Annotated in this window: 132 protein-coding genes, 2 tRNA genes and 2 rRNA genes (1 of these 136 cut by a window edge); 112 read left to right on the plus strand and 24 right to left on the minus strand. The window is 58.0% G+C overall.

The genetic code is table 11. From position 1 onward, the window contains the following. The 10 genes from rrf (H9X81_RS09150) to H9X81_RS09195 form a co-directional block, all read left to right on the plus strand. A 5S ribosomal RNA gene (rrf, locus tag H9X81_RS09150) occupies positions 1-108 on the plus strand; the annotation flags it as partial. Positions 109-113: 5 nt separating this feature from the next. After that, a 5S ribosomal RNA gene (gene rrf / locus H9X81_RS09155) occupies positions 114-230 on the plus strand. A 138-nt stretch (positions 231-368) separates the two neighbouring features. Then, the gene (locus H9X81_RS09160; protein WP_204721458.1) at positions 369-1,619 is read left to right on the plus strand and encodes an amidase domain-containing protein; all 1,251 of its coding nucleotides are present in this window, start codon (positions 369-371) and stop codon (positions 1,617-1,619) included. Between the two features lie 215 nt (positions 1,620-1,834). Then, positions 1,835-2,638 carry a glutamate 5-kinase gene (gene proB, locus H9X81_RS09165; protein ID WP_177504455.1) on the plus strand — a complete coding sequence of 268 codons (804 nt, stop codon included), beginning with the start codon at positions 1,835-1,837 and terminating at the stop codon, positions 2,636-2,638. Further along, complete coding sequence (locus H9X81_RS09170) at positions 2,635-3,885, plus strand: glutamate-5-semialdehyde dehydrogenase (RefSeq protein ID WP_204721460.1); 1,251 nt, start codon at positions 2,635-2,637, stop codon at positions 3,883-3,885. Before proB ends, H9X81_RS09170 begins: the two co-directional genes overlap by 4 nt. Before the next feature lie 231 nt (positions 3,886-4,116). Then, positions 4,117-4,545: a YkvA family protein gene (locus H9X81_RS09175; RefSeq protein WP_204721462.1), complete on the plus strand. Its 429-nt coding sequence runs from the start codon at positions 4,117-4,119 to the stop codon at positions 4,543-4,545. A gap of 26 nt (positions 4,546-4,571) precedes the next feature. Then, positions 4,572-5,945 carry a hypothetical protein gene (locus tag H9X81_RS09180; RefSeq protein WP_204721464.1) on the plus strand — a complete coding sequence of 458 codons (1,374 nt, stop codon included), beginning with the start codon at positions 4,572-4,574 and terminating at the stop codon, positions 5,943-5,945. A gap of 124 nt (positions 5,946-6,069) precedes the next feature. Then, positions 6,070-6,738: an ArsR/SmtB family transcription factor gene (locus tag H9X81_RS09185; RefSeq protein ID WP_204721466.1), complete on the plus strand. Its 669-nt coding sequence runs from the start codon at positions 6,070-6,072 to the stop codon at positions 6,736-6,738. Then, positions 6,735-7,319: a chromate transporter gene (locus H9X81_RS09190; RefSeq protein WP_177504445.1), complete on the plus strand. Its 585-nt coding sequence runs from the start codon at positions 6,735-6,737 to the stop codon at positions 7,317-7,319. The genes H9X81_RS09185 and H9X81_RS09190 overlap by 4 nt, the downstream gene beginning before the upstream one ends. Next, positions 7,316-7,864 (plus strand): chromate transporter, encoded by a 549-nt coding sequence (locus H9X81_RS09195; protein WP_204721468.1) that lies wholly within the window; start codon positions 7,316-7,318, stop codon positions 7,862-7,864. Before H9X81_RS09190 ends, H9X81_RS09195 begins: the two co-directional genes overlap by 4 nt. Before the next feature lie 258 nt (positions 7,865-8,122). Here the strand turns inward: H9X81_RS09195 and H9X81_RS09200 are convergent, their stop codons facing one another. Next, positions 8,123-8,635: a Chromate resistance protein ChrB gene (locus H9X81_RS09200; RefSeq protein WP_177504441.1), complete on the minus strand. Its 513-nt coding sequence runs from the start codon at positions 8,633-8,635 to the stop codon at positions 8,123-8,125. 315 nt (positions 8,636-8,950) lie between these two features. Here H9X81_RS09200 and H9X81_RS09205 point away from each other — a divergent pair, with 315 nt between their 5' ends. The 3 genes from H9X81_RS09205 to H9X81_RS09215 all read left to right on the plus strand — a co-directional run bounded on the left by H9X81_RS09205 (position 8,951) and on the right by H9X81_RS09215 (position 12,204). Then, on the plus strand, positions 8,951-11,044 hold the full coding sequence (locus tag H9X81_RS09205; RefSeq protein WP_204721470.1) for a glutamine synthetase III: 2,094 nt from the start codon (positions 8,951-8,953) through the stop codon (positions 11,042-11,044). Between the two features lie 133 nt (positions 11,045-11,177). After that, the gene (locus H9X81_RS09210; protein ID WP_204721472.1) at positions 11,178-11,786 is read left to right on the plus strand and encodes a GNAT family N-acetyltransferase; all 609 of its coding nucleotides are present in this window, start codon (positions 11,178-11,180) and stop codon (positions 11,784-11,786) included. A 211-nt stretch (positions 11,787-11,997) separates the two neighbouring features. Continuing rightward, positions 11,998-12,204, plus strand: coding sequence for a hypothetical protein (locus H9X81_RS09215; RefSeq protein ID WP_204721474.1), 207 nt, complete (start codon positions 11,998-12,000; stop codon positions 12,202-12,204). Between the two features lie 68 nt (positions 12,205-12,272). On the opposite strand, the gene dcd is transcribed toward H9X81_RS09215, so the two are convergent. Together dcd and H9X81_RS09225 are read right to left on the minus strand one after the other, a co-directional pair. Further along, complete coding sequence (dcd, locus tag H9X81_RS09220; RefSeq protein WP_177504435.1) at positions 12,273-12,794, minus strand: dCTP deaminase; 522 nt, start codon at positions 12,792-12,794, stop codon at positions 12,273-12,275. Between the two features lie 122 nt (positions 12,795-12,916). Continuing rightward, positions 12,917-13,735, minus strand: a complete 819-nt coding sequence (locus tag H9X81_RS09225) for a DUF4886 domain-containing protein (protein WP_204721476.1) — start codon at positions 13,733-13,735, stop codon at positions 12,917-12,919. Between the two features lie 287 nt (positions 13,736-14,022). On the opposite strand from H9X81_RS09225, the gene H9X81_RS09230 reads away from it, so the two are divergent. Next, positions 14,023-14,436: a NifB/NifX family molybdenum-iron cluster-binding protein gene (locus tag H9X81_RS09230; RefSeq protein WP_177504431.1), complete on the plus strand. Its 414-nt coding sequence runs from the start codon at positions 14,023-14,025 to the stop codon at positions 14,434-14,436. Between the two features lie 183 nt (positions 14,437-14,619). On the opposite strand, the gene H9X81_RS09235 is transcribed toward H9X81_RS09230, so the two are convergent. From H9X81_RS09235 to hemW, 6 genes are all read right to left on the minus strand, one after another. Then, positions 14,620-15,393 (minus strand): PHP domain-containing protein, encoded by a 774-nt coding sequence (locus H9X81_RS09235; RefSeq protein ID WP_204721478.1) that lies wholly within the window; start codon positions 15,391-15,393, stop codon positions 14,620-14,622. 360 nt (positions 15,394-15,753) lie between these two features. After that, positions 15,754-16,293: a signal peptidase I gene (lepB, locus tag H9X81_RS09240; RefSeq protein ID WP_177504430.1), complete on the minus strand. Its 540-nt coding sequence runs from the start codon at positions 16,291-16,293 to the stop codon at positions 15,754-15,756. 13 nt (positions 16,294-16,306) lie between these two features. Continuing rightward, positions 16,307-18,115 (minus strand): translation elongation factor 4, encoded by a 1,809-nt coding sequence (gene lepA, locus H9X81_RS09245; protein ID WP_191392663.1) that lies wholly within the window; start codon positions 18,113-18,115, stop codon positions 16,307-16,309. Between the two features lie 93 nt (positions 18,116-18,208). Further along, on the minus strand, positions 18,209-18,721 hold the full coding sequence (locus H9X81_RS09250) for a DUF1648 domain-containing protein (protein WP_204721480.1): 513 nt from the start codon (positions 18,719-18,721) through the stop codon (positions 18,209-18,211). Between the two features lie 157 nt (positions 18,722-18,878). After that, entirely contained in the window at positions 18,879-19,289 is a 411-nt protein-coding gene (locus H9X81_RS09255) for a YjdF family protein (RefSeq protein ID WP_204721482.1), read from the minus strand. 183 nt (positions 19,290-19,472) lie between these two features. Next, on the minus strand, positions 19,473-20,585 hold the full coding sequence (hemW, locus tag H9X81_RS09260; protein WP_204721485.1) for a radical SAM family heme chaperone HemW: 1,113 nt from the start codon (positions 20,583-20,585) through the stop codon (positions 19,473-19,475). A gap of 275 nt (positions 20,586-20,860) precedes the next feature. Here hemW and H9X81_RS09265 point away from each other — a divergent pair, with 275 nt between their 5' ends. The 21 genes from H9X81_RS09265 (at position 20,861) to H9X81_RS09365 (ending at position 33,916) form a co-directional block, all read left to right on the plus strand. After that, positions 20,861-21,157 carry a hypothetical protein gene (locus H9X81_RS09265; protein ID WP_204721487.1) on the plus strand — a complete coding sequence of 99 codons (297 nt, stop codon included), beginning with the start codon at positions 20,861-20,863 and terminating at the stop codon, positions 21,155-21,157. After that, entirely contained in the window at positions 21,138-22,433 is a 1,296-nt protein-coding gene (locus H9X81_RS09270; RefSeq protein ID WP_243424123.1) for a PBSX family phage terminase large subunit, read from the plus strand. Before H9X81_RS09265 ends, H9X81_RS09270 begins: the two co-directional genes overlap by 20 nt. 7 nt (positions 22,434-22,440) lie before the next feature. After that, positions 22,441-23,592, plus strand: coding sequence for a serine/threonine protein phosphatase (locus H9X81_RS09275; RefSeq protein WP_204721489.1), 1,152 nt, complete (start codon positions 22,441-22,443; stop codon positions 23,590-23,592). Then, positions 23,589-24,506 (plus strand): hypothetical protein, encoded by a 918-nt coding sequence (locus tag H9X81_RS09280; RefSeq protein ID WP_204721491.1) that lies wholly within the window; start codon positions 23,589-23,591, stop codon positions 24,504-24,506. The genes H9X81_RS09275 and H9X81_RS09280 overlap by 4 nt, the downstream gene beginning before the upstream one ends. 16 nt (positions 24,507-24,522) lie before the next feature. After that, entirely contained in the window at positions 24,523-24,867 is a 345-nt protein-coding gene (locus tag H9X81_RS09285; RefSeq protein ID WP_191392671.1) for a hypothetical protein, read from the plus strand. A gap of 33 nt (positions 24,868-24,900) precedes the next feature. After that, positions 24,901-25,914, plus strand: a complete 1,014-nt coding sequence (locus H9X81_RS09290; RefSeq protein ID WP_177502390.1) for a phage major capsid protein — start codon at positions 24,901-24,903, stop codon at positions 25,912-25,914. A 36-nt stretch (positions 25,915-25,950) separates the two neighbouring features. Further along, the gene (locus tag H9X81_RS09295; RefSeq protein WP_204721492.1) at positions 25,951-26,334 is read left to right on the plus strand and encodes a hypothetical protein; all 384 of its coding nucleotides are present in this window, start codon (positions 25,951-25,953) and stop codon (positions 26,332-26,334) included. Next, the gene (locus H9X81_RS09300; RefSeq protein WP_177502388.1) at positions 26,324-26,686 is read left to right on the plus strand and encodes a hypothetical protein; all 363 of its coding nucleotides are present in this window, start codon (positions 26,324-26,326) and stop codon (positions 26,684-26,686) included. The genes H9X81_RS09295 and H9X81_RS09300 overlap by 11 nt, the downstream gene beginning before the upstream one ends. Next, positions 26,667-27,143 carry a hypothetical protein gene (locus H9X81_RS09305; RefSeq protein WP_177502387.1) on the plus strand — a complete coding sequence of 159 codons (477 nt, stop codon included), beginning with the start codon at positions 26,667-26,669 and terminating at the stop codon, positions 27,141-27,143. The genes H9X81_RS09300 and H9X81_RS09305 overlap by 20 nt, the downstream gene beginning before the upstream one ends. After that, positions 27,143-28,171 carry a phage tail sheath C-terminal domain-containing protein gene (locus H9X81_RS09310; protein WP_204721494.1) on the plus strand — a complete coding sequence of 343 codons (1,029 nt, stop codon included), beginning with the start codon at positions 27,143-27,145 and terminating at the stop codon, positions 28,169-28,171. Before H9X81_RS09305 ends, H9X81_RS09310 begins: the two co-directional genes overlap by 1 nt. A 101-nt stretch (positions 28,172-28,272) precedes the next feature. Further along, the gene (locus H9X81_RS09315) at positions 28,273-28,647 is read left to right on the plus strand and encodes a hypothetical protein (protein WP_177502385.1); all 375 of its coding nucleotides are present in this window, start codon (positions 28,273-28,275) and stop codon (positions 28,645-28,647) included. Continuing rightward, a complete protein-coding gene (locus H9X81_RS09320; protein WP_204721496.1) occupies positions 28,644-28,958 on the plus strand; it encodes a hypothetical protein in 315 nt (104 codons plus the stop codon). The genes H9X81_RS09315 and H9X81_RS09320 overlap by 4 nt, the downstream gene beginning before the upstream one ends. Next, positions 28,942-29,232, plus strand: a complete 291-nt coding sequence (locus tag H9X81_RS09325; protein ID WP_204721497.1) for a hypothetical protein — start codon at positions 28,942-28,944, stop codon at positions 29,230-29,232. Before H9X81_RS09320 ends, H9X81_RS09325 begins: the two co-directional genes overlap by 17 nt. After that, positions 29,214-29,582: a hypothetical protein gene (locus H9X81_RS09330; RefSeq protein WP_204721499.1), complete on the plus strand. Its 369-nt coding sequence runs from the start codon at positions 29,214-29,216 to the stop codon at positions 29,580-29,582. The genes H9X81_RS09325 and H9X81_RS09330 overlap by 19 nt, the downstream gene beginning before the upstream one ends. After that, entirely contained in the window at positions 29,579-30,517 is a 939-nt protein-coding gene (locus H9X81_RS09335; RefSeq protein ID WP_204721500.1) for a hypothetical protein, read from the plus strand. Before H9X81_RS09330 ends, H9X81_RS09335 begins: the two co-directional genes overlap by 4 nt. Positions 30,518-30,528: 11 nt before the next feature. After that, positions 30,529-30,879, plus strand: coding sequence for a hypothetical protein (locus H9X81_RS09340; protein WP_204721502.1), 351 nt, complete (start codon positions 30,529-30,531; stop codon positions 30,877-30,879). After that, positions 30,860-31,198, plus strand: coding sequence for a histidine kinase (locus H9X81_RS09345; protein ID WP_191392678.1), 339 nt, complete (start codon positions 30,860-30,862; stop codon positions 31,196-31,198). Before H9X81_RS09340 ends, H9X81_RS09345 begins: the two co-directional genes overlap by 20 nt. 34 nt (positions 31,199-31,232) lie before the next feature. Continuing rightward, positions 31,233-32,300 (plus strand): baseplate J/gp47 family protein, encoded by a 1,068-nt coding sequence (locus H9X81_RS09350; protein WP_204721504.1) that lies wholly within the window; start codon positions 31,233-31,235, stop codon positions 32,298-32,300. Next, the gene (locus H9X81_RS09355) at positions 32,297-32,911 is read left to right on the plus strand and encodes a hypothetical protein (RefSeq protein ID WP_191392680.1); all 615 of its coding nucleotides are present in this window, start codon (positions 32,297-32,299) and stop codon (positions 32,909-32,911) included. The genes H9X81_RS09350 and H9X81_RS09355 overlap by 4 nt, the downstream gene beginning before the upstream one ends. A gap of 1 nt (position 32,912) precedes the next feature. Next, positions 32,913-33,392 carry a hypothetical protein gene (locus H9X81_RS09360; RefSeq protein ID WP_191392681.1) on the plus strand — a complete coding sequence of 160 codons (480 nt, stop codon included), beginning with the start codon at positions 32,913-32,915 and terminating at the stop codon, positions 33,390-33,392. Positions 33,393-33,499: 107 nt separating this feature from the next. After that, the gene (locus H9X81_RS09365; protein WP_191392682.1) at positions 33,500-33,916 is read left to right on the plus strand and encodes a nuclear transport factor 2 family protein; all 417 of its coding nucleotides are present in this window, start codon (positions 33,500-33,502) and stop codon (positions 33,914-33,916) included. 78 nt (positions 33,917-33,994) lie between these two features. Here the strand turns inward: H9X81_RS09365 and H9X81_RS09370 are convergent, their stop codons facing one another. The 3 genes from H9X81_RS09370 to gpr all read right to left on the minus strand — a co-directional run bounded on the left by H9X81_RS09370 (position 33,995) and on the right by gpr (position 36,933). Then, a complete protein-coding gene (locus H9X81_RS09370; RefSeq protein ID WP_204721506.1) occupies positions 33,995-34,558 on the minus strand; it encodes a hypothetical protein in 564 nt (187 codons plus the stop codon). A 45-nt stretch (positions 34,559-34,603) separates the two neighbouring features. Continuing rightward, on the minus strand, positions 34,604-35,755 hold the full coding sequence (gene spoIIP, locus H9X81_RS09375) for a stage II sporulation protein P (RefSeq protein ID WP_204721508.1): 1,152 nt from the start codon (positions 35,753-35,755) through the stop codon (positions 34,604-34,606). Positions 35,756-36,087: 332 nt separating this feature from the next. After that, positions 36,088-36,933 carry a GPR endopeptidase gene (gene gpr / locus H9X81_RS09380; RefSeq protein ID WP_204721510.1) on the minus strand — a complete coding sequence of 282 codons (846 nt, stop codon included), beginning with the start codon at positions 36,931-36,933 and terminating at the stop codon, positions 36,088-36,090. A 149-nt stretch (positions 36,934-37,082) separates the two neighbouring features. Here gpr and rpsT point away from each other — a divergent pair, with 149 nt between their 5' ends. From rpsT to H9X81_RS09455, 15 genes are all read left to right on the plus strand, one after another. Next, the gene (rpsT, locus tag H9X81_RS09385) at positions 37,083-37,343 is read left to right on the plus strand and encodes a 30S ribosomal protein S20 (RefSeq protein WP_177503428.1); all 261 of its coding nucleotides are present in this window, start codon (positions 37,083-37,085) and stop codon (positions 37,341-37,343) included. A gap of 124 nt (positions 37,344-37,467) precedes the next feature. Continuing rightward, complete coding sequence (locus H9X81_RS09390; RefSeq protein ID WP_204721512.1) at positions 37,468-37,857, plus strand: hypothetical protein; 390 nt, start codon at positions 37,468-37,470, stop codon at positions 37,855-37,857. A gap of 136 nt (positions 37,858-37,993) precedes the next feature. Continuing rightward, positions 37,994-39,517 (plus strand): FAD-binding protein, encoded by a 1,524-nt coding sequence (locus tag H9X81_RS09395; RefSeq protein WP_204721514.1) that lies wholly within the window; start codon positions 37,994-37,996, stop codon positions 39,515-39,517. Between the two features lie 253 nt (positions 39,518-39,770). Beyond that, positions 39,771-40,298 (plus strand): biotin transporter BioY, encoded by a 528-nt coding sequence (locus tag H9X81_RS09400; RefSeq protein WP_204721516.1) that lies wholly within the window; start codon positions 39,771-39,773, stop codon positions 40,296-40,298. Between the two features lie 53 nt (positions 40,299-40,351). Continuing rightward, positions 40,352-41,107 carry a hypothetical protein gene (locus H9X81_RS09405; RefSeq protein ID WP_204721518.1) on the plus strand — a complete coding sequence of 252 codons (756 nt, stop codon included), beginning with the start codon at positions 40,352-40,354 and terminating at the stop codon, positions 41,105-41,107. A 190-nt stretch (positions 41,108-41,297) separates the two neighbouring features. Further along, positions 41,298-41,528 carry an acyl carrier protein gene (gene acpP, locus H9X81_RS09410; RefSeq protein ID WP_177503421.1) on the plus strand — a complete coding sequence of 77 codons (231 nt, stop codon included), beginning with the start codon at positions 41,298-41,300 and terminating at the stop codon, positions 41,526-41,528. A 244-nt stretch (positions 41,529-41,772) separates the two neighbouring features. Then, positions 41,773-42,615 (plus strand): GNAT family N-acetyltransferase, encoded by an 843-nt coding sequence (locus H9X81_RS09415; RefSeq protein ID WP_204721520.1) that lies wholly within the window; start codon positions 41,773-41,775, stop codon positions 42,613-42,615. Between the two features lie 179 nt (positions 42,616-42,794). Further along, positions 42,795-44,201, plus strand: coding sequence for a CARDB domain-containing protein (locus tag H9X81_RS09420; RefSeq protein WP_204721522.1), 1,407 nt, complete (start codon positions 42,795-42,797; stop codon positions 44,199-44,201). Positions 44,202-44,412: 211 nt separating this feature from the next. Further along, positions 44,413-44,787 carry a hypothetical protein gene (locus H9X81_RS09425; RefSeq protein WP_204721524.1) on the plus strand — a complete coding sequence of 125 codons (375 nt, stop codon included), beginning with the start codon at positions 44,413-44,415 and terminating at the stop codon, positions 44,785-44,787. Positions 44,788-44,977: 190 nt separating this feature from the next. Further along, complete coding sequence (gene proS / locus H9X81_RS09430; RefSeq protein WP_204721526.1) at positions 44,978-46,414, plus strand: proline--tRNA ligase; 1,437 nt, start codon at positions 44,978-44,980, stop codon at positions 46,412-46,414. A gap of 172 nt (positions 46,415-46,586) precedes the next feature. Further along, entirely contained in the window at positions 46,587-47,174 is a 588-nt protein-coding gene (locus H9X81_RS09435) for a hypothetical protein (protein WP_204721528.1), read from the plus strand. A 17-nt stretch (positions 47,175-47,191) separates the two neighbouring features. Then, the gene (locus H9X81_RS09440) at positions 47,192-47,818 is read left to right on the plus strand and encodes a hypothetical protein (protein WP_204721530.1); all 627 of its coding nucleotides are present in this window, start codon (positions 47,192-47,194) and stop codon (positions 47,816-47,818) included. 43 nt (positions 47,819-47,861) lie between these two features. Further along, a complete protein-coding gene (locus tag H9X81_RS09445) occupies positions 47,862-48,059 on the plus strand; it encodes a hypothetical protein (RefSeq protein ID WP_243424127.1) in 198 nt (65 codons plus the stop codon). Between the two features lie 232 nt (positions 48,060-48,291). After that, entirely contained in the window at positions 48,292-48,894 is a 603-nt protein-coding gene (locus H9X81_RS09450) for a hypothetical protein (RefSeq protein WP_204721532.1), read from the plus strand. Next, positions 48,872-49,789 carry a hypothetical protein gene (locus tag H9X81_RS09455; protein WP_204721534.1) on the plus strand — a complete coding sequence of 306 codons (918 nt, stop codon included), beginning with the start codon at positions 48,872-48,874 and terminating at the stop codon, positions 49,787-49,789. Before H9X81_RS09450 ends, H9X81_RS09455 begins: the two co-directional genes overlap by 23 nt. Before the next feature lie 65 nt (positions 49,790-49,854). On the opposite strand, the gene H9X81_RS09460 is transcribed toward H9X81_RS09455, so the two are convergent. Both H9X81_RS09460 and H9X81_RS09465 read right to left on the minus strand, forming a co-directional pair. Next, complete coding sequence (locus H9X81_RS09460) at positions 49,855-51,081, minus strand: hypothetical protein (protein WP_204721536.1); 1,227 nt, start codon at positions 51,079-51,081, stop codon at positions 49,855-49,857. A 443-nt stretch (positions 51,082-51,524) separates the two neighbouring features. Continuing rightward, positions 51,525-52,727 carry an MFS transporter gene (locus H9X81_RS09465; RefSeq protein ID WP_191392815.1) on the minus strand — a complete coding sequence of 401 codons (1,203 nt, stop codon included), beginning with the start codon at positions 52,725-52,727 and terminating at the stop codon, positions 51,525-51,527. 426 nt (positions 52,728-53,153) lie between these two features. Here H9X81_RS09465 and H9X81_RS09470 point away from each other — a divergent pair, with 426 nt between their 5' ends. From H9X81_RS09470 to H9X81_RS09650, 37 genes are all read left to right on the plus strand, one after another. Then, complete coding sequence (locus H9X81_RS09470; protein ID WP_204721537.1) at positions 53,154-53,579, plus strand: hypothetical protein; 426 nt, start codon at positions 53,154-53,156, stop codon at positions 53,577-53,579. Positions 53,580-54,087: 508 nt separating this feature from the next. Further along, positions 54,088-54,399, plus strand: coding sequence for a 30S ribosomal protein S10 (rpsJ, locus tag H9X81_RS09475; protein ID WP_177503412.1), 312 nt, complete (start codon positions 54,088-54,090; stop codon positions 54,397-54,399). Between the two features lie 71 nt (positions 54,400-54,470). Next, positions 54,471-55,103, plus strand: coding sequence for a 50S ribosomal protein L3 (gene rplC, locus H9X81_RS09480; RefSeq protein ID WP_177503410.1), 633 nt, complete (start codon positions 54,471-54,473; stop codon positions 55,101-55,103). Positions 55,104-55,120: 17 nt separating this feature from the next. Continuing rightward, the gene (gene rplD / locus H9X81_RS09485) at positions 55,121-55,744 is read left to right on the plus strand and encodes a 50S ribosomal protein L4 (RefSeq protein WP_177503408.1); all 624 of its coding nucleotides are present in this window, start codon (positions 55,121-55,123) and stop codon (positions 55,742-55,744) included. After that, entirely contained in the window at positions 55,744-56,040 is a 297-nt protein-coding gene (rplW, locus tag H9X81_RS09490) for a 50S ribosomal protein L23 (RefSeq protein ID WP_177503406.1), read from the plus strand. Before rplD ends, rplW begins: the two co-directional genes overlap by 1 nt. 80 nt (positions 56,041-56,120) lie before the next feature. Next, entirely contained in the window at positions 56,121-56,954 is an 834-nt protein-coding gene (gene rplB, locus H9X81_RS09495; protein ID WP_177503404.1) for a 50S ribosomal protein L2, read from the plus strand. Between the two features lie 25 nt (positions 56,955-56,979). Further along, the gene (gene rpsS / locus H9X81_RS09500; RefSeq protein ID WP_177503402.1) at positions 56,980-57,261 is read left to right on the plus strand and encodes a 30S ribosomal protein S19; all 282 of its coding nucleotides are present in this window, start codon (positions 56,980-56,982) and stop codon (positions 57,259-57,261) included. Between the two features lie 21 nt (positions 57,262-57,282). Beyond that, positions 57,283-57,618, plus strand: coding sequence for a 50S ribosomal protein L22 (gene rplV / locus H9X81_RS09505; RefSeq protein WP_191392817.1), 336 nt, complete (start codon positions 57,283-57,285; stop codon positions 57,616-57,618). Between the two features lie 19 nt (positions 57,619-57,637). After that, entirely contained in the window at positions 57,638-58,318 is a 681-nt protein-coding gene (gene rpsC, locus H9X81_RS09510; RefSeq protein ID WP_191392818.1) for a 30S ribosomal protein S3, read from the plus strand. Beyond that, positions 58,318-58,740: a 50S ribosomal protein L16 gene (gene rplP / locus H9X81_RS09515; protein ID WP_177503396.1), complete on the plus strand. Its 423-nt coding sequence runs from the start codon at positions 58,318-58,320 to the stop codon at positions 58,738-58,740. Before rpsC ends, rplP begins: the two co-directional genes overlap by 1 nt. Then, positions 58,740-58,940, plus strand: a complete 201-nt coding sequence (rpmC, locus tag H9X81_RS09520) for a 50S ribosomal protein L29 (RefSeq protein WP_177503394.1) — start codon at positions 58,740-58,742, stop codon at positions 58,938-58,940. The genes rplP and rpmC overlap by 1 nt, the downstream gene beginning before the upstream one ends. Before the next feature lie 21 nt (positions 58,941-58,961). Then, complete coding sequence (gene rpsQ / locus H9X81_RS09525) at positions 58,962-59,219, plus strand: 30S ribosomal protein S17 (RefSeq protein ID WP_204721539.1); 258 nt, start codon at positions 58,962-58,964, stop codon at positions 59,217-59,219. 148 nt (positions 59,220-59,367) lie between these two features. Further along, entirely contained in the window at positions 59,368-59,727 is a 360-nt protein-coding gene (gene rplN, locus H9X81_RS09530; protein ID WP_207751057.1) for a 50S ribosomal protein L14, read from the plus strand. A 17-nt stretch (positions 59,728-59,744) separates the two neighbouring features. Beyond that, a complete protein-coding gene (rplX, locus tag H9X81_RS09535; RefSeq protein WP_207751054.1) occupies positions 59,745-60,062 on the plus strand; it encodes a 50S ribosomal protein L24 in 318 nt (105 codons plus the stop codon). 18 nt (positions 60,063-60,080) lie between these two features. Then, on the plus strand, positions 60,081-60,620 hold the full coding sequence (rplE, locus tag H9X81_RS09540) for a 50S ribosomal protein L5 (protein ID WP_177503389.1): 540 nt from the start codon (positions 60,081-60,083) through the stop codon (positions 60,618-60,620). 12 nt (positions 60,621-60,632) lie between these two features. Beyond that, positions 60,633-60,818 carry a type Z 30S ribosomal protein S14 gene (locus H9X81_RS09545; RefSeq protein ID WP_177503387.1) on the plus strand — a complete coding sequence of 62 codons (186 nt, stop codon included), beginning with the start codon at positions 60,633-60,635 and terminating at the stop codon, positions 60,816-60,818. A 23-nt stretch (positions 60,819-60,841) separates the two neighbouring features. Beyond that, a complete protein-coding gene (gene rpsH / locus H9X81_RS09550; protein ID WP_177503379.1) occupies positions 60,842-61,240 on the plus strand; it encodes a 30S ribosomal protein S8 in 399 nt (132 codons plus the stop codon). A gap of 16 nt (positions 61,241-61,256) precedes the next feature. Continuing rightward, positions 61,257-61,802 (plus strand): 50S ribosomal protein L6, encoded by a 546-nt coding sequence (gene rplF / locus H9X81_RS09555; protein ID WP_177503377.1) that lies wholly within the window; start codon positions 61,257-61,259, stop codon positions 61,800-61,802. A gap of 18 nt (positions 61,803-61,820) precedes the next feature. Further along, positions 61,821-62,180, plus strand: a complete 360-nt coding sequence (gene rplR, locus H9X81_RS09560) for a 50S ribosomal protein L18 (RefSeq protein WP_177503375.1) — start codon at positions 61,821-61,823, stop codon at positions 62,178-62,180. Positions 62,181-62,196: 16 nt separating this feature from the next. After that, positions 62,197-62,697, plus strand: a complete 501-nt coding sequence (gene rpsE, locus H9X81_RS09565) for a 30S ribosomal protein S5 (protein ID WP_275951273.1) — start codon at positions 62,197-62,199, stop codon at positions 62,695-62,697. Between the two features lie 14 nt (positions 62,698-62,711). Next, on the plus strand, positions 62,712-62,888 hold the full coding sequence (gene rpmD / locus H9X81_RS09570) for a 50S ribosomal protein L30 (RefSeq protein ID WP_177503373.1): 177 nt from the start codon (positions 62,712-62,714) through the stop codon (positions 62,886-62,888). A gap of 20 nt (positions 62,889-62,908) precedes the next feature. Next, on the plus strand, positions 62,909-63,349 hold the full coding sequence (gene rplO, locus H9X81_RS09575) for a 50S ribosomal protein L15 (RefSeq protein ID WP_177503371.1): 441 nt from the start codon (positions 62,909-62,911) through the stop codon (positions 63,347-63,349). Then, positions 63,350-64,645: a preprotein translocase subunit SecY gene (gene secY, locus H9X81_RS09580; protein WP_191392836.1), complete on the plus strand. Its 1,296-nt coding sequence runs from the start codon at positions 63,350-63,352 to the stop codon at positions 64,643-64,645. Between the two features lie 21 nt (positions 64,646-64,666). After that, positions 64,667-65,299, plus strand: coding sequence for an adenylate kinase (locus H9X81_RS09585; protein ID WP_177503367.1), 633 nt, complete (start codon positions 64,667-64,669; stop codon positions 65,297-65,299). A gap of 2 nt (positions 65,300-65,301) precedes the next feature. After that, positions 65,302-66,048: a type I methionyl aminopeptidase gene (gene map / locus H9X81_RS09590; RefSeq protein ID WP_191392837.1), complete on the plus strand. Its 747-nt coding sequence runs from the start codon at positions 65,302-65,304 to the stop codon at positions 66,046-66,048. Between the two features lie 277 nt (positions 66,049-66,325). Beyond that, positions 66,326-66,544, plus strand: coding sequence for a translation initiation factor IF-1 (gene infA / locus H9X81_RS09595; RefSeq protein WP_177503356.1), 219 nt, complete (start codon positions 66,326-66,328; stop codon positions 66,542-66,544). A gap of 43 nt (positions 66,545-66,587) precedes the next feature. Continuing rightward, positions 66,588-66,701, plus strand: coding sequence for a 50S ribosomal protein L36 (rpmJ, locus tag H9X81_RS09600; protein ID WP_177503354.1), 114 nt, complete (start codon positions 66,588-66,590; stop codon positions 66,699-66,701). A gap of 36 nt (positions 66,702-66,737) precedes the next feature. Beyond that, positions 66,738-67,106, plus strand: a complete 369-nt coding sequence (gene rpsM / locus H9X81_RS09605) for a 30S ribosomal protein S13 (protein ID WP_177503352.1) — start codon at positions 66,738-66,740, stop codon at positions 67,104-67,106. 16 nt (positions 67,107-67,122) lie between these two features. Continuing rightward, positions 67,123-67,527 (plus strand): 30S ribosomal protein S11, encoded by a 405-nt coding sequence (rpsK, locus tag H9X81_RS09610; RefSeq protein ID WP_177503350.1) that lies wholly within the window; start codon positions 67,123-67,125, stop codon positions 67,525-67,527. Positions 67,528-67,545: 18 nt separating this feature from the next. Further along, positions 67,546-68,139, plus strand: a complete 594-nt coding sequence (gene rpsD / locus H9X81_RS09615; protein WP_177503347.1) for a 30S ribosomal protein S4 — start codon at positions 67,546-67,548, stop codon at positions 68,137-68,139. A gap of 102 nt (positions 68,140-68,241) precedes the next feature. Then, complete coding sequence (locus tag H9X81_RS09620) at positions 68,242-69,198, plus strand: DNA-directed RNA polymerase subunit alpha (protein WP_177503340.1); 957 nt, start codon at positions 68,242-68,244, stop codon at positions 69,196-69,198. A 49-nt stretch (positions 69,199-69,247) separates the two neighbouring features. Then, positions 69,248-69,589, plus strand: coding sequence for a 50S ribosomal protein L17 (gene rplQ, locus H9X81_RS09625; RefSeq protein ID WP_177503339.1), 342 nt, complete (start codon positions 69,248-69,250; stop codon positions 69,587-69,589). Between the two features lie 164 nt (positions 69,590-69,753). Then, positions 69,754-71,322, plus strand: a complete 1,569-nt coding sequence (locus tag H9X81_RS09630) for an ABC transporter substrate-binding protein (RefSeq protein ID WP_204721541.1) — start codon at positions 69,754-69,756, stop codon at positions 71,320-71,322. A gap of 532 nt (positions 71,323-71,854) precedes the next feature. Then, positions 71,855-74,188, plus strand: a complete 2,334-nt coding sequence (locus H9X81_RS09635) for an anaerobic ribonucleoside triphosphate reductase (protein WP_204721543.1) — start codon at positions 71,855-71,857, stop codon at positions 74,186-74,188. Between the two features lie 58 nt (positions 74,189-74,246). Continuing rightward, positions 74,247-74,411 carry an anaerobic ribonucleoside-triphosphate reductase gene (gene nrdD, locus H9X81_RS09640; protein ID WP_177503337.1) on the plus strand — a complete coding sequence of 55 codons (165 nt, stop codon included), beginning with the start codon at positions 74,247-74,249 and terminating at the stop codon, positions 74,409-74,411. Positions 74,412-74,492: 81 nt separating this feature from the next. Then, a complete protein-coding gene (nrdG, locus tag H9X81_RS09645; protein WP_243424128.1) occupies positions 74,493-75,020 on the plus strand; it encodes an anaerobic ribonucleoside-triphosphate reductase activating protein in 528 nt (175 codons plus the stop codon). Positions 75,021-75,102: 82 nt separating this feature from the next. Further along, positions 75,103-75,633 carry a GNAT family N-acetyltransferase gene (locus H9X81_RS09650; RefSeq protein ID WP_204721547.1) on the plus strand — a complete coding sequence of 177 codons (531 nt, stop codon included), beginning with the start codon at positions 75,103-75,105 and terminating at the stop codon, positions 75,631-75,633. An 82-nt stretch (positions 75,634-75,715) separates the two neighbouring features. Here the strand turns inward: H9X81_RS09650 and H9X81_RS09655 are convergent, their stop codons facing one another. After that, the gene (locus tag H9X81_RS09655; protein ID WP_204721549.1) at positions 75,716-76,219 is read right to left on the minus strand and encodes a GNAT family N-acetyltransferase; all 504 of its coding nucleotides are present in this window, start codon (positions 76,217-76,219) and stop codon (positions 75,716-75,718) included. A gap of 218 nt (positions 76,220-76,437) precedes the next feature. Between H9X81_RS09655 and fba the strand changes: the two genes are divergently transcribed. The 9 genes from fba to H9X81_RS09700 all read left to right on the plus strand — a co-directional run bounded on the left by fba (position 76,438) and on the right by H9X81_RS09700 (position 83,925). Further along, positions 76,438-77,373 (plus strand): class II fructose-1,6-bisphosphate aldolase, encoded by a 936-nt coding sequence (gene fba / locus H9X81_RS09660; protein WP_204721551.1) that lies wholly within the window; start codon positions 76,438-76,440, stop codon positions 77,371-77,373. Positions 77,374-77,670: 297 nt separating this feature from the next. Then, positions 77,671-77,844, plus strand: a complete 174-nt coding sequence (locus H9X81_RS09665) for a hypothetical protein (RefSeq protein ID WP_204721553.1) — start codon at positions 77,671-77,673, stop codon at positions 77,842-77,844. After that, complete coding sequence (locus tag H9X81_RS09670) at positions 77,837-78,886, plus strand: 3D domain-containing protein (protein WP_204721555.1); 1,050 nt, start codon at positions 77,837-77,839, stop codon at positions 78,884-78,886. Before H9X81_RS09665 ends, H9X81_RS09670 begins: the two co-directional genes overlap by 8 nt. 120 nt (positions 78,887-79,006) lie before the next feature. Next, a tRNA-Leu gene (locus tag H9X81_RS09675) sits at positions 79,007-79,093 on the plus strand. A 305-nt stretch (positions 79,094-79,398) separates the two neighbouring features. Further along, positions 79,399-80,559, plus strand: a complete 1,161-nt coding sequence (locus tag H9X81_RS09680) for a transglutaminase domain-containing protein (protein ID WP_204721557.1) — start codon at positions 79,399-79,401, stop codon at positions 80,557-80,559. Positions 80,560-80,723: 164 nt separating this feature from the next. Beyond that, positions 80,724-81,167: an Hsp20/alpha crystallin family protein gene (locus H9X81_RS09685; RefSeq protein ID WP_204721559.1), complete on the plus strand. Its 444-nt coding sequence runs from the start codon at positions 80,724-80,726 to the stop codon at positions 81,165-81,167. Between the two features lie 535 nt (positions 81,168-81,702). Further along, positions 81,703-82,272 (plus strand): chromate transporter, encoded by a 570-nt coding sequence (locus H9X81_RS09690; protein ID WP_345941540.1) that lies wholly within the window; start codon positions 81,703-81,705, stop codon positions 82,270-82,272. Then, entirely contained in the window at positions 82,269-82,832 is a 564-nt protein-coding gene (locus tag H9X81_RS09695; RefSeq protein WP_204721563.1) for a chromate transporter, read from the plus strand. Before H9X81_RS09690 ends, H9X81_RS09695 begins: the two co-directional genes overlap by 4 nt. Positions 82,833-82,980: 148 nt before the next feature. Further along, positions 82,981-83,925, plus strand: coding sequence for an ornithine cyclodeaminase family protein (locus H9X81_RS09700; RefSeq protein WP_204721565.1), 945 nt, complete (start codon positions 82,981-82,983; stop codon positions 83,923-83,925). 177 nt (positions 83,926-84,102) lie between these two features. Here H9X81_RS09700 and H9X81_RS09705 read toward each other — a convergent pair whose 3' ends face one another. Continuing rightward, a complete protein-coding gene (locus H9X81_RS09705; RefSeq protein ID WP_224762451.1) occupies positions 84,103-85,299 on the minus strand; it encodes a M20 metallopeptidase family protein in 1,197 nt (398 codons plus the stop codon). A gap of 542 nt (positions 85,300-85,841) precedes the next feature. Next, positions 85,842-86,309: a TspO/MBR family protein gene (locus H9X81_RS09710; RefSeq protein WP_204721567.1), complete on the minus strand. Its 468-nt coding sequence runs from the start codon at positions 86,307-86,309 to the stop codon at positions 85,842-85,844. Positions 86,310-86,539: 230 nt separating this feature from the next. Between H9X81_RS09710 and H9X81_RS09715 the strand changes: the two genes are divergently transcribed. The 3 genes from H9X81_RS09715 to H9X81_RS09725 are packed head-to-tail and all read left to right on the plus strand — an operon-like array spanning position 86,540 to position 90,661. Further along, positions 86,540-86,989, plus strand: a complete 450-nt coding sequence (locus tag H9X81_RS09715) for a MarR family winged helix-turn-helix transcriptional regulator (RefSeq protein ID WP_177503770.1) — start codon at positions 86,540-86,542, stop codon at positions 86,987-86,989. 20 nt (positions 86,990-87,009) lie between these two features. Further along, positions 87,010-88,764, plus strand: coding sequence for an ABC transporter ATP-binding protein (locus H9X81_RS09720; RefSeq protein WP_204721569.1), 1,755 nt, complete (start codon positions 87,010-87,012; stop codon positions 88,762-88,764). Beyond that, positions 88,748-90,661 carry an ABC transporter ATP-binding protein gene (locus H9X81_RS09725; RefSeq protein ID WP_243424129.1) on the plus strand — a complete coding sequence of 638 codons (1,914 nt, stop codon included), beginning with the start codon at positions 88,748-88,750 and terminating at the stop codon, positions 90,659-90,661. Before H9X81_RS09720 ends, H9X81_RS09725 begins: the two co-directional genes overlap by 17 nt. A 96-nt stretch (positions 90,662-90,757) precedes the next feature. On the opposite strand, the gene H9X81_RS09730 is transcribed toward H9X81_RS09725, so the two are convergent. Further along, complete coding sequence (locus H9X81_RS09730; protein ID WP_177503773.1) at positions 90,758-91,138, minus strand: winged helix-turn-helix transcriptional regulator; 381 nt, start codon at positions 91,136-91,138, stop codon at positions 90,758-90,760. A gap of 249 nt (positions 91,139-91,387) precedes the next feature. Between H9X81_RS09730 and H9X81_RS09735 the strand changes: the two genes are divergently transcribed. The 3 genes from H9X81_RS09735 to H9X81_RS09745 all read left to right on the plus strand — a co-directional run bounded on the left by H9X81_RS09735 (position 91,388) and on the right by H9X81_RS09745 (position 96,092). Then, positions 91,388-91,774, plus strand: coding sequence for an OsmC family protein (locus tag H9X81_RS09735; protein ID WP_204721573.1), 387 nt, complete (start codon positions 91,388-91,390; stop codon positions 91,772-91,774). A gap of 198 nt (positions 91,775-91,972) precedes the next feature. Further along, positions 91,973-92,434: a hypothetical protein gene (locus H9X81_RS09740; RefSeq protein WP_204721575.1), complete on the plus strand. Its 462-nt coding sequence runs from the start codon at positions 91,973-91,975 to the stop codon at positions 92,432-92,434. 223 nt (positions 92,435-92,657) lie between these two features. Beyond that, on the plus strand, positions 92,658-96,092 hold the full coding sequence (locus H9X81_RS09745; RefSeq protein ID WP_204721577.1) for a pyruvate carboxylase: 3,435 nt from the start codon (positions 92,658-92,660) through the stop codon (positions 96,090-96,092). Positions 96,093-96,278: 186 nt separating this feature from the next. On the opposite strand, the gene H9X81_RS09750 is transcribed toward H9X81_RS09745, so the two are convergent. After that, positions 96,279-96,896 carry an amidohydrolase family protein gene (locus H9X81_RS09750; protein ID WP_345941541.1) on the minus strand — a complete coding sequence of 206 codons (618 nt, stop codon included), beginning with the start codon at positions 96,894-96,896 and terminating at the stop codon, positions 96,279-96,281. Between H9X81_RS09750 and H9X81_RS12025 the strand changes: the two genes are divergently transcribed. Together H9X81_RS12025 and H9X81_RS09755 are read left to right on the plus strand one after the other, a co-directional pair. Further along, a complete protein-coding gene (locus tag H9X81_RS12025; RefSeq protein WP_345941542.1) occupies positions 96,843-97,097 on the plus strand; it encodes a hypothetical protein in 255 nt (84 codons plus the stop codon). The two genes, H9X81_RS09750 and H9X81_RS12025, sit on opposite strands and share 54 nt — an antisense overlap. Before the next feature lie 231 nt (positions 97,098-97,328). After that, a complete protein-coding gene (locus tag H9X81_RS09755; protein ID WP_177504333.1) occupies positions 97,329-97,940 on the plus strand; it encodes a M23 family metallopeptidase in 612 nt (203 codons plus the stop codon). 82 nt (positions 97,941-98,022) lie between these two features. On the opposite strand, the gene H9X81_RS09760 is transcribed toward H9X81_RS09755, so the two are convergent. Both H9X81_RS09760 and H9X81_RS09765 read right to left on the minus strand, forming a co-directional pair. Further along, on the minus strand, positions 98,023-98,634 hold the full coding sequence (locus tag H9X81_RS09760) for a hypothetical protein (RefSeq protein ID WP_204721581.1): 612 nt from the start codon (positions 98,632-98,634) through the stop codon (positions 98,023-98,025). Between the two features lie 110 nt (positions 98,635-98,744). Then, a tRNA-Arg gene (locus H9X81_RS09765) sits at positions 98,745-98,821 on the minus strand. A gap of 240 nt (positions 98,822-99,061) precedes the next feature. On the opposite strand from H9X81_RS09765, the gene H9X81_RS09770 reads away from it, so the two are divergent. The 4 genes from H9X81_RS09770 (at position 99,062) to H9X81_RS09785 (ending at position 104,046) form a co-directional block, all read left to right on the plus strand. After that, complete coding sequence (locus H9X81_RS09770) at positions 99,062-100,180, plus strand: glycosyltransferase family 4 protein (protein WP_204721583.1); 1,119 nt, start codon at positions 99,062-99,064, stop codon at positions 100,178-100,180. Then, positions 100,065-101,219: a lysylphosphatidylglycerol synthase transmembrane domain-containing protein gene (locus H9X81_RS09775; protein WP_204721585.1), complete on the plus strand. Its 1,155-nt coding sequence runs from the start codon at positions 100,065-100,067 to the stop codon at positions 101,217-101,219. The genes H9X81_RS09770 and H9X81_RS09775 overlap by 116 nt, the downstream gene beginning before the upstream one ends. 628 nt (positions 101,220-101,847) lie before the next feature. Next, complete coding sequence (gene serS, locus H9X81_RS09780; protein WP_177504340.1) at positions 101,848-103,137, plus strand: serine--tRNA ligase; 1,290 nt, start codon at positions 101,848-101,850, stop codon at positions 103,135-103,137. Positions 103,138-103,296: 159 nt separating this feature from the next. Next, positions 103,297-104,046, plus strand: coding sequence for a hypothetical protein (locus H9X81_RS09785; protein ID WP_204721587.1), 750 nt, complete (start codon positions 103,297-103,299; stop codon positions 104,044-104,046). A gap of 329 nt (positions 104,047-104,375) precedes the next feature. On the opposite strand, the gene H9X81_RS09790 is transcribed toward H9X81_RS09785, so the two are convergent. After that, complete coding sequence (locus tag H9X81_RS09790; protein WP_177504344.1) at positions 104,376-105,086, minus strand: ABC transporter ATP-binding protein; 711 nt, start codon at positions 105,084-105,086, stop codon at positions 104,376-104,378. Between the two features lie 251 nt (positions 105,087-105,337). Here H9X81_RS09790 and H9X81_RS09795 point away from each other — a divergent pair, with 251 nt between their 5' ends. The 4 genes from H9X81_RS09795 (at position 105,338) to H9X81_RS09810 (ending at position 107,743) form a co-directional block, all read left to right on the plus strand. Then, positions 105,338-105,826 carry a tRNA (cytidine(34)-2'-O)-methyltransferase gene (locus H9X81_RS09795; protein WP_177504346.1) on the plus strand — a complete coding sequence of 163 codons (489 nt, stop codon included), beginning with the start codon at positions 105,338-105,340 and terminating at the stop codon, positions 105,824-105,826. Positions 105,827-105,869: 43 nt separating this feature from the next. Further along, positions 105,870-106,766, plus strand: coding sequence for a DegV family protein (locus H9X81_RS09800; RefSeq protein ID WP_204721589.1), 897 nt, complete (start codon positions 105,870-105,872; stop codon positions 106,764-106,766). 25 nt (positions 106,767-106,791) lie between these two features. Then, positions 106,792-106,986, plus strand: coding sequence for a hypothetical protein (locus H9X81_RS09805; protein WP_204721591.1), 195 nt, complete (start codon positions 106,792-106,794; stop codon positions 106,984-106,986). 148 nt (positions 106,987-107,134) lie between these two features. Then, entirely contained in the window at positions 107,135-107,743 is a 609-nt protein-coding gene (locus H9X81_RS09810; RefSeq protein WP_204721593.1) for a hypothetical protein, read from the plus strand. Between the two features lie 68 nt (positions 107,744-107,811). Here H9X81_RS09810 and H9X81_RS09815 read toward each other — a convergent pair whose 3' ends face one another. Together H9X81_RS09815 and H9X81_RS09820 are read right to left on the minus strand one after the other, a co-directional pair. After that, positions 107,812-108,540, minus strand: coding sequence for a PHP domain-containing protein (locus H9X81_RS09815; RefSeq protein ID WP_204721595.1), 729 nt, complete (start codon positions 108,538-108,540; stop codon positions 107,812-107,814). After that, on the minus strand, positions 108,537-108,679 hold the 3' end of the coding sequence (locus H9X81_RS09820) for a DRTGG domain-containing protein (RefSeq protein WP_345941543.1). The gene runs 196 nt beyond the window's last position; only the last 143 of its 339 coding nucleotides appear in the window; the start codon falls outside the window, past its right edge — the gene reads right to left on this strand; it ends in the stop codon at positions 108,537-108,539. Before H9X81_RS09820 ends, H9X81_RS09815 begins: the two co-directional genes overlap by 4 nt.

Here is a 108,679-nt window from a genome sequence, read left to right on the forward strand (position 1 = left end):
TATTACACTGAGGACCCACCTGTTCCCATTCCGAACACAGAAGTTAAGCTCAGCTGTGCCGAAAATACTTGGCGGGAAGCTGCCTGGAAAGATAGGTCGTCGCCGACACAATAGTCTGTGTCTATTACACTGAGGATCCACCTGTTCCCATTCCGAACACAGAAGTTAAGCTCAGCTGTGCTGAAAATACTTGGCGGGAAGCTGCCTGGGAAGATAAGTCGGCGCAGACATCAAACCCTGTTCATTCGAACAGGGTTTTTTCTTTTATCCGGATCTATATGGCATCTGTCTGCGGGAATTGCCATGGTTTTAAGGAATTTTTTAACTGCTTCTGCTATACTGGCAAAAAACACCACCGGAGGGATTTTATGAAACCTTGCCTTGCTCTGTTCCTTGCCAGCCTGCTTGTACTGCTGTCCGGCTGTACGGCGGCGGGCCGCACTGATCCGGTGTCCGACTCCGCTATCCTGGTGCTGGAGGGCTCCGGAACCGTGGTCTATGCCGATGACGCCGAAAGTACCCTCACAGCTGAACAGGAACGCCTGCTCCTCTCCTTCTTCGACCGCTGGTATCAGTCCCTGGCTCAGCTGGAAGCGGAGGATCTCTCGGAGTTCTTCTGTGACTCCCATCAGGCGGACTACTCCGCCGCCGCTCTGGATCTGCAGGTGGGCATCCGGCAGGCTCAACCGCTGGATTATACCCTGACCGGCTACTCCTTTGTGCTGGAGGTGGAGTCGGCGGAGGAGAATGAGGACGGCAGCATCCGGGTACGGCTTTCGGAGGACAGTGTCCAGAACTTTGCGGCCCTGCCCGGTGTGGATTCCAAGCGATTTGACACCAGTCACACCTTTGTGCTGCGGCAGGAGGGCGACGGCTGGCTGATTCGCAGTCATTCCCAGTTTGACCCGCTGGTGTCCACCCTGCTCTATGCCTATATGGAGGAGTACGCCGATGGACAGTGGGACCCGGAACGGTTCCGGGGGCTGGATTTCACCCAGGACTACATCGACGCGGTGCCGGGCTATCTGGAACAGGTGGTGGAACAGGCAGAGCTGCGCCAGCAGCAGGCGGCAGAGGAGACCACAGCGCAGGCCGCTGAGGAGCCCTATGACCGGGAGGCGGCAGTGGCCTATGCGGATCAGTGGATCGAGGAGCGCAGCGGGGACTGGGCAGACTACACCGGATCGGGCGGCAACTGCCAGAACTATGCCTCCCAGGTGCTGTATGCCGGGGGAATCCCCATGGACATCCAGGGGGAGTATATCTGGAAGTGGTACGATGACACTGTATCCAACCGGGGTGTGGCCTGGGGACGCTCCAGCTCCTGGTCGGGGGTCAAGCAGTTCATCGACTACGCCGCCGGCAATACCGGCTATGGGCTGGCAGCTGAGGTGGACGCTCCCTATGACACCGGCGAGCCCGGCGACCTGATCCACATGGGAGTGGACAGCGACTGGCGCCACACAGTGGTAATCACCCAGCCGGTCTCCGATGGTTCCGGTCAGGTGGTGGATTACCTGGTGGACTCCAACACCGCCAACCTCCAGGACTATCCCGCCAGCCTCTATGGGTACACCGATCAGATCCTGGTGCATATCCTCGGCTGGAATCAGAACTGAAGCCGTTTTTATCCAGTTTCTGCCGCTTTCCCCGGTGTGGGAGAGCGGCTTTTCTTCTTTGCGCCGGTCTTTTGTCCGGCAGCTATTTACATCTGTCCTTTTCCATGGTAAACTGTTAGGAAACCGGCATGAATGGCTGATTTTTACAGCCTTTCCTGTACTGACAGAATTTCACGCACTGTCCGGTTCACGCATCCCAGAAAGGACGGAAGAACATGAAAGAATTTTCTGACATCAAACGAATCGTAGTCAAAATCGGCTCGAGTTCGCTGACCCATTCCGGCGGCGGCATCAACTTCCGCAAGATCGACCGGATCGCCATGGTCCTCAGCGACATCAAGAATATGGGCAAGGAGGTCATTCTTGTGACCTCGGGCGCTGTGGGCGCCGGTATGGCAAAACTGGGCATGCGTGAACGACCTCGTATCATGGAGGAAAAACAGGCCGCCGCTTCGGTGGGACAGTGTGAGCTGATGTTCATCTATGACAAGTACTTCTCGGAGTACGGTCAGACCATCGCCCAGCTGCTCCTCCATAAGGACGTCACCACCCACGAAAACCTCCGGGAAAACGCACAGAATACCCTCGAAACCCTGCTGCGCTATGGTGCGATCCCCATCATCAATGAAAACGACAGCATCGCCGTGGACGAAATTGCCTATGGCGACAACGATACCCTGTCTGCCATCACCGCCAGTCTGGTGGACGCCGATCTGCTGGTGCTGCTCACCGACATCGACGGCCTGTATACCGCAAACCCCGCCGATCACCCCGATGCCACCCTCATCGAACGGGTGGAGGGCTTCGATCCCGCCCTCTATGACATCGCGGGCGGCAGCGGCTCCAAGGTGGGCACCGGCGGCATGGTGACCAAGCTCCATGCTGTGGAGATCGCCTTTGAAAAGCAGATCCCGGTAGCGCTCTGCAATGGCGCTGACCCGGCGATCCTCTATGACGTACTGTCCGGGGACTTCACCGGCACCCTGTTTGTCCCCGCCGAAAAGGAGGCAGAAGAATGAACGCTGACCTGATCCGCCTGGGCGAAAATGCCCGCCGGGCCGCAGGCGCTCTGATGGTGGCTGCGGCTCCCGCCAAGAATGCTGCCCTGGAAGCCATTGCCCGCACCCTGGAAGAAAACGCCGCGGAAATCTTTGCCGCCAATGCGGAAGATATTGCCGCCGGCAAGGCTTCCGGCATCGCCCCCAACCTGCTCGACCGGATGCTCCTGGACGAAAAGCGTCTGGCTGGCATTGTGAAAGGAGTACGCCAGGTGGCTGCCCTCAAGGACCCCATCGGAGAAGTGCTCCACGCCGAGACCCTGCCCAATGGACTGATCGTTTCCCAGATGCGGGTGCCCCTGGGCGTGGTGGGCATGATCTATGAAGCCCGTCCCAATGTCACCGTGGATGCCGCCGTGCTCTGCCTGAAATCGGGCAATGCGGTGATCCTCCGGGGCTCCAAGGATATTCTCCGCTCCAACATCTGTCTGGTGAAGCTGATGCGCCAGGCTCTGACCGAAGCCGGGCTGGACCCCGACTGCATCGCTCTGGTAGAGGACCCCTCCCGGGAAACTGCCACCGCCTTTATGAAGCTCTCGGGCTATCTGGATGTGCTCATTCCCCGGGGCGGCGCCGGTCTGATCCGTTCCACAGTGGAAAACGCCACTGTCCCGGTGATCGAAACCGGTACCGGCAACTGCCATGTCTATGTGGACAAGGACGCCGACCTGGAAAAGGCCCTGCCCATCCTGATGAATGCCAAGACCCAGCGCACCTCGGTGTGCAATGCCTGCGAAAGCCTGCTGATCCACCGTGCTGTGGCAGACGCGTTCGGCCCCGCAGCGGTGAAGGCTCTGCTGGAAAAGGGTGTGGTGATCCACGGCGACGAAACTGCCCGGACCTGGGACAGCCATATCCTGCCCGCCACCGAGGAGGACTACTACAAGGAATACCTGGCGCTGGAACTGAGCGTCAAGGTGGTGGACAGCGCCGAGGAGGCCATCGCCCACATCAACAAGTACAGCACCAAGCACTCGGACTGCATTGTCAGCGAGAACTATACCACCGTGAAGAAGTTCCTGCTGGGTGTGGACAGCGCCTGCGTCTATGCCAACGCCTCCACCCGGTTCTCGGATGGATTCGAGTTCGGGTTGGGCGCTGAGATCGGCATCTCCACCCAGAAGCTCCATGCCCGCGGCCCCATGGGTCTGACTGCCCTTACCACCTACAAGTATGTGGTGTTGGGCGAGGGCCAGGTGCGGGGGTAAAGCCTTCCCTTTCTATACCGACTGAAAAAGAGCCTTCCTCGGAGGGCTCTTTTTTGCGGGCGGTTTTCCCGGGGAAACCTTGCCTTTCTCTGGAAAAGCGGGTATGATGGAATCAGAAGGGAACACCCGGGTGAGGGTTTCTCTGGCTGTCCCCGGAGTGGTTCCTGCCAGCAGTGGAGTTTTCCTTTTCCATGCGGCTTTGCAACAGTCTGGACAGAAAGGAAGAGGACGATGGAACGACGATTTGAGGAAAAAACCGTTCGGAAAGCCCTGCAGCGCGGCTATGTGGACGCCCAGCGCCTGCTTGCCAGCCCCAGTCAGATGCAGAAATTCCTGCTCCGTCTGGAGGAGAAGGAAGAGGTGGTGCGCACCGTCGGAGAACCATTGGCAGCTGTGCCGGTGCTGGAGCGTCTCCTGCGCCGGTATCTGGATGGGGAATACACTGTCATCTCCGCCGCTGCCATGGCCCAGGTGGTCAGCGCACTGCTCTACTTTGTATCGCCCTGGGATCTCTACCCGGACAGTGTCCCCGGCAAAGGCTATGCCGATGATGCCGCTGTGCTGGACTGCTGCTGGAAGCTCTGCCAGCCGGAACTGGAGGCTTATCTTGCCTGGGAGAGAGAACAGCTGGTCTGCCGGAACGGATCGGCTGGGGCGTAAAAATCAGGACAGGAGGGGATTTTCCCATGAAACGAAAGACTTTGATCCGGGCAGCGTCTCTGGCTCTCACAGCGGCGCTGCTCTTCACCGGCTGTACAGCCCGCACACCGGAGGAGAATCCGGAGAGCTCCGGCAGCTCCCAGAGCAGTATGGCAGAACCGGAAAAGACTGCGTCCTCCGGGACAAAGGCGGCAGCGGTGGCAGTACCGCTGGAAAATGCTCCGTCCCTCATTCCCATGCCGGAAGAACGCCCCTGCCTCTATGAGGAAAACGGCAGCTATGGCATCCGTGCCGCCGATGGGTCGGTGCTGGTGCCGGCGGAATATGCCTTCGGGTATGACTTTGACGATAACGGCCTGGGGCAGCTCCGGAAGGACGAGGGCGAGGAGATCACCTGGTACAAGGTAGGTCTGGACGGGACGCTGCTGGGCGATGTGAACGACACGGTGGTACAGACCGGCGCCGGGCCGGTGGTGGTGGTTGAGAAGTGGAATGACGATAGCTCTGAGGGAGTTTTCCAGCTGATGAACCTGAACCTTGAGCCTTTGCTGCCTGAGTGGGCGGAATATCTGTATCACACCAACTACTATGCCGGTCAGAAGAACCGTTTCTTCCTGCGGATGCCCGGAGGAAAGCTGGCAGAATTCCTGCCGGAGGAGATGGCTCTGCTGGAATTCGAACCCTATGACGAGAGCCGGGCGGAACTCTACCAGGCAAGCTGGGATCTTGCGGAAGAAGAAGTTGTGGTGGTGAACGGTCAGGCGCTCTTCGGGGCAGACGCATACAGTTGGGAAACGGAGGATCTCCCCCTGCCGGCTCTGGAACAGGTGGACTGGACCATCCGGACAGAGGACGGTCTTCGGCAGACCCGGCTCTCTATGGGACAGAACCCCGATTATAACACTGTGTCGTTTTATGCCGAAGGGCAGGGAGAGCCGACCGATCAGATCCATGGGGAGAACTGGATCGCAGTTCCCGGAACCGTAACCGACTGGCCGGAAAATGAACCGGTGGCTGACCCGGCAGCTCTGCTGGAACTGACCGGGGACTACTGTGCGGATCAGGGCATTGACCCTGACTGCATGGAGGTGACCGAAGCGGTACAGGGAGAATTCGGCGTGGTATTGGCCATTGACGGCGGCTACAAACGGGAACAGGGAGAGACCGATGCCGACAGCTGGGCGCATTCAGCGATGCTGTGGTTCCCGGACAAGGAGGATTCCAGCCGGTATATGGTGCTCGACCAGTTTGAATCGGCGGGCTTCCGCTCCTTTATGTCTGGAGGATATGGCATTGTGGGCGTATTCCCCGGGGAAGGGGAGACGCTCCGGGTGATGACCCGGGCCTGGGGCTATGAGGGCCCGGCACAGTACCAGTGGTTCCCCCTCACCGAAGCATGAATCCAGGGACAGGGTCCGGAAAACGGGCCCTGTCCTTTTTTGTGGGATATTTAATTAAGTATTGACTTAAATAGATTGCGGCAGTATACTGGGGACAGAACAAAATCCCAAGGAGGAAACAACTATGGAACGAGAAGAACTGATCCGGGCCATCGGCGAACCCATGCGGCTGCGGATTCTGGAACTGCTCACCCGGCGGCAGTACTGTGTGCGCTCTCTGGCACGGATGCTGGGCATCAGCGAACCGGCGGTGTCCCAGCACCTGCGGGTGATGCGGGAGGCCGGACTGGTGACCGTGGAAAAGCTGGGCTATCACAGCCACTACCGTCTGGTGCCCGAGGCTCTGGAACAGCTGGGCGAACAGTTCATGCAGCTGGCGGAGGCTGCCCGGAAGGCGCCCATGGAGGAGACCGGGCATGGCTGCGGACGACGGCACATGCTGGCAGCGGAGATGGGCAAACCTGGCTTCCACAAGAGATGTCACGGGCATGGCCCGGAGGAGCACCGCCCCCACGGGGAGTGCGGCTGTCACGGGCATGGCCCGGAGGAGCACCGTCCCCACGGGGAGTGCGGCTGTCACGGGCATGGCCCGGAGGGGCACCGCCCCCACGGGGAGTGCGGCTGTCACGGGCATGAGCCGGAGGAGCACCGCCCTCACGGGGAGTGCGGCTGTCACGGGCATGAGCCGGAGGAGCACCGCCCCCATGAGAAGTGCCGCCGCCCGGAGAAGCCGGAGGGCTGTCCTGGCCCCGAAGCCTGTGAATGCCATACCCACAAGGAGATGGAAGAATGAAGCGCCTGGGAGAACTGTTCTGGGCCTTCTTCCGGATCGGGGCACTGACCTTCGGCGGCGGCTATGCCATGATCGCCCTGCTCGACCATGAGTGCGTGGAAAAACGCCAGTGGCTCACCGCCGATGAGCTCATGGACATCACCGTCGTGGCAGAGTCCACCCCCGGCCCCATTGCCATCAACTGCGCCACCTATACCGGCTGGCGGCAGGCCGGGCTTGCCGGGGCAGTGTCGGCGACAGTGGGGATCGTCCTGCCGGCCTTTCTGCTGTTCTGGGGGCTGAGCTTCTGCTTCGAGGAACTGCTGGATCTGCCGGTGCTGGAGTGGGCGTTCCGGGGAATCCGGGCGGCAGTGGCTGTGCTGGTTCTGGAAGCCGGCGCCAAAATGCTGCTGAAGCTGCGCAAAAAGCCCCAGGGACGGTCGCTCCGTACCGGACTGGCAGCTGCGGGCTTTGGTCTGGCGCTGCTGGCCCGGGTACTGGGCTGGCCCATCTCCACCATCGAACTGATGCTGCTCGCCGGAATCGCCGGTGTGCTGCTCTTCCGGGATACCCCCGCCGGAAAGGGGGCAGAGAACCCATGATGGAACTGTTCTGGGCCTTTCTGAAAATCGGCGCCTTTGCCTTTGGCGGGGCGTATGGCGCCATTCCCCTGATCCGGGATACGGTGCTCAGCCATGGCTGGATGGACGCGCAGATGTTTGCGAACCTCACAGCCGTGGCGGAATCCACCCCCGGCCCCATTATGGTGAACCTGGCAACCTATGTGGGGGCGGCAGAGGCCGGTCTGCCCGGCGCCCTGGCAGCTACCCTGGGCGTGGTGCTGCCCTCCTTTGTGCTGATCCTGCTGGTTTCGGCGGCGTTCCGCAGTCTGCTGGGCTATCCGGCAGTACGGGCAGCGCTCCAGGGTATCAAGCCCTGTCTGGCCGGGCTGATCCTGGCGGCGGGTGTGGGGCTCTGCTCCGATGCGGTATTCTCCGGCGGCAGTGCTGACCCCGTTGCCGCCGCAGTCCTGGGTGCGCTGCTCCTGGGAGAGCTGGCAAGCCTGGGCCTGCGTAAAAAGCCCCTTGCCCCGGGAGCGCTCATCGGAGCCTCCGCTGTGATGGGGATTGCACTGAGCCTGATATAAAAAAATCCCGGAGGCGGTCTGCTTCCGGGATTTTTATATGGGTCAGAGGAGCTGGAGAGATGTGCGGGAATGGGGGAGTTGGTGAGAGGCGAGGATAGCGGGCTGGGCGGCTGGGGCGTGTGGGTCTGTGCCTGCGTGGCGGGAAGGTCGGCGGTCAGCGGATTGGGCGGCGTGTGACCGCTTGTGCGGCATGATGCGTCCGCTGGCGGGTATGGCGCAAAAAAGCCCCTGAGAATCTCAGGGGCTGTGCGGTTGGATTCAGTTGTCCTTTTCGTCCAGCAGTTCCCGGAAGGCATCGGCAAACTCGTGCACGCTCTCCCCGGCGGCGTGAAGCAGCTGTTCCAGGCCGCCCCGGAGTTCCCCGGTCAGTCCGGTATGGAAGTAGTCCTGCCGCTGCGCCTGTTCCAGATCCCGCTGCAGCCGTCCCAGCTCCCGGGAGTCGGGCTTCTTCTGCATCAGCTCCATGCCCCGCCGGATCACACGGTCATAGCCGCTCCGGGCCTGGGCCGAAAACTGCTCCACCATCGCCTGTTCCGCTGATTCCTCCAGAAAACGCATCTCTGCCAGCGTCCCTTCGCCGTCCATCTCCCGGATCTTCTGCAGAAGCTGCCGCATCCGCCGCAGATTTTCCGGTGTCCGGGGCAGTACCGCAATCCCCGGCCGCAGATTCTCGGCGCCCAGTTCCCGCAGCTTCCGCCATAAATAAACCCGGCTCTTGCTCGAATCACTCGGCAGATGATAGGATAACGCAATCCAGTATAGTTCCCCCATCGCCCCGTCCACCTCCTTCCCGGGATTTGAGAGTATTTTGCTCTGCTTTCATTGTAACGACCCGGCTTTCGCTTGTCAATATCACTGCTCGATTGCTGATTTGAAGGAATTCCTGCATTTTACCCTCCTCGATGCAGACTTGTGCCTCTGTTTCCCGAAAATCCCGGCGCTATGGGAAAAAATCTTTCAAAATTTCAAAACTTTCCCTTAACAAACAAAATAAAATGTTGTATACTGATGAATATTAGATGACCGGGTTCTCCGGCATCTGATCATTTGCCATTATTATTTTTCAAGCAGAAAGGAAGACAGAGTATGGATATTACCAAAACCTATGGCATCAAAGTATTCAGTGATGCTGTAATGTCCCAAAGACTGCCCCGCGATGTGTATGAAAGTCTGAAACTGACACAGCGCATGGGTACCGAACTCGACAGTACAATCGCAGGAGCTGTGGCTGCTGCCATGCGTGATTGGGCTGTGGAAAACGGCGCCACCCACTATTCTCATTGGTTCCAGCCTATGACCAATATCACCGCTGGAAAACATGAGGCCTTCATTATGCCTGATAATAATAATAATGGCAATGTTATCATGGAGTTCTCGTCCAAGGATCTGATCCAGAGTGAACCCGATGCTTCCTCCTTCCCCAATGGCGGCCTCCGTGCTACCTTCGAAGCCCGTGGTTATACCTCCTGGGACCCCACTTCTCCCGCCTTTATCCGGGATCAGACCCTGTTTATTCCCACCGCCTTCTGTTCCTATACCGGTCTGGCACTGGACACCAAAACCCCGCAGCTGCGTTCCATGGCTGCCCTCAATAAGCAGGGCATCCGGCTGCTCCGGGCTCTGGGCAACACCACTTCCCGCCGGCTGGCCCCCTACTGCGGCAATGAACAGGAGTACTTCCTGGTGGACCGTCAGCGCTATGAACAGCGCCTGGATCTCAAGCTGTGCGGACGCACCCTCTTCGGCGCCAAGCCCGCCAAGGCCCAGGAACTGGATGACCACTACTGCGGACGCATCCGCATCCGGATCTCCGACTTCATGCATGAAGTGGACCGCCGGCTGTGGGAACTGGGCGTCCCCGCCAAGAGTGAACACAACGAAGCTGCCCCGGCTCAGCATGAGCTGGCTTCGGTATTCGACATCGCCAATGTGGACTGCGACCGCAACCAGCTGGTGATGGAAGTACTGCGGGTGGTTGCCAAGGAAAAGGGTCTGGCCTGCCTGCTGCATGAAAAGCCTTTCCGGGGCACCAATGGCTCGGGTAAGCATCACAACTACTCCCTGATGACCGATGACGGCATCAACCTGCTCTCGCCCGGCAAGAAGCCGGAGCAGAACCTGCAGTTCCAGCTGATCCTCTGCGCCTTTATCAAGGGTGTGGACGAATATGCTGACCTGCTGCGTCTCTCCTCTGCCACCGCCAGCAACGACCATCGTCTGGGCGGCTTTGAGGCTCCGCCGGCCATTATCTCCATCTTCCTGGGCGACTACCTGAGCAGTATCCTCTATAAGACTGCCCATGGCGAAAACATGGTTCATGGCGACCGCAGCTATATGCGCATCGGTGCTCCTGTGCTGCCCGGCGTCCTCAAGGACGACTCCGACCGCAACCGTACCTCGCCCTTTGCCTTCACCGGCAACAAGTTCGAGTTCCGTATGGTGGGTTCCACCCAGTCCGCCGCTGTGCCGGATGCCTTTATCAACACCATCCTCGCGGATGTGTTCCAGCAGTTCGCGGACCGTCTGGAAGAGGCCGGCCCCGAAAAACGGGATGAAACTGTGGTAGCCATCATCCGTGAAACCCTCGAACAGCATGGCCGCATCCTCTTCAACGGCAACAACTACTCCAAGGAGTGGGAGGAAGAAGCAGCCCGCCGTGGTCTGCCCATCTTCAAGACCGCCCTGGATGTGGCTCCCGCTTACCTGGACGAAAAGAACATTGCCCTCTTTGAACGGCAGCAGGTTCTCTCCCGTCCCGAGTGCGAATCCCGGTATGAGATCCTCGTGGAAGGCATCGAAAAGGTGATCGGCATCGAAGCCCATGTGATGATGGAAATGGCAGAACGTCAGATCCTTCCCGCTGTGGCAAAGTATGCCGGTGATCTGGCAGGCTCCTATGAGAACATGGCAAAGCTCAACCTCTATAACGATGAGCTCAAGGAACAGATCTCGGCCCTGTCCGAAGATGTCAGCGGCATTATCCGGGCCAACCGGGAACTGGCTGCGGCAGTTCAGTCCGCTGAACAGACCGGCTGCGCCGCCGAAAAGGCCCGTGCCATGGTGGATCTGGTGCGTCCGAGAATGGATGCCCTCCGGGCTGTCTGCGATGACGCCGAAACCCATGTGGACAGCGCCTGCTGGCCCATGCCTACCTATACCGATCTCATGCATCGTGTATAATCCTGGCGAAATATATCTGACTGTATAACAAAAGAGCTTCCCTCGGGATGGGGGAAGCTCTTTTTTGCGTATGGGAGGGTTGTATGGGGTCGGAAAACATGATAGGATGCAGACAGAACAGGAGGGATCTGAGATGGAAAATCCACGCAACACGCCCCGGCTGGAAACACCCCGGCTGATTCTGCGGCGGTTTGTGCCGGAAGATGCCCCGGCTCTGTGGGAGCTGCTCCGGGACCGGGAGGTGAACCGCTTCCTGCCCTGGTTCCCGGTGGAAACGCTGGCGGAGGCAGAGAAGTTCCTGTGGGAGCGGTTCCTGGACACCTACCGCACCGAAACGGGCTGGCGGTATGCGGTCTGTCTGCGGGAGGAGCCGGAACGCCCGGTGGGCTATGTGAACATCGCACCCGGAGAGGCGCACGACCTGGGCTACGGACTGGAAAAGGCCTGCTGGCACCGGGGACTGATGACCGAAGCGGCCCGGGCGGTGGTGGAACAGGTGCGCAGGGACGGGGAACTGCCCTTTCTCACGGCGACCCATGATGTCCTCAATCCCCGCAGCGGCGGTGTGATGCAGAACATCGGCATGACCTACCGCTACACCTACCGGGAGCGGGTGGAGCCCAAAAAGGAATGGGTGGCGTTCCGGTTCTATCAGCTGAACCTGACCGAACCGGCGGACTATGTGTGGAAAGGCTACTGGGAGAGCCACCCCATCCACTGGATCGAGGACACCGGCATGTGATTTTCCACAGCGGCGGCAGTCTGATGTGGAAAAATGCGGGCTGTGCGAAGGGCTGCGGTGCTGTGGACTGGGCGGAGATTTCCGTGTGCGGAGGAAGCTGGCGGCGGGCAGCGGTTTGAGCGGTGGTCTTTGCGGAACAGGTGAGCCGGGCAAAGGCCTGTGAACCGGCAAGGGTTCCCCGGCGGACGAAACAGAAACAGGAGGGAAGGATATGGACAAAACAAAACGGGAGGTGTCCCGGTTTGAATGGGACGAACGGACTGCCCCGAGGCTCATACGGAATGAGGAGCTGATTTGCCGGGACTGTCGGTACCGGAGTGAGAAATCCGGCATCTGCGGCAAGTACCCCCAGGGCAAGCCGGGCAGTGTATTTGGCAGCCAGCGCTGGTGCGGAGAATACAGCCCCGAATCAGAATAAAACACGGGAGGTTTTCCACCTGCTCCCCGGCAGGGTGTGGAAAATCTCCCGTGTGCTGTTTCCGGCGCTTACTTCTCAAAATCCCGGTACATCAGGCTGGGCTGAATGCCGGTATTGTTCTGGTATTTGCCGCTCTGGTAGGGCTCATATTCGCCGTCAATGTCATGGTAATAGATCTGGCAGATCTGGACATCCGGATAGATGCGGATGGGCTGGACACAGAAGATCTCCAGCGTCCAGTAGCCCGCAAAACCGACATCACCAAATCCCGCTGTGACATGGATAAACAGTCCCAGCCGTCCGGTGGAGGAACGACCCTCCAGCATGGGGATATATTTGTCGGTGCGGGTGAACTCGTTGGTCCGGCCCAGATACAGCCGCCCCGGTTCCAGCACCAGTCCCTCCGGCGGAATGGTGATGTGCCGGGTGGGATTCGGGGTCTTCATGTCCAGCAGGTCGTTTTCATAGACCAGCAGTTCATTGGCAAGCGAAAGATTATAACTGTTGGGATTGATCCGGCTGGGGTCGAATGGCTCAATGATGATCTCCTTGCCCAGATGCCGGAGGATTTCCTTTCCCGATAAAATCATGGTTCTGTCCTCCTGTGGGGTGTGTGGGTCTATTGTAGCACGATTTGCGCGCCGGGGCAAATCCCTCCGGCAAAAAAACAATCCGTCCCCCGAGATGGGAACGGATTGTCCGGATCGCTTGCTTAACCCTGATGGGCTGCGTCATACTTGGCAATTTCCTCTGCGATGATCTTCTGCAGACGGGCAGCCTTGTCCGCTTCCAGATCCACCCACAGCTTCTCCCGGTCATAGATGGGAGTGAAGGCCTTCGCCGAGAGCTGGTTGGCCTGGGCGGTGAGAGCTTCCTTTTTGGCGGGATCGGCTTCGGCCTCGGCCTGACGGCGCAGCTCGCTGACCTGGGCGAACTTCTCGTGGTCCATGGGCACGCTGCAGATGGAACGATAGGGCAGGCCGATGGGGCTCTTGCCGGTGATCCGGGCAAAGGCACAGGCGGCAATTACATAGCTGCCATACATGGAGGCATGTTCGCCATCCACCCAATAGAGGTCAATGTCCTTTTCCTCCCGCTCGACCCGCTGGAATACCTGGCCTACCGGCGAACAGCAGATACCGGTCTTTTCCCGCAGAGCATCGAAGATCTCATACATCTTCTGCTGGTTTTCCGGGAAGCGGCGCTCGCACCAGGTGATGGTGGCAATGGGCTTGACACCCTGTGCCCGGGCCAGCTCTACAATCCTGCTGCCGTCCTGCAGGGTCTCCTCCATGGGCGGACAGGGATGCGCTGCCTGCTGGAATACCATATAATCAAAATGTCCCTGTACCAGGCCGTACCGCAGTTCCCACTGCTGGGACAGATGCCAGCTCAGATGTACACCCGGATGTGCCTGCATGACTACTTCAGCGTCAATACCGTTTTCCCGGCAGAACATCTGAAAAATCGTGGGCATATCATTGAAGAAAGTATGGCTGTTGCCTACAAACAGCACGCGGAGTTTTTCCATGGATCACTGCACCTCATTTTTCTGTGATTTTGCAGGAGAACACCATGCTCTCCTGCATCTTTCCTCTATTATACAATCCTGTGGTCCATGGTTGCAAGAAGAAAGATGCCCTTTTTTCATAAAATTGATCCATGCCCGGAGAATTTTGGCATTATGGAGAAAATACAGCGGGAAATCTGTCACTTCCCACAAGGCTTGCTTGACAGGACCCTGACAAAGGAGTAAGATGAAGCTAACAAGCCCGGCCCGCACAGCCGGACAAACCGAACAAGGAGCGATCAGATACAATGAAAATTGCGGTAACCTATGAAAACGGACAGGTCTTCGGACATTTCGGACACTGCCGGCAGTTCCTCGTGGCGGAAGTGGAAAATGGACAGGTGATCCGCTCGGAAGTGGTTCCGGTACTGGGCAGCGGTCACAGCGCACTGGCTGGCTTCCTGCACGGTCTGGGCGCTGAAAAGCTCATCTGCGGCGGCATCGGCGCCGGCGCCCGCACCGCTCTGGCTCAGGCTGGAATTGAGCTCTATCCCGGTGTATCCGGCGACGCCCTGGCGGCAGTGCAGCAGCTGGCTGCCGGAAACCTGGCCTTTGACCCGGACACCACCTGCAATCATCACCATGAGGAAGGCCATACCTGCGGCGAGCATGACTGTGGTGAGCACACCTGCGGCGGACATCACTCGGGCGAATGCCGGTAAGCGGATCAGATGCCGGGAGGTTCTGAGCCGGGCACGGCGTTGGCTTTGGCGGGCGGTATCCCGGCAAGTCCTGATCAGAAGATAAAATGCCGGGACTTTGACCCAGGCACAGAAATCAAAAACACACCAGCGAGGAAGAACCCCTTTGCCGGTGTGCTTTTTTTGCGTATGGGGACAGGCAGACTATACCAGCAGGGCAGACTGCATCTCTGCTATATTGGCGCCCACATCTTCCGGACGGTGGGCATCCGAAGCAAAGCGGATGGCAACATTGCGGCTCCGGAAAATATCCAGCATGGTCCGGTTCATGCCCCGCTCCTCAAACCCATAGTTCAGCGCAAGGCCGCCGCTCTGCTCGGCGTACATGCCGCGGGCGTTGAGCTCGTCCGCCAGCTCCCGGTAGACAGAGGAAAAATCCCCGGTGGGATAGTGATGGAAACACTTGATGGAATCCGGATGGGCAACCCCCGAAAACAGCCCGGTTTTCACCATTTGAAGCATCAGGGCGTAGTAGCTCCGGTAGAGGGCTTCCGGGTCCTTTCCCTCCCAGAACTCCGCCTTGTGATCGAAGCCGAAGCCCTCCACCCAATGGATGGAACCCACCGCAAAGTCGTAGGGAAAGGCACGGAGCTGCTCCCGGATCAGGGACTCATACCCGGGAAGGTAACAGATTTCCAGTCCCCATCGGATTCGCACCGGGAACTGCTGCTTCCGCATTTCCGAGATCAGCGCCTGGTACTCCCCGATGGACGGGCCTACCCGGCTGAGGTACCAGTTTTTCTGATAGTCGTTGTAGGCGCACACCGGCTCATACATGGGGGCAAACTCCCGGAAACGGAAGGAATGCTCCAGCAGCCAGATCTCGTCCAGGCCGGCTTTGACTGCCTGATCCGCAAACCGGCTGATCCACTCCCTGGTATAGGGGCCCCGTTCGATATGGATATGCACATCGGTCATGTGAAAACCTCCCTCCGATGGATTGACCGGGCAGAGGCCAGCCGGGCGGGTCGTGCCGGAGATGGCCCCTGTGCCGCAATTCTTTGCCCCCATTATAGCAGGTCTGCGGTTCCCGGGCAAATCCCGGGGGATTGGGGAATGCGGGGGAGCGTGAGCCGGGGTGGTTGGGTGGAGTGGTGTGCGGTGGAGAGGTTACAGATGGGCTCAGCGGGCTGGAAGGGTGGGGCGGCGCTCTGGTACGCCTGCGATCCTGGGGAGAGTGGGGGCGGCAGACGGGGAGAGCGGAACAGGGCGGAAGGGAGGCTTCCCCGCCGGGCATCAAAAAAGCACCCTCATCTGAGGGTGCTTTCTGCTGTGCGCTTATTCTAAGAAGCCGAAGTCGGAGAAGGGGAAGATGGTGAATACCGCCCGGCTGATGACATCCTCCGCTTCGATATAGGGGTTATCCCAATAGCGGGCATCACTGGAACCGGAACGGTTGTCCCCCAGGAAGAAGTAACAGCCCTCCGGTACCTCAAAAGTCCCGGTATAGCCATATTCCTGGTTCTTCACATAGGGCTCGTCCAGACGGACATCGTTGATATAGATATTGCCGTTGCCCTCAATGCGCACCGTTTCCCCGGGCAGTCCGATGAGGCGCTTGATCAGCGTCTTGCCCAGCTCGTCACTGTGGAAGGAATAGATCTCCCCCCGCTGGAGCTCATCGGTATTGTACTCCCGCAGCGAGATCAGCACGCTGTGCTCCGAAATGGTGGGGATCATACTGCCGGTGGGCACATAGGTGATGTTGATTACAAAATTGAAGATCACCAGCAGAATGGCAATCTCCGCAGCCAGCGGCAGCAGCCAGCTCTTTACAAACTGCCGGAGGTCGAATTTTTCGATGGTTTCCTTATCCATGACGGGTTCCTCCTCAGCTGTCCAGCTTGAGTACAGCCATGAATGCCTCCTGCGGCACTTCTACGCTGCCAAACTGACGCATCCGCTTCTTGCCTTCCTTCTGCTTCTCCAGCAGCTTCTTCTTTCGGGTAATATCGCCGCCGTAACACTTGGCAAGTACGTCCTTACGCAGGGCCTTGACCGTTTCACGGGCAATAACCTTGCCGCCAATGGCTGCCTGGATCGGCACTTCAAACATCTGCCGCGGAATGTGTTCCTTGAGCTTTTCCACCATGGCTCTGGCACGGGGATAGGCCTTGTCCGCATGGATAATAAAGGACAGGGCATCCACACTCTCGCCATTGAGAAGAATATCCAGCTTCACCAGCTTGGAAGGCTGATAGCCCGACAGCTCATAGTCAAAGGACGCATAACCCCGGGTGCGGGATTTGAGACTGTCGAAGAAATCATAGATGATCTCATTGAGCGGCAGCCGGTAATGCAGTTCCACCCGGTCGGTATCCAGATACTTGGTATCAATATACTCGCCCCGGCGCTCCTGACACAGCTCCATAATATTGCCGATATACTGGGCCGGTGTGAAGATGCTCGCCTTCACCATGGGTTCCTCCGCCGACGCGATGGTGGACGGGTCGGGATAATTGGTGGGGTTATCGATCTCCAGATCGGTGCCGTCGGTGAGATGGATCTTATAGATTACACTGGGTGCGGTGGTGATCAGATCGAGATTGTACTCCCGCTCCAGACGCTCCTGGATAATCTCCATGTGCAGCAGTCCCAGGAAGCCGCACCGGAAACCAAAGCCCAGAGCAATGGATGTCTCCGGCTCAAAGGACAGAGCCGCATCGTTGAGCTGCAGCTTTTCCAGAGCGTCCCGGAGATCGGGATACTTGGCGCCGTCCACCGGATAGATGCCCGAAAAGACCATGGGATTGACCTTGCGGTAGCCGGGCAGCGGTTCCGATGCCGGTGTGGCTGCCAGAGTGACGGTATCACCTACCCGGGTATCCGCTACGCTCTTGATGCTGGCAGTGAGATAACCGACTTCGCCCGAGGTGAGCTCGCCGCAGGGGATCAGCGAAGTGGCACCCATGTGGCCCACCTCCACCACCGAGAACTCTGCCCCGGTAGCCATCATGCGGATGCGGTCGCCGGGCTTTACCTTGCCGTCCACCAGACGGATATAGACGATGACGCCCCGGTAGCTGTCATAGTAACTGTCGAAGATCAGCGCCCGCAGCGGTTCACTGCTGGTATCCAGCGGGCCGGGAATATCGGTGACGATCCGCTCCAGCACCTCCTCCACATTGAGGCCGGTCTTGGCAGAGATCCGGGGAGCATCCAGCGCCGGGATACCGATGACATCTTCGATCTCATGGGCGACCCGCTCCGGATCGGCGGCGGGAAGGTCGATCTTGTTGATGACCGGCACAATCTCCAGGTCGTGTTCCAGTGCCAGATAGGTATTGGCAAGGGTCTGGGCTTCGATGCCCTGGGAGGCATCCACCACCAGCACCGCTCCTTCACAGGCTGCCAGCGACCGGGATACCTCATAGTTGAAGTCCACATGACCGGGAGTATCAATGAGATTGAAGGTGTAATCCTTGCCGTCCTTGGCATGATAGCGCAGATTTACCGCCCGGGCCTTGATGGTAATGCCCCGCTCCCGCTCAATATCCATATTGTCCAGCAGCTGATCTTCCATATCCCGGCGGGCAACCGTTTCGGTGTTCTCCAGAATCCGGTCCGCCAGAGTGGATTTGCCGTGGTCAATGTGTGCGATTATCGAAAAATTGCGAATATCATCGCGTCGTGTTGCCATAAGCTCTTCTCTCCTGCATAAAATTCGCCTTCCAAAATGGCTTACATGCTAATAAATCAGTATATCACAGAACTGCGTTCCCGTGCAAGGGCTTCACTCCCTGGGCGGGGTGCGTCCCAGCCGGACTGCCCGCCAGAGATACCAGCCCTGGCTTCCGAACAGGCTGCCCAGGAACACAGGCCACCACCACCCGGGCAAGGGCCGGAAGGTGAGAGGCCAGACACTGAGGAAGGCAAAGATCAGGGCAATGACCAGCTGCAGTACCGTGAGCATCTCGCCCATCAGGCAGTAGAGCATGGGCCGGGTGCGGTCGGTGACCGGCAGACCGCTGAAGCTCCAGCCCCGGGGGAAATACCGGGTGACAGCGAGCAGCAGCCACACGCCCCAGCCGATGCCAAGGAGCAGTCCCAGGGAGCCGCGCCCCGACCAGCCGTCGATCTCGCCGCTAAAGCCATAATGGGACGGCAGACGCACCGGCAGGCTGCCCCAGTTTGCCAGGAGCCAGGCGGTTGTGCCCAGCAGCACGATGGCTCCCACCGCCCGGAGAAACTTTTCCCGCCGGGACAGGGGCAGGCGTCTGGGGGCATCGGGATTATAGATTGCCATGGTAATCGCTTCCTTTTAATAAAAGTACCTCTATTATCATACGGGTTTTGGGGCAGGGGTACAAGCAGGGGATTGTAAATTTTTGCGCAGGAGATAAAAAACACCCCGGCAGGGATCTTCCCCGCCGGGGTGTTGTGCACAGCCGGGCAGACGGGGATCAGTGTCCCCGGTGCTTCTGCTGCCGCTTCTGCCGGTGCAGCCGGTACTGTTCCCGGGCTGCCTCCCGGCGCTCCTCTGCCGTCTGCTGACGGCGTGTCTGCTTTTCGGCTTCCCGTCCCGCCGCCGCAGCTGCCCAGGCCCTCTTTCCGGCCGGACGCTGCTGCTCCCGGGCAATCTGACGCTGCCGCCGCTTGGGGTTCTGTGCCTCGGGACGGCGGGCAGGCGCTTCCAGCGCCGGGGTGGTGCGCAGCCGGGTCAGCCGGTGCAGCACCCAGAGAAGTACCTCCGGTTCGGTGGGCTCGGCCCCAAAGACCACTCGCCCGACCTCATACCGGTCGTCCTCCCAGCGCTCCAGCGTCCCGACCCACCAGGGCGGGGAAAATTCCACAGTCAAACGCGAACAGAGCATATCCGCTTCCTCCTTTTTGTTCCGGCAGTGCCGGTGTGTGAAGCGGGAACGGACAACCAAAGGAGGCAGGTTACTGACTGCCCGGAGAAATCCCCGGCAGCGCCCGGACTACCAACCGGGCGGTGTTTTTATCCCGCAGCTATATCGCTCAGCTGTCCGTGGGGACAGCCAAACAACAGATCATTATCCCCAGAGCAGGAAGGGAATGAGCGATCCCTCCACCAAAAAGCCCTCGGGGGTGAGGGTGATGGTGCGTCCGGTGACGGTGCAGAGCCCTCTCATCTCCGGACGGCTGGCCCGCTGAAGCATCGCTCCGGCGTCATACCCCGGACAGGCCGCTTCCAGGGCGGTGCAGTCCAGTCCCTCCCGGAGCCGCAGCGCCATGGCGACCCGTTCCTCCGGGGAACCGGCCTCCCCCTCGTCCTCACAGAGCGACCAGGGATTTTCCGCCCGGAGAAAGGCATCGATGTCCCGGGGAAAGACAAACCGCCGTCCCCCCAGACAGGACGCCGCCGCCGGGCCGACGCCGAGATACTCCTCACACCGCCAGTATCTGAGATTGTGGCGGCTCTCGAAGCCCGGACGGGCAAAGTTGGAGATCTCATACTGATGGAAGCCCAGCCGCTCCAGCTCGGCAATGGCGGCGAGGTAGATCTGCCGCTGGGTCTCCTCATCGAAGTCCGACTCGGTATAGCGGGCGGCATAGGGAGTGCCCTCCTCCAGCTGGAGCATATAGGCCGAAAGATGCACCGCCCCCAGCTCCGCCGCGAACCGGATGGAGCCGAGCACCTCCTCCACCGTCTGGTGGGGCAGGCCGAGCATGAGATCCAGCGAGAGATTCCGGAACCCCGCCTCCCGGACGATCTGCACCGCCTCCGCTGCCTTTTCCGCTGTATGGGTGCGCCCGAGATCCCGCAGCTGGGCCGGGCTTGCCGACTGCAGCCCCATGGAGATGCGGTTGAAGCCCCCCTGCCGGAGGGTGGCCGCCATCCGGGGGGTGATGGCGATGGGGTTGGCCTCCAGGGTGATCTCGGCGTCCGGGGTGAGATCGTACCGCTGCCGGATGCCCTCCAGCACGGTACAGAGCCGGTCCGCACCCAGCATGGTGGGGGTGCCGCCTCCGAAATAGACGGTATCCACCCGGCTGCCCCTGGGAAGCGGAGCCGTATCCAGGGCATGGAGCAGGGCAGCGGTATAGGGGGCAAAGAGATCCCCCCGTCCCGCCATGGTATAGAAGTCGCAGTAATCACAGCGCTTCTGGCAGAAGGGAATATGCAGATAGAGTCCGGCGGACATGGCAGTTACCTCCCAGTGTTTCTCTCCCCAGTATAGCACGGGACCGGGTCAGGCTCAAGGCGGGACGGTTTTTCCACCGGCAGACTGCACAGTTTTTGAGGACGAACAAATGTTCGTTTTCGGCAAAAGGGAGAAAACCCCGGAAAACTTTCCGAAAGGGCTGGTTTCGGGGCATTTTTCTGCGCAGTTTCGGTGTTTTTCCGGGGGTGGGTGAGAGCGCCTTCTGTTCCTCCTCCGGACAGAGGGGCTCCGGTCATGGGAAAGGAGGTGACGCCATGGATCGGGAAAAACTGCGCCGGGAAGCGGTACGCCAGCTGCGCCGCATGGCTTCGGGCGCTCCGGTGGAGGAGCTGCGCATCACTCAGCGGGAGGACGGCAGCCCCGAACTGGAACTGGCAGGCATCGACCCCTACCAGCTCTCGGGGGTGAAGCTGGGAAAGAATGGGGTGGAGCTCTCCTTTTACAGCCGTCTGGAGGCCATCGACCGGCTGCTGGAACTGGCTGGCCCCGGCGGCGACAACCTGCTGGAAGAACTGGGGCTTTCGGAGTGGAATGGCGGGAAAGATGAGTAGCCATGCCGCTGCCCCGGTGCGCTGGTCCGAAAAACAGCGGCAGGTACTGGGCTGGTGGCGTACCCCCGAACTGCGCCGGAGGTATGACGCCATCATCTGCGATGGAGCGGTGCGCTCGGGCAAGACCACCTGCACCGGGCTCTCCTTCCTGGCCTGGGCGCTCTGCTGTCAGCCGGGACAGGACATCGCCCTCTGCGGCAAGACCATCCGCTCCCTCCGGCGCAACCTGGCAGGCCCCCTCTTTGAACGCATGCGCCGCATGGGCATCGACTGCCGGGAACGCTTCTCCGAAAACTATGCCGACCTCACCTGGGGAAGCCGGTCGGTACGGGTCTACCTCTTTGGCGGACGGGACGAATCCTCCGCTTCGCTGATCCAGGGCATGACCCTCGCCGGGGTGCTCTTTGACGAGGTGGCCCTGATGCCCCGCTCCTTTGTGGAACAGGCTCTCGCCCGCTGCTCGGTGGAAGGGGCAACCTTCTGGTTCTCCTGCAACCCCGAACACCCGGAACACTGGTTCTACAAGGAATGGATTCAGAAAGCCGAGGAGCGCCGGGCTCTCTACCTGCACTTCACCATGCAGGATAACCCCGCCCTCTCGCCCCAGGTGATCCGCCGGTATGAGCGGATGTACACCGGGCGCTTCTATGAACGGTTCGTGCTGGGAGAGTGGACCGCCCCCGAAGGACAGATCTATGATATGTTCTCCGCCGAGCGGCATGTGGCCCCCGCCGGAAACCGGGACTGGCAGCGGCTGGTGATCAGCTGCGACTACGGCACCGTCAACCCCATGTCCATGGGACTGTGGGGGCTCTGGGACGGGGTATGGCACCGCCTGCGGGAGAGCTGGTATGACGCCCGGGCCGAGGGCAGCCGCCGCACCGATGAACAGCACTATGAAGCCCTCTGCCGTCTGGCAGGGGAGTTCCCGCCCGAACGCATTGAAGCGGTGGTCATCGACCCATCGGCTGCCAGCTTCATCGAATGCGTGGAGAGCCACCGGGTATTCCGGGTGGTGCGGGCGGACAACCGGGTGCGGGAGGGTATCGCCGCTGTGAGCCGCTGGCTTGCCGAGGGGAAACTCTTCTTTGACCCGGGGTGCGACCAGTGCATCCGGGAGTTCTCCCTCTACCGCTGGGAGGACGGCGGCAGCGAACGCCCGGTGAAGGAACAGGACCATGCCATGGACGACCTGCGGTACTTTGTCATGTATTGCGAACAGGAGGAAAAGCCCGGGGGCTTCTGTGCCGCCCGGGTAGAACGCACAAGGAGGTAACTTACGCATGATGGAAACACTCACCCGGCTCTGGCGGAGAGCTCCCCAGCCGGCTGTGCTGCAGCTTGCCCGGAGCCGGGACAGCGACTGGGCCGCTTCTGCCCTGCCCCAGGCCCGCCGGCGGCTCTGCCGGGAGATCCGCCGGAAGGTGCCGGTAGCCGACGCCGCCCTGGACAAGATCGTCCGGCTCACCGGGGAATTTATCGTGCAGAGCGATGACGCGCTGGTGGAAGAGGAACTGCGCCGGTTCTGCCGGGAAATTGCCATCGGCGCCGGACGGCAGGGACTGCGGGGCTTTCTGGAACAGTACCTGAACAGCCTGCTCACCGACGGCACGGCTGTGGCAGAGATGATCCCCGCCGCCGATGGTTCGGGATTGGGGGCAGTGCTGCTCTGTCCCGCCGAATCCCTGGCGGCGCGCCGGGCCGAAAACGGCGTGGGACTGCGGTTCTATGCCGCCCGGGACGGTCTGCCCGGGGAGGAGGTGCGCTGGCCCGAACTGATCCTCTACACCCCGCTGGACCCCGATGCCGGCGAGGTATGGGGACACTCGGTACTGGAGGGGCTGGAAGCGGTGAGCCGGGTCTGGGAACAGATCCTGCGCTCCACCGCCCAGAACTTTGAACGGGCCGGAAGCCTGCGCTATGCCGTCACCTACCGTCCCGGCGAAGGGGAACGCATCAATCCCCGGGAGGTGGCGGAAACCATGGCCCGGGAATGGCGGGCTGCCATGGACGGCAGCAGCGGCAGTGTCAGCGACTTTGTGGCGGTGGGCAATGTGGAGATCCGGGTCATCGGCGCCGACAGCCCCATCCTCGACACCGAAGTGCCGGTGCGCCAGCTGCTGGAACAGATTATCGCCAAACTGGGCGTACCGCCCTTCCTGCTGGGACTGCACTGGTCCACCACCGAACGCATGAGCAAACAGCAGGCCGACCTGCTCACCAGCGAGCTGGAACGATACCGCAGTCTGCTCACCCCGGTGCTGCGGCGTATCCTGGATACCCATCTGCGGCTGTGGGGCCATACGGCTCCCTTTGCCGTGGAGTGGCAGGACATCAGCCTGCAGGATACAGCGGAACTGGCTCAGGCCCGCTATGACAACGCCCGTGCCGCTGTACTGGAAGAACAGCTGACTGAGAAAGGAGAGATTGTATGAGTGAGACCACTGCGGCTCTGCCCGGCACCCCCACCCAGGCCGAACTGGAACAGATCCGCCGGTACACCCGCCGGGACTTTGCCCCGGAGGAACTGTATGTATTCCCGGCGGTGCTGTGCGACAACCAGATCGACCGGGACGGGGAACGCTTTTCCCGGGACTGTCTCCGGGAGCTGGCAGAGCTCTTTGTGGGAGTGACCGGCGTCTTTGACCACCGGGCTTCGGCAGAGGGACAGCATGCCCGCATCTTTGCCGCCCGGGTGGTGGAGGACCCCAGCCGTCCCACCAACTGCGGCGAGCCCTATACGGCGCTGCGTGCCGAGATCTACATGCCCCGCAATGAAAAAACTGCCGGGCTCATCGCGGAGATCGACGCCGGCATCAAGAAAGAGGTGAGCGTGAGCTGCGCAGTTTCCCGGAGTGTCTGTTCGGTGTGCGGCGAACCCGCCGGCACCTGCTCCCACCAGCGGGGCAAACGCTATGGGGAGATCCCCTGCCATGTGATCCACTGCGCCGCCACCGACGCCTATGAATGGAGCTTTGTGGCAGTGCCTGCCCAGCCCCTTGCCGGTGTGACCAAGAGTGTCCGCCAGACCCATCGGGAGGCTGCGGCCCCCGGGGACAGCGATCTGCTGGAACTGGGAAAGGCATACCTCCAGCGGCTGCGGGAGGAATATGTGCGCTGTTCCCTCATCGCCCTGCCCGAACTGCCCGAGGAGGCCGCCCGTGCCCAGGCGATGGAACTCTCCGCCCAGGGGCTCATCACCCACACCCGGGCCCTGCGGAAGGCGGCCTCCCGCCGGATGCCGGTTCTCTCCCAGCTGCTGGGGGATCTGCCGTCCGATCCGGCTCCCGCTTCTGACCCCGACTCTGTAAACCGTCCGTTCCGTCTGGAACGGTCCACCCAGAATTAAAAGGAGGAATTTTTCCATGAACATCAGTCTGAATGGTTATGGCACCGGCTATGTCACCCTCGAGGCCGCCGAAGGCCTCACCGAAGGCGTTCTCGCCAAGATTTCCGCAAACCATACCGCCGCTGCCGCCGGGGACGGCGAAGCCTTCATCGGCCCGGTGCTGTCGGTCCGGGACGGCCTGGCCCTCTGCCAGCTCTCGGGCATCTGCACCGTGGCCTACACCGGCGGCGCTCCCACCCTGGGCTATGATATGCTCGCCGCGGACGCTTCCGGCGGCATCAAGACCACCGAAGCCGGCGGACGCACTGTCCTGGTCACCGCGGTGGATTCCACTGCCATGACCGCTGAGATCCTGCTCTGATTGCTGCACCCAAGACGAAAGGAGAACTGATTTATGTCTGCTTACCGTGAAATGAAGATCGACAAATCCCTCTACCAGCGCAGGGGCGGTTTCTTCCGTGCCCTGGAGGAGATGGACCCCTCCGCCGACTACCGCGGCACCGACCTGGAAAAACTCACCGCCTTCGAGCGCCAGCTCAAGCGCTTTGACATCCATGTGAGCGGCAGCGCCAGCGACCCGGTGGAGAAGTTCTTCCGCACCAGCGAAAGCGCTGTGCTGTTCCCTGCCTACATCGGCGCCGCCGTGGAACAGGGCATGCAGAGCCGGGATATTCTCTCCTCCATTGTGGCGGCAAAGACCGAGATCGACTCGATGGACTACCGCTCCATCCTGCCCATGCCCGATGCCGCTGACCGCACCTTGGCCGATGTTGCCGAGGGCGGCTTCCTGCCTGAGACCGAGATCCGCCTGAAGGAGAACCTGGTGCACCTGCGCAAGCGAGGCCGTATCCTCAAGGCCTCCTATGAGGCCATCCGCTTCCAGCGTCTGGACCTCTTTGCGGTGGCCCTCCGTCAGATCGGCGCCCAGATCGCCCGCACCGCTGTGGAGGACGCTGTGAAGGTGCTCATCGAGGGCGACGGCAATGAGAACCCCGCCGAGGTCATCGAAACCGCCGGCAGCGGCACCCTGACCTATGCCGACCTCTGCACCCTGTGGGGCAAGTTCGAGGACTATGAGATGAATGTGCTGCTCTGCAACCCCGAGGTGGGCAACAAGATCCTTTCGCTGGAGGAACTGCGCCAGCTGGGAGACGGCAACCGCTTCACCGCCCCCGGCACCTATGCCACCCCCTTCGGCGCTCTGCTGCTCAAGAGCTCGGCAGTGCCTGCGGACACCGTCATCGCCCTGGACAAGAACTGTGCCCTGGAGATGGTCACCGCCGGCGGCGTAGGCGTGGAGTATGACAAGGTCATCGACTGCCAGACCGAACGGGTGGGCATCACCTGCATCACCGGCTTTGCCAAGCTCTATCCCGACGCGGTGAAGGTGCTGAAGATCAAGGAATAATCCCCCGTTTCAGAAAGTGAGAAAGGAGGACTGCCTGTGGAAGAACAGGAGGTTTCGCGGCTGTTCGGGCTGTTTACCGGGCTTTCCGAGGAGGAGGCTGCCGGCTGGGCGGTGCTCTGCCGCAGCACCATCGCCGAACTCACCGGACGGCTCCGTCCCGGTGTGGACCCCGCTTCGGATGCCAACCGGGAACGCCTTTCGGCTGCCGCTGCCGCCATGGCAGCCTACCGCTACCGTCTGCTGGGGGCAGGACAGACCCCTGACAGCCTCAAGGTGGGGGAGATCACCCTCGCCTCCGGGGGCAGCTCGGGAGGAATCGGCGCTGCCGCCGCACTCCAGCAGGAATATCTGGCAGCGGTGCGGGAACTGGTGGACACCGGAGCATTCTGCTTCGAAAGGGTGAGAAGCCATGGCGTCTGAAGTGAAACGGCTCATCACCCGGGCTCTGGACAGCCTGGCAGTGGACGGACTGCTCCACGCCGCCGGACAGGACGAACCCCTGCCGGTACGGGTGGTGCTGCAGCCGGTAGCCGACCGGAACAAGAGCTATCTGGAAGGCACTGAAACCCCATTGGGCGGCTATGGACAGAACTATGGCATCGGCTATCTGCCCGCCGGGGAGGAGAGCCTTGCCATGCAGGCGGACGACTGGCTGGAAACAGCCGGAGAACAGTGGCGGGTACGCCGCCGGGAGGTGTTTTCCCTGCGGGGAGAGGCACTTTACCTGTGGTGTGTCCTCACAAAGGAGGAAGATGATGGCGGCACTGTATGACCTGCGGGAAGAACTCACCGCACTGCTCCGGCAGGGGCTTCCCGATGCGGCTGTGACCGGGGAATATCCCGGCGAGGGCCGGCGCTATCCCCAGACTGTGCCGGCTGTGGCAGTGGGCATAGCTGAAGCGGCCCTGCAGAAGCTGGACTACCTGGGAGAACAGGACGCCGGAGAACAGTCCGGACGCCGGTGGGAGACCCGGTTCCAGCTGGAACTGAGCGCCCCCAGACGGTCGGGAGCCGGGGAACTGTACCGGCTCTTTGACCAGGTGAGCGGACTGCTGCTCACCTACGGCAGCCGGTACGGGCTCCAGGAGGTGGACTGCGGCAGGGCAGAGTATATCCGGGAACGGGACTGCTTTGCCCTGACCTGCACTGCCCTGTGCGTTCTCGAGGAGACTGAGACCCAGCCCGGCACTGCCATCACCGGCTTTGAAGTGACAAGGAGGAGTGACTGATGGAAGAAAAACTGCGCCCGGGGGTGTTTTCCAGCTACACCGCCGGCAGCTCGGGCTATGGCTCGGGCAGCCGGGCGGCGGGACTGATCGTCCCCGGCGTGACCGCTCCGGGCACCCCGGTGTGGGTGACTGACGGCACCGAAGCCGCCGCTGCCCTGCCCGCCCGGGAGGAAGCAGAGGCCCTGGCAGCCTGTGAACTGCTGCTCGCCACCGGCGCCGGAAAGGTATGGCTCTGCCCGGTGGCAGAGGAGGGCTGGCAGGCGGCCTTTGACCTGGCGGGGGCCGAGGCAGAGCTGGACACCATTGTCTCGGCCTGTGAAGAGGAGGCGGATGCCCTGGCCTTTGCCGCCATGCTCACCGCCGCCGCCAACGACCGCCGGGAACGGGTGGGCATCATCGCCGCCGCTGACGACGAAGCTGCCCTGGCCCTGGCAGCGGCAGTGAACTGTGAGCGTGTGATGCTCACCGCCGGCAGCGGCGTCTACCAGGACTGCGATTCACCGCTCTGTCTGGCGGCGGCAGTGGCGGGAAAACTGCTCTCCCGCTCCGCCCCGGACGAGAGCCTGTCCGCCGCGGTACTGGAAGGGCTTTCGGCGGTCTCCCCGGCCCGGAGTGAGGCGGAGATCGAAACCCTGCTCCGGGGCGGTGTGGTGCCGGCGGAATGGGTGGGCGGTCAGGCGGAGTGCATCCGCGGCGTGACCACCCGCACCAAGAATGGCTCCGCCCCCGACAGCACCTGGCGGGACATCACCACCCTGCTCACGGTGGATCACATCATGCAGGCGGTGCGCCAGATGCTCACCGAAAAACTGCGGGGGGTGCGCTCCTCCCAGCAGTCGCTGGAGAGTGTCGCCTCCCAGGTGACGGTGCTGCTCCGGCAGAAGGAGGAGGAAGGTCTGCTCGAGGACTGGAGTGACCCGGTGGTCTATACCCGCCCCGAGGACGCCTCGGTCTGCGTGGTGGAGCTCTCCTTCGCTGTGGCCCGTGTGGTGAGCCGCATCACCGTCACCGCCTCCATTACGCTCTAAACAGGGGCTTTGCCCCCACGCCCCCGGGGCTGTCTTCCGGTCTCTGCCGGAATCAGCCCCCCCATCGGGGTGTGTTTTTTCTCTGAAAAGGAGGGACACAGATGGCAGTATTTCCCACTGCAAAGGATATTTACATCGAAGTGGACGGACGCCGCCTGGCTGCGGCCCAGAGCTATCGGGTGAAAACCACCCGGGAAGCCCGGTTCGTGGAGAGCTTCGGTTCGGCTCAGCCCGCCGGTACCGTAGCGGGTCAGCCCCGGCATACTATCGAACTCACCCGGCTGCAGGTGGTGGGCGAAACCGGCGTGGATTTCCATGCCCTGAGCGACTTTACCATCGTCATCGTCAAGCCCGACCGCAAGATCCTCTTTACCGGCTGCCAGTGGAGCGGCGTCACCGAACAGGCCGAAAGCTCCGACCCTGTGAGCGAAAAACTCACCGCTGTGGCTGCCGCCCGTCTGGAGGTGAGCCTGTGACCGATGTGACCAAGCTGAAACTCTACCCCCTCACCGCCTGGGACGAGGTGAGCTTTGCCCGGCGTATGGCAAGGGTGCTGGCGCTGATCCTCCCCGATGTGGGGGACCTTGCCGCCGCCGAAGCCCTGGCGACCAACTGCGTCACGGTATTCTGTGCCGTCCGGGGCGCCATCGATGAGGTGCGCACCCCCGAGGACCTGCTCTACCGTCTGACCCTGGACGAGATTGCCCAGCTGGCAGAACGGTATGCCCGTCTCCGGGACGGCTGGTGCGAACGGGAAGGAGAGGATTCCCATGCGCCGGACGCTTGACGCGGCACTGCGCCGCCAGATCCGGGCCGCCGCCCCCGCCCCGGCGGAAGAACCCGATGCCCCGGTGTGGAAGCCGGGCTTCGGGGAGGAGGCCGAGCCTCCTGCCGCCGTGCGTCTGCCCGGGGAGGAGCCGGAGGAGAGCACTCCGGCAAAGCGGGGGTGTCCGGCGGCGGAGGGAGTGATCCGCCGGGCAGGAGCAAAGGCTCCGGTACCGGACCCCCAGGGGCTGCTGCCCTATGAGAGGAGGAATCGCCGATGGACACCGTACAGGTGAGCTATGGACAGTACATCTTTTCCCCGAACCCGGCGGCAGTGACGGTGAAGAACCGCCGCACCGCCGTGACCGAACCCCTGCCCGGCGGCGGGGAATGGCTGACCGTCACCGGGACAGCGCCCCGGGAGGTGACGCTGGAAGGGCAGCTCTGGGCCGAGGACGCTGCCGCGGCGCTGCGCCGGTATGAGGAGCTGCGCAAGGTCTATGAAGCCGGGGGCGCCCAGGTGCTGTGCGTACCGGGACACCCGCCCTTCTACGCCCTGTTCACCGCTCTGACTCTGGAAGCCCAGGGGGACGGACGGGTGCTGGACTATGCCGCTCAGTTCCTGGAAGGGGGCGAACTGCTGTGACTGTGACCCTCTTTACCCTGGACGGCACCCGCATGGAGACCGACCGGGTGCTGGAAGCCTCTGCCGACTGCCAGGCGGGCAGTCCGGCGGCACAGTTTTCGGCGGTGCTGCCCGGGGAGAACTGGCCCGAGGAACTGGTCACCGTCCGCTGGAAGGACGACTCGGGTTTTACCCTCTTCGAGGGCTATCTGGACACCGCTGCCCAGGTGCTGGACAGCGACGGCCCCCGGCTGGAGGTCACCGCCCGGAGCGCCGGGTGCTATCTGCTCGATAACGAAGCCCTGCCCCAGAGCTATGACTCGGTGACGCTGGACAGCTTCTGCCAGCGGTACTTAGACAGCTACGGCATCTTCCGCCGGGGCTTTTCTTACCGGGGACGCATTCCCTATACCGTCCCCAAGGGCCAGAGCGAATGGGAAGCCCTGGCGGGGTTTGTCTATGCCCTCACCGGGAAGTTCCCCTATCTCAGCCGGGAGGGGGAGCTCTGTCTGCTGCCCCGGGACGGAACTGCCGTACAGCTCTCCAACACCCGCACCGGCGGAGTGCGGTTTCTCGCCCGGACACTCTCCGAGCGCCGGAGCGAGCCCATCTCCAAGGTGCTGGTCCGGGATAAGAACGGCTATTACCCCACTGAGTTCGGCGACCGCCGGGCGCTGGAGCTGGGCATCCGCCGCAAGCGCTACCTGATCCCGCCCACCCAGTACGAGGACGGACGGGAGGACGCTCCCACCCTGCTGCGCCGGGCCATGGCGGACTACCGCCGGGGAGAAGCCGAACTGCCCGGCCTGGTGAACGGGATTTTTCTCGGGGACCGGGTACAGTTCGATACCGGACGGGAATGGCTGGTGATCCGGGTGCAGTGGAAACAGAGCGGCAGCACCGCCCGCACCCATCTGGAACTGGCTGATCCCACCTATGCCGATCTCTATGGATAAAAGAAAGGAAGATGACCATGCAGGAGGAAATGACCCGGCTGCGTATGGCTGCCGCCGGTGAGGACGGTATGCTCATCACCGGGGAAGCCCGCCGGGACGCCGCCTGGTTTCTGCCGCCGGGCTATGCCGCCCGTCCGGAACCGGGCAGTACGGTGCTCACCGCCGATCTGGGAGGAGGCCCTCTCGCCCTGGGCGTGCCCATGGCACAGGCAGACCTGCTCCCCGGGGAGATCCGTCTCACCGCCGGTGCTGCCATGCTGCGGCTCTGTCCCGATGGGCGGGTGTATCTCAACGGCGTGGAGATCACCCCCGCCGGCACCGCTGAGAAGGGAGGGCAGAGCCGTGGATCTGATGCTTCGTGACGGGGATCTCCTGCCCGGCGCGGACGGACAGCCCCTGACGGTCACCGGGCTGGCAGAACTGCGCCAGCGGGTGATGATCCGGCTATGCAGCCGCCGGAGCGGGTTTGTGCCCTATCCCGAACTGGGCAGTGAGCTCTACCGCATGAACCGGGCGGATCAGGAGCGCATCCGGGCGGCGGTGGAGGAGGCGCTCTGTCCGCTGACCGGGGTGACCGTGCTGAGTGTGGAACCGGTGCCGGGGGCATCGGGCCTGGAAGTGCGGGTGGAACTGGAAGCGGACGGCGTAAGTGAAACCGCCGGTCTGCTGCTGACCCTGTAAACCATGACGACCCCCGGAACGGGGAGAGGGAGGAATGAATTTGGAAAGCGGTTATCTTACAGCCATGCGGGCGGAATACCAGCGGCTCACCGGCGCCCTGCCGGGGGAGGACAGCGACATCGGCATCCGTATGGCTCTGCTGGCAAACCAGCTGGAACTGCTGGAGGAGGAGCTTGGTGCCCTGCGCCAGGCCGCGGACCCGGAGACGGCGGAGGGTGAAATGCTCGACCGCCATGCCGACAGCCGGGGACTCCGGCGCAAGGAGGCGGCAGCTGCGGGCGGCGTGCTGCGGTTCTACCGGGAGGGAGCGGCGGCTCAGGAGATCGTGCTGCCCCAGGGACTGGTGGCCTCCACAGCCGGCGCGGAACCGGTGCGGTTTGTCACCACTGCCGAGGGACGCATCGCCGCCGGGGAGACCGAAGCCCTGGTGCCGGCTCAGGCCGAACAGCCGGGCAGCACCGGCAATGCCGCCGCCGGGAGCATCACCGTGCTGGTGACAGCGGTGGGCTCGGTGGACGGGGTGGAGAATCCCGAGGGCTTCTCGGGCGGACAGGACGCCGAAACTGACGACGAACTGCGCAGCCGTCTGCTGGAGAGCTACCATGCGGTATCCAATGGTTCCAATGCCGCCTATTACCGCCGTCTGGCCCTGGCCCAGGACGGGGTGGCGTCGGTGCAGGTGATCCAGCGCCCCAGAGGCAGCGGCAGCGTTGATCTGGTCATTGCCGGGGAGGGCGCGGCGGCTTCGGAGGACACCGTCCGGGAGCTGGGCGAACTGGTGGCCCAGCAGCGGGAACTGGGTGTGGATGCCCAGGTCACTGCCGCCGAGGAAAGCCCCTGTCCGGTGACGCTGGAGCTCTTCGCCGGGGAGAACTACGCCTTTGACGATGTGAAAACCCAGGCCGAAGCCGCTCTCCGGGCGCTGTTCGGGGAACTGGCAGTGGGTCAGCCCCTCTACATTGCCCGGATCATCGGCACGGTGATGGCAGTGCCGGGTGTGGAGAACTGCCGTCTCACCGCTCCGGCAGCCGATCAGCCCGGGGCGGAGCGCAGTCTCATCACCCTGGGCGAACTGACCGTGACAAAGGGGGCGGAAGCATGAAGTTCGGCACCCGTTCAGCCCTGACCCCGGCGGGTTGGGAGAGCATGGTGGCACTGCTGGACCCGCTGCGCCTCTATGACCTCTCGCCCGGGAGCTTTGTGTCCCGGGAGCTCATGGCCTATGCCGCGGGACTGGCTTTGTTCCGTCAGCGGCTGGAACAGTGCCGGGACGATCTGTTCCTTGCCACCTGCAGTCTGGAACGGCTGGCCCGATGGGAGGAACTGCTGGATCTGCCGGTGGCCCGTACCGATGAGGCCAGCCGCCGGGAGATGGCGGCAGTGAAGCTCTCCATCGGGGAGGGGGATTTCACTCCGGAGGGCATCCGCCGTTCCCTGCTGGCTGCCGGCCTGGAAGCGGAACTGGAAGAGGATTTCTCCCAGCGGCTGATCCGGGTCACCGATGCCCGGATCATCGGCGGCTACCAGACCCTGGACGAAGTCAAGGCCCAGGTGCGCCGGATGCTCCCCGCCCATCTCGAGGTGGAGTTTGACATCGGTGTGCTGACCTGGGAGATGTTCGAAGCCATCGGACTGGATTTTGCCGCCTGGGACAGCCGGGACTTTACCTGGGAATGGTTCGATCTCAATGGAGAAAAACTGGGAGGAGAATGATATGCCAAGCACATCCAAGACAAAAACGCTCCGGCTCAATCAGTTTGTGGGGAGCGACAAGCCCAAAATGGACGACTTCAACTATGACAATACCCAGCTGGAAACCCTGGTGGGCGGTCATCTGGACGACACCGAAAAGCATCTTACCCAGGCGGAACGGGAAGAGTGGTCCCGTCCGTCCAGTGAGCTGTACTTCTATGACGGCAATGATGCCTCCCAGCGCAGTTTCACCCTGGATTTCGAGCCCCGGTTCTGTACGGTCTATGCCCTGGAAATGCCGCCGTCGGTCAATGATATGTCCACGCCCTCTGTTTCCCTGTGCTACCATGCGGCAGCCGGACAGGACGGCAAGGCAACCGTGGGCATCGCCCTGAGCGGCAAAACCCTGACTGTCTATAACGACCCCGATCTCAGCATGGCACAGACCCGCCGCAAGCTCAATGCCCAGGGTATCAGCTATGTCTGTCAGCTGTTCCGCTGACCCTGAATATACGCAGAACGGAAGGCAGGATATGCCTTCCGTTTATTGCGGTATGGGGCGGGACTGTGGTACAATGGGAGAAAAAGCCAAGACAGGAGGCATGTTCCATGGAGGAGAGAGAAAACCGGGTCCGGGAGTGGTTTTCCATGTGGCTGCGGCAGGACTGTACCGGGCTGGAGACACTGTTCTGTCCGGAGGCAGTCTATGTGGAGAGCTGGGGGCCGGAATATCATGGCGCCGATCAGATCCGGCTGTGGTTTGAGGAGTGGAACCGCCGGGGGATTGTCCTGAAATGGGAGATCCGGCAGTTCTTCCACAAAGGGGAGCAGACGGCGGTGGAGTGGCTGTTTGAAAACCGGGTGGACGGCCGTACCGAAGCCTTTGAGGGCATGACGCTGATTTGCTGGGCAGACGATGGACGGATTCTCCGTCTGCAGGAATTCGGCTGCAACCTCCGGCGGTATGACCCCTATGAGAACGGCCCGGAACCGGTGTTCCGGGAGGAAAATCCCCTCTGGTTCTGAGCTGTATAAAAACAAAACCGGCTGGCCCTCCCCGGGAAGGTCAGCCGGTCTTTTTTGTGTGGAAGCGGGGGAAGGGGGTCACAGCCAGTCCAGCAGGAGCCTTCCGCCCAGCAGCGCCCGGACTGCGATCCGCAGTCCCCGGGGCAGCAGGAAGGGCTCCAGACGGTCCGCCAGCCAGGCCAGCCGGGCTGTCTGTTCCGGGTCGGGGGCAGCTTCCCCCACGGTGAACGCGATCCCCTCCTCGGTGAGCCGGGCGGAAAACACCTGGGTGGGCAGGCTGCCCATTCCCACCCGGCGGTAGCTCTCCTCCACCAGCAGAGCCCCGAATACCCCGCCCAACAGGATCAGGGTCAGGAACATCGCCCCGAAAAACTGCCGGGCAGTCTGGCGGCGCTGTTCGGGCAGACTGAGCTCCTCCGGTTCCGGCTCCGGGATCAAGTCCTGTTCGTCCGGCGCGGTCTTTCCCTGCCGCACCCGCTTTGCTCCGGAGGGTTCCGGTGCGTCCTGGCTGCGGACACTCTCAAGAATGGCGTCCATCTCCCGCCGGGATACCCGTCCCGCCGCGGTCTGCCGGGCCTGGGCAAGCAGTTCTTCCACCTGTTCTGCCGGGTCCGGGGAAGCGGCAGGTTTTTTCTCCTCCATGGCATCACACCCTTTCAGGGAGAGTCTGCCCCGGAGAATCCTGCCTTATGCGTTCCCTGCCAGCTCCTGAAGCCACTCGCCCAGCGCCTGACCGGTGAGCCGGGCCGAGGTGAGGGCTTCCTCCAGGGTGTTGGCCTGGCTGCCGAATTCCAGCAGGATCGTCCCGCCTGAGAGGTTCATATTGTACCGCCCGGTGGAGAAGTAGATGGGCCGGGTCAGGGTGGGATAGCGGCTCTCCAGCAGGTTGGTCACCGCCGCCGCGGTGCGCAGGTTCTCGCCCCAGTCCCCGACCCCCGGATCAGAGCCGCAGAGGATCATGATCTGGGCCGCCGGTTCGCCGTCGATCTCGGTAGCGGGCTTGACAATGGTGGTGGTGTCCCGCTGAATGCCGTCCCGGTGCACATCCAGAATGAGCTGGATATCCGGGTACTGGGCCAGGTACTCCTTCACTGCCACTGCCGCCCGGTCATAGGAGCCGTTGTAGGAGGGGTAGTCGAACTGCTGGGTGTCATGCACCACCCCGATGCCCGCCTTTCTGAGCTCCTCCTCGATGACATTCCCCACTGCCACCATGTTTTCGTTGTTGTCGGTGCTTCGCCAGGTGTTGCGGGTGTCGTAATACTCCGAATCATACCCCTCATAGCTCTCGGTGGCATGGGTGTGCATGATGAGCACCTCCACCCGTCCGTCCGCCTTGGGGGCAAGCTCCAGGGGTTCCGAAAGTTCCGCGTCGATCTGGGCACGGGGGATCTCGGTGTAATTGCGCAGCCAGCCGGCGCCGATCTGCCAGCAGACCGCACTGGGGGACCCCGCCATAGTCTCGGAGATGAGCACGCCCCGGTATTCCGGGCTGATCTCCGGGGGCTGGACACGCACCGGCTTCTGGTCAGTGACCTCCGGTTCGGGGTCGGTGAAGGTGATGCCCGGACTGATCTCCGCCGTCACGGCGGAGGAGGGCGAAGGGGTCAGCTGACGCCGCAGGGCGCCCAGAGTGCCTTCCGGCATGGCTGCTGCCCCTGCCAGCAGAGCGGTATCCTGGAAAAAGTCTGCCGCTGCCGGTGCCGCACCCTGCCAGACCCCAGCCACACCGGCTGCGGAAGCGGCTGTGAGTGCCGTCCCCATGAGGATTGCCTGCAGTCTGGCGGCACGCCGTCCGGAGCCGCCGATGCGCCCGATGATCCGCCTGGGAAATCTCAATGCCCGTCCCTCCTGTCCTGCTGCCGCCCCGGGCAGCACTGTCTGGGTATATCTCTATGCGGCAGGGCGCCGGGATATGCCCGGGGACAGCCCCGCCGGAAACAGGCGTCTGAGCGGGATCAAGGCGCAGGACGGGAAAATTGCGGACGCCTGTGCCAAAGAAAACCGCCGCCTCCGGGGAACGGACGGCGGACAGACAGCATGGAGTGGGGCAGGAATTTACACCGGCATGAACCGGACTCTCCGGAGCAGCACATATTTACAGGGCATACACCAGCGACACAGAAAAACCGCCGCCCGGAAAACAGGCGGCGGCTGGATCTGCGGGCGGCTCAGGCGATGAGGTAGGCGATCTCCTCGGGGGTGAGCTCGGGCTGGGCGGCGTGGTTTACAGCCATGCCGATGAGATGGGCGCCCCGGTCGATGAGCAGATCCACGTCCCGGGGGGTGACCACCATGCTCTGGGGGACGCCAGCCGGGGCAGGCAGGCCCAGGTCGTGGAGGAGGGTGCGGCAGTCCACCACAGTGGGAATGCCCATGGACACCACCGGAATCCCCAGGGTGTGCCGGGAGAGTTCAGCCCGGTCGTTGCCCACACCGGCGCCGGGGGCGATGCCGCAGTCGGCGATCTGGACGGTGCGTCCCAGCCGGGAGAGATCCCGGGCAGCCAAAGCATCGATGGCAAGCACCGCCGAAGCGCCGATCTCCCTTGCCACGGTGCGGATAATGCCGGCGGTCTCAATGCCGGTCTGTCCGAGGACTCCCGGCGCCAGCACCGCCACCGGACGGAACTTCCGGAACAGCTGTTCCCGGCCTGCCACATGGCGGGTTGCCAGTACCCAGCGGGCAGCCCGGGGCCCCAGGGCGTCGGGGGTGATGGCGGCATTGCCCAGACAGGCCACCAGCAAAGTCCCTTCCGAGGGCAGCAGCGCCCCCAGGCTCTCCCCGAGCAGGGCGGCTTCCTCCGAACCGGTGAGGGCCGTTTCCCCGATGGGATCGGTTTCCAGGGTGATATAGCGTCCCGGCGGTTTGCCGATGGCTTGGGAGCCGGTTTCGTCCAGGACAGTCACAGTGGTCAGGGTCAGGCCATGCTTTTTGGTGCGGCGGATCTCAATGCCGGGAAGATCCGATTCCCCGGACAGATTGGCGGCTTCCAGGGCAAGGTCAGTGCGGATCATGGAAAAATCTCCCTCTCTTTCAGGTAAAATTCCCGGAAAACCGGGATTTCTCATAGTTTTACCGAAAAAATTTCGCTTAAACAGTTGCATTTATTTCTGAAAAATGATAAACTAACTTGTACTGTATGAACAGAGTAGGGGGTGTAACAATGGCAAACATTAAGTCCGCGAAGAAGAGAGTTCGTGTCAACGCTGTCAAGGCTGAGCAGAACAAGGCTCTCAAGTCCGAGCTCAAGACTGCTATCAAGAAGGCTGATCTTGCAATCGTAAACGGCGACGAGAACAGAGCTGAGGCTGTCAAGGCTGCTGTGAAGAAGATCGATCAGGCTTGCGCCAAGGGTCTCCTGCACAAGAACAACGCTTCCAGAAAGAAGGCAAACCTGGCTGTTAAGCTGGCTGCCAATGCGTAAGCGTTTATATATTGCCTGAACGAACTGAATTAGAGCAGCCCCTGGCATGAAGCGTCTGCCGCTTTGTGAACGGGCTGCTTTTTTCGTACCACAGAACAGGGATTTGAAATCGAGGAGTTTTTTCATGCGCAGAGGAATCTTTGGATTTGATATCTGGTTTTATGGCATTGTGGCTCTGCTGCTTGCCGTGTGTCAGCAGCCGTTGGTATTGGGCGGCCTGATGCTCTTTGTCATGCTGGTGGAAAAGGACGAATGGCTCAACCGGCAGGTGATGCAGGCACTGCTCATGTGTCTGGGTGTGATGGCAGTCAGCCTTCTGGTGCATAAGCTGTCCGCTGTGTTTGCGATTGTGCCGTTCTTTGGCTGGATGCTCCGCTGGGGTGTGGATCAGGTTGTGGATCTGCTGCTCCTGCTGGGTATGGCGCTCTTTGCCATCCGTGCCGCCGACCGCATGTACAAGGGCCTGGACAGCGATATTCCCTTTGCTGCCGGTTTTGTAAACCGTCTGTTCTGAGTTCTGTCCCGCCGGGAGAGGGTGGTCCTCTCCCGGCTTTTTTCATATCCGGCGTTCCGACGGCTTTCGTCAGAATCCCGCTGCCGCCGCGGGGTATACTGTTTTCCACAGAATATTGGAAAGGAAGTGGAAAACTGTGGCGGTGAAAAAATGGACAGCCCTGTTCTTATCGGTACTGCTCCTGACAGGGTGTACCCAGGAACCGGCGCCGTCCCAGCCCGGAGGACAGTTCCAGCCGGGACGATACCAGGGGACAGGCGAGGGCTATGGCGGGACAATCACAGTGGAGGTGGAGGTGTCTGCCGACCGCATTGAGGCGGTGAGCATTCTCTCCCACAACGAGAGCCGGGGGGTGTGTGAGGCGGCCTTTGAGCAGATTCCGGCGGAGATCCTCCGGCAGGGGACGCCCTATGTGGAGCTGGTTGCCGGGGCGACCCTCACCTCCCAGGGGGTGATTGACGCGGCAGCCCAGGCATTGGAACAGGCCGGAGGGGAGTTCACTCCGCCTGACCCGGAACCGGAGGTGCGCACCCAGCGGGAACTCTATGCCGGGCTGGTGATTGCCGGCGCCGGCGGAGCAGGCATGACAGCGGCAGCTGAGGCGGTGCGTGAGGGCGGAGCCACGGTGCTGGTGCTGGAACAGCAGGACATCATCGGCGGCGAGACCCTCTATGAACCGGTGCTGACCCTGTCGGACGGCACTCTGACCAGCGGCTATGGCATGCTGGGGGATCTCCGGGCAGAGGTGGAGGAGGCCGGGGCAGAACTGCTCACCGGTGTGAAGCTCACCGGGCTGGAGGTCACCGATGGACGGGTGACCGGAGTGCGGGCAGAGAGTGCCGACACCGACTATCTGATCCATGCCCAGTACGGGGTGATCCTTGCCACCGGGGACTATGGGGGCAATCCCGAACTGGTGCTCGCCGGTGCCGGGGAAACCGGGCTGGCAGAGGGACTGCAGGAGCATTTCCGCACCCTGTCCCGGGGAAGTTCGGACGGCAGCGGGCTCACAGCGGCACTGGAGGCCGGGGCCGCGGCATCGGGGCTGGGACAGCTGGAGATCTGGGACAGCGCCCCGGAACAGCGGCGCCTGGGGGAGAGCCGGGAACTGCTCTGTGTGGACAGTGACGGACGCTGGCTCACCGTACCCGAGGAGGAGAGTGCTTGGCTTCAGAAGCTGATGGAGCTGCCGGAGGGTGCCTACTGGGCCATTGGCCCGGCGGAGAGTGCCGCAGAGCCTCAGACTGACACTGCCGCGGCCCAGAAGGACGCCCGTCTGGTGACAGCGGGGACGCTGGAAGAACTGGCGGAGGCAATGGGAGCCGACCCGGATCTGCTGCGGCAGGCGGTGGAGAGCCACAATGCCGTGGCACCTGAGGGGGAGCGGCTGGAAACGGGGGACTATGCCGCCGAATGGCGTACCCCGGTGCTTGCCGAGACCCCCGGGGGCATCCGCACCGATGAGCGGGGCGCCGTGCTGCGGGAGGACGGCAGCGTGCTGCCGGGGCTCTACGCTGTGGGGGCAGCTGCCGCCGGTGTGGAGGACGACGGCACCGAGCTGTGGTCGGCGGCGGAACGGGCGATGCTCCTGCCCGGGCGGGCTGTGCGCACCGCCCTGGGCCTGCCGGACGAGCCGGAGGAGCCGGAGGCGTCAGACTGAGCCACACCCCGTACCGGAACAGCCCCCGGGAGCGTGCGATCCTGACGGTGCATATCAGCCCCCTGCAAGCAAAATGAATATTGAATCTGAGCTTCCTGCAAAATTGGCGGAATCAATCACATAAAATCGCCAAAACAGAAACTTCTGAAAGCGGAAATTGCAGATTATATCACAAATTCGGCAAAGGGGATTGCCGGAACAGACCCTGGTATGCTATAATGGGCAAAATTTCAATGATCCGGAGGATTCATTCATGCCAACACAGTTTTCTTCCTCTGCCAGCACCGTCCGTGGACTGACCCGGGCCGCACTCTGTACCGCCTGCGCCTGTCTGCTGGCGCCGGTGAGCATTCCCATCGGCCCGGTGAGCCTGACCCTGGGCGTCTTTGCCATTCTCCTCGCCGGTGCCCTGCTGCCCCCGGCGCTGGCTGCCCTCTCTGCCTGCGCCTACCTGCTGCTGGGCTTTGCCGGTCTGCCGGTATTTGCCGGCTTTGCCGCCGGCCCCGGCGTACTGTTCGGTATGACCGGCGGCTATCTGCTGGCCTATCCCATCATGGCCTGGCTGCTGTCCATGGTCTGCGAAAAGACCCGCAGCCGTGGAGTTCGCATGGCTGGGGTGGCGCTGGCAAACCTGTGCTGTTACCTGCTGGGCACCGCCTGGTTCATGGCTGCCACCGGCATGGGACTGTGGGCGTCCCTCTCGGCCTGTGTGATCCCCTTTATCCTGCCCGACCTTGCAAAGGGCTGGTGTGCCCTCTGGCTGGCAGAACGCCTGCGCTGACGCCCGCCGCATAGATCCCGGGCTGTCCGTCCATACTCTCCCCGGAGGTGAGCATGGTGAAGCGGCAGTTCTGGACAGCCTTTTCCCTGACCCTGGCGGTATATCTGCTGGGAATCGCGGCGGCGGTATGGGTGATCAAGCCCCCGGAAGCTCCGGCAGCGGAGCCGGTACGGGAGGCGGTGGAGTACAGCCCTGACCCCGAGGAGGATCTCATTCTGCTGGGGGTGATGGAAGGGGAGGAGCCGGTGGTGCTGCTGCTGGGCTTTTTCCCGGCCCAGGAGCGCATGGCGGCACTGGCGCTCACCGGAGAGGACGCCCTGTCCGGGACACCGGATGCTCTGCAAAGAGAGCTGGAGGAGCGGTACAGCCTCACCATTGACGCCTGGCTTTCCGGGGAACCGGAGAGCTGGCAGCAGCTGGTGCAGGGGCTGGGGGCAGCGACCCTCACCCTGGATCAGGACAGCACTGTCACCCTGGATGGGGAGACGGTGATCCTCCGGGCGGGACGGCAGCGGCTGGACAGCCGGCTCTCCATGGCGCTGTTCCAGAGCGGGAGCAATCATGCCGGGGAACTTGCCGCCGCCTGGTGCGGAGTATTCTGCCAGTCGGCGGAAGAACTGGGGAGTGAGGAGCTTTTCACCCGTCTGAACGGCGGGTTTGAAACGGATCTCAGCTATGCGGAGATTGCCCGGCATATCCAGGGATTGGGCTGGCTGGGAGAAGCGAAAGTCCCCGCTCAGGCGGCAGATCCGGACGATCCGGCGGGAATCACCGCCCTGTTTGCCCGTTCCGAGGGGACGAATCGGTAGGATTTATCTATTTCTGATAAAACCCGGCGGGAAATCCTGGGTGAAAATGGTGCAAGATTCTCCTGTGATTTTTCGGTTTGCCCCTTGATAAAACGAAATAAATATTATAAGATAGGTAGCGTAGCAAATCCGAAAGGATTGAGCAAGGCCGCAGCGCGCGGCAAAATCTGAGAGAAGGAGGCAGCTTGTCATGACATTCGAGAAGGTACAGAAGATTCTGGCTGAGCAGCTGGAACTGGATGCCGATGAGATCACTATGGATTCCAGCCTGGTAGAGGACCTGGGCATCGACAGCCTGGACTTTGTGGATATCGTAATGAGCCTGGAGGACGAATTCGATACCGAATTCCCCGAGGAGGATATGGCCGGCATTAAGACCGTAGGCGATATCGTCAAGTACATTGAGGATAAGATCCAGTAAGCATTACCGACACAGAGGGGTTCCCGTCCATTGGACGGGAGCCTCTTTTTTATGTCCGTTGGGGTGGGATTGTGCAATCTGCCAAGGGAACTCTCCATGGATTGACGCATCTTCCAAAGCGGTTTCCTGTCCTTGGAAAACTCTTGCCCCACACCGGCAAAACACCGTATAATAAAGAAAAAACCGCATCTCAGGGACAGATGACCCTGGACGGAAGAATCTCCTTTGAAAGGTGGAATTGTTTATGGAACTGGTTGTGCGTACTGTGACCCGTCCGGAACTGGATAAGGCCGTGGAGGTGGAAGAAAAGGCAATGAAGGGTTCCGGTTATCTGCGTGATGTATCGGAACTGTTCCTGTCCGATGAGGTAGGCCCGCTGCTGGGCGCCTATAAGGACGGCGAAGAACTGGTGGGTATTGCCAAGTATACTGTCCTGGCTGACCACACTGCCTGGCTGGAAACCCTGCGTGTCGCGCCGGAGTATCAGCGTCAGGGCGTAGGCCGCCGCCTCTATGAGGAGTTCCAGAAGCTCTCCCGGGAGAAGGGCGTGGAGTCGATGGCTATGTATACCGGCCTGAAGAATATCCCCAGCTATTCGCTGGCACGGGTATTCGGCCTGGATACTGCCGGACGCTACCGGGAATATCAGCTGGATCTGGCTGGCGTGGCAATGCCCGCCGATGCCGGTGATTTTAGACCCGTGGGCGAGGACGAAGCCGTAGAACTGCTCATGGCTCTGAAGGAAAAGTACGAGGGCTTTGTGATCTTCAACCGCACCTTCATGCGCATCAACGAGCCTGTGATCCGCCAGCTGGCGAAGGAGGGCAAGGTTCTCCGGGACGAGGCCACCGGCAGCGTGATGGCCTTCGGCAACCGCTTCCTGGAGAAGCGCTCGGTACAGATCGCCATGATGGGCGGCGACTATGACAAGTGCATCGCCTGGGCTGTCAAGGTCGGCCTGGAAAAGGGCGTGCCTCAGGTAGTCACCGAAGTGCCCCTGGACGATGAGGCACTGGGTCAGGTCTTTGTCGACCATGGCTTCAAGGCAGCCGCAGAGCTGCAGGTTATGAGCGGCCCGGCTTGCTGAAATGAAAAATAATCATATCCCTATGTCATTTTTACTCTTTTGTAAAAATGACATATTTTTTTATAATAGCAATAAAAAAATAGCAGTTTCAAACAAATTTTTGACTTTTTGACAAAAGAGGTGTAAAATATAATTAAACAAGTAAACAAACATCTTCAATAATTACAAGGAGGATTGCTATGAAAAGAATTTGGACCAGAGCGATATCGTTGTTATTGGTACTCCTTTTTATTCCCAATGTTGCATTTGCAATCCCAAGAGACCAAGAAGCTGAAATTAATGTTAATTCTGGTGAGGAGCTAGATTATGAAATATCTGATTTGGAGGTGACCGGTGAAACGCCTGTTCAAGATGATTTTGCTGTTTTAGAAATTATTAGCCAAGAACCGATGGTTATTGAAGCGGTAAATGAAAGTGATATGTTTGCGTCTTCTAATGAAGCTCTTCCTGATATTAGACTTTCAAACTTAACACAGCCTGCAGGTACAACTTTACCTTCTGATACATCTATAGAATATGTATTTGATATAGCTAATTATGGAACTGCACCTACACCTAGCTCAATTCCACTTAGTGTATATGTGGCGGGAACATGTATAGGGACAACTACTGTGGAAGGACCAATAGAAAGTGGATACGGCATAAAGGTGGCTATTTTGATTCGTGTAAATGTTGTTGGAGATAGAGTTGTAACACTTTGGGGAAATGAAGATAAAGCAATCGAAGAAGTAGATTACAACAATAATACTGTGAGTCAGGCTTTCAAATATATCAATAAAGATACTGCTGTGGATGTAGCAGCTAATAGAATTGAGGCTACAGGTTTCTTTGTTACTGGTAATCAGATTGAATGTGGAGAGTTTGTAACTTTTGAAATGGATGTTGCGAACTATAGCCAAAGCGCACAGTCTGTCCCTGTAATACTTCTTTTTAATGGTTCAAAAGCAATCGAAGAAGTGGTGGCTTTGGAGCCAATGTCAATTACTCAATTAAGTGTAAACTTGAAATTTAATCGAGGGAATAATGTAACAGCAACTTTACAAGTTGATCCTGAAAACACATCTAATGACTGGAATATGACAAATAATGAAGCAAGCGCCTTTTATAGATTAATAGGTGTATCATCTACACTAGAAAAAAGTGTAGATGATAGCCTATTGTTTACAACGGTTGCCATAAATGGTGATACACCAGGAGGTGTAATGAATGTTATTGCTGTTAGAGCGCCAGCAACAGGTCAAGCTTATTACCAAACTACTGATGATTTTGCCAAAATAGACCAACTGATGTCAACAATTTACTGTGATACTAAGCTTTTTAATCCGGAGATTTGTACATACACATGTAAAGTTGCCAGAATTGTGGTTAGATCTGGTTCAGCGACGGAAGAGTATCTTCCCAATGAAAACCAAGCTTTAAGTTTACCGTCAGGATATATAGGAGAATCTAAATCAAAAACATTTTCTGAGGGCGAATGCGAATTTAACTTACCAATAGAAATAGAATATTACTATACAATGGAATGGTCTGATAATTGCGCTCCTTTGGCAGGTGTTCAGTCTATCAAAATGCAAATCGAAGAATGAGAGGGTGGATTGTAGTATGAAAAAAACAATGATGGTAATGTTGATGGTTATATGTGCTATGATTTTAACTGTATCTGCTTTTGGAACCCAAGACTGTTTTTATGTAGAGGGAGATGAAATTACTCGCTCAGAGCTGGAGGAGGCTCAGCATAATGCCGAAGTCCTGCATGCTATAGGGGTATCAGATTCAGCACCAGATGAGAGGGAGGTCTTGGCTCAAACAGTCCGGGTAAGCCTGCTGGAGGCGGAGTTTGAGGAACACGGCATCACCCTCACGCCCGAGGAGGAGAGCCAGGCCGAAAACAGCTATGCGGATACCAGGGCAGCGATCCTCGCAGCCATTGAGGACGGCAGCACCGATCCCAATGCTGCCCGTCAGACACTGGAAACGGTGCAGGCCTATTGGGAGGCCATGGGCTGGACCGAGGAGGAATATGCCCGCCGGGCGGGGGAATCAATGATGGTGTCCATGAAAAAGGCCAAGCTCATCGAAACGGTCTATGCCGGGGACGGGGCAGCGCTGGAAGCGAAACTGGACGCTGAAACCGAACAAGTCCTCAGTGAGGCGGGATACGGAGCCTCATAGATCTGAAAATGCCGCCCCGGAACAGGCTTCCGGGGCGGTTTTTTATGGGGAAAAGGCGGGTGCGCTCTTGCGAAAGCGCCCGGGAACAGGTATAATAAACTGGTATAACCGTTTCACACCGCGCCTGCCCCAAAACCGGGGAGGGAGCGTAACTTTTTGATCGAGAACGGAAGGAAAGGAAGAAAGACGAATGGCTGACCAGAAAAAGATGGTAGAAAGCATCACATCCATGGATGTGGACTTTGCCCAGTGGTACACCGATGTGGTAAAGAAGGCGGAGCTGGTGGACTATGCTCCGGTACGGGGGTGCATGATTGTACGCCCGTATGGCTGCGCCATCTGGGAGAATATCCAGAAGATCCTGGACGAGAAGTTCAAGGCAACCGGACATGAAAATGTGATGATGCCGCTGTTTATCCCCGAGAGCCTGCTCCAGAAGGAGAAGGATCATGTAGAGGGCTTTGCTCCCGAAGTGGCCTGGGTGACCACCGGCGGTGCGGAACAGCTTTCGGAGCGTCTGTGTGTGCGTCCCACTTCCGAGACCCTGTTCTGTGACCACTTTGCCCATGTGGTACATTCCTACCGTGACCTGCCCAAGCTCTACAACCAGTGGTGCTCGGTAGTGCGCTGGGAAAAGACCACCCGTCCCTTCCTGCGCACCATGGAGTTCTGGTGGCAGGAGGGTCATACCGTGCATGAAACCGCTGAGGAAGCTCAGGCTGAGACCCGTCAGCAGCTGGAAGTCTATGCGGAGGTATGTGAAAAGTACCTGGCAATCCCGGTAATCCGGGGCCGCAAGACCGATAAGGAGAAGTTTGCCGGTGCCGAGGAGACCTACACTGTGGAGGCCATGATGCACGACGGCAAGGCTCTGCAGAGCGCCACTTCCCACTACTTCGGCGATGGTTTTGCCAAGGCCTTTGACATCACCTTCCAGGGCCGGGATAACCAGCTCCATCACCCCTATGAAACTTCCTGGGGTATGTCCACCCGGATCATCGGCGCCATCATTATGACCCATGGCGATGACAACGGTCTGGTACTGCCTCCGGCTGTGGCACCCATTCAGGTGATCATCATTCCGGTGGCCCAGCACAAGCCCGGCGTTCTGGAAAAGGCCGAGGAACTGCGTCAGAAGCTGTCTGCTTTCTGCCGTGTCAAGACCGATGTATCGGATAACTCCCCCGGCTGGAAGTATGCCGAGTATGAGATGAAGGGTGTTCCGCTGCGTCTGGAGATCGGTCCCCGGGATATTGAAGCCGGTCAGTGCGTTCTGGCGCGCCGTGACAACCGTGAAAAGACCATCGTCAAGCTGGATGAGCTGGAGACCAAGATCCCCGAGCTGCTCCAGGCTGTACATGACGGCCTGTATGAGCGTGCTCTCAAGAACCGTCAGAACCGCACCTTCACTGCCACCACCTTTGAGGAGATGAAGCGCCTGGCCAGTGAGGAGAGCGGCTTCATTGAGACCATGTGGTGCGGCGATCTGGAATGCGAGATGAAGGTCAAGGAAGAGGCCGGACTCACCTCCCGCTGCATGCCCGATGAGCAGAAGCACATCGGCGATGTCTGCCCGATCTGCGGCAAGCCCGCCAAGCACAGCATCATCTGGGGCAAGGCTTATTAATTTAGTAATATTTGGATTTATTCTGATTAAAAAATATCTTCTTTGGATAATCCCAAAGAAGATATTTTTATTATTTCAAAAACAACTATTTGATAAAATGAATAAAATTTTTATTATATGTTGATTTTTTGTATCAAATTATGATATTATAAACATGAAGGAATGTGAAAATATGAAATATAAATCGATTTGCTTATTCTTGTTCCTGTGTTTTGTTATGTTTTCTTTTGGGTTTTATTCTTGTTATCAAACTAAACAGCAATCGACTATTGATTCCATCAATTTGTTTGAGCAGTACATTAACCGAAAATGCAAAGAAATGAATATTTCAAGACCATTTTACCCTATTGGTGAAGATGATAGTTTTTTTTACCATTCTTTTTTGATGGATGATTGGCCGGTTACAATTGTTTTTTACAATTATGAAGATCGGTATCAAATGGATGATCCTCTTAAGGCAAGTCAAGTAGAGAAAGGACTATACTATACTTTTCTCCCAAACAATTCTTCTGCAGCAAGTTTGAGAATTTTTTTGATGGACAATTATGACCAATACTCTAAAACGGATCAAATCTGCCTTACTTTCGCAGATGGAACTGGAGTTTCTGCTTTTAGAAATGATGATAAGTCTATAACGAAAATTGATATGTTTACTTTTTTTTTGAATGATAGTGAATTAGAAAATGAGATAGTAATTGACCTATATAGCCCTGAAGGTGAATTGCTATATTCATTTTCTGCAGTAGATTCTTATAATTAAGTAAAGGAGTGTATGAGATGAAACGAAAAATAATGGCAATGGTTTTGGCTCTGACAATGATGTGTGGAACAACAATTGCATTTGCTGAACCAGAACAAGATGTTGAGGATCGAGCAATTTTGTACCTTTGGGAGGCTGATGTTGTAGATCGTGATTTCGCTATTGCAGGCGGAGCAGCAGATCCTGATGCAGAGTGGATTCTGTATGATAGACAGATAGCAGGGGTAGATGGAGAAGTTATTGCAGCGGAAGTGAATGCAACTATTTCCAATAGCTTGTTAAATGGAAGCTTTTCTATTACGGCTTTTGGTGTTCTTTCAGCAGAATTGGGATACCAGATTGATGGTGAAACGGCTTTTAATGTAACCAAGCTTAGTCGTCCATTGAGTGCGGGAGAGGAAGTTTATATTTATTATATTCCTAAATTTAGGCAAAGCAAAGTTAGGGTGAGACAGTTCCGTCAGAATACTGAGACAGGCGAAATAGTATATGTTTCTGACTGGGAAGAGGATATAGCGCAAGAAGCAATGAACCCTGATGTTATGTTCTCTTATGGAGCAGAGCATGAGTCTGCAAGGATGCTTGAAATCTATACATCCGATGAAAATGGAAATTATAGCCTGACTAAAACCATTGTAAAGTGAAAGTTCAGTATCGAAAAGTAAAATTGGCAGAGGGTCATCTAAGTTGAAGCGTCTTGCCAGTGAGGAGAGCGGCTTCATTGAGACCATGTGGTGCGGCGATCTGGAGTGCGAGATGAAGGTCAAGGAAGAGGCCGGACTCACTTCCCGCTGCATGCCCGATGAGCAGAAGCACATCGGCGATGTCTGCCCGATCTGCGGCAAGCCCGCCAAGCACAGCATCATCTGGGGCAAGGCTTATTAAGTCGGACTGCGTACAATACAATATATGGCAGAAAACAGTATTTTCCCTGGAATATTCTGGGGAAGATACTGTTTTTTCTTTGGAAAATGGACAAAATTCAAAAATTTTCTCCGAAAAACACCCAAATTGGAAAAATTTTGGTTTGACGTACTGGACAATTTCGGTATAATTGGAACCTGTGCTGTCCGAAAAAGGATATGCAGAGAATCGAATGTTTGAAGGAGAAAAAGTTATGAACAGGACAAGATTGCTGGCTCTGCTGCTGGCAGCCATGATGACCGTTCCGGCGCAGATGACGGCTGCGGCGGCACAGCCCCAGACTGCCGTACGGACAGGGTCTGTCGCAGTGACGCAGGAGGACAAGTCGGTGGAAACCAGCCTGAGCAGTCTGGAGAATACCACAGTGGGCACCACCACAGAATTCACTGTTACTACCCGGGGCGAAAGCGATCCGCATACCACAGTCTATGGCTGTTTTACTGTGAACAGCAGTGAGCCGAACCTGGGTTCCGATGGCGATATGACCATCGAATATTATGAAACTGCCGAACTGGGTCAGGGCTGGCATGAACTGCCCTCCAATTACTTCGGACCGGAAGAGGGCTTCCCGTTCAATGCGCTGGGCAATCCCATGGAGAGCCGGTTCAAGGTCACCTTCCACAAGCCCGGCAGCTACGAGATCGTGGTGCTCATCAAGGAAAAGGACGGCGATGAAGTGGTCTGCCAGACTGCCTCCTTTACTGTGAATGTCACCGAGGAGGAGCCGGAGGAGCCCGGTCTCATCAAGAGCGAGGAGGAGCTGCGTTCCGCCATTGCGAAGGGCGGCACCGTGTGAGCTGGAGGACGGCGCGGACATCGTGCTCACCTCCCAGCTGACCATCTCCAATGCTGTCACCATCAAGGCGGGCACCAATGCCAAGATCCGGGCAGAGGGCACCATGCGTTCCTTCGGGGACAGCATCGTGACTGTGTCGGGGGTCAGTGCCAACTTTGAGAATGTAGCCATTGATGCCGGGGATCAGGCGGAATATGCCCTGATCTATACCGATGGCGCCAGCGGTACACTCACCGGCGTGACTGTATCCGGCGGTACCGGTTCCGACCTGCTGGTGGACGGCGCCAATGTGACCCTGGGCAGCGGTACTTCCGCAGGTCAGACCGAGCTTGCCAAGACCGGCAGCGGCACCCCCAAGCTGGCGGTGCAGTCGGGCAGCAGCACAAAGGTGTGGGTGGATCACGATACCTACACTGCCCTGGGCATGAGTGAGGACGGCCTGGAGGAGCAGCTGGCAGCCCTGGTGAGCTCGGAGAGCGGCACAGTGGAGGCGGTAGTTGGTACCCAGCCGGGCAGCTCGGCGGAGAACGGTACACCGGTGACCGTGCAGCCTGATGATGCCGATGGCGGCGATGAGGACGACGGCGAGGAGAGCCAGCCGGAGGAGAAGACCTCCCGTACCGGCGGAGACTATTTCGGCAACCAGAAGTGGGCAGAGCTGAAGGCACAGATTGCTAAGGCAGAGGACGGCGACACCCTCGAGATGAGCGGTACCGGTCTGCCGTGGTTCCCGTCCAGTGTAGCCCGTGCTCTCAAGGGCAAGGATGTTACCCTGGAGATCCGCAAGAACGGCGTGACCTACACCCTGAACGGTCAGAAGATCGGCCCGATCACCAAGATCTGGTACAACTTCGATGAGAATCTGGAGACCACCCTGCAGCCTGTAGAGGAATAATCCGGTTCTGACCTGAACATAAAAACACCCCTGATCCGCAGTGGACCAGGGGTGTTTTTGATTTATCAGGCAAAGATCATGGGGGCCAGTACGCCAGCCAGTGCCACCGATGCAATGGTGACTGTGGCGAAGCCGCCGACGATCATCTTGGGCATGATGTACTCCAGAGCCTTGGCCCGGGTTTCGTCATCGCAGTCCAGGCTGTCGCAGACCTCGTTGGAGAGGATCTCAGTACCGGGGTAACCGATCATACTGGTGCAGGCAATGGCACAGGAAACCGCCGGGGAGTAGCCCACCAGCTTGCCGATGATGATGGCAACCACACAGGTAGCCAGCGAGTAGATCACCAGCAGGCCAGCCAGCGGAACGATCATCTCCACTACGTCCATCGGCTCCACCTGAGCCAGGGTGCCGGGGAGCATCAGCATCAGGCCCAGCATCATCAGGCCGTAGGAGTCAGCCTTCTGCAGGGTGCCCTTCTCCAGGAAGCCCAGCCGGGTGAACAGCAGGCCGAAGAGCAGGTAGCTGATGTTCGGGTTGAGGAAGTAGTTGCCGGCGTCAGCGCCGGGGATCTGGGTTGCCAGGCCGACCAGATTGGCAACAGTCGCTACGATTGCCAGCTTGAACAGCTTCATGTTGTTGGTGTTGCTGGCCTTGGCAGTGGGCTTGAAGATGCGGATATCCGGCAGCTTGAAGGTCTTGCCGCTGGAAGCAGCGCTGGCAGAGAAGTCGCCTCTTGCGATCTTGGCGGTGAGTTCCCGCTTCATGCCATAGGTTGCGATGGGCATACCGATGAACTTGCGGAAGGACATAACCAGAATGGCAAAGGCAGCCACTTCCGGACGGCCGGCGGTATTGGCAGCGGTCTGCACCAGCAGGACTGCGATGGTACCGCCAGCGGTGGCAGGCACTGCGGTGAGAGCCCACTCACGACCGAACAGCATGGCGCCAATGGTAAAGGCTCCGATGACGACACCCACCATGCCAAGCAGCGCCACAACGACCGTTTTCCATTCCTTGATCATATCCTCCAGGTCGATGAGGGTGCCCAGGTTGACGATGAGCAGGCCGACGCCGAAATTGCTCATGGCAGCAGCCAGACCAGGGGCGGAAGTGACATTGTCCGGGAGGATGTTCAGCCAGAAGCCGAACAGGAAGATGGCGCTGGCAAACATCAGCGAGGAGACATTGCCCTTGGTGAGGCGGGACAGACATTCACCGATGACATACACACCGGCACAGGCGGCAAAACAGGTGACTGGGTTCCAGATTGAGAGATCCGCGATACTCATAAATATACTACGCACCTTTCGAGTGTGAAACGCTGTTCCGAGGTTTCAGCTTTTACAGGGCGCAGAAGCTCAGGTGGGGAACAGCGTCCAGGGGAGCTCCTGCTATTGGCAGCCGGTTCCGGCAGGGTTTTAGGTCGTCGCCCACCAGCGAGTCGACCCCGCGAAAGTCCGATAGGTCACATCCGCTATACCCGATGTCTGCCATTCCCTCACCTCCTTGTTTGGTCAGTTTCATGATTTAGCGCTTTCATTCGCTAATATGAAATATATTATCCATATAATTCACAGCTTTGTCAAGGTCTGGACAAAACTTCGGGATAGTGACGGAATACTTTGCCGATTCAGCACTCTGAATCGTGAATCTGTACAAAGCCCGCCCGTTCCATGCATACAAAAAAGACCCCCTGTCCGCAGACAGAGGGTCATAATTTCCGGGGAAATTCTTATTCGGTTACCAGACGGGGCTTGCGGTTCTTGTACTGGAAGCGGTTCCAGATGCTCAGTACAGCTGCCAGCATATACACCGCCGCTGCCAGCATGAAGGGATAGAGCGGGTTGATGCCATATACAAAGGCGGCAATCAGCGGGCCCACAGTGCGTCCCAGTGCCCAGAAGGCATTGTACAGACCCGAAATGGTACCGGCCTGGTTCTTGTCCTCGTCCTTCATCATCATGACCTGCAGCACCGGTACGGTGATGGCATTGAAGGTGTAGTACACCAGTGCCGACGCCATGAAGGGCAGAACCGATTTGAAGGAAACCATCATCGCAACCGAAACCGAGCTCATCGCCAGGATCACTGTGATGGACTTGCGCACATCGGTGTGTTTGTTGATCCACATGTTGATGGTGGAGTTGGCAATGATGGCAATGACGCCGATGAGCGCCTTGAAGTAACCGTTCACCGAAGTGGGGAAGCCCAGCTGATCCCGCAGGAAGTAGCTGAAGTAGTTGTCATAGGCCATCATGGCAAAGCCGAAGCAGAATACAGTCGCCAGATATACACCCATGGCGGCATCCACCTTCTTCATGGAGGTGAACATGGAAGCCACCGGGTTGATCTCCTGGTAGTTGATGCGTCCGGTTTCCAGCTGGCGTCCGGGGGCATCCCGGAGCACGATGGGCGAAATGACGCCCAGGAAGAGCACCGACGCGATCTGGATATAGAAGACGAGCATCAGGCTGTAATCGCCGATGGAGCCGCCCACGAAGTAGCCGATGCAGGTACCCACCGACTGGAGCATGGCATAGTAAGCCATGTACTTACCACGGCTTTCCGAGTCGCTGACGCTGATGAGATAGGCCAGGGCATTGACCTGCAGCGCGCCGTTGAGCAGGCCGCTGATGGTACGGGCTGCCAGCAGCATGGGAACCGAACGGGCCGCGGCAAAGACCGTCTGGCCCAGGGCATAGCCGAAGTAGCCGAAGGCGATCATCTTGGGATAGGGCTTGCGGTCACCCATCTTGCCCCAGAAGGGGGCGGTGAGGAAGGTGAAGAAGCTCATCACCGAGAAGGCAACGCCCTGGATATAGGAGGGCGCTTCGATCATCTGCAGGAAGGCCGGGGTGATGGGGTGGACAAAGTTCGAGGTTATGGTGAACCCGAAGTAGATCAGAAAGAACTTGAGGACTGCTCGGTTTTTCATGGAGAAACCACCTTTTGTCATGAAATCAGCGGATAGTTAGTCCGCGCAAACACGGCTTGTAATAAAAAACGCCGGAACAGCGTCTGCCGGGCCTATGCAGCCGGACACCCGGGGATTCCCGGGGCTTGTACAGCATTGGAGGCAGGGGGCTCGGAACCCGGGCCAGCTCCCTCCCAGGCTGGGACAACAGACCGCTGCGGTAAAACATAATAACCGCTGCGGCTATTATACCATTTTTAACCGGCTGAGCACAACTGCATTTTATACGAAAAGACAGGATTTTTTCTGTTCCGCACCCGGATCAGCCCGTCCGTGTGACAGGGGGTATACTATTATAATAGGGTACCGGGTGAGAGCCCTGTCCTTGACTGGATCGGGAGGGAGCGGTATACTGGAAGAGAGAGGAACTGAAAGGAGGGGCTGTCCATGCGGGAACAGTATGATCAGAGCCGGAAGAAGGTGTCCCGGAACTGTCTGCTCCTGGGGGCGCTGGAAGTGGTTCTCGGTGTCCTTGTCTACTTCGAGATAGCAGAGCTTCCGTCCCTGCCTTTCACTGACTCCCGCCTTCCGGAGGCTGTGGGGATTGCCGCCGTCTACTATGGGGCGTATCTGCTCTACTGGGGCGGCATACTCTGGCAGCAGGCCGGCGATGCGGAGCAGTGGCGGCAGACAGTGAGCCGGATCGCTGAGAAGTTCTGCTCCCATCCGACCCTGAGCCTGGCGGTGCTTGCCGGGATCATAGCGGTGGAATGGGTGATCTGGAAAACGACCCATGTCGCCATCGCCCTTCTGGCGGCGGGGGTGCTCACTCTGCTGTTCCTGCCGCTCCTTCGGCAGATGCGCCGCCTGTAAACCCAATGAAATTCCGGCCTGCCCGGTCAACTGTGCCGGGCAGGCCGGTTTCGTCATATCGCACAATTCTGGCACACAGTTCTGTGCGTTTCGGAGAAATTCATAGAAAACGCGATTTTTCAGGCATTTCTGAAAAAAATGCTTGCAATCGGCACCCCTCCGTGATATTATAATTAAGCGTGACTGCACAAGATATGCGATGAAGCGAGAGGTTGCCGCAAGAATGCGGGGAATTTTCGCCGAGTATGTCCGATTTCAAACCGGGCGACTTCACTTTTGAATACTGAACGGGAAATCCTGTGGAGAACTTGTTCTCCGGCGGGAGTTCTCATCGTCAGCCCTCCGGCAGGTCCGGCAGGGAAAAGGTGGTTCCGGGTAAACAGCACGGTTTTCAACTCGAAAATCAGGGCGGTTTGGCCGGTTTTTTCTATGAAGGGCGATGAAACACCCGGCAGGGTGTTCAGTAGGAGGCGTCGCTGCAAAACAAATTATTAGGGAGGCGATGAATGTGGCAGTCAAGGAAAAAATCAGAATCAGACTGAAGGGTTATGATCACCGTCTGGTGGATCTTTCGGCAGAAAAGATCGTGGAAACAGCGAAGCGTACCGGCGCAAGAGTGTCCGGCCCGATCCCGCTGCCCACTGAGCGTGAGATCGTAACCATCCTGCGCGCTGTTCATAAGTACAAGGACAGCCGTGAGCAGTTTGAGACCAGAACCCACAAGAGACTCATTGACATCCTGAGACCCTCGAACAAGACTGTTGAGGCTCTCACAAGTCTGGAGCTCCCTGCCGGTGTCGAGATCGAGATCAAGCTGTAAAAAGCATCTCGGTGTTCACCGGGTCATGTCGGCGTAAAGTCGACCAATAACCTTAGGAGGTAGGAAAGAAAATGCAAAAGTACATTATCGGCAAGAAGATCGGTATGACTCAGCTCTTTGATGAGAACGGCAAGTTCATTCCGGTTACTGTCATCGAGGCAGGTCCCTGCATCGTGACCCAGAAGAAGACAATCGAAAACGACGGCTACGAAGCCGTGCAGATCGGTTACGGCGAGGTGACTGACAAGCACCTGAACAAGCCGATGAAGGGCCACTTTGCCAAGGCTGACGTGGCTGCCAAGAAGTTCCTGCGGGAATTCCGTGCAGATAACTGCGGTGAAAAGAATGTCGGCGATCTGATCAAGGCCGATACCTTCGCGGCTGGCGACAAGGTAGATGTCTGCGGCATCAGCAAAGGTAAGGGCTATCAGGGCGTAATCAAGCGTTTCGGCGCTCACTCCCTGAAGGATACCCACGGTACCGGCCCTGTGCACAGACATGCCGGTTCCAACGGCGCCAACTCCACTCCCAGCCGTGTATACAAGGGCAAGATCCTGCCCGGCCACATGGGTGTTGAGCAGGTGACTGTTCAGAACCTGGAAGTAGTAAAGGTTGACGCAGAGAATAACCTGATCGCTCTCAAGGGCGCCATTCCTGGTCCCAAGGGCGGCATCGTTACCATCACAGACAGCGTCAAGGCGTAAGGAAGGAGGAGTACACAATGCCAAAGGTAACAGTTTATGATATGACCGGCAAGAGCGTTGGGGAAATGAACCTTTCGGACGCCGTGTTCGGCATCGAGCCGAATGCAGCAGTTATGCACGCTGCAGTCGTTAACTACCTGGCCAACCAGCGTCAGGGCACTCAGTCCACTCTGACCCGCGCAGAGGTTCGCGGCGGTGGCCGCAAGCCCTGGAGACAGAAGGGCACTGGTCATGCAAGACAGGGTTCCATCCGCGCTCCCCAGTGGACACACGGCGGTATCGCCCTGGGCCCGAAGCCCCGTGACTACAGCTACTCGCTCAACCGCAAGGTAAAGCGTCTGGCTATCAAGTCCGCTTTCTCCACCAAGGCTCTGGAGGAGAACATCATCGTTGTGGACAACATTGATGTGACCGAGTACAAGACCAAGACCGTTGTGGCTATGCTCAAGGCTCTGGGTGCTGAGAAGAAGGCACTCATCGTAATGCCTGAGAAGAACGAGCAGTTCATCAAGAGCGCAGCCAATATCCCGGGCGTAAAGACCGCTCTGGTAAACACACTGAACACCTACGATGTCCTGAACGCCGGCAAGTTCATCATTGCCAAGGACGCCGTAGCCAAGCTCGAGGAGGTGTACGCATAATGAAGGCACCGCAGGATATCATTATCGCTCCTGTTATCACAGAAAAGAGCATGGCGGGCATCGCCACCAAGAAGTACACCTTCAAGGTTGCTTGCGACGCTAACAAGATTGAGATTGCCAAGGCAATCGAGTCCCTGTTCCCTGGCACCAAGGTTGCCAAGGTAAACACCATGAACGTAGCCGGCAAGGCCAAGCGCATGGGTATGAACCAGGGCTACAGATCTGACTGGAAGAAGGCCATCGTAACTCTCGCCGAGGGATCCAATGGCATCGAGTTCTTCGAGACGATGCTGTAAGAGGCCGCGTGAACAAGTACGCAGCCAGTATGGGATTGGCTCATAATCCCGCCAACTAATATGAGGAGAGTGAAACCGCAATGGCTATCAAAAAGTTCAAGCCCACCAGCCCCAGCCGTCGTCAGATGACTGTGACTGATTACTCCGGGCTTTCCAAGGTTGCTCCCGAGAGAAGCCTGCTCGTAAGCCTGAAGCAGAACTCCGGCCGCAACAACACCGGTAAGATCACCGTCCGCCACAGAGGCGGCGCTAACCGCAGAAAGTACCGCATCATCGACTTCAAGAGAGACAAGGCCGGTATCCCCGCCACCGTTCTCACCCTGGAGTACGATCCCAACCGTTCCGCTCACATCGCGCTGATCCAGCACGAGGACGGCGAGAAGCGCTACATCATCGCTCCCGCTGGCCTGTCTGTTGGTGACACCGTAGTGTCCGGCGCCGGCGCCGACATCAAGCCCGGCAATGCTCTGCCCATGCTGAACATTCCGGTTGGTACCTTTATCCACAACATTGAGATGCACCCCGGCAAGGGCGCGCAGCTGGCCCGTTCCGCTGGCGTTATGGCTCAGCTGATGGCTAAGGAAGGCGCTTACGCCCTGATCCGGCTCCCCTCCGGTGAGCTGAGAAATGTACCCGTAGAGTGCATGGCCACCATCGGTCAGGTAGGCAATACCGATCACGAGAACGTGAACTACGGTAAGGCCGGCCGCAGAAGACACATGGGCTGGCGTCCCACCGTCCGCGGTTCTGTAATGAACCCGAACGATCACCCCCACGGTGGTGGTGAAGGCAAGAGCCCCGTTGGTCGTCCCGGCCCTGTTACCCCTTGGGGCAAGCCTGCACTGGGCTACAAGACAAGAGCGCATAAGAACCGCTCCAACAAGTTCATCGTGAAGCGCCGCAACGATAAGTAAGGCGCGCTGAAAGGAGGAGTAACTGATGGGTAGAAGCATCAAGAAGGGCCCGTTCGTGCAGCCTGTGCTGCTCAAGCGCGTCAGAGAGATGAATGAAGCCGGCGAGAAGAGAGTTCTCAAGACCTGGAGCCGTGCCTCGACAATTTTCCCGGAGTTTGTAGGACATACCTTCGCCGTGCATGACGGTCGGAAGCATGTTCCGGTATATGTGACCGAAGATATGGTAGGCCACAAGCTGGGAGAGTTCGCTCCCACAAGAACATTCAAGGGCCACGCTGGCTCCAAGACAAGTAACACCGGTAAGTAATAGCCGAGAGGAGGAGAACAAATGGAAGCAAGGGCTTATCTGAAATATGCCCGTATCGCACCCCGTAAGGTGCAGATCGTGCTTGACCTGATCCGGAACAAGCCGGTTGACCAGGCTATGGCTATCCTCAAGCACACACCCAAGGCTGCTTGTGAGCCGCTGGAGAAGCTTCTGAAGTCGGCTATTGCAAACGCCGAGAACAACCACAACATGGACAAGAACAACCTGTATGTGGCAGAGTGCTTCGTAGCTCCTGGCCCGGTTCTCAAGAGAATGAGACCCCGCGCTCAGGGCCGCGCCTTCAGAGTGCTGAAGAGAACATCGCACATCACAATCGCTCTCAAAGAGAGAGACTAACCGGAAGAGGAGGTAAACTATGGGTCAGAAAGTAAATCCGCACGGTCTTCGTGTTGGTGTAATCAAGGACTGGGACTCCCGCTGGTTTGTAAGAGACGATGTGTTCGGAGATACCCTCGTAGAGGACTACAACCTCCGCAAGGTCCTGAAGAAGAAGCTGTATGACGCCGGCATCGCCAAGATTGAGATCGAGCGCGACGCCACCAAGGTAAGAATCCATCTGCACTGCGCCCGTCCCGGTATCGTAATCGGTAAGGGCGGCGCCGAGATCGAAAAGCTGCGTCTCGAGTGCGAAAAGATGATCAATAAGAACAGAGCTGAAAAGCTGGCTGTACTGGTAAATGTTGTTGAGGTTAAGCAGCCCGACAAGAATGCCCAGCTGGTAGCAGAGAGCATCGCTGCTCAGCTCGAGAACCGTGCTTCCTTCCGCCGTACCATGAAGCAGGCTATCAGCCGTGCCATGCGTCTGGGCGCAAGAGGTATCAAGGTTCAGCTCTCCGGCCGTGTAGGCGGCGCTGAGATCGCAAGAGTAGAACAGTATCATGAGGGTACCATTCCGCTGCAGACCCTGCGCGCTGATATCGACTATGGTTTCGCCGAGGCTCACACCACTTACGGTAAGCTGGGCGTCAAGGTTTGGATCTACGCTGGTGAGGTTCTCGCAGAGAAGAGGACTCGCAAGGAAGGAGGCAACAAGTAATGCTTCTGCCTAAGAGAGTAAAATACCGCCGTGTCCACAGAGGTAGAATGAAGGGCGTGGCAACAAGAGGAAACAAGGTTTCCAACGGTGAGTACGGCCTGCAGACCCTGGAGCCGGCCTGGATCACTTCCAACCAGATCGAGGCAGCCCGTGTTGCCATGACCCGTTACATCAAGCGTGGCGGTCAGGTTTGGATCAAGATCTTCCCCGACAAGCCCATCACCAAGAAGCCTGCTGGTACCCGAATGGGTTCCGGTAAGGGCGCACCCGAGCAGTGGGTTGCCGTGGTTAAGCCCGGCCGCGTTATGTTCGAGATCGGCGGCGTTTCCGAGGATCTGGCCCGCGAGGCTATGCGTCTGGCTGCTTACAAGCTGCCTGTTAAGTGCAAGTTCGTAAAGAAGGAAGAGGAGGTTGAGAAGTAATGAAGGCATCTGAGATTAGAAACCTCTCCGTCCAGGAGCTCAACGAGAAGCTCTCCGATCTGAAGAGCGAGCTTTTCAACCTGCGTTTCCAGCACGCGATCAACCAGCTCGAGAACCCCATGCGTCTTGGCGCTGTCAAGAAGGACATCGCCCGTGTAAAGACCATCATCCGGGAGAAAGAGCTCGCTGAGCGCAAGTAACTTTGAAAGGAGGACAACAGAGTGTCTGAGAGAAATCTGAGAAAGACCAGAGTGGGCAAGGTAGTAAGCAACAAGATGGATAAGACTGTTGTAGTTGCTATCCAGGACAACGTTCGTCACCCCCTCTACAAGAAGATCATCAAGCGCACCGTAAAGCTGAAGGCTCATGATGAGCTGAACAGCTGCAATATCGGCGATACCGTAAAGGTTATGGAGACCCGTCCCCTTTCCAAGGATAAGAGATGGAGAGTAACCGAAATTATCGAGAAGGCCAAGTAAGATCACTGTTTTCTCGCTTTATTTGTACGAATACAAACACATCAGTTTAAGCGCCTGCATAAAAACGGTTGCAGGCAGTCCTCGGGAAGAAAATCCCCGAAGCTGGTAAACTGAGTTGAACCGAAAGGAGGAATGCACTGTGATCCAGATGCAGACCTATCTCAATGTTGCGGATAACACCGGAGCCAGAGAGCTCATGTGTATCCGCGTTCTGGGCGGCACCCGCAGAAGATACGCCAACATCGGTGATGTTGTAGTATGTTCCGTTAAGAAGGCAGCCCCGGGCGGCATGGTAAAGAAGGGCGATGTAGTGAAGGCTGTTATCGTTCGTTCCGCCAAGGGACTGAGAAGAGACGATGGCACTTACATCCGTTTTGATGAGAACGCCGCCGTTATCATCCGTGACGACAAACAACCCCGGGGCACACGAATCTTTGGGCCAGTAGCCCGTGAGCTTCGTGAAAAGGATTATCTCAAGATTTTGAGCCTGGCTCCCGAAGTGCTTTAATTGGAGGAGTTTGACAGATGAACAATATTCATGTTAAAACTGGCGATACCGTCGTTGTTCTGTCAGGCAAAGACAAGGGCAAGCAGGGTAAGGTTCTCGAGGTAAGCCCGAAGGAGAACAAGGTAATCGTAGAGGGAATCAATGTGGTTTCCAAGCATGTAAAGCCCCGCCGTGCCGGCGAAACCGGCGGCATCCTGAAGGTGGAAGGCCCCATGCATGCCTGCAAGGTTATGCTGGTTTGCCCCAAGTGCGGCAAGCCCACCCGTCTGGCCCACAAGCTGAACGCTGACGGCACCAAGCAGCGCGTCTGCAAGAAGTGCGGCGAAACTTTCTAAGTGAGGAGGATTGAGAACATGGCTAGAATGAGAGAGTTCTATGTAAATGAAGTAGCCCCTGCTCTGAACAAGAAGTTCGGCTACAAGAGTGTCATGCAGATCCCCAAGCTGGACAAGATCGTCGTGAATGTCGGCTGCGGCGAAGCCCGCGACAACCAGAAGATGATCGACGCCATTATGGGCGATATTGCTGCCATTACCGGTCAGAAGCCCTGCGTATGCCGGGCCAAGAAGTCGGTAGCGAACTTCAAGCTGCGTGAGGGTATGGTAGTAGGTGTCAAGGTGACACTCAGAGGCGATATGATGTACGAGTTCCTCGACAGACTGTTCAGCGTGGCTCTGCCCCGCGTAAGAGACTTCAGAGGTATCAGCGCAAATGGCTTCGATGGCCGCGGCAACTTTGCCTTCGGTCTGAAGGAGCAGCTTATCTTCCCTGAGATCGAGTACGACAAGATCGACAAGGTACGCGGTATGGACATCGCTTTTGTTACAACCGCTAAGACTGACGAAGAGGCCAAGATGCTCCTTGAGCTGATGGGCGCTCCGTTCGAGAAGTAAGGGGGAATTTAAGTGGCTAAGAAGTCCATGATCAACAAGCAGCAGAGAACACCTAAATTTTCCACAAGAGCCTACAACAGATGCAAGATCTGCGGCAGACCCCATGCCTACCTGAGAAAGTACGGCATCTGCCGTATCTGCTTCCGTGAGCTGGCCTACAAGGGTCAGATCCCGGGCGTCAAGAAGGCAAGCTGGTAAGTTAGTTTAAGGAGGTTAACGGTATGCATATCACCGACAGCATCGCTGACATGCTGACACGCATCCGGAATGCAGGTGCCGCAAAGCACGAAACAGTCGATGTACCCGCTTCCAAGATGAAGAAGGCGATCGCCCAGATTCTCCTGGATGAAGGCTACATCAAGAGCTTCCAGCTGATCGAAGACGGGAAGCAGGGCATCATTCGGATCGTTCTCAAGTACGGCGAGAACAAGACTTCGGTTATTTCCGGTCTCAGACGCGTTTCCAAGCCCGGTCTGAGAATTTATACAAACTGCGAGGATATGCCCAAGGTTATGAAGGGCCTGGGTATTGCCATCGTATCCACATCGAAGGGCGTTATGACAGACAAGCAGGCTCGCAAGGAAAACGTGGGCGGCGAAGTTCTGGCATTCGTCTGGTAAAGGAGGTGCAAACAATATGTCTCGAATTGGTAGAAAGCCGATCGCTATCCCGGCCGGCGTAGAGGTTGCTGTAAACGGCAACGAAGTGACTGTCAAGGGCCCCAAGGGCACCATGACCCAGACCTTCAACTCCGACCTGACCGTAACTGTTGAGAACGGCGAAGTACTGGTTACCCGTCCTTCCGACGATAAGGAGCACAGAAGTCTGCACGGCCTGACCAGAACCCTGATTGCCAACATGGTACACGGCGTTTCGGAAGGCTTCACCAAGGAGCTGGAAATCCAGGGCGTTGGTTACCGTGCAGTAAAGCAGGGCAAGGACCTGGTTATGACACTGGGCTTCTCCCATCAGGTTATCATGTCTGAGGGCAACGGCATCACCATTGATGTTCCCTCCCCGAGCAAGATCGTCATCAGCGGTTACGACAAGCAGGCCGTAGGTCAGTTCGCTGCCGAAGTACGCGCCAAGCGTCCGCCGGAGCCTTATAAGGGCAAGGGCATCCGTTATGTCGGCGAGTATGTCATCCGCAAGGAAGGCAAGGCCGGTAAGGGCAAGAAGTAAGTAAAGGAGTGAATTGATATGGTGAAAAAGCCTGACAGCAACAAGGCAAGACTCAAGAGACACATGAGAGTTCGAGCTAAGATCAGCGGCACACCAGAGCGTCCACGCCTTAGTGTATTCCGCTCCGCCAAGCACATTTACGCTCAGATCATCGATGATGTGAACGGCGTAACTCTGGCCAGCGCCTCTTCCATGGAGAAGGGCTTCGAAGGCTTCGGCGGCAACAAGGAAGCTGCCCGCAAGGTAGGCGAGGCTGTAGCCAAGGCTGCACTTGCCAAGGGCATTTCCGAGGTAGTATTTGACCGCAGCGGTTATATCTACCATGGTCGTGTAAAGGAACTGGCTGAGGGTGCTCGTGAGGGCGGTCTCAAATTCTAAGGTAGGAGGGATACTTTTGGCTCGAATTGACGCTTCCAACATGGAACTGCAAGAAAGAGTAGTCACCATTAACCGTGTTTCCAAGACTGTTAAGGGTGGTCGTATTTTCAAGTTCGCCGCGCTGGTTGTAGTCGGCGACGGCAACGGCACCGTAGGCTTCGGCCTGGGCAAGGCTTCCGAAGTGCCGGATGCAATCCGCAAGGGCATTGAGGACGCAAAGAAGAACCTGGTGAAGGTTTCCCTGAAGGGTACAACCATTCCCCACGAGGTAGTAGGCGTTTATGGCGCCGGCCGCGTGCTGATGCGTCCCGCTCCGGAAGGTACCGGCCTGATCGCAGGCGGTCCTGTCCGTGCGGTACTGGAAGTTACTGGTGTCAAGAACATCAGAACTAAGTCTCTGCGCTCCAGAAACCCCAAGAACATGGTATCCGCTACCATGCAGGGTCTGATGTCGCTGAGAAACGTAGACGAGATCGCTGCCAAGCGCGGCAAGAGCGTCCGTGAAATTATTGGTTAAGGAGGAGAGCGAACATGGCACTGAAGATCAAACTCGTAAAGAGCCTGAACGGTCGTGGCGACAAGCAGATCGCTACCGCTCACTCCCTGGGCCTTCACAAGATCGGGAATGAGACCACTCAGCCCGACAATGCCGCTACAAAGGGCAAGATCGCCAAGATCAGCCACCTGGTAGAGGTAACAGAAGCATAACCAAAGGAGGTGCAGGTAAAATGAAACTTCATGAACTTTCTCCCGCACCGGGCTCTGTCAAGAAGGCCTTCCGCAAGGGCCGCGGCAGCGGTTCCGGCAACGGCAAGACAGCCGGCAAGGGTCATAAGGGCCAGAATGCCCGTTCGGGCGGCGGTGTAAGACCGGGCTTTGAGGGCGGCCAGATGCCCCTGACCAGAAGACTTCCCAAGAGAGGCTTCAACAACATTTTTGCTACCAAGTATGCAGCGATCAATGTCAGCGATCTGAACGTGTTCGAGGACGGCGCCGTTGTAGATGAGGCTGCAATCGTTGCAGCTGGCCTGGTGAAGAAGACCCTGGATGGTATCAAGATCCTCGGAAACGGCGAGCTGCAGAAGAAGCTCACTGTAAACGCTAAGGCATTCTCTGCTTCCGCAAAGCAGAAGATCGAGGCTGCTGGAGGAAAGGCCGAGGTGATGTAAGTGCTTGAAACACTGAAGAATGCTTGGAAAATGGCGGATCTTCGCGCAAAGCTCCTGTATACAGGTATGATCCTGCTGCTTTTCCGCATTGGCGCAGCGATTCCGGTTCCGTTCCTGAAGCCGGATATTCTCAAGACTTATATTAGCGGCGACAACAACTGGCTGGGCTACATTGACCTGCTCAGCGGTGGCGCCTTCAGCAATTCCACCCTGTTTGCTCTGGGTATCTCCCCCTACATCACTGCTTCCATCGTGATCCAGCTGCTGGCTGTGGCCATTCCGGCCCTGGAGCAGCTCGCGAAGGAGGGTGAGGAAGGCCGGAAGATCCTCAACAAGTATACCCGGTACTGCACTGTGGCCCTGGGCCTGCTGCAGTCGGTGGCATACTACTTCCTGATGCGCAATTACGGCGCTCTCACCTATACCGAGGGCCCCGCAATGTACTTCTCCGCTGTTGTCATCATCACTTCCTTCCTGGCTGGCTCCATGCTGGTTATGTGGATGGGTGAGCAGATCGACAACAAGGGCATCGGCAATGGTATCTCCATGATCCTGTTTGCCGGTATCGTATCCCGCGCATCTTCTATGGTGAACACTGTGATCACCGAGCTCTATCTGGCGATCAACGGTATTATGAAGTACTGGTTCATCGTTCCCTTCACCCTGGTACTGTTCCTGGCAGCCATCGTGTTCATTGTCATCATGACCAATGCCGAGCGCCGCATTCCGGTTCAGTATGCCCAGCGTGTGGTAGGCCGTAAGATGTACGGCGGTCAGTCCACCCACATTCCGATCAAGGTGAATATGTCCGGCGTTCTGCCTGTCATCTTCGCCAGCTCCATCCTCTCGATTCCCTCCACCATCGCCGGTTTCATGAATGTGGACCCCGATGGCATCATGGGCAAGATCCTGAGCGTGATCCGCTACGATCACTGGGTGTATGCCGTGCTGTACTTCTTCCTGATCATGGCATTCAACTACTTCTATATTTCGATCCAGTATAACCCCATGGAGATCGCCAACAACCTGAGAAAGAACAACGGTACTATCCCGGGCATCCGTCCTGGTAAGCCCACCGCGGAGTTCATTGCCCGCGTGGTAAGCAAGGTTACTGTTGTGGGAGGCATCTTCCTGGCTATCATCGCCATCGGCCCCATCCTGCTCTCTCAGCTTATGGGTATCAACATCTCCCTGGGCGGTACTTCGATCATCATCGTGGTCGGCGTTGCCCTGGATACAGTCCGTCAGCTTGAATCCCAGATGATGATGCGTCATTACAAGGGATTCCTTGAGTAAGCCGAAAGAAGGTATTCTGTTATGAAGTTGATTCTTCTTGGAGCCCCTGGTGCCGGTAAGGGCACTCAGGCCGAGATCGTCTGCGAAAAGCTCTCGATCCCCAGCATCAGCACCGGTAACATCCTGCGGGAAGCTGTGAAGAACGGCACCCAGGCCGGTCTGGAAGCCAAGTCCTTTATGGACGCCGGCGCGCTGGTTCCGGACGCCGTCGTAATTGCGATCCTCAAGGACCGCATTGCGGCAGACGACTGTAAGAACGGTTTTATCCTGGACGGTTTCCCGCGCACCGTTCCCCAGGCAGAAGCCCTGGACGAAATGGGTGTGGAGATCGACCGTGTAATCGAAATCGATGTACCCGATGAAGTGATCGAATCCCGTCTGGGCGGCAGACGCGTATGCGAAAGCTGCGGAGCCAGCTACCATGTAGTGAACAAGGCTCCCGCCGTGGACGGCATCTGCGACAAGTGCGGCGGCAAGCTGATCATCCGCAAGGACGATAAGCCTGAAACCATCAAGGACCGTCTGGCTGTTTACCATGAGCAGACCGCTCCCCTGGCGGATTACTACCGCAAGGCCGGTAAGCTCTTTACCGTGGACGGCACACAGGAGATCAGCGCTATTACCGCGCAGCTCCTCTCGATCCTGGAGGCGTAATCATGGTTGTGCTTAAAACCGCTGCTGAGCTCACCGCAATGCGGGACGCCGGCAGAATTTCAGCACAGGCTCTGCTTGTCGGCGGAGAAGCGGTCAAGCCCGGTGTCACCACCGCGGAAATCGACCGCAAGATCCACAAGTTCATTCTCTCTCAAGGCGCAAAGCCGTCCTTTCTTGGCTACGGCGGATTCCCTGGAAGCGCCTGTATTTCGGTCAATGACGAAGTGATCCACGGCATCCCCGGTTCCCGGGTGATCCGCGAGGGCGACATCGTCAGCATTGATGTAGGTGCCTATTACAAAGGGTATCATGGCGATAACGCCTTTACCTTTACAGTAGGCAGCATCGCCCCCGATGTCCAGCAGCTGCTGGACGCCACCCAGGAGGGGCTGCGCCGCGGTATTGCCGCCGCTGTTCCGGGCAACCGGATCGGCGATATCGGCTGGGCGGTGCAGAGCTATGTGGAGCAGTTCGGGTTCGGCGTGGTGAAGGAGTATGTCGGTCACGGCGTGGGCCAGAACCTTCACGAAGATCCCGAAGTGCCCAACTATGGCCGTCCGGGTCATGGCACCCGCCTGGTGCCCGGTATGGTCATCGCCATCGAGCCCATGATCAACATGGGTACTCCCGCAGTCCGGGTTCTGAAGAATCAGTGGACTGTGGTGACACAGGATGGCAAGCCCTCGGCTCACTTTGAAAATACCATCGCAATCACCGAGAATGGCCCGGTCATTCTGACCAAGGCATAAGGTGTGCGTATGGCAATGGCAGGAACAGTGGTAATATCCCTCAGTGGAAAAGACCGGGGAAGACTGCTGGCTGTAACAGGCGGTGATGACCGCCGGGTGCTGACCGTCGATGGAAAGCACCGGAAGCTAGACAGTCCCAAGGCAAAGAATCCCCGTCATCTGCGTCCGACCGCATGGACGCTGACACCCAGCCAGATGCGGACGGACCGGCAGCTGAGGCGAGCCCTGCGCGATTTGGCGCAGGCTGCGACAAACAGGGAAAAGGAGGAATCCGGTCTTGGCGAAGGACGACGTAATTGAGATTGAAGGTGTAGTGCTGGAAGCGCTGCCCAACGCACAGTTCCAGGTGGAACTGCCCAATGGACACAAGATCCTGGCACACATATCCGGCAAGCTGCGCATGAATTACATCCGCATTCTGCCCGGAGATAAGGTCACAGTGGAAATGTCCCCCTATGACCTGACCAAGGGACGCATCACCTGGCGTTCCAAGTAAGATTTTATACCCAACGGTTTTGAAATAAGGAGGCAAGTTTCAAATGAAAGTAAGACCTTCCGTAAAGCCTATGTGCGAGAAATGCAAGGTTATTAAGCGCAAGGGCCGTGTCATGGTCATTTGCCCGAACCCCAAGCACAAGCAGCGTCAGGGCTAATCTGCAAACCTATTAAGATGGAGGTGCAACAATAATATGGCTCGTATTGCCGGTATTGATCTGCCGAGAGAAAAGAGAATCGAGATCGGTCTCACCTATATCCTCGGTATCGGTCGTAAGACAGCTAACGATATTCTGGCCGCCACTGGTGTCAACCCCGACACCCGTGTCAAGGACCTGACTCTCGAGGACGAAACCAAGCTCAGAGAGTATATCGACAAGAACCTCGTGGTTGAGGGTGACCTGAGAAGAGATACAGCGCTGAACATCAAGCGTCTGATCGAAATTGGCTGCAACCGTGGCGTGCGTCACAGAAAGGGCCTGCCTGTAAGAGGCCAGCGCACCAAGACCAACGCCCGTACACGCAAGGGTCCGAAGAAGACCATCGCCAACAAGAAGAAGTAATTAGGAGGGATACGATATGGCTAAGGCTGTAACAAAGAAGGCGGCTGTTCGCACCAGACGCCGTGAGCGCAAGAACATCGAGCGCGGCGCTGCGCATATCCAGTCCACCTTTAACAACACAATTGTCACCATTACCGATACCAACGGTAACGCCCTCTCCTGGGCCAGCGCCGGTGGTCTGGGCTTCCGCGGTTCCAGAAAGAGCACTCCTTTTGCTGCTCAGACCGCAGCTGAGACTGCTGCCAAGGCTGCTATGGAGCATGGCCTGAAGACAGTTGAAGTTTATGTTAAGGGCCCTGGCGCCGGCCGTGAGGCTGCAATCCGCGCACTGCAGGCAGCTGGTCTGGAAGTTAACATGATCAAGGATGTTACTCCGATTCCGCACAATGGCTGCCGCCCGCCCAAGAGAAGAAGAGTATAACAAAGGAGGAACCAATCAATGGCTAAGAATAGACAGCCCATTCTGAGAAGATGCAAGGCTCTGGGCCTTTCCCCCGCGGTTCTTGGTTACTCCAAGGAAACCAACCGCAACCCCAAGCAGAACCGCCGCAAGCAGTCTGAATATGGCCTGCAGCTGGCTGAGAAGCAGAAGGTTAAGTTCATCTATGGTGTCCTCGAGCGTCAGTTCCGCGGATACTACGCCAGAGCCGAGCGCAAGCAGGGCAACACCGGTGAGGTGCTGCTGCAGGAGCTGGAGCGTCGTCTGGACAATGTAGTGTTCCGTATGGGCTATGCCAATACCCGTCGCGAAGCCCGTCAGCTGGTGACACATGGTCACTTCACTGTAAACGGCCGTCGTGTGAACATTCCCTCTTACCAGGTTAAGCCCGGCGAAGTAATCGCTGTATGCGAGAAGTCCCGTGCTTCCGAGAAGTTCAAGGCTCTCATCGAGCAGAACGGTAAGAACCCCTGCCCGAAGTGGATCGAGAAGGCTGCCGATGCCTTCGAAGGCAAGATCGTTGCTATGCCCGCCCGTGACGATATCGACTACGATGTAGCCGAGCATCTCATCGTCGAGCTGTACAACAAGTAATTCACCTCTAAGCAGTCAGCAAGGAATGCGAAACACAAGGGCCAGGATCTTTCCGGGATTTTTCCCGGAAAGGCTGCCCGAGATAAGGGAGGGTTTTTATAAATGGTAAAAATCATAGAGCCGAAGATTATCACCGATGAACTCAAGCCCGACGGTTCCTACGGAAGATTTATCGCGGAGCCGCTGGACAGAGGATTTGGTACTACCTTGGGCAATAGCCTTCGTCGTGTGCTGCTCTCCTCGCTTCCCGGTGTGGCCGTACTGTCGGTAAAGATCGACGGCGTACAACACGAGTTCTCGACTATCCCCGGCGTTAAGGAAGATGTTACTGAGATCATTCTCAATATCAAGGGCCTTACCGCCAAGCTGTTCACAGAGGAGCCCAAGACTGTCCGCATTGAAGCGGAAGGTCCCTGCGAAGTGACAGCGGGCAGCATCGAGACTGATGCTGAGGTGGAAATTCTTGACCCGAGCATGCACATCGCCACTCTGGGCGAAGGTGCAAAGCTCTCGATGGATATTACCCTGAAGAAGGGCCAGGGCTATGTGTCCGCTGATAAGAACAAGGTGCTGGAGCTTTCCAAGGCACCCATCGGCACCATTGCAGTGGACAGCATTTTTACGCCCGTTCTCAAGGTGAACTACACTGTGGAAAATACCCGTGTAGAGCAGATCACCGATTACGATAAGTTGACACTGGAAGTTTGGACAGACGGTACTATTTCCGCCAAGGAAGCAGTAAGTCTGGCCGCCAAGATCCTCAATAGACAGCTCAACCACTTTGTTGAACTCTCCGATGAGATTTCGGGCACCGAAATCATGGAGAAGAAAGAGGATACCGGAAAAGAAAAGGTACTTGAGATGACCATTGAAGAGCTTGACCTGTCGGTGCGTGCATTCAACTGCCTCAAGCGCGCAGGTGTGAACTCGGTCAACGACCTGATCAACAAGTCCCCTGAGGAAATGATGAAGGTCCGTAATCTCGGTAAGAAGAGCCTTGAGGAGGTTGTAAGCAAACTGCGCAGCCTCGGTCTGGACTTTAACAAGGACGAAGAATAATCACAAATCGATGTTATTCCTCAGGCACAGGTAAAAGGAGTGAACATAAATGCCCGGTACACGCAAACTCGGCAGAACTGCCGATCACAGAACCGCGATGCTCAGAGCGATGGTGACTTATCTGCTGGAAAACGGCAAGATCGAGACCACAGTGACCAGAGCAAAGGAAGTTCGTTCGGTTGCTGAGAAGATCATCACCACCGCTAAGCGCGGCGATCTTCATTCCAAGCGTCAGATCTTCTCCTTCATTACGAAGGAAGCGGTTGCCAAGAAGGTAATCGACGAGATCGCTCCGAACTATGCAGACCGCAATGGTGGTTACACCCGGATCATCCGGACTGGCCCCCGTCGTGGTGACGCTGCTGAAATGGCAATCATCGAGCTCATCTAACCTAAGAGCAACATGAATTCCGAAGCCGGAAGCCCATGGGATTTTCCCGCCGGGCTCCCGGTTTTTTATTTTGTCAGAACTTCTTCAAAATTTTGCCCTTGTACCCACCAGCCCGGCATGGTAAAATCGTAAGAGTGAAAAAATCAGAAACAGGAGGAATGGGTGTGAATTGGCTTCGGAAGTTGAGCGCGATGCTCCTTTGCCTGATGCTCTGCCTGGGGCTGTTTTCCGGCTGCGGCAGTGATGTCTACATCGCCAAGCTGGCTCTCTCCGGCACAGCCGGCACCTTTGATCCCCAGTTTGCTGAGAACCAGAACTCCATTCTGGTGGCGTCCAATGTGTTTGAGGGCCTGCTGGTGGAGGATCCCGACGGCGGACTCCACCCCGGTGTGGCGGAAGGCTATACCGTGTCTTCGGACGGGCGCACCTATACCTTCCAGCTCCGGGAGGACGCCTGCTGGTCGGACGGCAGCGCTGTCACCGCCGATGACTTTGTCTTTGCCTTCCGGCGGCTGTTCGGCCCGGGGAGCGTGTCCCCCTATGCCGAGAATCTGCTCTCGGTGCAGAATGCCGAGGCCATCCTCGCCGGGGAGATGCAGCCCGAGGCACTGGGCGTCCGGGCCGCCGATGACCACACCCTGGTGCTGACCCTGGAAAAGGCGGACAGCGGCATCACCACCGTCCTGGCCCAGTGGTACGCCGCCCCCTGCAAGGAGAGCTTCTTCACCGAGCAGAAGGGCCGCTATGGCCTGGAGGTGAAAAGCACCCTCTACAACGGCCCCTATGTCATCAGCCTCTACGGTGCCGGCAAGGAGATCCGCCTGCGCCAGAATCCAAACTACCATTCGGAGCAGCCGGCAGAGCTCTACGGCATCAACATCACCCTGGGCAGCACCGATACCCTGGCTGCCTTCACCGAGGGGGGCAGCTTCTATACCCAGGTGCCCCGGGAGTCGGTGGACTCGCTCCGGGACGCTGTCATCACCGAGTATGCCGATACCACCTATGCCCTGGTGGTGAACACCAGCCACAGCCTGCTGGGAAATGAGTCGGTGCGTCTGGCCATCTGCGGCGCCATCGACCGGGAGGGCATTGCTGGGGTGCTGCCCGAGGAGCAGAGCACCACCACCGACCTGGTGCCGGAGACCGCCAGCGAGCGCACCCTGGACTACCGGGACACCGCCGGACACCGCACTGCCCTGACCCTCACAGAGGCCGCCCGGACGCTGTTCCGGGAGGGGCTGGCAGCCGAAGGGGAGCAGAAGCTGCCCTTCACCGAGCTGCTGGTGCCGGACACCCAGACCGACCGTCAGGCGGCGGGGATTATCCAGGGCTGCTGGCAGAACACCCTGGGGGCGAGCATCAATGTGATGCCGCTCCCAGTGGACGAGCTGTGGCAGCGGGTCTATGCCGGGGATTATGACATGGCGCTGCTGCCCCTGTCCGATTCCACCGCCATGGGACTGCTGGAGGACTTCGCCTCGGATACCGACCGCTACTGCACCGGCTGGCAGTCGGAGGAGTATGATGCCCTGCTGGATCAGGCTGCGGCCGAGACCGGCGAACAGGCGGTGCGCACCCTGGCCCAGGCGGAGCAGCTGCTGCTCCAGAGCGGCGTGGTGCTGCCCCTCTACACCTCCATGAGCTACTATGCCGTCTCCAGTGAGGTGCAGGGCGCCTGGATCGACCCGGGTGAGGGCGTTATCTACATCAAGTACATCACCAAATCCTGATTCCCACAGCGCCTGCTCCACAAAAGCGGGCGCTGTTTTTGAGGGCGGCACAGCATCCGGGGGTCCGGCCTGATTGGCAGGACAGGGGAGAGGTTTCCCGGCGCCGGAAACTGCCTCAGAATCACAGAGAATAAATCGGCGCTTTTTTGTGAGATTTCACACAGCAGCAAAATTTTTTGTCAGATCTTTGACACCGGGTATTATACTCGGTGTATTTTATGGCGGGAAAATCATTCTTTTTGTGGAGAAGTCAGTGGAAAGCCGTTTATAACTCCCCAGTAATCCACAACCGGGCGGAAAGTGCCGGACTGGCGCTTTGGATTTGGGATTATATGGAATGGGAAGTTTAGATACTATGACAAAATGTCCCCGGATTTATGTGACTGACCGCTATTGACAGAACCGGGTCGGGTGGTTACAATATATAAAGGAAAAGACACTATATCTTGTGTGAAAAACGGTTGTCATTCGACAGATATTGTACATAACGGATAAAACCGGAAAATATTACAAGAGTGAGGAGCAAGGGAGAATGCTGACAAAGATCATCAAGCGGGACGGACGCGAAGTCGCTTTTGACCGGGTCAAGATCGCTGACGCTATCTACAAGGCGGCACAGGTACTGGGCGGCAACGACTATGAAATGGCACAGGATCTGGCAGAGAAGGTAGAAACCTATGTGGAGAATACCATTCAGGGCCGTATCCCCACAGTAGAAGAGGTACAGGACGCGGTAGAGCATACCCTGATTGAAAATGGTCATGCCCGCACTGCCAAGGAATATATCCTCTACCGGGCAGAACGCACCCGGGTACGGGAGATGAATACCCGTCTGATGAAGACCCTGGAGGATCTCACCTTCAAGGACGCGGAGGACAACGATGTCAAGCGTGAGAATGCCAACATCGACGGTGATACTGCCATGGGCACCATGCTCAAGTATGGTTCGGAAAGTGCCAAGCAGTTCTATGAGATGTATGTGCTCAATCCCAAGCATGCCAAGGCACACCGGGAGGGCGATATCCACATCCATGACCTGGACTTCCTCACCCTGACCACCACCTGCTGTCAGATCGACATTATCAAGCTCTTCAAGGACGGTTTTTCCACCGGTCATGGCTTCCTGCGGGAGCCCAATGACATCCAGAGCTATTCGGCCCTGGCCTGCATCGCCATCCAGTCCAACCAGAATGACCAGCATGGCGGTCAGAGCATTCCGAACTTTGATTACGGCATGGCAATCGGTGTAGCCAAGACCTATTCCAAGCTGTATACCAAGAATCTGGCAAAGGCTGCCGAGATCCTGGAAAACAAGCCGGATCTGGAGGAGAAGTTCAAGGAGATCAAGCAGAAGATCGCCGATGAAACCGGCGTGAAGCCCCGTCTGGAAGCCAGCGAGGAATACTGCCGCCTGGAAGCTCCCTATCTGGCGGAGATTGTCGGAGAGGACGCTGTGGAGCGGCTGCAGAAGTTCGCGGTGAAGTACTCCGAGAAGGAGACCGACCGTGCCACCTATCAGGCCATGGAAGCCCTGGTGCACAACCTCAACACCATGCATTCCCGTGCCGGTGCCCAGGTGCCTTTCAGCTCCATCAACTATGGTACTGATACCACCCCCGAGGGCCGTATGGTGATCCGCAATATCCTGCTGGCAGAGGACGCCGGTCTGGGCAATGGCGAGACTCCCATCTTCCCGATCCATATCTTCAAGGTCAAGGAAGGGGTCAACTACAACGAGGGCGATCCGAACTATGATCTGTTCAAGCTCGCCTGCCGGGTATCGGCCAAGCGGCTGTTCCCGAACTTCTCCTTCCTGGACGCCCCCTTCAACCTGCAGTACTACAAGCCCGGCGATTACAACTCCGAAGTGGCCTACATGGGCTGCCGGACCCGTGTTATGTCCAATGTCTACGATCCCACCCGGGAAGTGACCTGCGGACGCGGCAACCTGAGCTTTACCTCCATCAACCTGCCCCGGATCGCCATCAATGCCCATGGCAATGTGGAGCGGTTCTTCGAGGAACTGGAGCGCAAGGTGGATCTGGTCATCGAGCAGCTGCTGGAGCGCTTCAAGATCCAGGCTGCCAAGAAGGTGCGCAACTATCCCTTCCTGATGGGACAGGGCGTATGGCTGGATTCCGACAAGCTCTCCCCTGATGACAAGGTGGGTGAGGTGCTCAAGCACGGTACCCTGACCATCGGCTTCATCGGCCTGGCAGAGTGTCTGAAGGCACTCATCGGCAAGCATCACGGCGAGAGCAAGGAAGCCCAGAACCTGGGCCTCGAGATCGTAGGCTATATGCGCAAGCGCATGGACGAGGAGTCCAAGAAGACCGGACTCAACTTCTCGCTCATTGCCACCCCGGCAGAGGGTCTCTCGGGCCGGTTCGTACGCATCGACCAGAAGAAGTACGGCATTATCCCCGGCGTAACCGATCGGGATTACTATACCAACTCCTTCCATATTCCGGTGTATTACGAGATCAACGCCTTTGAGAAGATCCGTCTGGAAGCGCCCTATCACGCGCTCACCAACGGCGGACATATCAGCTATATCGAGCTGGATGGCGACCCGCTCAAGAATCTGGATGCCTTCGAAGCAGTGGTGCGCTGCATGAAGGAGAGCGGTGTGGGCTATGGTTCCATCAACCATCCGGTGGACCGTGACCCGGTATGCGGTTATACCGGCATTATTGATGAGGTATGTCCCCGGTGCGGACGCCGGGACGGCGAAGGTGTCAGCCTGGAAAAGCTGCACAAGCTGGGACTGTACCGCAATCTGAACGCAGATACCATCGGCTATCACGGTGACCGGTTTGAGGAGGCGGACCGCCGTCCCAATCCTCTGGGCTGCTGCAACGGCTGAGTTAATTCATCACAACGACCGCGGCACACTGCCGCGATAATAAAAGGAGGCAATTCTTATGAGCGAAAAGGATATTATGATCGGTGAAGGCGTAAAGTTTGAGCGGATTCGTCGGATCACCGGCTATCTGGTGGGTACACTGGACCGTTTCAACAATGCCAAGCGTGCTGAGGAAGCCGACCGTGTCAAGCATTCGGTTACCACTGGCCTGGAGCGCATCTGAACCGCAGTTTGAAAACAAAACAGGGGGACGGGAGATTTTCCGTCCCCTGTTTTTTATCGGAAGAATATGAGGAGGAACACTATGATTCGTATTTGCGGCGTGGTACGGGAGTCCATTGTGGACGGCCCGGGACTGCGGTTCGTGCTGTTTACCCAGGGGTGCCCGCATCATTGTCCGGGCTGTCATAACCCCGAGAGCCATGACCTGGACGGCGGCTATGAAGTCACTGCCGAAAAGGTGCTGGAGGAGTTTAAGAAGAATCCGCTGCTCAAGGGAATTACCCTGTCCGGCGGCGACCCCATTCTCCAGGCCGGGGAACTGGTGGGCATCTGCCGGGAAGTCCATGCCATGGGCAAGGACGTGATGACCTACACCGGCTATACCTATGAGGAACTCATGGAGATGCAGAAGACCGATGAGGGCATCCGGCAGCTGCTGGAGGAGACCGACACCCTGGTAGACGGACGGTTTATTCTGGCTCAGCGGGACCTGACCCTGATCTACAAGGGCAGCCGCAACCAGCGCATCATTGATATGAACCGCACTCGTGCCGAAGGAAAGCTCGTGCTGGACCCGGTGGAGGAGGAAAATCTCCGTCCGGAGGAATGACCGGCAGCGAAGATACAGCGGTTATTTCCCGGGAAACCGGGGAAGTTATATCCATCGACAATAAAATGGGAGGGAAGACCCTATGACTGTTACATTCCGTCCATTGGCGCTGGGAGAGGTGCTGGGACTGGACCGGAGCATTGTCCGGGATTTTCACCCCTATGAACTGCGGGGGTACCGGTACGCCCGATGGGAGGTGCTGGGCGGCAAGGCAGTGGCACTGGCTGTGGAGGCCGGCGGCGCCTATGCCGGGTATCTGATCCATGGCAAGCCCGACCGGCATGGCCTTCTGCGCATTGCCTATCTGGCGACTGAGCCCCGGTTCCGGGGACAGCACATCGGCGAACAGGCACTGACCCTGCTGCGCCGGCGCTACCCGCACAGCGCCATCTACTTTGAGGTGGAGGACCCGGACTTTGCGGAAAACGACGAGGAACGCCGGCTGATGGAGCGGCGCATCGGCTTCTATGAGCGGTGCGGCTTTACGCTGCTGCGGTTCCGTCTGGCAGCGGGCCCCTGGAAGCTCTGCTGCATGGCAAGCGATCCCCGCCGGGAGGAGAAGATCCGCCGGCTCTATCAGGAGCGGTGGAGCCCGTCAGTGGTGATCGGCTGAGAAAACAAAAAAACAGGACAGCAGCCCCGGGGGACTGCTGTCCTGTTTTTTGTTGTGCGGTGCCGGTTCGCAGTCCGGGCGGTCAGATGCGCTTGTCGTAGGCGTACTTCTGGCTGCCCTTGAAGACGATGATTCCCCGGCGGGTGAAGCCATTCTTCTCGAGGATATGCTGCATCCGGCTGTTCTGCAGGCCGGTATTGAGCCGCAGATAGGTGATGCCCCGCTCCCGGCTGCGCTCCGCCGCCAGGTCAAAGAGCACCCGGGTCAGGCCCCTTCCCCGTCCCCGGGCATTGAGCGCCAGCCGCCGCAGTACGGCATAGGGCTCGTCACAGAGCCAGCTGCCGCCGGTAATGGCGTCATAGGCGGGTTCACCGTCAAAGTCCAGGCAGAGATAGCCCAGCACTTCATCGTCCTCCCGGAGCAGATAAGCCCGGTGGGTTTCAATATCCTCGGCAATGTCCGGCAGGGCGGGATAGGCCTCGGTCCACTGGACAAACCCCTGTTCCTGCTGGAACTGCCGTCCGTCAGCAATGATCTCCATGCAGAGGGCTTCGTCCCCGGGCATGGCTTTGGTCAGGGTAAACACACTGCGTCAGCTCCTTCTGATGCGGGCAGGTCTGCACCGCTTGATCTGTCTTTATCATAACACAGTCCGGCACAGGATTCAAAAATCTTCCCGGACAAATTCAGCTTGAAAACCCCGTCCCGGATTGGTAGAATAGAAGCAGGTGCCGGAGTGGAAAATTTCCCCGCTGCCGGCAGAGCCATACGATCCAAACACCCTTGAGAGGAGAGACTGTCGTTATGCCGCTTGTAACAACAACTGAAATGTTCAAGAAAGCGTATGAAGGCGGATATGCCATCGGCGCGTTCAATGTCAACAATATGGAGATCATCCAGGGTATTACCGAAGCAGCCGCTGAGGAGCGTGCCCCGCTGATCCTGCAGGTATCTGCCGGCGCCCGGAAGTATGCCAAGCATATCTATCTGACCAAGCTGGTGGAAGCAGCCATTGCCGACACCGATCTGCCCATTGCCCTGCATCTGGACCATGGTGCCGACTTTGACATCTGCAAGGCCTGTGTGGACGGCGGATTCAGCTCGGTAATGATCGACGGTTCCAAGTACAGCTTTGAGGAGAACATTGCCCTGACCCGCAAGGTAGTAGAATATGCCCATGCCCATGGCGTGGTAGTAGAAGGCGAGCTGGGTACTCTGGCCGGCATCGAGGACGATGTGCATGTCAAGGCAGACGATGCCCTGTTCACCCGTCCTGAGGAGGTCGAGGAGTTTGTAACCCGCACCGGCGTGGACTCGCTGGCCATTGCCATCGGTACCAGCCATGGCGCCTACAAGTTCAAGCCCGGCACCAAGCCCCAGCTGCGCTTTGATATTCTTGAGGAAGTGGGCCGCCGTCTGCCCGGATTCCCCATTGTACTGCACGGCGCTTCGTCGGTGCCCCAGGAGTTTGTAGCGGAGGTCAACAAGTACGGCGGCAATATGCCCGGTGCCATCGGCGTGCCCGAGGAGATGCTCCGGCAGGCTGCCCAGATGGCGGTGTGCAAGATCAACATCGACTCCGACCTGCGTCTGGCGATGACTGCCGCTGTGCGCAAGCACCTGGCAGAGCATCCGTCTGATTTCGACCCCCGTCAGTACCTCACCCCGGCCCGGACTGCCATCAAGGAGATGGTCCGTCACAAGATCGTGGATGTGCTGGGCTGCGCTGGCAAGGCATAACCCCCACAGGGTATCATACCGGAAAATCCTCCCTCTGTTCCGCCCGGGACAGGGGGATTTTTCTGCCCCTGGAGAGGTGGAAAATCCCTGTTCCCATGCGGAAAACCACCCTTTTCGACCCGGTTCGGCAAAGGGGAAAGGCTCTGGCGGCAGCTGGAAATAACAGGAAAATTTATGGCGAATTTCCATAAATATCTCAAAAAATGAACAAAGTGTTTACAGCAGATTTCACATAAATCAAAACGATTAAAGTTTTGGTGCAATTTGGCTGGAAAATGCGTATAATTTGTGCCGGAGATGGGCAAAATCACGGTAAACACCGCAAAAAATCCGAAAGGATTTCCAATTACTGGAACTCAAATCCGCCGGGAATTTCTTGACAATGAATGGTGGGATCTATATAATGTGGGAAGTTCTGAAATGCCGGCTGGATTTAGTTTTGGCAAACAAGAAGGAGATGTTTATGGATAACTTCAGGCAAAAAGCCTCTGAGGCCGCTGTGCTTCTGCGCAGCCGGTCCTTTCTGGTCACTATGCTGGCGGCGATCACCGGGTTTCTGACCCTGTGGATTACGCTGTCCGCTGATGCTGTCTATATTCGGGATAATGGTCAGCTGCAGCTGGTCTACACCACCCGGAATACGGCTGATGCCATTCTCTCGGAACGAGGGATTGTGACAATGGCCTATGACGATGTGGATTTTTCGGGTTTTGATCTGCGCGGAGCCATTCCGGAGATCGAAATCACCCGGGCATTTGATGTGACTCTGACAACCGATGAGGGCAGCATGGTGGTAAAGACCACCGGCGGTACCGTCGGGGAAGTACTCAACGCCAATGGCATTGAGTATGATGAAAATGATATGATCAGCTATCCGCCGGGTATGTATGTACAGCCTGGGGACGAGATTGTCTATCAGGAAGTGGTAGTAGAGCAGTCGGTGGAGCAGGAGCCCATCGAACATGAAACCGAATACCGTGGTTCCAGCCTGCTGCCCCGGGGCCGTACCCGTGTGATCCAGGCGGGATCGGACGGCGAACGGGAGCTGACCTATAACAAGACCATTGTGGACGGGGAAGTGACCCGTACCGAGCTGGAGAGCAATGTGGTAACCGAACAGCCGGTGACTGAGATCATTCTCCAGGGTACAGCGGACCCGGTATCGCCGCTGGACTTCGGCTATCAGCTGAGTGCGGACGGCACACCGGTCAACTATGCCTATAAGCTCACCGACCAGGTGGCAACGGGATATTCTGCCCGGAGCGGCGCCTGGGGTGCCAGCGGCATGACCCTTTCCTATGGCTATGTGGCAGTGGACCCCACTGAGATCCCCTATGGTTCCAAGCTGTATATCACATCGTCGGATGGCAGCTTTGTATACGGATATGCCATTGCGGCGGATACCGGTACCGGTCTGCTCAATGATGTGATTGATGTGGACCTGTTCTATGAAACCTATACCGAGAGCTGTCTGAACGGACGGCGCACGGTGGACATCTATGTCCTGGCCTGATCCAGGGAGCAGAAAACGGAGCGGAATTTTCCGCTCCGTTTTTTATTTTGCAAAAATGCAAAAAAAACAGTTGACAAACGCCCCGGGGACTGATATTATAATAAAGCAACTTAAATGTATGCGGATATGGCGGAATTGGCAGACGCGCTAGATTCAGGTTCTAGTGGTAGCAATACTGTGCAGGTTCAAGTCCTGTTATCCGCACCAAACAGAAAGGCATCCGATCCGGGTGCCTTTTTTGTTTTGCGCCGCTGGCCTTCTGCGGAGGCCGGGTAGAGCATATCCACAGCCTTTGGGCGTGAATTGCTCCCCGCAGGGGCGCATGGGACAGGGCTGATTTGTTCTGGGGCGTTTCCGGCAAAGATTGACCGCTGTTCCCGGGAAAGACTGTCCCCGTTTTTTCGCTTCAGAAGCCGCAAAATCCATGGAAAAATTTTCGCGGAACCCCGCACTGATAGGATAGAACCAGCCGGAACCGAGCCGGCAATCCAGAAGATAAAGGAGAGATAATCATGAAGAATCGGAAGATCTGGGCGTCGGTGCTGGCACTGTGCCTTGTGCTGGCGGGGTGCACTGCCGGGACAGGCGGGGAGCCCGCCGGCGAACAGGAGGGACAGTCCGCATCAGCGGCAGAGAGCCAGACCGGGAGTGAAGCGGAAGCCCCAGGCGAGCCGGAAACCCCGGCGCTCCCCAAGCTGCCCGAGGGGCCGGTGACAGCGGCAGACGCCGAGGAGCTGAGCGGGTATCTGGAGCTGGCGATGCAGCGGGCAGAACAGCCCCCGGCGGTGGAGGCGGCGTTCCTGGACAGCGAAGCCGACCCGGAGATGACCGTGCGGAATCTCTACTATGCGCTGCTGTCCGAGCACCCCGAGTGCAAGTATGCCTATGATCTGGCGATGGAGCGGACCGGGGACGGCGTGTATCAGATCACCTTTTCCTATATGCCCTACCGCACCGGCGACTATCCTGCGGACTTTGCCGGGGAGGAGGCAGGCAGCTTCGGGGAGCTCATCGCCCTGGCACAGGAGCATCTTGACCAGACTGAGATCCCGGTGCGCGTCACCGACCCCAGCCTGACGGTGGACGATCTGGGCCGGGCACTGCAGCAGGTGGGCGGCGGGTATCTGCTCTGTCAGCTCAGCCGGGACGGCACCGCCATCACTGTTACGCCCCAGAACGGCCTGACCCATCAGGCGGCGCTGGACCGTCTGGCAGAGATCGAGACACTGGCACAGCAGATTGTGGAGGAGTGCGTCACCGACTCCATGACCCTTCCGGAACAGGCGGAAGCCCTCTATACCCGGCTCACCGACCGGGTGGCCTATGATTTCCGCTACTATACCGATCCGGGTTCCATGCCCTATGAATCCACCACCGCCTATGGGGCGCTCAAGGACGACCTGGCGATCTGCGGCGGGTATGCCCAGGCATTGCAGGCGCTGTATGAGCAGGTGGGGATTCCCTGCCTGACTGTAAGCGGACAGTGGAACGGCGAGAACCATATGTGGAACCTGGTCTGGCTGGACGGGGAATGGCGGTACTGTGACGCCACCAGTGACCGGGGACGGTCGGAATTCGGGTTCGGCTGCTACCGGGTGACCGCAGAGAACCTCTGGGGACACACCTGGGATCAGGATTGGGTTGCCCGGCTCACCAGCGGCCTGGAAGTGTGACTAAAAATGGCATGATTTGTGGTTTTTATGTGAATATTAGCACTCTGCTATTGACAGTGCTAATGCACAGAGCTATAATAAAAGCGTACCAAAGAGGAGGGCCGGAAAGAGAAGAAGGCCCGCCGGTTGGCAAACAGTGATTCAATCGAATGGAGGAATGATGTATGCTGCCTGTACTTTTTGGTGAAAACCTGTTTGATGATTTCTTTGACGATTCCTTTGAGCGGGAGCTGCGCGCAATGAACCGCAATCCGCTGTATGGCAAGCATGGCCGCAATCTGATGAAGACCGATGTCCGGGAAAACGGCGACAACTATGAACTTGCCATTGACCTGCCCGGCTTTGACAAGGACGAGATCCAGGTGGACCTCAAGGACGGCACCCTGACTGTGAGCGCGTCCAAGGGTCTGGATAAGGACGAGCAGGACAAGGACGGACGGTATATCCGTCGGGAACGGTACTATGGTTCGTCCAGCCGGAGCTTCTATGTAGGCGACCTGCGCCCCGAGGAGATCAAGTGCAAGTATGAGTCGGGTGTTCTGAGCATCACTGTGCCCAAGAAGGCCCAGCAGGAGCTGCCCGCATCCACCCGCATCGCCATTGAATAAATCCCCAAACCAATCAAAGCCATGGAGCATGAAAGCCCCATGGCTTTTTTGTTGGGTGGGGGAGACTTCGCCGGGGCGCCCCGGGCATGACTTGCGGGCGGGGCACAGGCTGGCATTCTCCGCACAGCCCGGCAAGAGGACGGAGCGAGGGCTCTTCCCAGCCCAGGAAGGTCCAGCAGGAGCTGCCCGCATCCACCCGCATCGCCACCCCATAAATCCCCAAACCAATCAAAGCCATGGAGCATGAAAGCCCCATGGCTTTTTTGTTGGGTGGGGGAGACTTCACCGGGGCGCCCCGGCATAGTCCGCAGGCGGGCGCAGGCCCGGGATTTCCCGCACAGCCTGGAAAGGGGCCGGGGTGGGGCTTCCCGGGTTGTTCCGGCACAGACCCGGGCGGCATACAGCTGGGGCGGATTCCCATTGGGGGATCATTTGGTATTTCCGATCGATCCGATAAAAAATCCGTATTTTACAAATCAGTGTCCCAGCCGCTATAATGGAAGGCAGACAGTTCATGGAAAGGAAGCGGATCACATTGGCAGAACGAAAGGGTGTCCTGACAAAACTCTTTTTCTCCACCCTCTATCTGAGCGCCTTCACCTTTGGCGGGGGATATGTGATTGTCACCCTGCTCAAGCGCAAATTTGTGGATGAGTACCACTGGATCGAGGAGGACGAAATGCTCGATCTGGTCGCCATCGCCCAGTCGGCTCCCGGCGCCATTGCCGTCAACGGTGCCATTGTGGTGGGCTATAAGCTCGCCGGACTCCTGGGCGTTGTCACTGCCATCACTGCCACCATCATTCCGCCCTTTGTCATTATCTCGCTGATCTCCGCCTGTTATGCCGCCTTCCGGGATAACCTCATCATCAGCCTGATGCTCGAAGGCATGCAGGCCGGTGTGGGTGCTGTCATCGCCTCGGTGGTGTATGAGATGGCCTATGTCTTTTACCATGGCAGGGATACCGCCTCGATGATCCTGATGGCTGCCGCCTTTGTAGCCGGATGCGTGTTTGGCGTCAATGTGGTGATCGTTGTCCTGGCTGCCGGGGCCATCGGCGTTGTCCGTACCCTCGCCGCCCGCCGGAAGGAGGCTGTAAAATGATCTATCTCCAGCTTTTCCTGAGCTTCCTGCAGATCGGGCTTTTCAGCTTCGGCGGCGGATATGCTGCCATGCCCCTGATCCAGGATCAGGTGGTGACCCGGTATGGCTGGCTCTCCATGGCAGAGTTCACCGACCTTATCACCATCTCCCAGATGACCCCCGGCCCCATTGCCGTCAACTCCGCTACCTTCGTGGGCATCCGCATCGCCGGTATCCCCGGGGCACTGGTGGCTACCTTCGGCTGTATTCTGCCCTCCTGTATCCTGGTCACTGCCATTGCCCGGCTCTACCTCAAGTACCGCAATATGTCGGTGCTCCAGGGAGTGCTCGGTTCGCTGCGCCCGGCGGTGGTCGCCATGATCGCCTCGGCGGGCATCTCCATTCTCCAGACCGCCTTCTGGGGCGGCGCCGCTGTGACCTTCTCGGGTATCAGCTGGCTGATGGTCGCCCTCTTTGTGGTGGCCTTCCTGCTGCTCCAGACCCATCGCATCGGCCCCATCCAGGTGATGCTCCTGGCAGGCCTGGCCCGGATGGGAGCGTCGCTCCTGCTGGGAATTTAGAAAAAATCTGCCCTCTGTCCGCCCGGACAGGGGCTTTTTTATTTCCCGGGGATACAATGGCGGGCAGAACTGTGATAGAATAGCAGTAGAAAATATCCCATACAGCGCCGCCTTCCGGGCGGCAGACGAGGAGAGGAAGTGCAAAGCGATGAAGATCATTGAACGGGAGGAGATCCTCCGGCGGCTGACCCCGGCCTGGTGCATCGGCCTGATGCGGGACTGTCTGTCCCAGCTGGAGGAGGGCAGGGCAGTGCAGTACCTGCGCACCGTCACCCCGCTGCCCTCGGGGGACATCATGGGCTATATGCCGGCGGCGGTGTCCGGGGCATTCGGAGCCAAGGTCATCACCGTGTTCCACCACAACAGCGAAAAGGGTCTGCCCTCCCATCAGGGGAGCGTGCTGCTCTTTGACGGCGAAACCGGTACCCTCCAGGCCATGCTGGACGGCGGCGCCATCACCGAGATCCGCACCGGTGCAGCCAGTGCCGTTGCCACCGATCTGCTGGCCCGTCCCGACGCCGAAGTGCTGGCGCTGATCGGAAGCGGCGCCCAGGCCCGGAGCCATCTGCTGGCTATCCGGGAGATTCGCAAGCTCCGGGAGGTGCGGGTGTGGAGCCCCAGCCTGGAGAGCGATACCCGTTTTGCCCGGGAGATGGGCGAGCTGACCGGCCTGCCGGTGCGCATCTGCGCGTCGGCAAAGGAGGCCGCGGAGGGGGCGGACATTCTCTGCACCCTGACCCCGTCCAAGACCCCGGTGCTGGAACGGGAATGGCTGAAGCCCGGCGCCCATGTGAACGCCGTGGGAGCCTGTTCGGCGGACGCCCGGGAACTGACCGGCGAGCTGGTGCGGGACAGCGTCTTTTACTGCGACAGCGTCGAGTCGGTGATGGCAGAGAGCGGCGACTTCCTGATTCCGCTGCGGGAGGGGTTCTTTGGAGAGGAGCATCTCCGGGGCACCCTGGGCGAACTGCTGCTGGGCAGGAAGCCCGGACGCACCTCCCCCGAGGAGATCACCGTCTATGAATCGCTGGGGCTGGCAGTGGAGGACATCGCCTGTGCCGAAGCACTCTGCCGTCCCGCCGCGAAACTGTAACCGGCAGGATAGAAAAACAGAAAAAATACCGCCCTGGCAGCACCGGGGCGGTATTTTTATGATAAGCGAAAGGTATGGCAGGAAGGGGCCGGGCGGTGTGATGTCCGGCGCTTTCCTATTTATATAGGGGAGGGCTGTCCCCGGCGCTGTGTGCCGGATACAGAGCGGGCCCGGGGATCAGTCCCGGTGCTCGTCCAGGTAGCGGGCGGCGCAGTAGGCATAGAGGGCAGCGCCCCGGTACAGCACCGACTCGTCCACGATCATCTTCGGGTTGTGGGCGCCGCAGGTATGGCCTTCGGCAATGCTGCCCACGCCCAGATGGAACATGGCAGCGGGGATCTGCTCCGCCACGGCGGTGAAGTCCTCGGTGCCGCTGAGCCCGGTGAGCTCGATGACATCGCCGGCGCCGAACAGCTCGGCACAGTAGCCGCTCACCGCCTCGCAGACTGCCGGGTCATTGTAGAGGGAGGGCATGCCGTAGACAAATTCCACCTCGGCCTTGCCCCGGAAGGTGGCGGCAGTGCCCTCGCAGATCTCCTTGACCCGCTCCTTGAGGAAGGCACGCATCTCCCGGTCAGCAGCCCGCACCGAGATCTCCACGGCACAGCTGCCCGACAGGGTATTGCAGCTGGAGCCGCCGTGAATGGTGCCCACCAGCACCATGGTGCGGTCGTCCATGGCGACCTCCCGGGCCAGGATCTCCTGGAGGGCGATCACCGCATGGGCGGCAATGTTGATGGCGTCCACGCCCTTCTGGGGAGTGCTGCCGTGGGCGTCCTTGCCGGTGAAGGTCACCCTGATGGCATCGCCCGAGAAGTTGGCGACACCCGGCTTATAGGAGATCTTGCCCGCTGCGGTGTCCTCGCCGCCGCCCACCGAGATGTGCAGGCCGATGCCCGCATCCACTCTGGGGTTCTCCAGCAGGCCGTGCTCGATCATATCCTTGGCGCCGGCGAGCAGTTCCTCGGCGGGCTGGAACATGAGCTTGACACAGCCGGGCAGTTCCCCGGCGTGTTCCGAGAGCAGCCGGGCGGCGGCAAGCAGCATGGCGGTGTGGGTATCATGCCCGCAGGAGTGGCAGTGACCATTCTGTGCCGCAAAGGGCAGTCCCGATTCCTCGGTCATGGGCAGGGCGTCCATATCGCCCCGGAGCAGGAAGCACTTGCCCTTTTTGGGGTCGCCGATGACGCAGGTGATGCCGGCCTTTCCGCAGCGGACAGGGGTGAGGCCGTATTCCCGGAGTTTTTTCTCCACAAAGGCAGTGGTCTGGGGCAGGTCAAAGCCGGTTTCGGCATAGCTGTGGAGGGTGCGGCGGTTTTCGATGAGTTCCTCCCGGAGTTCTTCGGCACGGTTCAGGATCATAGTGGCGTTCATAATCAGATCTTCCTTTCCAATATGTAGAATTTCCAGTGATTTATACAGAATTCCGGTGGATTCGCCATCGGCGATAGAACTGTTTTGCGGGAATCATGGAAAAATCCCTCCTCTGCGGCAATAAAAAACGGCTTTTGTCCCTATAAACGGGACAAAAGCCGTAGCTTCTGCGGTACCACCCATCTTGACGCCTGAAATTGAAAGCGTCCGCCTCAGACACGCCCAACAGCGTGTGCGCCCGGATAACGGCAGGCCAGACCGTCTGATTTTACTGGGCCGGAGAAAATTCCTCCGGCGGTTCGCTCAGCCCTCGCGGGTCCATTCGTCCAGGGGCCTGCGGCTGCACTCGCACCAACGGCAGCTCTCTGTGCGCGGTTTCCCCGGATTACTTCTCCCGGTCAAAGGTTTCTGTGGCTGTTTGATTTGCCTTCATTATAGAAAAGCGCCGGGGCTTTGTCAAGCCTGTTTTGAGGGCTTTTTCGGGGAAACCGGCAAAATATTTATACAAATCAGAATATTGTATAGAAATATTACAGATTTTCTCAGCGGTTGAGCAGATAAATCCCCAGATTGAGATACCCGGCTACCCCCAGCCAGAGCAGGTAGGGCACCAGGGCCAGGGCAGCTTTCCAGTCGATGGCGGCAGAGCGCCGGATCAGGTCGGCCACCAGCAGGAACAGCACAATGAGCACCAGCAGGGCAGCCAGCCACCAGCCGCCCAGGAAGAAGAGAAGCGGCCAGAGGAAGTTGAGCGCCAGGGTGAGCACATATTCGCCCAGGGCTTCCCAGCGGGCGGGGGAGGAGGGCTTCCAGATGCGCCAGCTGGCATACCCCATGAGCAGGTAGAGAATGGTCCACACCACCGGGAATACCCAGCCGGGCGGGGCAAAGGGCGGTTTTTTGAGCAGCTTATAGCCGGACATGGCGCTGCGTGTGAAATATCCTGCCAGTCCGCCCACTGCCAGCGGCAAGAACAGGGCAGGCAGCAGGGAGGAGAGCTTGTGTTTCAACGGAAGATCACCTGCTTTCAGGGAGTATGGGATATGGATAGTGTACGCCGGGAAATGGCGGATTATGCAAATGGAACAAAACAAAAATATACTTAGGCTTCCTAATTATAAAGAGGGCTAAAAATGCGAATAATTTGTGAACTTGCACATTCTTTGATTGACATAATTATTTAATTGCGCTATGATAGTTTGGTAGCAAACAATGTGACACAGAAAGGAGTTTGTCCGGATTGAGCCATAAGGAAACGATCCTGTATTCCCTGAAGATGATCGACAATCTGGTGCGGAAGCTGATGGACCGGCATATTACTGCGGATAAGCAGGGACTGACGATTATGCATACCTGGATTGTGGGTTTTCTCTACAATAATCCTGACCGGGCGGTATACCAGCGGGATATTGAACGGGAATTCCGGGTCAATCGGGCGACGGTATCAGGCATGATCTCCCTGATGGAACAGAAGGGACTGATCCGCCGGCTGAGTGTATCCCATGATGCACGGCTCAAAAAGCTGGAGCTTACCCAGTTGGGTCGGGAACTGCATGAAAAACAGGTCCGCCGGTTTGAAGCGCTGGAAGGAACCATGGAAGATGCCCTGACTCCGGAAGAACTCAGGCAGCTGTTTGTCATCACAGACAAACTGCGGCATACTCTGGAAACACTGGTTCAGAATGATTAAAGGAGGGGAATGATCCGATTATGACGAACACAGTCAAGCAGCTGAGCAAAAGCGTGCGGGAGTATAAGCGGGATGCCATCCTCACTCCGGTATTTGTAATCGGCGAAGTTGCCATGGATGTTGTAATCCCGATGCTGATCTCTAATCTCATCGATTACGGCATTACACCCGGCAACATGGACTACATTTACACGGTGGGATTCCAGCTGGTAGTTGCCTGTCTGGTGGCACTGGCCCTGGGAGTTCTCTCGGGCCGGCACGCAGCCAAGGCTTCCGCCGGTTTTGCCAAGAACCTGCGCAAGGATATGTACTACAATATACAGGACTTCGCGTTTTCCAACATTGATAAGTTTTCCACACCCAGTATCATCACCCGTATGACCACCGATGTCACCAATGTGCAGATGGCTTTCCAGATGGTGATCCGTGTGGCAGTGCGGTCGCCCATCATGCTGATTTCGGCACTGTTCATGGCCTTCCGCCTGGGCGGCAAGATGGCAATGGTTTATCTCATTGTCATTCCGCTGCTGGGCTTCGGACTCTACTTCATCTCCACTTCGGTTGCCAAGATCTTCAAGCGGGCATTCAAGCGGTATGATGCCCTCAATGCCGTAGTTCAGGAGAATGTAAGCGGTATCCGGGTTGTAAAGAGCTATGTCCGTGAGGACTATGAGATCAAGAAGTTCACCGATATGTCCGAGGGTATGCGGCAGGACTTCACCAAGGCCGAAACCCGTCTGGCCCTCAATATGCCCATGATGCAGCTGTGTATTTACAGCACCATGACAGCCATCTTCTGGTTCGGTTCCCGGTTCATTCTGTCTGGCGGCATGACCACCGGCAACCTGATGAGCCTGGTTACATATACCATGCAGATGCTCAACTCGATGATGATGCTCTCGATGGTATTCACCATGATCGTAATGTCCCGTGCTTCCATGGAGCGTATCGCGGAACTGCTCCGTGAAACCCCCGACATCCAGAGCGCCCCGGACGGCGTCAGCGAAGTCAAGGACGGCAGCATCGAGTTTAAGAATGTGTCCTTCAGCTATAAGGGCGAGGGTACCAATCCCAGCCTGATGGATGTGAACCTCTCCATCCGCAGCGGCGAGACCATCGGTATCATCGGTTCCACCGGTTCTGCCAAGAGTACCCTGGTACAGCTGATCCCGCGGCTCTATGACGCCACCGAAGGCGAAGTGCTGGTAGGCGGCGTCAATGTCAAGAACTATGATCTGGAAGCACTGCGCAACTCGGTTGCCATGGTACTGCAGAAGAATGTACTGTTCTCCGGTACCATCAAATCGAACCTGCGCTGGGGCGATGAGAATGCCACCGATGAAGAGATGATCACCGCCTGCAAGCATGCTCAGGCCGATGACTTTATCCAGAGCTTCCCGGACAAGTATGATTCCCGTATTGAACAGGGCGGTACCAATGTATCGGGCGGACAGAAGCAGCGTCTGTGTATTGCCCGCGCACTGCTCAAGAAGCCCAAGATCCTGATCCTGGACGACTCCACCAGCGCGGTGGATACCAAGACAGATGCCATGATCCGGGATGCCCTTGCCAATGACCTGGCAGACACCACCAAGATCATTGTAGCCCAGCGTGTAACCTCCATTCAGGATGCGGACCGCATCATTGTAATGGACGAGGGCCGCATCAATGGTATCGGCACCCATGAGGAACTGCTCCGGACCAATGAGATCTACCGCGAAGTATACACATCACAGCAGAAGGGAGGAGACGAAGAGAATGCCCAGAATGAATAGTACCGCGCTGCGGGACGAAAACAAGGTCGGCATCAAGCATGTGAACAAGAATGCCCTGAGCCGTCTGCTGAAGATTATCTTCTCGGATCACCGGGGCGCTCTGATTGTGGTAATGGTCTGCATTCTGATCACAGTATTCACCAATGTAGCCAACTCTATGTTCCTGTCCACCCTGATTGATGACTATATCACCCCCATGCTGGCAAGCGGCAGCCGGGACTTCTCCGGTCTGGACCGTGCCATTGCCACTATGATCGGCATCTATGCCGCCGGTATTCTGGCTTCCTTTACCTATCAGCGGCTGATGGCCTATGTGACCCAGGGCACCATGAAGAAGATCCGTGACCAGATGTTCTCCCACATGCAGACCCTGCCCATCCGGTATTTTGATACCCACAGCCATGGCGGCATCATGAGCCATTACACCAACGATACCGATACCCTGCGTCAGATGATCTCCATGAGCATCCCGCAGATCTTCTCGGCTACCGTAACCATTATCTCGGTATTCTGCGCCATGCTCTATACCAGCATTCCGCTGACCATCTTTGTACTGTTCACCCTGGCAATCATGGTGTTCACCTCCGGTCAGATCGGCAGGCGCAGCGGCAAGTACTTTATCCGTCAGCAGAATGAGATCGGTGAAGTGAACGGCTATATCGAGGAAATGATCGAAGGTCAGCGTGTAGTACAGGTATTCTGCCATGAGGAGCAGGCCAAGGCTGACTTCGATAAGAAGAATGATTCCCTCTGCGAGGCCATGACCAAGGCCAATACCTATGCCAATATCCTGATGCCCGCTGTTATGAGCCTGGGCAACCTGCAGTATGCCCTGATCGCTCTGCTGGGCGGCGCGCTGGCGATCAACGGCATCGGCGGCACCACACTGGGTACCGTAGCTACCTTCATGACCCTGAGCAAGAGCTTCAATATGCCCATTTCCCAGGTATCCCAGCAGCTCAACTCCATTGTTATGGCGCTGGCTGGCGCGGAGCGTATCTTCGACCTCATGGACGAGGAGCCTGAAACCGATGAGGGCAATGTCACCCTGGTCAACGCCAAGTTCGACAAGGACGATCAGCTCATCGAAAGCGAAGAGGAAACCGGTATCTGGGCCTGGAAGGTTCCCCACAAGGAGGACGATGGCTTCGATTATGTACAGCTCAAGGGTGAGGTACGGTTCTACGATGTAGACTTCGGCTACACCCCGGACAAGATTGTCCTGCATGACATCAGCCTCTATGCGGAACCCGGCCAGAAGATCGCCTTTGTAGGCGCTACCGGTGCCGGTAAGACCACCATTACCAACCTCATCAACCGGTTCTATGATATTGCCGATGGCAAGATCCGGTATGACGGCATCAATATCAACAAGATCAAGAAGGGTGACCTGCGCCGCAGTCTGGGCATTGTGCTCCAGGATGTAAGCCTGTTCACCGGCACCATCCGGGAGAATATCCGGTATGGCAAGCTCACTGCCACCGACGAGGAAGTCTATGCGGCAGCACAGCTGGCTGGTGCGGACAGCTTTATCCATCTGCTGCCGGACGGCTATGATACCGTCCTCACCGGCGGCGGCACCAGTCTTTCCCAGGGCCAGCGGCAGCTGCTGTCCATTGCCCGCGCGGCAGTGGCAGACCCGCCGGTTATGATCCTGGACGAGGCAACTTCTTCCATCGATACCCGTACCGAAGCCATTGTACAGCAGGGTATGGACAGCCTGATGTATGGACGTACTGTCTTTGTCATCGCCCACCGGCTCTCCACCATCCGCAACAGCGATGTCATCATGGTACTGGATCATGGACACATCATCGAACGCGGCAACCACGAAAAGCTGCTCGCCGAGAAGGGCACCTATTATCAGCTCTATACCGGTGCGTTCGAACTGGAATAAGCAAGCATTCCCCAAACTTTTACCTCTTTATGAAAACATCTCCGGAGAGAATTTCTCTCCGGAGATGTTTTTCTATGCGGATGGTTCAGCGTTGATTCAGTTTTTGAGGAAGTCGCACTTCTGGCACTGACGGAGCAGCCCGGCCTGATCGTCCTTGGTATAGGCGCCCGACCACCGGCAGATGCTCTGGAGAATGGGAACAACTGTCTTTCCCTTTTCCGAGAGGCAGTATTCCACCCGGGGCGGGATCTCGTTATAGGAATGGCGTTCCACCAGCTCATCGGCAATGAGTTCCTTGAGGGCGGCAGCCAGTACGGCATCGGTGATATTGAGCATTTCTCCCCGCAGGGCACTGTACCGCAGGGTGCCCTTTTCATTGAGGACACAGATAATTCTCGACTTCCATTTGCCGCCGAATACACTGAGCCCATATTCCAGCGGACAGCGGATTTCCTTTTCAGTTTTGGGCTGACGCATGATTGATACCTCCCATGGGAACAGGATTTTCTGTTAGATAGAATAGCAGATTGGCTATGGAAATACAAGCGGATATGAAATAAATAAGCTGCTCAGGAAAAGAATATCCAAATACTATGAAAATTATAAGATACTTATAGTTTTCATGATATATTGCGGGAGAGTGGAAATACTGATACAATGGGAATATCGCCGGAGCAAGGGCTCCGGGAATCCAAAAAACTGACTGATCAGGAGGAAACCCCCTTTATGATTACCGTAACTGGTACACGCGAAAACTACATTGCCGAAATGACTGCCGACCGAGGCACCCTGAACGCCACCCACTGCGATATTCCGGTGGAGCAGGGCGGCGACAACGCCTATATGCGTCCCGGCGAGACCCTGCTCTCCGCCCTGGGCGCCTGCATGAACATCACCGCCCGGAAGTATCTGAACCGGGACGGCCTGGACTATGACAGCGTCACCGTCAAGGCCGAGATGGCACGGGAAAACGGCGTCACCAAGATCCGCACCAAGCTGGAGATCCACGGCGCCCTGAGCCAGGCCGATAAGGATCGGATCATCGCGGAAGTGGCCTCCTGCCCGGTATGCGAGATCCTGTCCGGCCCCATCGAACTGGGCAAGCTGGACTGATTTTTCCTCCGGCACCTCCCACAGCTTTGCAGCAGAAGAGCCCTGACCAGGGCTCTTTTTGTTTTGCCGGAAAACGGAGCGGAGAATGGGGAAGTCTGCTCATGGACAGGGCAGGAATCCGCCTGCTATAATAAAATAAAAGGAGCTGCCCCGGTGACAGCATACAATCGCCCGCATCATATAAGGAGGGAATACAGTATGAGCGCTTCTTCCCGTGATCTGTCCATACCGGACGGCCTGATCCTGTTTCTGCCGGCAGTGCCGGGTATGCTGTTTCTCTATATTGCGGAGGTGATCCCCAAGGTCTGCGCCGGACTGGGGCTGGAGCTGGGGCTTTCGGGCTATGCCCTGCTGGAGGCTGTCTTTATCGGGTGCGCCCTTTCCCCGGCGGCGGGGCTGCCGCTTTACTGCTGGTACTTTTTCCGGAGGGGACTGGGGAGCAATCCGGTCTATCCGGCGCTATTCTATCTGGCCCAGAGTTTTGCTTCCATTCTGGGCATGACGCTGCTGGTGCGCAGTCTCTTGTTCCCAGATGCCCCGGCAGAGGAGCTGTCCGGCTTCCTGCTGCCGCTGCTCATTGCCCTGGGGCTGCTCCTCCCGCTGATGACCGGCATATCCGCCGGGATCTGCCGCCTGGCGCGCCGCCGCATGGGACGATAGCCTGTCCGGGGCCTGCCTGAGCGGGTCCCGGATTTTATGGTTTTGCAGTTTCTTCTCTCTATATTCTTCAAAAATGCGGCTGTTTTTGGACAGCTTTCAGTCAAAACCAAAATATTCTGCAAAAACGCTTTATTTATATTGCAGAATATGATATGATAAGCCCAACACACCTCACGCCGTCGGGCGAAGCGGCGTGGATTTTTTATGCAAGGGGACTGATACTATGGAGAAAAAGATCCGCAAGGTACTGGTGGCAAACCGCGGTGAGATCGCGATCCGCATCTTCCGTGCCTGTTTTGACGCCAGTGTGCGCACAGTAGCCATCTATTCCAAGGAGGACAAGCTCTCGCTCTTCCGCACCAAGGCGGACGAAGCCTATCTCATCGGCGAGAACCGCAGCCCTCTCGGCGCCTATCTGGGCATTGAGGAGATCATCGCACTGGCAAAGCGCAAGAATGTGGATGCCATCCACCCCGGCTATGGCTTCCTGTCCGAGAATGCCGACTTCGCCCGGGCCTGTGAGGAAGCAGGCATCATCTTCATCGGGCCGCCCAGTCAGATTCTCGATCAGATGGGCGATAAGCTCCACGCCAAGGAAGTGGCACGCCGGTGCGGCGTACCGGTCATTCCCGGCAGTGAAAAGCCGGTGTCCGGTGTGGAGGAGGCCGTGCGCATTGCGGAGGAGGCCGGTTATCCGGTGATCCTCAAGGCGGCAGCCGGCGGCGGCGGACGAGGCATGCGCCGGGCCGACAATGCCGGGGAGATCGCCCGGAACTTTGAGCTGGTACGGAACGAGGCCCGCAAGTCCTTCGGCAATGATGACATCTTTGTGGAAAAGTTCCTGGAGGAGCCCAAGCACATCGAAGTGCAGATCCTCGCTGACCAGTACGGCAATGTGGTGCATCTCTTTGAGCGTGACTGTTCGGTGCAGCGCCGGTACCAGAAGGTGGTGGAGTTCACCCCGGCCTTCGGTATTTCCCCGGAAAAGCGCCAGCAGCTCTATGATGACGCAGTCAAGATCGCCAGGGAAGTGGGCTATGTCAACGCCGGTACCGTGGAGTTCCTGGTGGACAAGCACGGCAACCACTACTTCATCGAAATGAATCCCCGCATCCAGGTGGAACACACCGTCACCGAGATGGTCACCGGCATCGACCTGGTACGGGCCCAGATCGACATCGCCCAGGGCCTGCCGCTCTCCCACCCCTACATCGGCATCGAGAGCCAGGATTCCATCAAGCTGAGTGGCTATGCCATCCAGTGCCGTGTCACCACCGAAGACCCCACCAACAACTTTGCCCCGGATACCGGCAAGCTCACCACCTACCGTTCCGGCGGCGGCTTCGGCATCCGTCTGGACGCAGGCAACGCCTTCACCGGTGCGGAGATCACCCCGTACTATGACTCGCTGCTGGTAAAGATCACCGCCTTTGACCGTACCTTTGAGGGAGCGGTGCGCAAGGCCAAGCGTGGTATGGGCGAGATCCGCATCCGCGGCGTCAAGACCAATATGTCCTTCCTCAACAATATCCTCTCCCACCCGACCTTTGTAGCGGGCAAGTGCCATACCAAGTTCATTGAGGAGACCCCGTCCCTCTTTGATGTCAAGGAGAGCAAGGACCGTGCCACCAAGGTGCTGCGGTATATCGGCAATACCATTGTCAGCCAGGAGGAGGGCTTCCAGAAGCCGATCCTGGACAATCCCCGGCTGCCTGATCCGGCTTCCCTGCCCGAGATCACAGCGCCCAACCTGCGGGAACTGCTCCGGGAGGGCGGCGCAAAGGCACTGACCAGCTGGGTCAAGGACCAGAAGAAGCTGCTCATCACCGATACCACCTTCCGGGACGCTCATCAGTCGCTGCTGGCTACCCGGGTGCGTACCCGGGATCTCACCGCCATTGCCGAGCCCACTGCCCATATCCTGCAGGACGCCTTCTCGCTGGAGGTCTGGGGCGGTGCCACCTTTGACACCTGCTACCGCTTCCTGCATGAATCCCCCTGGGAGCGTCTGGACCAGCTGCGTCAGGCCATTCCCAATATTCCGTTTCAGATGCTGGTGCGGGGCATCAACGGTGTGGGCTACCATGCCTATCCCGACAATGTCATCCGGGAGTTTATCCGGGAGGCTGCCCGCAGCGGCATTGACATCTTCCGCATCTTCGACTCCTTCAATAACCCCGAATCCATGCGCCTTGCCATCGAAACCGTCAAGGAGATGGGCAAGGTGGCAGAGGTTTCCTTCTGCTATACCGACAATATCCTGGCTCCCAAGTATGAGAAGTACTCGTTGGACTACTATCTGAAGCTGGCAAAACAGCTGGAAGCCATGGGTGCGGATATTCTCTGCATCAAGGATATGGGCGGTCTGCTGCGTCCGCTGGCTGCCAAAAAGCTGGTGACTGAACTCCGGCAGGTGACCGATCTGCCCATCCATCTGCACACCCACGACACCAGCGGCAACCAGATCGCTGCCCTGATGATGGCAGCCGATGCCGGTGTGGACATTGTGGATACTGCCATCAGCAGCATGAGCTCCCTCACCAGCCAGCCCTCGATGAACAGCCTGGTAACAGCCCTGGAGGGCAGCGACCGGGAGACCGGCTTCGATCCCCGGCAGCTGCAGAAGCTCTCGGACTACTGGGAGGATACCCGGAAGTACTATTCCGGCTTTGAAGGGGACATCAAGGTGCCCGAAACCGAGATCTACCGGTACGAGATCCCCGGCGGTCAGTATACCAACCTCAAGCCCCAGGTGGAATCCCTGGGACTGGGACACCAGTTTGAGGAGGTCAAGGAGAAGTACAGCGAGGTCAATGACCTGCTGGGCGGTGTCATCAAGGTGACTCCTTCCTCCAAGATGGTGGGTGACTTTGCCATCTTCATGGTACAGAACAAGCTGGACCGGAACAATATCCTCGAGCGGGGCAAGGAACTCACCTTCCCCCGGTCGGTGGTGGACTACTTCAAGGGTATGATGGGTCAGAGCACCTTCCCGCTGCCCCAGGAGCTTTCCGAGGTGGTGCTCAAGGGCGAAAAGCCGCTGGACACCCTGCCCAGCAAGCTGCTGCCCCCGGCAGACTTTGATGCCATTGTGGAAAAGCTGCGGAAGATCAATCCCGCGGCGGGACTGCGCCAGGCCATTGCCTACTGCCTGTATCCCCAGGTGGTGGAGGACTTCCTGGCTGGCTATGAGACCTATGGCGACATCAGCCAGATGCCTTCGGACATCTTCTTCTACGGCATGGACCGGGGCGAGAGCATGGAGATGAGCATCGAAGAGGGCAAGACCCTGATGATCAAGTACATCGGCCCGGGCGAACGCAATGACGATGGTACTCTGGAGCTGCAGTTCGAGCTCAACGGCAGCCGCCGCAATGTGCTGATCCGGGACCCCCATGCCGAAGTGGAAGCGGAGCAGATCCGTCTGGCCTCGGCGGAGGACAGGAGCGAGATCGGCGCCACCATCATGGGTGCGGTATCCCGCATTGCGGTCAAGCCCGGCGACAAGGTGAAGAAGGGTGATGTGGTTGCCATTGTGGAGGCCATGAAGATGGAGACCGGCATCTCTGCCGCCATCGACGGCGTGGTGGAGGCAGTCTATGCCCAGCCCGGCGACATTGTCCAGGCCGGACAGCTGCTGGTACGCCTGAAGATCTGAACAGCCCGCTGAATTACAGCATAAAAAAGACCCTGCCGGAGCAGTCCGGCGGGGTCTTTTTCTGTGGGACAGGGGAGAACGGGCCAAAAAACAGGCTCTGCCTGTGCCTGGAGCAGAGCCTGTTTTTTCAAAGGACCCGGTGTCCTGAAGGGGGAAAGACGGGAACCGGGACAGAGGAAAGCGGATTTACAGAAGCGGGAAATGGACGGGCTGACCCTCCCGCTTGTAGATGACGCCGCCCTTCATGACCAGATCGGGACGGGTCATCACGGTGATGTCCTCCAGCGGATCACCGTCAAAGGCCACCAGGTCGGCAAACTTGCCGGCCTCCAGAGAACCGATGTCCTCCTTCATGCGCAGCAGTTCCGCCGCGTTGATGGTGGCACTGCACAGCGCCTGCATGGGAGTGAGGCCGTATTCCACCAGATAGCCGAATTCCCGGGCCTGTTCGCCGTGTTCATTGCCGGTGCTGCCGGCATCGGTGCCGAATGCAAACTTGACCCCCTCATGCAGGGCAGCGGCAACCACTTCCTTGTGACGGGCCGCGGCGATCCGGGACTTGCGCAGGACATACTCGGGGAAGGGCAGGTGGGGATTGTCCAGCACACTGCGGGAGACGATGATGGTGGGCACCAGGAAGGTACCCTTCTGGGCCATCAGACGGATGCTCTCATCATCGGCCATGGTGCCATGTTCAATGGAGGTGATGCCGGCCCGTACCGCCGCCGCAATGGAGGAGGCGCCATGGGCATGGGCTGCCGAGGGCAGACCTTCCATCTCAGCCACTTCGATGGCGGCACGCATCTCCGCCTCAGTGAACTGACCCGGGACGGGGTGCTGCGGGATCTGGACCCGCTGATCCTGGACGCCGTAGTGCTGGGCACAGCCAACCAGCTGCTCTGCCTGCACTTCGCGGGGCATCTGGCACTGGACGATGCCGCCATCCGGGCAGCACTGGACGCCTGCTGGCACGCCATCGCCGCCGCTCCCCGGTTGACAGAATAAAAAATCCCCGCTACACTGAAAGTAAGGGATATAAAAAGACGGACAGGCTCTGGCCTGTCCGTCTTTTGCTGTTTTTAGGGCATGATGCGGATTTCCGCCCCAAAACAGATGGGGCCGGGCGGGAAAACAGCAGTCCCTTCGGCCCGTTCCAGGCACAGAACCTGGGGCAGACGCATATACTGGGATCAGGGCGGCTCTGCCCGTCCGGGAGTTTTTGAAAGGAGTATGGATATGCAGCAAAAACTGATTTTGCCCCTCAATCGCACACTGGTCACAGCCTCCATGGGCAACGCGGCCTATCGTGCCAAGTTCGGCTTTCCCCACTACGGCACCGATATGGTGTCGGCGGTGGGGGATACCACCATCTATGCCAGCGGCACCGGGACTCTCATAGCCGCCGGCTGGGATAAGTATGCCGGCAATGTTGTGGTGATCCGCTATCCCGGGGCGGTGTACCGTCCGGACGGCACGGCGGCGGATGTGATCTTCCGGTACTTCCATCTGGCGGAGATCGGGAAGATCCCCGCCGGGGAAAATGCCATCACCAAGGATACCATTCTGGGACGCTATGGCGGTTCTGGCATGGGCAGCAAGAGTTACTGGAGCCCGCATCTCCATGTGGAAGCGGACACCGATGTCCGGTATCCCCGCTACTCTCCCACCTTCACCCCCAGCGGGGAGATCCTGTTCGGGCGGGCTGCCGGCGCCACTGCCGCAACCCTGCGGGACTGTCTGGACTATCTCTACCGCAAAACCTCCGCACCCGACCGTCAGACCTACCAGACGGCAGGTGCGCCCTATGTGGATCAGAAGGACTTTGCCATTCCGGTGCTGCCTGAGTAAGCAGACTGTCCCGGACAGAGAAAATCCCCTGCCGTACTTCTCCGGCAGGGGATTTTTTATGGGAAACAGCCCGTATTTTACGCTATGGCAGGGTTACAAGGCTCTGGTAACGGGGCGCATCGCCGTCGGTCAGCACGGTCAGCTCCTTGGTCTGGCGGGGCAGGCCGGCATCGCTCTCCAGCGTGAAGGTCAGGGTCAGCACGCCGTCCTCCTCCTGAGCGGTGAGCAGGTCGATCTCATACCGGCGCAGGTCGCCGGCAGCACCGGCGGTACGGTAGCCCGTTTCCTCCGGACGGTAGGTGAGGTTATCCTCCCGCAGCCACTCGGAACTGAGCCCGAATGCCTCCTCCACCGCGGCTTCCAGTTCGCCTTCGGGGAAGAACAGGCCGTCCTCATTGGCAGAGAGCAGCGGCGGCACCAGAAACTCCCCGCCGCCCCCCTGGGTGAGAATCCAGCGCCGCAGATACCATTGGGTCAGATAGACCTTGTCGATCTCCTCGGGGGATTGCCAGTCCTCTCCCTCGAGCAGGAAATCCAGCCGCCGGATCAGCCCCAGATAGAGGGCAGAATCCTCCTCCGCCTGGACCGACCGGGCCAGGGCAGCCGGTGAGGGTTCCGGGGCAGGATCTTCGCTGCGGCAGCCGGCAAACACCAGCACGCAGAGCAGCAGCAGGGTAATCAGACGATAGCACATAGGCGCCTCCCAAAACAATCGGTTTTGGGAATAGTATGCCCATTGCAGCGGCGCTCATGCGCGGGGATAAAAAGAAAACGCTGTACTTCATACGAAATACAGCGTTTATCTGGTGCGCCAAGAGGGACTCGAACCCCCGACCTACTGGTTCGTAGCCAGTCACTCTATCCAGCTGAGCTATTGGCGCACATGCTTGATTCAGCTATATGATAATACCATATCCACAACCGGAAGTCAAGACCTTTTTGTCAAAAAAAATTCCGGAAATCCGGATGAGAGTGAAATATGTCGGAACTGTGTCGCCTGCATGGCAGGAATGTATATTTTTGCTCAGGCTATTGTATTCCGGAAAATTTTCCCGTATAATAAAACTGTATTATTCAAGTTGGTACAGTTGAGAACGAGCATTGGAAAGGAAAAATTTCCTATGATTACTATCAATATGCTGTCCCGGGCGGACAGTGTCAAAGGACAGGGTGTCCTGTCAGCCTATCAGGAACAGGTCAAGCTGGTCAAGGAAGAACTGGCGGACGAGTTCCTCTGCTATGAGAATAAGAATGCCTTCTGCGACATCATGCATTACCATACCATCAATCCGGAGTTCTATGCCATGCGGCAGCTCTCCCGGGGCCGGAGCGTTTCGGTGGGCTATGTGCATTTCCTGCCCGAAACCCTGGATAAAAGCCTCAAGCTGCCCGATCATATCCGGGACGTATTTTACCGGTATGTGATCCGGTTCTATAAGAGCATGGATTATCTGGTTACGGTCAATCCTTATTTCATCGGGGAGCTGGAGAAGTATGGCATTCCCCGGGAAAAAGTGACCTATATTCCGAACTTTGTATCAGCGGAGCAGTTCTATCCGCTGCCGGCAGAGGAAAAAGCAGCCCTGCGGGAAAAGTATGGCATTCCCGAGGGGAAGTTCATTGTATTCTGTGCCGGACAGCTCCAGCGCCGCAAGGGATTCTTTGACTATATCGAACTGGCCCGCCGGATGCCCGATGTACTGTTCCTGTGGGCAGGCAGTTTTGCCTTCGGCCTGATCTCCGACGGACATGATGAGATCAAGGCCATCCTGGAAAATCCGCCGGAAAACTTCCGGCTGCTGGGTCTGGTGGAACGGGAGCGCATGAATGAGCTGTATAATCTCACTGATCTCATGCTGCTGCCCTCCTTTGAGGAGCTGTTCCCCATGACCATTCTCGAGGCCATGAATTCCCATACACCGATCCTGCTGCGGGATCTGGACATCTATCACGATATTCTGTTTGATTTCTACCTGCGCGCAGATGGGGTGGACGGCTTTGAACAGGAGATCCGCCGGCTGCAGCAGGACGCTGCCTATTATCAGGAAGCAGAGGCCCGGTCAGCCAAGGGTCATGCATTTTACAGTAAGGAAAATGTTGCCAGAATGTGGAGGGCATTTTATCATGGAGTGGTATCAAAACGCCCGGCAGGAGGAAGCCGTGGAAAAAATCCTGCCCGTCTCGCCGGATCTGCCGTCCGGCGGGCAGGAGAAAAACTTGCCCCCGGCCGGAAAAAGTAACCGCTGGGGAATACTCATCATTGTCCTGGTGGCAGTGGGCAGTATTGCGGGAGCGTTCCTGGCTGATGGCCCGGAGAAGATCTTTGCCTCCCTCACCGGCGCTGACAAGCGCTGGCTGGCGGCAGGAGCCGGCTGCATGCTCATCTACTGGGCACTGGAGAGCGGCTGTCTGCATCTGGCGGCCCGGAAGGCCTGGCCCGGACAGCGGCTGCGCACTTCGGTGGTGACCTCCATGATCGGGCAGTTCTTCAACTGCGTCACCCCCTTTGCCAGCGGCGGACAGCCCATCCAGGCCTATTATATGACCCGGGGCGGCATGCCGGTGGGCAAGGCCACTTCGGTGCTGCTTGCCAAGTTCATCGTCTACCAGACTGTGCTGGCACTCTATTCCGCAGGGGTGCTGATCTTTGAGTACCGCAACTTCGTTGAGAACATCGAAGGCTTCTCCAAGCTGGCGCTTATCGGCTTCATTGTCAACGCCGCAGTGGTGGTCGTGCTGTTCTGTGTGGGCTTCTTCCCGAAGATCACCGGCGGTTTCTTCCAGAGCTGTCTGCTGATCCTGGCAAAGCTGCGCATTGTCCGGGACCCCAAGAGCACCGGCGCCGGCATCGACCGGGAGATCAATTCCTTCCATCAGGGCTTTACCGAGCTGCGCCGGGAGCGGAGCGTCATGGCTGCCATGGCAGTGATGACCACCTTCCAGCTCACCGCCTTCTTCCTGGTGCCCTACTGTGTACTGATGGCCCTGGGTGTCCAGGGACTGCAGGTGGGCGATGTGGTGGCATCGGCAGCCTTTATCCTGATGATCTCCTCCTTTGTACCCCTTCCGGGGGCGTCGGGCGGAGCCGAGGGCAGCTTCTATGTGTTCTTCCAGATGTTCTTCAAGGCATCGGGCAGTGTGAGCGTTGCGATCCTGCTCTGGCGGATGTTCACCTTCTATCTGCCCATTGTGGTGGGGGTTTATTTTGCCCGGCATCTGTCCGGACTGAATCCCCATTCCCATAGCGGGAAGGATTCTCCCGATCATCCTGCAGGATGAAACCCGGTTTTCACGCATTTTTAACAGCGTCCGGTGGAATGCGACAAATCTTTCCACCAGGGCGCTGTTTTTGACTTTCCCGGAAATCTATCTGAAACAAAGTGGGTTGTTTTGGGAAAAATCAGGGTAGTTTTCCACTCTTTCCACAGAGTTATCCACTGAAATTTGTGGACAATCCTGTGGAATATGTGGAAAACCAAACTATCTGACTCTGACAGCAGAATGATATTTTTCCTGCAAATTATCCCCTGACCCTTGACTTTGCCCGCGGAAACGATTATAGTAGAGGTATTGAAACAGCCGATATGGGTCGTTTCAGTCAATAGCAGAGGTAAGCAGTGATGGGAACTGCGGCTGCGGTGCTTTGAGAGAGAGCCGGTGGTTGGTGCAAACCGGTGAAAGCGCGGGCCTTTCCATTCCCGGAGCTTTCGGTGATGAGCCGAAGGGTGCGCCCTTTACAGCGGAACTTTGAGTGGTCCGGTGGGAATTTCCATCGGGCAATTTGGGTGGCAACGCGGGTATCCTTCCGTCCCATGTGAATTTTTCGATGGGTTCGGGAGGTTTTTTATTTCTCCTGATCCCGGAAAAGCGAGCATTTTGAAAAAATAATCCAAGGAGGAACACAGAAATGCTGGATATCAAGTTCGTCAGAGCAAATCCTGACGCAGTCAAGGAGAACATCAAGAAGAAGTTCCAGGACGAGAAGCTCGTTCTGGTGGATGAGGTGCTGGAATTCGACCAGCAGTACCGTGAGGCAAAGACCAAGGCAGACAGCCTGCGCGGTGAACGCAACGCGCTCTCCAAGCAGATCGGCGGCCTGATGGCCCAGGGCAAGAAGGACGAGGCTGAGGAAGTAAAGGCCCGTGCCGCTGCCATGGGTGAGGAGATGGAAAAGCTGGAAGCTCTGGAAACCGAGCTGGAAGCCAAGATCAAGGAGAGAATGATGGTCATTCCTCAGATGATCGATCCCTCTGTGCCGATCGGTAAGGACGACAGCGAAAATGTGGAACTGGAAAAGTTCGGCGAGCCGCTGGTTCCCGACTATGAGATCCCCTATCATGTAGATATTATGGAGAGCCTGGACGGCATTGATCTGGACAGCGCCCGCCGTACCAGCGGCAACGGCTTCTATTACCTCAAGGGTGATGTAGCCCGTCTGCATTCCGCAATCCTGTCCTATGGCCGTGACTTCATGATCGACCGTGGCTTCACCTACTATATCCCGCCTTATATGATCCGCGGCAATGTTGTAACCGGTGTTATGAGCTTTGCTGAAATGGACAACATGATGTACAAGATCGAGGGTGAGGATCTCTACCTCATCGGTACTTCGGAGCATTCGATGATCGGTAAGTTCATCGGTCAGATCCTGGAGAAGGACGAACTGCCCCAGACCCTGACCAGCTATTCTCCCTGCTTCCGTAAGGAGGTAGGCGCTCACGGTATTGAGGAGCGCGGCGTATACCGCATCCATCAGTTCGAGAAGCAGGAAATGATCGTTGTCTGCGAGCCGGAAGACAGCCCGATGTGGTTCAACAAGCTCTGGCAGAACACCGTAGACTTCTTCCGTTCCATGGAGATTCCGGTCCGCACCCTGGAGTGCTGCTCCGGCGACCTGGCTGACCTGAAGGTCAAGAGCCTGGACGTTGAGGCCTGGAGCCCCCGTCAGAAGAAGTACTTTGAGGTAGGCAGCTGCTCCAACCTGGGTGATGCTCAGGCCCGCCGTCTGGGTATCCGCATCCACGGCAAGGATGGCAACTACTTCGCCCATACTCTGAACAACACCTGCGTAGCTCCGCCGAGAATGCTCATCGCCTTCCTGGAGAACCATCTGCAGGCGGACGGCACCATCTATATCCCCGAAGTGCTGCGTCCCTACATGGGCGGCAAGGATAAGCTGGTTCCCAAGAAGAAGTAAGTTTCTTCCCGCATCTGAAAAAGCCCCGCTCCGGCGGGGCTTTTTTGCGTGCCGGAACAGGGCGGGGATTTTCGGTGAATCTGCGCCTTGATGCCGCCGCCGGGAAGGGCTACAATAAAATCAGAGGTATAGCCATGGAATGGACAAGGAGGGATACGCATGAAGAAACTGCTTGCGGGACTGCTGGCTGCCGTGCTGCTGACGGCGCCGGCATTCGGAGATGATACGGTCTGGGACAGCCTGGAGGACCGGTACTATGAGGACATTTCCCAGACGGAAACCGACATTACCCTGCGCTTTCTGGAGGAGGGCGACCAGCTGGACTGGAGCCGTGCGGTGCGCCGGTACCATATGGAGGATTCCCTGCTCACCCGGTCGGGTGTGGACGCCTTCCTGACTGCTGTCCGCTCGGGAGAGCTTTTGAGCAGCCGCATCTCCTATGACGAACGGCTGATGGTCTTTGTGGAGCAGGCGGACGGCACCGGCGGCACAGCGGTGGTCAATCCCGGAAAGGGGGAGCTGGTGGGCTACCTGCCCGGAGATGAGGGCGAAATGTTTGTGATGGAGCTCACCGGCGGGGTCAAGGCAGCGCTGGAGGATTCGGGCATCGACCTGACCCGGGCCGAGTGCTATAACCTCTGCACAGACGGGCTCGGCTGGGGGATTCTCTATTCCGATGGGAAAACCGAGCTGTACCAGCCCTTGAGTGAGGCCCCGGCTTTCCTGGAGGAGGGTACAGCCTACACTCTGGAGAAGCTGGCGGACCTGGTGGAGGAACACGCCGGAGAACTGATCCGGTATGAGGGGCTCAACGCCGATCTCGACCCGGAAAAGCCCAATGTTGTCACCGGCGCCCAGCCCGAGCTGTCTCCCCGGCCTGAAAAGGAGAATGCGGACACCGGCCGGTAGCGGGCTGCCCCGCACCGAACACAGGCCATAAAAACAGAAAAGCCCCGCTCTATGCGGGGCTTTTGTTGCGTGTGGGGTCAGGTGCGCCTGATGTACTTCCACAGGGCGATGCAGCCAAGGACGATCAGCGCCAGTACGCCGATGAGAAGCGCCAGGTTGAACATCTGCCACAGACCAGCCAGATGCAGCATTGACATTCCTCCTTCCGGGTGCCTCCATTCAGAACTCTTTTCTTTATCATAGCACAGTGAAAAACTGCCTGTCAAACCAGAAAGCCCCGTCTGTTCCCGGGAGAACAGGACGGGGCTTTTTTCCGCGCCGGGGCGCTTTTATACATCGTGCTTCTGCAGTTCGCTTGCCAGGGTATCGGATACCACCTTGCCATCGATGATCCGGATGGCCCGGGTGGCCTGACGGGCAATGTCATTGTCATGGGTGATGAGGACGATGGTGCGTCCCTCCTCATTGAGCTCATGCAGGATCTTCATGACCTCTTCACCGCTGCGGGTATCCAGGTTGCCGGTGGGTTCGTCAGCCATGATGATGGGCGGACGGGCAGCAATGGCCCGGGCAATGGCGACACGCTGCTGCTGACCGCCCGACAGCTCACTGGGGCGGTGGTTCATACGGTGTTCCATTCCCACACGGGTCAGGGCTTCCTCTGCCAGCTGACGGCGCTGTTCGGCGGGCATGCCACGGTAGACCAGCGGCAGTTCCACATTTTCCTGGGCGGTGAGGCTGGGAATCAGATTAAAGCCCTGGAAAATAAAACCGATCTGTTTATTGCGGATATCCGAGAGTTCATCATCGGTCATACCTGCCACATTGACGCCATCCAGATAATAATCCCCGGAAGTGGGGGTATCCAGACAGCCCAGCATATTCATGAAAGTGGACTTACCGGAGCCGGAATGTCCGACGATTGCCACAAATTCGCCATGGTCAATGGTGACACTGATGCCATCCAGTGCCCGGACTTCATTTTCACCGGGATTATAGATCTTGTAGACATTTTTTACTTCGATCAGATGATTGGACATAGCTTCATCTCCGTTTCTCTACTCCTTTATAGTATCGCCGGAACCGGAAAAATACAAGCAAACATTTTATTAACAATTTTTAGTTACAGAAAAGGCAGGAGGAGAATGCGAACAGTTTGTAAATATTGTGAATTCATTTTTTTAACACTTGACTGAAACTGAAAGTTATATGATAATGAAACATGTAACAACTGTAACACACGCTGCATTGGCAGCATAGTACAGCGCTGACAGAAGGAAGCGAACTTGGAATGCCAAAACTCAATATTGTGCTGGTAGAACCCCGGATTCATGCCAATGCCGGCAATATCGCCCGGACCTGCGCGGTGACAGGGGCACGGCTGCATCTGGTAGGGCCCTATGGTTTTTCGCTGGATGACAAGCATCTCAAGCGGGCGGGACTGGATTACTGGCACCTGCTGGACATCAGTTATTATGACAGCCTCCCGGATTTCTTTGAAAAGAATCCGGATGGGGCCTTTTACTATTTCACCACCAAAGCACACAAGGTCTATACCGACATTGCCTATCCCGATAACAGTTATCTCTTTTTCGGGCGGGAAGATGCCGGTCTGCCGGAGGATCTGCTTCGGTCGGATTATGAACACTGTGTGCGTCTGCCTATGATCCGGGAAGCCCGGAGCCTGAATCTGTCCAATACTGTGGCAGTGGCAGTCTATGAAGTGCTGCGGCAGTGGGATTTCCCTCAGCTGGAGAACTTCGGCAGACTGCCGGATTGACCCCCTGAAAAACACCAGAAAGAAAGCAAGGAAGAAAAAGCGTATGGAGAAGATTTTGCTGCTGACCGATTCCGCCAGCGACCTGACCCCGGAGGACGAAGCCCGGACTGGAATCCGGGTACTCAATCTGCCGGTGAGTGTCGAGGGAAAGGAATACACCGACCGGGTGGATCTCACCCCGGATGAGATGTACCAGATCCTGAATACCTGCAAGGAACTGCCCACCACTGCCCATCTGAATATGGTGGACTTTGCCGAGGCATTCCAGAAAGCAGCAGAGGAAGGCTATACCGATATCATCTACATGGGCCTCAATTCCCATGGTTCGGCTACCTATCAGTCGGCGCTGCTGGGCAAAAAGCTGTTCTATGAGCATCTGCCCCAGTATGCGGATGTGAAGATCCATCTGCTGGATTCCCTGAGCTATTCCTATGGCTATGGTTATCCGCTGGTGCTGGCGGCAGCCCGCCGGGATCAGGGTGCCGCCGCGGCGGAACTGGTGGACTTTATCCAGGACTTCCTGCGCCGCCGGGAGCTCTATTTTGCCATGTATACCCTGCAGTTTGCCAAGCGGTCGGGCCGGATCGGCGCGGCGGCAAGCTTTGTAGGGGAGATGCTCGAGCTCAAGCCGGTGATGACCTTTGAGGGCGGCGACAATATCACCGCTGCCAAGGTGCGGGGCGAAAAGAATGTAGTACCCAGGCTGTTTGAATACTATAAGGAAAACCATGACCCCGGCTGTCCGAACTATGTGCTGCTCCAGGGCGAGGACCCGCAGCCCGCACAGGAGCTGCAGGCGCTCATTGAAGCCTATAACGGACAGAAGCCGGATATGCTGGGCAAGATGGGTGTCTGTGTGGCGATCAATGCCGGCCCCCGGATCGTAGGCATCTCCTTCCGTGGGAAGGACGCCTGCCATGCCGTAGGCGAGGAGCAGTGAGCACCCTTTGCAGGGAGGAACCGCTATGCGGAAGGAATTTGAGATACACGGCTGCATTGAAGTACCTCCGGAGATGACCGAGGAGGAGTTCTGGAACCGTTTTATCCGGTTTGTGGAGGAGAACGGCTGGAGCTTCGGCGGCGGGATCTCCGAGATCCGGGACGGCTGGTATATCCTGCCGGACGGGAGCCGGGGCAGTCATGTCCCGGACGGGGAATAGAAACACAAGGCCGGTGCCCTTCGGGACACCGGCTTTTCTGCTGCCCGGATTTCCGGGTAGAATTTTGGGGAAAACACCGATGGACACTCCCCGCCCCGACCGGGTACAATAGGGGAAAAAGAGAGTCCCGCCCCAAGGAGGAAAAGCCATGCTGAGAAAGATTCCCGTCCGTTCCATCCTATTCCTGTCCCTGATCCGGATCGGGCTGCTTCTGCTGCTGCTTGCCTGGTGGGGCCCGTTCTACCGGTTCCTGCTGCCGGCAGCGGTGCTGGGTCAGGCGGACTGGGGAACCGGCGCCTGGCTGGCTGCGGAACTGCTGCTGATCCTGTTCGTCATGAACCGCTTCTTTGAGGGGGTGGTCTGCCGGGAGCCGGGCGGTTCCCAGACGCTCTTCCAACGGGCCAAAATCTGGCTGTATGCGACGATTTTGTGTACCATCGGTTCCCTGGGTCAGATTGTCGACTCATTCAGAGAGCTGGGGGTGGAGCACCTCCCGGCAGAGGTACGGCTGCGGTTTATCCTGGCGGCTGGTCTGCCGCTGGTGCTGTTCTGGACCGGGGTGATCTGGGTTGGCTGGCGCTGGGGCGAACGGCTCCGGGCAGCGGAGGAGACCGCCGATGCGGACGAGCAGCGCAGCCTTGCTGACCGGCGCATGCGGTTTGCCCTCTCCGGAGTGGGACGGTATGCCCTGCTGACGGTGGTCTGGCTCCTGCTCTTTGCGGCGGCGTGGTGGGTGCGCACCCGGTTCTTCTCATAAAACCCCATACAAAATAAAAAAGCCGGGGGCGGACTGCCTTCGGCTTTTCTTGCGCAGGTCTGCGGGGATCAGAGCGGCTGCTTGCCCAGAGAGGCCAGGATCAGCCGGCTGATGGCATCGTCCCCGGGCTCGAACTCATGCCCGGCTTCGGTGATGTCCCAGAGATAGTGGGCGTCGGAGGATACCACGGTGCGGCGGTGTTCCCGGGCGGCTTCCACATCGGGGAAGAGACCGTCCTCATAGCGGGGAGAAACCTCCACCGTGTCAAACTCCTCCTCGCACTCGGGCGGAATGGAGCCCAGGATCGCCAGGACGCTGTTGGCGATCTTGTCGATGTGTGCCGGATAGCAGACGCCGCCGTATTCCCGCACCAGAGCCGGAGCTTCGGTGAGGGGGATCATGGTGGCGTTGAGCAGCAGGGTCTCCTCTTCACCCACCGGACGGTCCAGCTCATCCAGACGGATCTGGTGTCCATAGATCCTCGGCTTGTTCTTGACCGGAGGCAGAGCCTCTGCCACCCGCCGGGAAAAGGCTTCGGCCTTATCACAGTCAGGGAAGAGGCAGATCAGATGAATATCTTCAGCAGTGGAAAGTTCCATGCCGGGAATAAAGCCCAGACCGGCCTGTCGGGCTGCCATGGCAGTGGCTCGGCAGTTCATGGCGGTGTTGTGATCGGTGAGGGCGATACAGGTCAGTCCCTTGAGCTTGGCCATGTTGACGATGTTGTTGGGGGTCATATCGTCATCGCCGCAGGGGGACAGACAGGAGTGCAGATGCAGGTCGCAGTAGAGTTTCATAACAGAGCATCAATCCTTTTCGCAGTTTCAAATATCGGTTCATCGCAGCGGTATACCGCAACCCCCTCGTCAGCGGCTTTCCGGATACATTCTTCGGGTATGGCAGCATTTTCCGCCAGTACAATGCAGGCGGCATCTG

Origin of the sequence: Hydrogenoanaerobacterium saccharovorans, assembly GCF_016901815.1 — a bacterium.
Lineage (GTDB): Bacteria > Bacillota > Clostridia > Oscillospirales > Ruminococcaceae > Avimicrobium > Avimicrobium caecorum.

Excerpts from the sequence above, each read along its gene's own strand:
- H9X81_RS09160 (WP_204721458.1), top strand. The coding sequence starts at position 369 with ATGAAACCTTGCCTTGCTCTGTTCCTTGCCAGCCTGCTTGTACTGCTG.
- proB (WP_177504455.1), top strand. The coding sequence starts at position 1,835 with ATGAAAGAATTTTCTGACATCAAACGAATCGTAGTCAAAATCGGCTCG.
- H9X81_RS09170 (WP_204721460.1), top strand. The coding sequence starts at position 2,635 with ATGAACGCTGACCTGATCCGCCTGGGCGAAAATGCCCGCCGGGCCGCA.
- H9X81_RS09175 (WP_204721462.1), top strand. The coding sequence starts at position 4,117 with ATGGAACGACGATTTGAGGAAAAAACCGTTCGGAAAGCCCTGCAGCGC.
- H9X81_RS09180 (WP_204721464.1), top strand. The coding sequence starts at position 4,572 with ATGAAACGAAAGACTTTGATCCGGGCAGCGTCTCTGGCTCTCACAGCG.
- H9X81_RS09185 (WP_204721466.1), top strand. The coding sequence starts at position 6,070 with ATGGAACGAGAAGAACTGATCCGGGCCATCGGCGAACCCATGCGGCTG.
- H9X81_RS09190 (WP_177504445.1), top strand. The coding sequence starts at position 6,735 with ATGAAGCGCCTGGGAGAACTGTTCTGGGCCTTCTTCCGGATCGGGGCA.
- H9X81_RS09195 (WP_204721468.1), top strand. The coding sequence starts at position 7,316 with ATGATGGAACTGTTCTGGGCCTTTCTGAAAATCGGCGCCTTTGCCTTT.
- H9X81_RS09200 (WP_177504441.1), bottom strand. The coding sequence starts at position 8,635 with ATGGGGGAACTATACTGGATTGCGTTATCCTATCATCTGCCGAGTGAT.
- H9X81_RS09205 (WP_204721470.1), top strand. The coding sequence starts at position 8,951 with ATGGATATTACCAAAACCTATGGCATCAAAGTATTCAGTGATGCTGTA.
- H9X81_RS09210 (WP_204721472.1), top strand. The coding sequence starts at position 11,178 with ATGGAAAATCCACGCAACACGCCCCGGCTGGAAACACCCCGGCTGATT.
- H9X81_RS09215 (WP_204721474.1), top strand. The coding sequence starts at position 11,998 with ATGGACAAAACAAAACGGGAGGTGTCCCGGTTTGAATGGGACGAACGG.
- dcd (WP_177504435.1), bottom strand. The coding sequence starts at position 12,794 with ATGATTTTATCGGGAAAGGAAATCCTCCGGCATCTGGGCAAGGAGATC.
- H9X81_RS09225 (WP_204721476.1), bottom strand. The coding sequence starts at position 13,735 with ATGGAAAAACTCCGCGTGCTGTTTGTAGGCAACAGCCATACTTTCTTC.
- H9X81_RS09230 (WP_177504431.1), top strand. The coding sequence starts at position 14,023 with ATGAAAATTGCGGTAACCTATGAAAACGGACAGGTCTTCGGACATTTC.
- H9X81_RS09235 (WP_204721478.1), bottom strand. The coding sequence starts at position 15,393 with ATGACCGATGTGCATATCCATATCGAACGGGGCCCCTATACCAGGGAG.
- lepB (WP_177504430.1), bottom strand. The coding sequence starts at position 16,293 with ATGGATAAGGAAACCATCGAAAAATTCGACCTCCGGCAGTTTGTAAAG.
- lepA (WP_191392663.1), bottom strand. The coding sequence starts at position 18,115 with ATGGCAACACGACGCGATGATATTCGCAATTTTTCGATAATCGCACAC.
- H9X81_RS09250 (WP_204721480.1), bottom strand. The coding sequence starts at position 18,721 with ATGGCAATCTATAATCCCGATGCCCCCAGACGCCTGCCCCTGTCCCGG.
- H9X81_RS09255 (WP_204721482.1), bottom strand. The coding sequence starts at position 19,289 with ATGCTCTGTTCGCGTTTGACTGTGGAATTTTCCCCGCCCTGGTGGGTC.
- hemW (WP_204721485.1), bottom strand. The coding sequence starts at position 20,585 with ATGTCCGCCGGACTCTATCTGCATATTCCCTTCTGCCAGAAGCGCTGT.
- H9X81_RS09265 (WP_204721487.1), top strand. The coding sequence starts at position 20,861 with ATGGATCGGGAAAAACTGCGCCGGGAAGCGGTACGCCAGCTGCGCCGC.
- H9X81_RS09270 (WP_243424123.1), top strand. The coding sequence starts at position 21,138 with ATGGCGGGAAAGATGAGTAGCCATGCCGCTGCCCCGGTGCGCTGGTCC.
- H9X81_RS09275 (WP_204721489.1), top strand. The coding sequence starts at position 22,441 with ATGATGGAAACACTCACCCGGCTCTGGCGGAGAGCTCCCCAGCCGGCT.
- H9X81_RS09280 (WP_204721491.1), top strand. The coding sequence starts at position 23,589 with ATGAGTGAGACCACTGCGGCTCTGCCCGGCACCCCCACCCAGGCCGAA.
- H9X81_RS09285 (WP_191392671.1), top strand. The coding sequence starts at position 24,523 with ATGAACATCAGTCTGAATGGTTATGGCACCGGCTATGTCACCCTCGAG.
- H9X81_RS09290 (WP_177502390.1), top strand. The coding sequence starts at position 24,901 with ATGTCTGCTTACCGTGAAATGAAGATCGACAAATCCCTCTACCAGCGC.
- H9X81_RS09300 (WP_177502388.1), top strand. The coding sequence starts at position 26,324 with ATGGCGTCTGAAGTGAAACGGCTCATCACCCGGGCTCTGGACAGCCTG.
- H9X81_RS09305 (WP_177502387.1), top strand. The coding sequence starts at position 26,667 with ATGATGGCGGCACTGTATGACCTGCGGGAAGAACTCACCGCACTGCTC.
- H9X81_RS09310 (WP_204721494.1), top strand. The coding sequence starts at position 27,143 with ATGGAAGAAAAACTGCGCCCGGGGGTGTTTTCCAGCTACACCGCCGGC.
- H9X81_RS09315 (WP_177502385.1), top strand. The coding sequence starts at position 28,273 with ATGGCAGTATTTCCCACTGCAAAGGATATTTACATCGAAGTGGACGGA.
- H9X81_RS09325 (WP_204721497.1), top strand. The coding sequence starts at position 28,942 with ATGCGCCGGACGCTTGACGCGGCACTGCGCCGCCAGATCCGGGCCGCC.
- H9X81_RS09330 (WP_204721499.1), top strand. The coding sequence starts at position 29,214 with ATGGACACCGTACAGGTGAGCTATGGACAGTACATCTTTTCCCCGAAC.
- H9X81_RS09340 (WP_204721502.1), top strand. The coding sequence starts at position 30,529 with ATGACCATGCAGGAGGAAATGACCCGGCTGCGTATGGCTGCCGCCGGT.
- H9X81_RS09350 (WP_204721504.1), top strand. The coding sequence starts at position 31,233 with ATGAATTTGGAAAGCGGTTATCTTACAGCCATGCGGGCGGAATACCAG.
- H9X81_RS09355 (WP_191392680.1), top strand. The coding sequence starts at position 32,297 with ATGAAGTTCGGCACCCGTTCAGCCCTGACCCCGGCGGGTTGGGAGAGC.
- H9X81_RS09360 (WP_191392681.1), top strand. The coding sequence starts at position 32,913 with ATGCCAAGCACATCCAAGACAAAAACGCTCCGGCTCAATCAGTTTGTG.
- H9X81_RS09365 (WP_191392682.1), top strand. The coding sequence starts at position 33,500 with ATGGAGGAGAGAGAAAACCGGGTCCGGGAGTGGTTTTCCATGTGGCTG.
- H9X81_RS09370 (WP_204721506.1), bottom strand. The coding sequence starts at position 34,558 with ATGGAGGAGAAAAAACCTGCCGCTTCCCCGGACCCGGCAGAACAGGTG.
- gpr (WP_204721510.1), bottom strand. The coding sequence starts at position 36,933 with ATGATCCGCACTGACCTTGCCCTGGAAGCCGCCAATCTGTCCGGGGAA.
- rpsT (WP_177503428.1), top strand. The coding sequence starts at position 37,083 with ATGGCAAACATTAAGTCCGCGAAGAAGAGAGTTCGTGTCAACGCTGTC.
- H9X81_RS09390 (WP_204721512.1), top strand. The coding sequence starts at position 37,468 with ATGCGCAGAGGAATCTTTGGATTTGATATCTGGTTTTATGGCATTGTG.
- H9X81_RS09400 (WP_204721516.1), top strand. The coding sequence starts at position 39,771 with ATGCCAACACAGTTTTCTTCCTCTGCCAGCACCGTCCGTGGACTGACC.
- H9X81_RS09405 (WP_204721518.1), top strand. The coding sequence starts at position 40,352 with ATGGTGAAGCGGCAGTTCTGGACAGCCTTTTCCCTGACCCTGGCGGTA.
- acpP (WP_177503421.1), top strand. The coding sequence starts at position 41,298 with ATGACATTCGAGAAGGTACAGAAGATTCTGGCTGAGCAGCTGGAACTG.
- H9X81_RS09415 (WP_204721520.1), top strand. The coding sequence starts at position 41,773 with ATGGAACTGGTTGTGCGTACTGTGACCCGTCCGGAACTGGATAAGGCC.
- H9X81_RS09420 (WP_204721522.1), top strand. The coding sequence starts at position 42,795 with ATGAAAAGAATTTGGACCAGAGCGATATCGTTGTTATTGGTACTCCTT.
- proS (WP_204721526.1), top strand. The coding sequence starts at position 44,978 with ATGGCTGACCAGAAAAAGATGGTAGAAAGCATCACATCCATGGATGTG.
- H9X81_RS09435 (WP_204721528.1), top strand. The coding sequence starts at position 46,587 with ATGAAATATAAATCGATTTGCTTATTCTTGTTCCTGTGTTTTGTTATG.
- H9X81_RS09440 (WP_204721530.1), top strand. The coding sequence starts at position 47,192 with ATGAAACGAAAAATAATGGCAATGGTTTTGGCTCTGACAATGATGTGT.
- H9X81_RS09450 (WP_204721532.1), top strand. The coding sequence starts at position 48,292 with ATGAACAGGACAAGATTGCTGGCTCTGCTGCTGGCAGCCATGATGACC.
- H9X81_RS09460 (WP_204721536.1), bottom strand. The coding sequence starts at position 51,081 with ATGAGTATCGCGGATCTCTCAATCTGGAACCCAGTCACCTGTTTTGCC.
- H9X81_RS09465 (WP_191392815.1), bottom strand. The coding sequence starts at position 52,727 with ATGAAAAACCGAGCAGTCCTCAAGTTCTTTCTGATCTACTTCGGGTTC.
- H9X81_RS09470 (WP_204721537.1), top strand. The coding sequence starts at position 53,154 with ATGCGGGAACAGTATGATCAGAGCCGGAAGAAGGTGTCCCGGAACTGT.
- rplC (WP_177503410.1), top strand. The coding sequence starts at position 54,471 with ATGCAAAAGTACATTATCGGCAAGAAGATCGGTATGACTCAGCTCTTT.
- rplD (WP_177503408.1), top strand. The coding sequence starts at position 55,121 with ATGCCAAAGGTAACAGTTTATGATATGACCGGCAAGAGCGTTGGGGAA.
- rplW (WP_177503406.1), top strand. The coding sequence starts at position 55,744 with ATGAAGGCACCGCAGGATATCATTATCGCTCCTGTTATCACAGAAAAG.
- rplB (WP_177503404.1), top strand. The coding sequence starts at position 56,121 with ATGGCTATCAAAAAGTTCAAGCCCACCAGCCCCAGCCGTCGTCAGATG.
- rpsS (WP_177503402.1), top strand. The coding sequence starts at position 56,980 with ATGGGTAGAAGCATCAAGAAGGGCCCGTTCGTGCAGCCTGTGCTGCTC.
- rplV (WP_191392817.1), top strand. The coding sequence starts at position 57,283 with ATGGAAGCAAGGGCTTATCTGAAATATGCCCGTATCGCACCCCGTAAG.
- rpsC (WP_191392818.1), top strand. The coding sequence starts at position 57,638 with ATGGGTCAGAAAGTAAATCCGCACGGTCTTCGTGTTGGTGTAATCAAG.
- rplP (WP_177503396.1), top strand. The coding sequence starts at position 58,318 with ATGCTTCTGCCTAAGAGAGTAAAATACCGCCGTGTCCACAGAGGTAGA.
- rpmC (WP_177503394.1), top strand. The coding sequence starts at position 58,740 with ATGAAGGCATCTGAGATTAGAAACCTCTCCGTCCAGGAGCTCAACGAG.
- rplN (WP_207751057.1), top strand. The coding sequence starts at position 59,368 with ATGCAGACCTATCTCAATGTTGCGGATAACACCGGAGCCAGAGAGCTC.
- rplX (WP_207751054.1), top strand. The coding sequence starts at position 59,745 with ATGAACAATATTCATGTTAAAACTGGCGATACCGTCGTTGTTCTGTCA.
- rplE (WP_177503389.1), top strand. The coding sequence starts at position 60,081 with ATGGCTAGAATGAGAGAGTTCTATGTAAATGAAGTAGCCCCTGCTCTG.
- rpsH (WP_177503379.1), top strand. The coding sequence starts at position 60,842 with ATGCATATCACCGACAGCATCGCTGACATGCTGACACGCATCCGGAAT.
- rplF (WP_177503377.1), top strand. The coding sequence starts at position 61,257 with ATGTCTCGAATTGGTAGAAAGCCGATCGCTATCCCGGCCGGCGTAGAG.
- rplR (WP_177503375.1), top strand. The coding sequence starts at position 61,821 with ATGGTGAAAAAGCCTGACAGCAACAAGGCAAGACTCAAGAGACACATG.
- rpmD (WP_177503373.1), top strand. The coding sequence starts at position 62,712 with ATGGCACTGAAGATCAAACTCGTAAAGAGCCTGAACGGTCGTGGCGAC.
- rplO (WP_177503371.1), top strand. The coding sequence starts at position 62,909 with ATGAAACTTCATGAACTTTCTCCCGCACCGGGCTCTGTCAAGAAGGCC.
- H9X81_RS09585 (WP_177503367.1), top strand. The coding sequence starts at position 64,667 with ATGAAGTTGATTCTTCTTGGAGCCCCTGGTGCCGGTAAGGGCACTCAG.
- map (WP_191392837.1), top strand. The coding sequence starts at position 65,302 with ATGGTTGTGCTTAAAACCGCTGCTGAGCTCACCGCAATGCGGGACGCC.
- rpmJ (WP_177503354.1), top strand. The coding sequence starts at position 66,588 with ATGAAAGTAAGACCTTCCGTAAAGCCTATGTGCGAGAAATGCAAGGTT.
- rpsM (WP_177503352.1), top strand. The coding sequence starts at position 66,738 with ATGGCTCGTATTGCCGGTATTGATCTGCCGAGAGAAAAGAGAATCGAG.
- rpsK (WP_177503350.1), top strand. The coding sequence starts at position 67,123 with ATGGCTAAGGCTGTAACAAAGAAGGCGGCTGTTCGCACCAGACGCCGT.
- rpsD (WP_177503347.1), top strand. The coding sequence starts at position 67,546 with ATGGCTAAGAATAGACAGCCCATTCTGAGAAGATGCAAGGCTCTGGGC.
- H9X81_RS09620 (WP_177503340.1), top strand. The coding sequence starts at position 68,242 with ATGGTAAAAATCATAGAGCCGAAGATTATCACCGATGAACTCAAGCCC.
- rplQ (WP_177503339.1), top strand. The coding sequence starts at position 69,248 with ATGCCCGGTACACGCAAACTCGGCAGAACTGCCGATCACAGAACCGCG.
- H9X81_RS09635 (WP_204721543.1), top strand. The coding sequence starts at position 71,855 with ATGCTGACAAAGATCATCAAGCGGGACGGACGCGAAGTCGCTTTTGAC.
- nrdD (WP_177503337.1), top strand. The coding sequence starts at position 74,247 with ATGAGCGAAAAGGATATTATGATCGGTGAAGGCGTAAAGTTTGAGCGG.
- nrdG (WP_243424128.1), top strand. The coding sequence starts at position 74,493 with ATGATTCGTATTTGCGGCGTGGTACGGGAGTCCATTGTGGACGGCCCG.
- H9X81_RS09650 (WP_204721547.1), top strand. The coding sequence starts at position 75,103 with ATGACTGTTACATTCCGTCCATTGGCGCTGGGAGAGGTGCTGGGACTG.
- fba (WP_204721551.1), top strand. The coding sequence starts at position 76,438 with ATGCCGCTTGTAACAACAACTGAAATGTTCAAGAAAGCGTATGAAGGC.
- H9X81_RS09665 (WP_204721553.1), top strand. The coding sequence starts at position 77,671 with ATGGGCAAAATCACGGTAAACACCGCAAAAAATCCGAAAGGATTTCCA.
- H9X81_RS09670 (WP_204721555.1), top strand. The coding sequence starts at position 77,837 with ATGGATAACTTCAGGCAAAAAGCCTCTGAGGCCGCTGTGCTTCTGCGC.
- H9X81_RS09680 (WP_204721557.1), top strand. The coding sequence starts at position 79,399 with ATGAAGAATCGGAAGATCTGGGCGTCGGTGCTGGCACTGTGCCTTGTG.
- H9X81_RS09685 (WP_204721559.1), top strand. The coding sequence starts at position 80,724 with ATGCTGCCTGTACTTTTTGGTGAAAACCTGTTTGATGATTTCTTTGAC.
- H9X81_RS09695 (WP_204721563.1), top strand. The coding sequence starts at position 82,269 with ATGATCTATCTCCAGCTTTTCCTGAGCTTCCTGCAGATCGGGCTTTTC.
- H9X81_RS09700 (WP_204721565.1), top strand. The coding sequence starts at position 82,981 with ATGAAGATCATTGAACGGGAGGAGATCCTCCGGCGGCTGACCCCGGCC.
- H9X81_RS09705 (WP_224762451.1), bottom strand. The coding sequence starts at position 85,299 with ATGAACGCCACTATGATCCTGAACCGTGCCGAAGAACTCCGGGAGGAA.
- H9X81_RS09720 (WP_204721569.1), top strand. The coding sequence starts at position 87,010 with ATGACGAACACAGTCAAGCAGCTGAGCAAAAGCGTGCGGGAGTATAAG.
- H9X81_RS09725 (WP_243424129.1), top strand. The coding sequence starts at position 88,748 with ATGCCCAGAATGAATAGTACCGCGCTGCGGGACGAAAACAAGGTCGGC.
- H9X81_RS09730 (WP_177503773.1), bottom strand. The coding sequence starts at position 91,138 with ATGCGTCAGCCCAAAACTGAAAAGGAAATCCGCTGTCCGCTGGAATAT.
- H9X81_RS09735 (WP_204721573.1), top strand. The coding sequence starts at position 91,388 with ATGATTACCGTAACTGGTACACGCGAAAACTACATTGCCGAAATGACT.
- H9X81_RS09740 (WP_204721575.1), top strand. The coding sequence starts at position 91,973 with ATGAGCGCTTCTTCCCGTGATCTGTCCATACCGGACGGCCTGATCCTG.
- H9X81_RS09745 (WP_204721577.1), top strand. The coding sequence starts at position 92,658 with ATGGAGAAAAAGATCCGCAAGGTACTGGTGGCAAACCGCGGTGAGATC.
- H9X81_RS12025 (WP_345941542.1), top strand. The coding sequence starts at position 96,843 with ATGGGCTGCCGAGGGCAGACCTTCCATCTCAGCCACTTCGATGGCGGC.
- H9X81_RS09750 (WP_345941541.1), bottom strand. The coding sequence starts at position 96,896 with ATGCGTGCCGCCATCGAAGTGGCTGAGATGGAAGGTCTGCCCTCGGCA.
- H9X81_RS09755 (WP_177504333.1), top strand. The coding sequence starts at position 97,329 with ATGCAGCAAAAACTGATTTTGCCCCTCAATCGCACACTGGTCACAGCC.
- H9X81_RS09760 (WP_204721581.1), bottom strand. The coding sequence starts at position 98,634 with ATGTGCTATCGTCTGATTACCCTGCTGCTGCTCTGCGTGCTGGTGTTT.
- H9X81_RS09770 (WP_204721583.1), top strand. The coding sequence starts at position 99,062 with ATGATTACTATCAATATGCTGTCCCGGGCGGACAGTGTCAAAGGACAG.
- H9X81_RS09775 (WP_204721585.1), top strand. The coding sequence starts at position 100,065 with ATGGAGTGGTATCAAAACGCCCGGCAGGAGGAAGCCGTGGAAAAAATC.
- serS (WP_177504340.1), top strand. The coding sequence starts at position 101,848 with ATGCTGGATATCAAGTTCGTCAGAGCAAATCCTGACGCAGTCAAGGAG.
- H9X81_RS09785 (WP_204721587.1), top strand. The coding sequence starts at position 103,297 with ATGAAGAAACTGCTTGCGGGACTGCTGGCTGCCGTGCTGCTGACGGCG.
- H9X81_RS09790 (WP_177504344.1), bottom strand. The coding sequence starts at position 105,086 with ATGTCCAATCATCTGATCGAAGTAAAAAATGTCTACAAGATCTATAAT.
- H9X81_RS09795 (WP_177504346.1), top strand. The coding sequence starts at position 105,338 with ATGCCAAAACTCAATATTGTGCTGGTAGAACCCCGGATTCATGCCAAT.
- H9X81_RS09800 (WP_204721589.1), top strand. The coding sequence starts at position 105,870 with ATGGAGAAGATTTTGCTGCTGACCGATTCCGCCAGCGACCTGACCCCG.
- H9X81_RS09805 (WP_204721591.1), top strand. The coding sequence starts at position 106,792 with ATGCGGAAGGAATTTGAGATACACGGCTGCATTGAAGTACCTCCGGAG.
- H9X81_RS09810 (WP_204721593.1), top strand. The coding sequence starts at position 107,135 with ATGCTGAGAAAGATTCCCGTCCGTTCCATCCTATTCCTGTCCCTGATC.
- H9X81_RS09815 (WP_204721595.1), bottom strand. The coding sequence starts at position 108,540 with ATGAAACTCTACTGCGACCTGCATCTGCACTCCTGTCTGTCCCCCTGC.